The 86,776-nt window shown below is 72.6% G+C and carries 76 protein-coding genes; 29 read left to right on the plus strand and 47 right to left on the minus strand.

What is annotated here, in order from left to right; translation table 11 throughout:
* Nucleotides 1-17: 17 nt before the first annotated feature.
* The 3 genes from ACZ64A_RS32895 to ACZ64A_RS32905 all read right to left on the minus strand — a co-directional run bounded on the left by ACZ64A_RS32895 (nucleotide 18) and on the right by ACZ64A_RS32905 (nucleotide 2,509).
* A complete protein-coding gene (locus ACZ64A_RS32895) occupies nucleotides 18-467 on the minus strand; it encodes a cyclic nucleotide-binding domain-containing protein (protein WP_469815587.1) in 450 nt (149 codons plus the stop codon).
* A 297-nt stretch (nucleotides 468-764) separates the two neighbouring features.
* Nucleotides 765-2,231 (minus strand): aminotransferase class I/II-fold pyridoxal phosphate-dependent enzyme, encoded by a 1,467-nt coding sequence (locus ACZ64A_RS32900; RefSeq protein ID WP_469815588.1) that lies wholly within the window; start codon nucleotides 2,229-2,231, stop codon nucleotides 765-767.
* A gap of 50 nt (nucleotides 2,232-2,281) precedes the next feature.
* Nucleotides 2,282-2,509, minus strand: a complete 228-nt coding sequence (locus ACZ64A_RS32905; protein WP_469815589.1) for a hypothetical protein — start codon at nucleotides 2,507-2,509, stop codon at nucleotides 2,282-2,284.
* Between the two features lie 310 nt (nucleotides 2,510-2,819).
* Here ACZ64A_RS32905 and ACZ64A_RS32910 point away from each other — a divergent pair, with 310 nt between their 5' ends.
* From ACZ64A_RS32910 to ACZ64A_RS32925, 4 genes are all read left to right on the plus strand, one after another.
* Nucleotides 2,820-3,254 (plus strand): ATP-binding protein, encoded by a 435-nt coding sequence (locus tag ACZ64A_RS32910; protein WP_469815590.1) that lies wholly within the window; start codon nucleotides 2,820-2,822, stop codon nucleotides 3,252-3,254.
* A gap of 205 nt (nucleotides 3,255-3,459) precedes the next feature.
* A complete protein-coding gene (locus ACZ64A_RS32915) occupies nucleotides 3,460-4,311 on the plus strand; it encodes a SigB/SigF/SigG family RNA polymerase sigma factor (RefSeq protein WP_469815591.1) in 852 nt (283 codons plus the stop codon).
* 173 nt (nucleotides 4,312-4,484) lie between these two features.
* Entirely contained in the window at nucleotides 4,485-5,318 is an 834-nt protein-coding gene (locus tag ACZ64A_RS32920; RefSeq protein WP_469815592.1) for a DUF1206 domain-containing protein, read from the plus strand.
* A gap of 28 nt (nucleotides 5,319-5,346) precedes the next feature.
* Complete coding sequence (locus ACZ64A_RS32925; RefSeq protein WP_469815593.1) at nucleotides 5,347-5,778, plus strand: hypothetical protein; 432 nt, start codon at nucleotides 5,347-5,349, stop codon at nucleotides 5,776-5,778.
* 124 nt (nucleotides 5,779-5,902) lie between these two features.
* Here ACZ64A_RS32925 and ACZ64A_RS32930 read toward each other — a convergent pair whose 3' ends face one another.
* The 11 genes from ACZ64A_RS32930 to ACZ64A_RS32980 form a co-directional block, all read right to left on the minus strand.
* Complete coding sequence (locus tag ACZ64A_RS32930) at nucleotides 5,903-8,161, minus strand: FUSC family protein (RefSeq protein ID WP_469815594.1); 2,259 nt, start codon at nucleotides 8,159-8,161, stop codon at nucleotides 5,903-5,905.
* A gap of 79 nt (nucleotides 8,162-8,240) precedes the next feature.
* Nucleotides 8,241-9,614 (minus strand): NAD(P)/FAD-dependent oxidoreductase, encoded by a 1,374-nt coding sequence (locus tag ACZ64A_RS32935; RefSeq protein ID WP_469815595.1) that lies wholly within the window; start codon nucleotides 9,612-9,614, stop codon nucleotides 8,241-8,243.
* Nucleotides 9,615-9,847: 233 nt separating this feature from the next.
* A complete protein-coding gene (locus tag ACZ64A_RS32940; protein ID WP_469815596.1) occupies nucleotides 9,848-11,578 on the minus strand; it encodes a PP2C family protein-serine/threonine phosphatase in 1,731 nt (576 codons plus the stop codon).
* Nucleotides 11,575-12,633 (minus strand): SpoIIE family protein phosphatase, encoded by a 1,059-nt coding sequence (locus tag ACZ64A_RS32945; protein WP_469815597.1) that lies wholly within the window; start codon nucleotides 12,631-12,633, stop codon nucleotides 11,575-11,577. Before ACZ64A_RS32945 ends, ACZ64A_RS32940 begins: the two co-directional genes overlap by 4 nt.
* Nucleotides 12,633-13,073: an anti-sigma regulatory factor gene (locus ACZ64A_RS32950; protein ID WP_469815598.1), complete on the minus strand. Its 441-nt coding sequence runs from the start codon at nucleotides 13,071-13,073 to the stop codon at nucleotides 12,633-12,635. Before ACZ64A_RS32950 ends, ACZ64A_RS32945 begins: the two co-directional genes overlap by 1 nt.
* Nucleotides 13,073-13,453 carry an STAS domain-containing protein gene (locus ACZ64A_RS32955; RefSeq protein WP_469815660.1) on the minus strand — a complete coding sequence of 127 codons (381 nt, stop codon included), beginning with the start codon at nucleotides 13,451-13,453 and terminating at the stop codon, nucleotides 13,073-13,075. Before ACZ64A_RS32955 ends, ACZ64A_RS32950 begins: the two co-directional genes overlap by 1 nt.
* 20 nt (nucleotides 13,454-13,473) lie before the next feature.
* On the minus strand, nucleotides 13,474-14,373 hold the full coding sequence (locus ACZ64A_RS32960; protein WP_469815599.1) for an STAS domain-containing protein: 900 nt from the start codon (nucleotides 14,371-14,373) through the stop codon (nucleotides 13,474-13,476).
* A gap of 323 nt (nucleotides 14,374-14,696) precedes the next feature.
* Complete coding sequence (locus tag ACZ64A_RS32965) at nucleotides 14,697-15,098, minus strand: STAS domain-containing protein (RefSeq protein ID WP_469815600.1); 402 nt, start codon at nucleotides 15,096-15,098, stop codon at nucleotides 14,697-14,699.
* Between the two features lie 162 nt (nucleotides 15,099-15,260).
* Complete coding sequence (locus ACZ64A_RS32970) at nucleotides 15,261-17,792, minus strand: SpoIIE family protein phosphatase (protein WP_469815601.1); 2,532 nt, start codon at nucleotides 17,790-17,792, stop codon at nucleotides 15,261-15,263.
* 7 nt (nucleotides 17,793-17,799) lie between these two features.
* Nucleotides 17,800-22,077, minus strand: coding sequence for a HAMP domain-containing protein (locus ACZ64A_RS32975; protein WP_469815602.1), 4,278 nt, complete (start codon nucleotides 22,075-22,077; stop codon nucleotides 17,800-17,802).
* A gap of 405 nt (nucleotides 22,078-22,482) precedes the next feature.
* A complete protein-coding gene (locus ACZ64A_RS32980) occupies nucleotides 22,483-22,917 on the minus strand; it encodes an ATP-binding protein (protein ID WP_469815603.1) in 435 nt (144 codons plus the stop codon).
* A 213-nt stretch (nucleotides 22,918-23,130) separates the two neighbouring features.
* On the opposite strand from ACZ64A_RS32980, the gene ACZ64A_RS32985 reads away from it, so the two are divergent.
* Complete coding sequence (locus ACZ64A_RS32985; protein WP_469815604.1) at nucleotides 23,131-23,418, plus strand: DUF4190 domain-containing protein; 288 nt, start codon at nucleotides 23,131-23,133, stop codon at nucleotides 23,416-23,418.
* A 98-nt stretch (nucleotides 23,419-23,516) separates the two neighbouring features.
* Here the strand turns inward: ACZ64A_RS32985 and ACZ64A_RS32990 are convergent, their stop codons facing one another.
* Nucleotides 23,517-25,412 (minus strand): AMP-dependent synthetase/ligase, encoded by a 1,896-nt coding sequence (locus ACZ64A_RS32990; protein WP_469815605.1) that lies wholly within the window; start codon nucleotides 25,410-25,412, stop codon nucleotides 23,517-23,519.
* A 162-nt stretch (nucleotides 25,413-25,574) separates the two neighbouring features.
* Between ACZ64A_RS32990 and ACZ64A_RS32995 the strand changes: the two genes are divergently transcribed.
* Complete coding sequence (locus ACZ64A_RS32995; protein ID WP_469815606.1) at nucleotides 25,575-25,808, plus strand: DUF6480 family protein; 234 nt, start codon at nucleotides 25,575-25,577, stop codon at nucleotides 25,806-25,808.
* A 54-nt stretch (nucleotides 25,809-25,862) separates the two neighbouring features.
* Here ACZ64A_RS32995 and ACZ64A_RS33000 read toward each other — a convergent pair whose 3' ends face one another.
* The 6 genes from ACZ64A_RS33000 to ACZ64A_RS33025 form a co-directional block, all read right to left on the minus strand.
* Complete coding sequence (locus ACZ64A_RS33000; RefSeq protein ID WP_469815607.1) at nucleotides 25,863-26,951, minus strand: glutamate--cysteine ligase 2; 1,089 nt, start codon at nucleotides 26,949-26,951, stop codon at nucleotides 25,863-25,865.
* Between the two features lie 61 nt (nucleotides 26,952-27,012).
* A complete protein-coding gene (glgB, locus tag ACZ64A_RS33005) occupies nucleotides 27,013-29,226 on the minus strand; it encodes a 1,4-alpha-glucan branching enzyme (protein WP_469815608.1) in 2,214 nt (737 codons plus the stop codon).
* Between the two features lie 3 nt (nucleotides 29,227-29,229).
* Nucleotides 29,230-30,615 carry a maltokinase N-terminal cap-like domain-containing protein gene (locus tag ACZ64A_RS33010; protein ID WP_469815609.1) on the minus strand — a complete coding sequence of 462 codons (1,386 nt, stop codon included), beginning with the start codon at nucleotides 30,613-30,615 and terminating at the stop codon, nucleotides 29,230-29,232.
* Nucleotides 30,616-30,640: 25 nt separating this feature from the next.
* Nucleotides 30,641-32,359 carry a maltose alpha-D-glucosyltransferase gene (gene treS, locus ACZ64A_RS33015; RefSeq protein WP_469815610.1) on the minus strand — a complete coding sequence of 573 codons (1,719 nt, stop codon included), beginning with the start codon at nucleotides 32,357-32,359 and terminating at the stop codon, nucleotides 30,641-30,643.
* A gap of 32 nt (nucleotides 32,360-32,391) precedes the next feature.
* Entirely contained in the window at nucleotides 32,392-34,347 is a 1,956-nt protein-coding gene (locus tag ACZ64A_RS33020; protein ID WP_469815611.1) for an alpha-1,4-glucan--maltose-1-phosphate maltosyltransferase, read from the minus strand.
* Nucleotides 34,348-34,419: 72 nt separating this feature from the next.
* Nucleotides 34,420-34,719: a DUF5133 domain-containing protein gene (locus tag ACZ64A_RS33025; RefSeq protein ID WP_361632525.1), complete on the minus strand. Its 300-nt coding sequence runs from the start codon at nucleotides 34,717-34,719 to the stop codon at nucleotides 34,420-34,422.
* A gap of 292 nt (nucleotides 34,720-35,011) precedes the next feature.
* Between ACZ64A_RS33025 and ACZ64A_RS33030 the strand changes: the two genes are divergently transcribed.
* Entirely contained in the window at nucleotides 35,012-35,518 is a 507-nt protein-coding gene (locus ACZ64A_RS33030) for a pep a2 (protein WP_469815612.1), read from the plus strand.
* A gap of 29 nt (nucleotides 35,519-35,547) precedes the next feature.
* The gene (gene glgX, locus ACZ64A_RS33035) at nucleotides 35,548-37,692 is read left to right on the plus strand and encodes a glycogen debranching protein GlgX (protein ID WP_469815661.1); all 2,145 of its coding nucleotides are present in this window, start codon (nucleotides 35,548-35,550) and stop codon (nucleotides 37,690-37,692) included.
* 69 nt (nucleotides 37,693-37,761) lie between these two features.
* Here the strand turns inward: glgX and ACZ64A_RS33040 are convergent, their stop codons facing one another.
* On the minus strand, nucleotides 37,762-38,580 hold the full coding sequence (locus tag ACZ64A_RS33040; protein ID WP_469815613.1) for a VOC family protein: 819 nt from the start codon (nucleotides 38,578-38,580) through the stop codon (nucleotides 37,762-37,764).
* A 131-nt stretch (nucleotides 38,581-38,711) separates the two neighbouring features.
* Here ACZ64A_RS33040 and ACZ64A_RS33045 point away from each other — a divergent pair, with 131 nt between their 5' ends.
* The gene (locus ACZ64A_RS33045) at nucleotides 38,712-39,047 is read left to right on the plus strand and encodes an ANTAR domain-containing protein (RefSeq protein WP_469815614.1); all 336 of its coding nucleotides are present in this window, start codon (nucleotides 38,712-38,714) and stop codon (nucleotides 39,045-39,047) included.
* Nucleotides 39,048-39,073: 26 nt separating this feature from the next.
* On the opposite strand, the gene ACZ64A_RS33050 is transcribed toward ACZ64A_RS33045, so the two are convergent.
* Complete coding sequence (locus tag ACZ64A_RS33050; RefSeq protein ID WP_469815615.1) at nucleotides 39,074-39,865, minus strand: RNA polymerase sigma factor SigF; 792 nt, start codon at nucleotides 39,863-39,865, stop codon at nucleotides 39,074-39,076.
* A gap of 281 nt (nucleotides 39,866-40,146) precedes the next feature.
* Here ACZ64A_RS33050 and ACZ64A_RS33055 point away from each other — a divergent pair, with 281 nt between their 5' ends.
* From ACZ64A_RS33055 to ACZ64A_RS33070, 4 genes are all read left to right on the plus strand, one after another.
* Nucleotides 40,147-40,602, plus strand: coding sequence for a MarR family winged helix-turn-helix transcriptional regulator (locus ACZ64A_RS33055; RefSeq protein ID WP_469815616.1), 456 nt, complete (start codon nucleotides 40,147-40,149; stop codon nucleotides 40,600-40,602).
* Complete coding sequence (locus ACZ64A_RS33060) at nucleotides 40,599-41,465, plus strand: ABC transporter ATP-binding protein (protein ID WP_469815617.1); 867 nt, start codon at nucleotides 40,599-40,601, stop codon at nucleotides 41,463-41,465. The genes ACZ64A_RS33055 and ACZ64A_RS33060 overlap by 4 nt, the downstream gene beginning before the upstream one ends.
* Nucleotides 41,425-42,273, plus strand: a complete 849-nt coding sequence (locus tag ACZ64A_RS33065; protein ID WP_469815618.1) for an ABC transporter permease — start codon at nucleotides 41,425-41,427, stop codon at nucleotides 42,271-42,273. Before ACZ64A_RS33060 ends, ACZ64A_RS33065 begins: the two co-directional genes overlap by 41 nt.
* Before the next feature lie 216 nt (nucleotides 42,274-42,489).
* Nucleotides 42,490-43,011 carry a hypothetical protein gene (locus ACZ64A_RS33070; RefSeq protein ID WP_469815619.1) on the plus strand — a complete coding sequence of 174 codons (522 nt, stop codon included), beginning with the start codon at nucleotides 42,490-42,492 and terminating at the stop codon, nucleotides 43,009-43,011.
* A gap of 85 nt (nucleotides 43,012-43,096) precedes the next feature.
* Here ACZ64A_RS33070 and hemC read toward each other — a convergent pair whose 3' ends face one another.
* The 3 genes from hemC to ACZ64A_RS33085 all read right to left on the minus strand — a co-directional run bounded on the left by hemC (nucleotide 43,097) and on the right by ACZ64A_RS33085 (nucleotide 46,061).
* Nucleotides 43,097-44,032 (minus strand): hydroxymethylbilane synthase, encoded by a 936-nt coding sequence (gene hemC / locus ACZ64A_RS33075; RefSeq protein ID WP_469815620.1) that lies wholly within the window; start codon nucleotides 44,030-44,032, stop codon nucleotides 43,097-43,099.
* Between the two features lie 156 nt (nucleotides 44,033-44,188).
* Nucleotides 44,189-44,956, minus strand: coding sequence for an NPP1 family protein (locus ACZ64A_RS33080; RefSeq protein WP_469815621.1), 768 nt, complete (start codon nucleotides 44,954-44,956; stop codon nucleotides 44,189-44,191).
* A 121-nt stretch (nucleotides 44,957-45,077) separates the two neighbouring features.
* Nucleotides 45,078-46,061 carry an ATP-dependent DNA ligase gene (locus tag ACZ64A_RS33085; RefSeq protein ID WP_469815622.1) on the minus strand — a complete coding sequence of 328 codons (984 nt, stop codon included), beginning with the start codon at nucleotides 46,059-46,061 and terminating at the stop codon, nucleotides 45,078-45,080.
* Between the two features lie 152 nt (nucleotides 46,062-46,213).
* On the opposite strand from ACZ64A_RS33085, the gene ACZ64A_RS33090 reads away from it, so the two are divergent.
* The 3 genes from ACZ64A_RS33090 (at nucleotide 46,214) to ACZ64A_RS33100 (ending at nucleotide 47,661) form a co-directional block, all read left to right on the plus strand.
* On the plus strand, nucleotides 46,214-46,717 hold the full coding sequence (locus ACZ64A_RS33090; protein ID WP_469815623.1) for a MarR family winged helix-turn-helix transcriptional regulator: 504 nt from the start codon (nucleotides 46,214-46,216) through the stop codon (nucleotides 46,715-46,717).
* A gap of 114 nt (nucleotides 46,718-46,831) precedes the next feature.
* On the plus strand, nucleotides 46,832-47,206 hold the full coding sequence (locus ACZ64A_RS33095; protein ID WP_469815624.1) for a MauE/DoxX family redox-associated membrane protein: 375 nt from the start codon (nucleotides 46,832-46,834) through the stop codon (nucleotides 47,204-47,206).
* Entirely contained in the window at nucleotides 47,206-47,661 is a 456-nt protein-coding gene (locus ACZ64A_RS33100; RefSeq protein ID WP_469815662.1) for a peroxiredoxin, read from the plus strand. Before ACZ64A_RS33095 ends, ACZ64A_RS33100 begins: the two co-directional genes overlap by 1 nt.
* A gap of 4 nt (nucleotides 47,662-47,665) precedes the next feature.
* On the opposite strand, the gene ACZ64A_RS33105 is transcribed toward ACZ64A_RS33100, so the two are convergent.
* Both ACZ64A_RS33105 and ACZ64A_RS33110 read right to left on the minus strand, forming a co-directional pair.
* Nucleotides 47,666-48,238, minus strand: coding sequence for a DNA polymerase ligase N-terminal domain-containing protein (locus ACZ64A_RS33105; protein ID WP_469815625.1), 573 nt, complete (start codon nucleotides 48,236-48,238; stop codon nucleotides 47,666-47,668).
* A gap of 45 nt (nucleotides 48,239-48,283) precedes the next feature.
* Entirely contained in the window at nucleotides 48,284-49,117 is an 834-nt protein-coding gene (locus ACZ64A_RS33110; RefSeq protein ID WP_469815626.1) for an aldo/keto reductase, read from the minus strand.
* Between the two features lie 97 nt (nucleotides 49,118-49,214).
* Between ACZ64A_RS33110 and ACZ64A_RS33115 the strand changes: the two genes are divergently transcribed.
* Complete coding sequence (locus ACZ64A_RS33115) at nucleotides 49,215-50,276, plus strand: LacI family DNA-binding transcriptional regulator (RefSeq protein WP_469815663.1); 1,062 nt, start codon at nucleotides 49,215-49,217, stop codon at nucleotides 50,274-50,276.
* On the opposite strand, the gene ACZ64A_RS33120 is transcribed toward ACZ64A_RS33115, so the two are convergent.
* Genes ACZ64A_RS33120 through ACZ64A_RS33135 form a run of 4 tightly spaced genes read right to left on the minus strand, consistent with a single transcriptional unit; the run spans nucleotide 50,239 to nucleotide 54,843 of the window.
* Complete coding sequence (locus tag ACZ64A_RS33120; protein ID WP_469815627.1) at nucleotides 50,239-51,618, minus strand: glycoside hydrolase family 32 protein; 1,380 nt, start codon at nucleotides 51,616-51,618, stop codon at nucleotides 50,239-50,241. The genes ACZ64A_RS33115 and ACZ64A_RS33120 overlap by 38 nt on opposite strands.
* Nucleotides 51,615-52,469 carry a carbohydrate ABC transporter permease gene (locus ACZ64A_RS33125; RefSeq protein ID WP_469815628.1) on the minus strand — a complete coding sequence of 285 codons (855 nt, stop codon included), beginning with the start codon at nucleotides 52,467-52,469 and terminating at the stop codon, nucleotides 51,615-51,617. The genes ACZ64A_RS33120 and ACZ64A_RS33125 overlap by 4 nt, the downstream gene beginning before the upstream one ends.
* A 14-nt stretch (nucleotides 52,470-52,483) precedes the next feature.
* Complete coding sequence (locus ACZ64A_RS33130; protein ID WP_469815629.1) at nucleotides 52,484-53,437, minus strand: carbohydrate ABC transporter permease; 954 nt, start codon at nucleotides 53,435-53,437, stop codon at nucleotides 52,484-52,486.
* Nucleotides 53,434-54,843 carry an extracellular solute-binding protein gene (locus ACZ64A_RS33135; protein ID WP_469815630.1) on the minus strand — a complete coding sequence of 470 codons (1,410 nt, stop codon included), beginning with the start codon at nucleotides 54,841-54,843 and terminating at the stop codon, nucleotides 53,434-53,436. The genes ACZ64A_RS33130 and ACZ64A_RS33135 overlap by 4 nt, the downstream gene beginning before the upstream one ends.
* Before the next feature lie 162 nt (nucleotides 54,844-55,005).
* On the opposite strand from ACZ64A_RS33135, the gene ACZ64A_RS33140 reads away from it, so the two are divergent.
* A complete protein-coding gene (locus ACZ64A_RS33140; RefSeq protein ID WP_469815631.1) occupies nucleotides 55,006-56,550 on the plus strand; it encodes a glycoside hydrolase family 32 protein in 1,545 nt (514 codons plus the stop codon).
* A 130-nt stretch (nucleotides 56,551-56,680) separates the two neighbouring features.
* Nucleotides 56,681-57,655, plus strand: coding sequence for a TauD/TfdA dioxygenase family protein (locus tag ACZ64A_RS33145; protein WP_469815632.1), 975 nt, complete (start codon nucleotides 56,681-56,683; stop codon nucleotides 57,653-57,655).
* A 1-nt stretch (nucleotide 57,656) separates the two neighbouring features.
* Here the strand turns inward: ACZ64A_RS33145 and ACZ64A_RS33150 are convergent, their stop codons facing one another.
* The 4 genes from ACZ64A_RS33150 to ACZ64A_RS33165 form a co-directional block, all read right to left on the minus strand.
* Complete coding sequence (locus tag ACZ64A_RS33150; protein WP_469815633.1) at nucleotides 57,657-58,685, minus strand: LLM class flavin-dependent oxidoreductase; 1,029 nt, start codon at nucleotides 58,683-58,685, stop codon at nucleotides 57,657-57,659.
* A gap of 111 nt (nucleotides 58,686-58,796) precedes the next feature.
* Nucleotides 58,797-59,996 carry a glycoside hydrolase family 64 protein gene (locus ACZ64A_RS33155; protein ID WP_469815634.1) on the minus strand — a complete coding sequence of 400 codons (1,200 nt, stop codon included), beginning with the start codon at nucleotides 59,994-59,996 and terminating at the stop codon, nucleotides 58,797-58,799.
* A 157-nt stretch (nucleotides 59,997-60,153) separates the two neighbouring features.
* A complete protein-coding gene (locus tag ACZ64A_RS33160; protein WP_469815635.1) occupies nucleotides 60,154-60,918 on the minus strand; it encodes a dienelactone hydrolase family protein in 765 nt (254 codons plus the stop codon).
* Nucleotides 60,919-61,013: 95 nt separating this feature from the next.
* A complete protein-coding gene (locus ACZ64A_RS33165; RefSeq protein WP_469815636.1) occupies nucleotides 61,014-61,637 on the minus strand; it encodes an L-threonylcarbamoyladenylate synthase in 624 nt (207 codons plus the stop codon).
* 219 nt (nucleotides 61,638-61,856) lie between these two features.
* Between ACZ64A_RS33165 and ACZ64A_RS33170 the strand changes: the two genes are divergently transcribed.
* The gene (locus tag ACZ64A_RS33170) at nucleotides 61,857-62,093 is read left to right on the plus strand and encodes a hypothetical protein (protein WP_361632579.1); all 237 of its coding nucleotides are present in this window, start codon (nucleotides 61,857-61,859) and stop codon (nucleotides 62,091-62,093) included.
* A 173-nt stretch (nucleotides 62,094-62,266) separates the two neighbouring features.
* Complete coding sequence (locus ACZ64A_RS33175) at nucleotides 62,267-62,776, plus strand: hypothetical protein (RefSeq protein WP_469815637.1); 510 nt, start codon at nucleotides 62,267-62,269, stop codon at nucleotides 62,774-62,776.
* A 363-nt stretch (nucleotides 62,777-63,139) separates the two neighbouring features.
* Here ACZ64A_RS33175 and ACZ64A_RS33180 read toward each other — a convergent pair whose 3' ends face one another.
* The gene (locus ACZ64A_RS33180) at nucleotides 63,140-64,486 is read right to left on the minus strand and encodes an MFS transporter (protein ID WP_469815664.1); all 1,347 of its coding nucleotides are present in this window, start codon (nucleotides 64,484-64,486) and stop codon (nucleotides 63,140-63,142) included.
* 642 nt (nucleotides 64,487-65,128) lie between these two features.
* Here ACZ64A_RS33180 and ACZ64A_RS33185 point away from each other — a divergent pair.
* Both ACZ64A_RS33185 and ACZ64A_RS33190 read left to right on the plus strand, forming a co-directional pair.
* Nucleotides 65,129-66,109 carry an NAD-dependent epimerase/dehydratase family protein gene (locus tag ACZ64A_RS33185; RefSeq protein ID WP_469815638.1) on the plus strand — a complete coding sequence of 327 codons (981 nt, stop codon included), beginning with the start codon at nucleotides 65,129-65,131 and terminating at the stop codon, nucleotides 66,107-66,109.
* Nucleotides 66,106-67,059: a glycosyltransferase family 9 protein gene (locus ACZ64A_RS33190; protein WP_469815639.1), complete on the plus strand. Its 954-nt coding sequence runs from the start codon at nucleotides 66,106-66,108 to the stop codon at nucleotides 67,057-67,059. The genes ACZ64A_RS33185 and ACZ64A_RS33190 overlap by 4 nt, the downstream gene beginning before the upstream one ends.
* A gap of 127 nt (nucleotides 67,060-67,186) precedes the next feature.
* Here the strand turns inward: ACZ64A_RS33190 and ACZ64A_RS33195 are convergent, their stop codons facing one another.
* The gene (locus ACZ64A_RS33195; RefSeq protein ID WP_469815640.1) at nucleotides 67,187-67,753 is read right to left on the minus strand and encodes a hemerythrin domain-containing protein; all 567 of its coding nucleotides are present in this window, start codon (nucleotides 67,751-67,753) and stop codon (nucleotides 67,187-67,189) included.
* A 268-nt stretch (nucleotides 67,754-68,021) separates the two neighbouring features.
* Between ACZ64A_RS33195 and ACZ64A_RS33200 the strand changes: the two genes are divergently transcribed.
* Nucleotides 68,022-69,182 (plus strand): CaiB/BaiF CoA transferase family protein, encoded by a 1,161-nt coding sequence (locus tag ACZ64A_RS33200; RefSeq protein WP_469815641.1) that lies wholly within the window; start codon nucleotides 68,022-68,024, stop codon nucleotides 69,180-69,182.
* A gap of 153 nt (nucleotides 69,183-69,335) precedes the next feature.
* Here the strand turns inward: ACZ64A_RS33200 and ACZ64A_RS33205 are convergent, their stop codons facing one another.
* Nucleotides 69,336-70,226 carry an SCO6745 family protein gene (locus tag ACZ64A_RS33205; RefSeq protein ID WP_469815642.1) on the minus strand — a complete coding sequence of 297 codons (891 nt, stop codon included), beginning with the start codon at nucleotides 70,224-70,226 and terminating at the stop codon, nucleotides 69,336-69,338.
* 212 nt (nucleotides 70,227-70,438) lie between these two features.
* On the opposite strand from ACZ64A_RS33205, the gene ACZ64A_RS33210 reads away from it, so the two are divergent.
* The 3 genes from ACZ64A_RS33210 (at nucleotide 70,439) to ACZ64A_RS33220 (ending at nucleotide 74,520) form a co-directional block, all read left to right on the plus strand.
* Nucleotides 70,439-72,022 carry a hypothetical protein gene (locus tag ACZ64A_RS33210; RefSeq protein WP_469815643.1) on the plus strand — a complete coding sequence of 528 codons (1,584 nt, stop codon included), beginning with the start codon at nucleotides 70,439-70,441 and terminating at the stop codon, nucleotides 72,020-72,022.
* 900 nt (nucleotides 72,023-72,922) lie between these two features.
* Nucleotides 72,923-74,248 (plus strand): lipase family protein, encoded by a 1,326-nt coding sequence (locus ACZ64A_RS33215; RefSeq protein ID WP_469815644.1) that lies wholly within the window; start codon nucleotides 72,923-72,925, stop codon nucleotides 74,246-74,248.
* 50 nt (nucleotides 74,249-74,298) lie between these two features.
* Nucleotides 74,299-74,520 carry a hypothetical protein gene (locus tag ACZ64A_RS33220; RefSeq protein ID WP_469815645.1) on the plus strand — a complete coding sequence of 74 codons (222 nt, stop codon included), beginning with the start codon at nucleotides 74,299-74,301 and terminating at the stop codon, nucleotides 74,518-74,520.
* Between the two features lie 245 nt (nucleotides 74,521-74,765).
* On the opposite strand, the gene ACZ64A_RS33225 is transcribed toward ACZ64A_RS33220, so the two are convergent.
* On the minus strand, nucleotides 74,766-75,122 hold the full coding sequence (locus tag ACZ64A_RS33225) for an ANTAR domain-containing protein (protein ID WP_469815646.1): 357 nt from the start codon (nucleotides 75,120-75,122) through the stop codon (nucleotides 74,766-74,768).
* A gap of 457 nt (nucleotides 75,123-75,579) precedes the next feature.
* On the opposite strand from ACZ64A_RS33225, the gene asnB reads away from it, so the two are divergent.
* Nucleotides 75,580-77,421 (plus strand): asparagine synthase (glutamine-hydrolyzing), encoded by a 1,842-nt coding sequence (gene asnB, locus ACZ64A_RS33230; RefSeq protein ID WP_469815647.1) that lies wholly within the window; start codon nucleotides 75,580-75,582, stop codon nucleotides 77,419-77,421.
* Nucleotides 77,422-77,474: 53 nt separating this feature from the next.
* On the opposite strand, the gene ACZ64A_RS33235 is transcribed toward asnB, so the two are convergent.
* The 7 genes from ACZ64A_RS33235 to ACZ64A_RS33265 form a co-directional block, all read right to left on the minus strand.
* Complete coding sequence (locus ACZ64A_RS33235; protein ID WP_469815648.1) at nucleotides 77,475-79,364, minus strand: DUF2264 domain-containing protein; 1,890 nt, start codon at nucleotides 79,362-79,364, stop codon at nucleotides 77,475-77,477.
* Complete coding sequence (locus ACZ64A_RS33240) at nucleotides 79,361-80,392, minus strand: hydroxyacid dehydrogenase (RefSeq protein ID WP_469815649.1); 1,032 nt, start codon at nucleotides 80,390-80,392, stop codon at nucleotides 79,361-79,363. Before ACZ64A_RS33240 ends, ACZ64A_RS33235 begins: the two co-directional genes overlap by 4 nt.
* Before the next feature lie 21 nt (nucleotides 80,393-80,413).
* The gene (locus tag ACZ64A_RS33245) at nucleotides 80,414-81,274 is read right to left on the minus strand and encodes a carbohydrate ABC transporter permease (protein ID WP_469815650.1); all 861 of its coding nucleotides are present in this window, start codon (nucleotides 81,272-81,274) and stop codon (nucleotides 80,414-80,416) included.
* On the minus strand, nucleotides 81,271-82,233 hold the full coding sequence (locus tag ACZ64A_RS33250) for a carbohydrate ABC transporter permease (protein ID WP_469815665.1): 963 nt from the start codon (nucleotides 82,231-82,233) through the stop codon (nucleotides 81,271-81,273). Before ACZ64A_RS33250 ends, ACZ64A_RS33245 begins: the two co-directional genes overlap by 4 nt.
* A 33-nt stretch (nucleotides 82,234-82,266) precedes the next feature.
* Complete coding sequence (locus tag ACZ64A_RS33255; RefSeq protein ID WP_469815651.1) at nucleotides 82,267-83,607, minus strand: ABC transporter substrate-binding protein; 1,341 nt, start codon at nucleotides 83,605-83,607, stop codon at nucleotides 82,267-82,269.
* Between the two features lie 119 nt (nucleotides 83,608-83,726).
* Nucleotides 83,727-84,833 carry a substrate-binding domain-containing protein gene (locus tag ACZ64A_RS33260; protein WP_469815652.1) on the minus strand — a complete coding sequence of 369 codons (1,107 nt, stop codon included), beginning with the start codon at nucleotides 84,831-84,833 and terminating at the stop codon, nucleotides 83,727-83,729.
* Between the two features lie 148 nt (nucleotides 84,834-84,981).
* Entirely contained in the window at nucleotides 84,982-85,434 is a 453-nt protein-coding gene (locus ACZ64A_RS33265) for a hypothetical protein (protein ID WP_469815653.1), read from the minus strand.
* A gap of 229 nt (nucleotides 85,435-85,663) precedes the next feature.
* Between ACZ64A_RS33265 and ACZ64A_RS33270 the strand changes: the two genes are divergently transcribed.
* Nucleotides 85,664-86,497 carry a PP2C family protein-serine/threonine phosphatase gene (locus tag ACZ64A_RS33270; protein WP_469815654.1) on the plus strand — a complete coding sequence of 278 codons (834 nt, stop codon included), beginning with the start codon at nucleotides 85,664-85,666 and terminating at the stop codon, nucleotides 86,495-86,497.
* Nucleotides 86,498-86,776: the final 279 nt, after the last annotated feature.

Raw genomic sequence — 86,776 nt, forward strand, 5'->3', positions numbered from 1 at the left:
CGGCCACCGTCCGGCTCCTAGCGTGAGCGTCGCATCGCGTACTGCTCCATCAGTTTGTTGCGGGTCGTCTCCAGCCGGTTGGCCAGGATCTCGGCGACGATGCGCATGAGCGACAGCCCGAGGGCGGGTTCCTCCTCGCACAGCCGCAGCACCGGCTGCGCGTGGAACTCGTAGGCGCGCACCTGGCTGAAGGCCTCCGCGCCGAAGTCCCACTGGTACGGCGGGAACAGCCAGGACCAGCCGAGCAGGTCGCCCGCGCCCAGGGAGGCGACGGTGACCCGCTGGATCGACGTCACCTGCTGGGTCAGCGAGACCGAGCCGGAGCGGATGACCCAGAAGCGGTCGGCGCGCCCGCCCGCCTCGAAGATGTGGGTGTCTTCGGGGAAGGACACCTCATGGGCGAGTTCCATGAGGTGCCGACGCTGGGGCGGGGGCAGAGCGGTCAGCAGTTTCGTCGCTTTGGTCATGAGGCGGGGCTCCTCGCCGGCGATGGTTCCGGTGCTTTCCCTACGCCCATTTCAGCCGCTGCCGGGCCGTCAGGCACCTCGGCGGACGGCGTAATTCCACAGCACGATCGACGCAGGCGGGGGCGGAGGCCCGGTGCGCGGGCATGAAGAAGCCCTGGCTGGACGGGGGAAACCAGCCAGGGCCGTAAAGGGTGGCGTACGGAGGACTGCGAAGGTCGACCCCGTCACCACGTATGGATGAACCGTAAACCATCTCGAGCGCGGTTGCCCAACCAGAACCCGGTCACGTGACCCGTTTCACTTCACCACCCGGACGGTCTCCAGCTGCGGGTCACCGGGATCGGGCAGATACATCCCCGCCGCCAGGCCCGAGCACAGATAGCGCAGCACCGGCTCGGTCAGCCGCTCACCGGGCAGCACCGCCGGGATGCCGGGCGGATACGGCGTGATCATCTCGGCCGCGACGCGCCCCGCCGCCTCGACCACCGGCACGTCCTCGGCGGGCCCGAAGAACGCGTCCCGCGGCAGCGCCACCTGCTCGAGACGCAGCTCGCCCGGCGACGGCACGTCCACCCCGGGCGCGCCGCGCAGCTCCGGCGCCACCCGTGCCAGTTCCTTGAGCGCGGACAGCAGCTCCCCGGTCGTGTGCCGGTCGTCCCCGTGGGTGATCTGCGCGCCGATCCGCCGGTGATCGACCAGATGCATCTCCACCTCACGGTGCTCGCGCAGCCAGTCCGCCGCCCGGTACCCGGTGACACCGAGCCCCGCGGTGTCGATGATCGTCGGCAGCGGGTCGAAGTCCACGGCCAGACCGGCGCCGCAGAAGTCGTCCCGGTCGTTGACGTGCAGCCCGTCGATCTCCTCGATGGCCGCGCGCACCTCGGCGGCCAGCTCCAGCGCACCGCCCATGAGCTCCCGGCCGCGCAGCGCCATCTGCCGCCGCCAGCCGTCCAGACCCGCGTAGATCAGCACCGACGGACTCGTGGTGCCCAGCAGGTCCGAGCGGTTCTTCAGCAGCTGCGGCGGCACACGATCGCCCTGCACATGGAAGACCGACCCCTGCTCAAGACCGCTGCCCATCTTGTGGATGCTCGTCACGCAGATGTCGGCGCCCGCGTCCATCGCCCAGGACGGCAGATCCGGATGGAAGGGCAGATGCGCGCCCCAGGCCTCGTCCACGATCAGCGGCACGCCCCGGTCGTGGCACACCTGCGCGATCCCGCGCAGGTCCGCGCACGCGCCGTACGGAGTCGGCGAGGTCACCAGCGCGCCCTCGGCGTCCGGATGCGCCGCGAAGGCCCGGGCGAAGTCCTCGGGCGCCGGCGGGTGCGCCAGATGCCGCTCGGCGTCCCAGCACGGCTCCACCCACACCGGCTCGACCCCGGACAGGACCAGGCCCGACACCACCGACTTGTGCGCGTCCCGCCCGATGAGCAGCTTCTCGTGCGGCCCCGCCACCGACAGCATGGCGGCCTTCACGGACAGGGAGCTGCCGCAGGTGGTGAAGAACGTGTGCTCGGCGTGCACGGCGTCGGCCATCAGCTTCTCGGCCCGTTCCAGCACCTGCCCCCGGGTCAGCCGGTCGTCGAGCCCGCCGGCCGCCAGGACGTCACCGAGGAACACCGCGTCCCCCAGCACCTCCCGTACGGCCGGGTCCGCGCCGCGGGCCTGCTTGTGGCCGGGCGGGGTGAACGACAGACGGCCCCGGCGACGGTAGTCGACCAGGGCGTCCAGGACCGGCGCTCTGGTGTGATCAACTTTCATGGGCACCGGGTTCCCGCGTCACCCGCGGGCAACCCGGCCCCCGCGGGTGATCAGCCCGGTTCCGTGTGCGCACCGGGGCTGACAATCTCGTCCAGCACCCGGAGCACCACCTCGTACGCCACGGCGCGGACGGCGGCCTCCGAGGCCCCGCTCCCGCCGTCCCCGCGCCCTTCCGTATCCTCGCCGCGGGCCCGCCAGCCGCGCGCCTCCTCGGCGGCGCAGGCCCGGGCACGCTGGATCCGTCGCAACAGCTCGTCTGAGTCCACGACATCGGTCATGCCGTCCGACTACCCCGGCCGCACCCGTCAATGACCGGAGCATGCCCGAAACGCCAGGTTTGCCGCGGCCCGAAGAGGTCAGCCGGAATACAAGGGTCCACGCACCCCGCGGACACCGGGGATCCCCGGGCGGTGCCAGGACCCCCGCCGGACCGATCGGCCGAACCCGGCCGGCGCGACGCGGCGCCGAACCGGCCGGCCGCCCGGCCGCACGCGGCGCCGAGGCACCGGGCCCCTGACCCGCCCGATGCGGCGAACGCGCCGATCACTTCCCCGTACGCACCAGGGACCACTGTGAGGGAGCGAGAGAATGACCGCGGAGTACGCCATCGACCGCGCGGAGACGGAAGGCTGCGAGCAGTGCGGCCCCTGCTGCCCGGCCGACGTCCGCGCGGCCGTGCGCCGCGCCGTCGACCGGCGCTGCCGGGACACCGGAGCGCCCTGCGACGAGGAGTCGCTCTCGGACGCACTGCTCGTCGCCTCGGAGCTGACCTCCAACGCCATACTGCACGGGGGCGGGATCACCGACTACGCCGTGGACCTCGTGTCCACGGGAGTGCGGGTGTCGGTGTGCGACCGCAGCCGGCGGCTGCCGGTGACGACGGGACCGCTCGACAGCGAGGGGCGGCGCAGGGTCGGCGGCCGCGGCTGGCCGATCGTGTGCCGGCTGTCCCGCGACGTGCACGTCACCGACCTGCCCGCGGGCGGGAAGCGGATCACCGCCGAGGTGCCCGTCTTCCGGTGAGGTTCCACCGATGACTTCCCGCTGCTCACCTCGCCGGCCGTGTTTGCCGCCGAAGAGGAGGGGCACACGCCATTTCGTGCTTCGGACCGGAGGCGCGTCAGCGGGAGCGGTATGGCTGCCCAGGAGCCTGACGGCGAACCGGACGGCACCACCACCCCTCCCGCGGTAAGTCCCTGAGATCACCTGTCAGGAGCGAATCCGCATCATGCTGAGCGACATGTCGACAAGCCGACCCGGCACGGACGTCCGACCCACCACGTCCTCGGGGCGGTCCCACGACGACGCCCCCGACACCGTGGAGGCGTTCGCCCGTCTCGCCGCGCTGGAGGACGGCCCCGAGCGCGAGGCCCTGCGCGACGAGCTCGTCACGGCCTGGCTGCCCATGGCCCACCGCATCGCCGGCCGCTTCCGCGACCGCGGCGAGTCGCTGGAGGACCTGCGCCAGGTGGCCGCGCTGGGCCTGGTGAAGGCCATCGACCGCTACGACCCGAGCCGCGGCGCCTTCGAGAGCTACGCCGTGCCGACCATCACCGGCGAGGTCAAGCGCCACTTCCGCGACCGGATGTGGGCGCTGCGCGTGCCCCGCCGGGTGCAGGAACTGCGCAACAAGGTGCGGATCGCCCGCCGCGACCTCACCCAGAGCCCGGGATCCCCCGAGCCCTCCGTCGCCGACATCGCCGCACACACCGGACTGACCGAGGACGAGGTCAACGCCGGACTAGAGGCCCTGGACAGCTTCAGCACGCTGTCCCTGGACGCCGAGGTGTCGGCCGACGACGACGGCTACAGCCTCGCGGACACCCTCGGCGCACCGGACGGCTCCTACGACATCGTCATCGACCGCGAGTCCGCCAAGGAGGGCCTGCGCCATCTGCCGGAACGCGAACGCGCCATCCTCTACATGCGCTTCTTCGAGGACATGACCCAGAGTCGTATCGCCGACTGCCTCGGCATCTCCCAGATGCACGTCTCCCGGCTGATCAGCCGCAGCTGCGCCCGGGTCCGCGAGGAGGCCATGGGCCGCCGCCCCGGCCGCCCGGGCCCCGCCCCCCGCTGAGACCGCCGGGACACCACCCCACCCCCGACACGCCGTACGCCTTCCGGGCCCCGCGACACGACACGCGGGACCCGGGAGGCGTACGGCGTTGTGCGTGCCGCCCACCGGAAGCGGAGCGGGACGGCGCGGTGTGTTCGGCGCGGGCCGGGGCATCCGCAGTCGGGGAGGCGAGGATGAACACATATGCCATGGGGCGAGGCGCCCGTGCCGAGGCCGAGCGAATGGCCCGGGGGAGGCTCACCGAGGGTGCTGCCCGCGCCGGACTGGCCGCGCGCGGCGTCATCTACCTGCTGGTCGGCGCACTGGCGCTGCAGATCTCCTCCGGCGACGGCAGCCACCAGGCCGACCGCGGGGGCGCCCTCGCCGAACTGTCGCAGCAGCCGCTCGGCGCGGTGCTGCTGTGGGCGCTCGGCGTCGGCGTGGCCGGGATGGCGCTGTGGCGGCTGTCCGAGGCCGTCTTCGGCTCGGCCGGCAAGGACGGCCGCACCGCGAAGAAGCGGCTGCTGGCGGTGGCGCGCTGCGTGTTCTACTGCTGCGCCGCCTTCTCCGTGCTGTCCTTCGCCGCCGGATCGGGCGGCGGCGGCTCCAGCGACCGGCAGTCCCGTGACGTCACCGCCCGGGTGCTGGCTCTGCCCGCCGGGCAGTGGCTCGTCGGAGTCGTCGGAGCCGGGATCGTCGTGACCGGCGTCTGGATCGCCGTCGCGGCCGCCCGGCGCAAGTACCGCGAGGAGCTGCGGCTGGCGCGGATGTCGCGCTGGGCCGTGCGGCTCACCGACATCACCGGCGTCGCGGGCGGGATCGCGCGCGGCCTCGTCTTCACCGCCGCCGGCGCGTTCGCCGTCCGCGCGGCCGTCGCCTACGAGCCCTCACGCGCCAAGGGACTCGACGACACGCTGCGCTCGTTCGCCGGCACCCCGCTCGGGCCCTGGCTGCTGGCACTCGTCGCGGCCGGACTCGTCCTGTTCGGCGTGTTCTCCTTCGCTCTGGCACGCTGGCGGCGCGTCTGAGCGGCGCGGCCCGGGGAACACGGGGGACATGGACGACTCAGACCTCCCGCCGGACGAACGCCCCGTGGACGTCTACCTCGACCTGCTGCGGTTCCGCATGGACAGCGACGACTTCCAGCTGCTGCTCAGCGTCGTGGAACCGGTGCTGCGGGCCATCGACGAGCAGCGCTTCGGAGGTATGGAGCTGGTGGTCGACTGCGACCGCGCGGAGGGCCTGCCGCAGGTGATCCGCGACGAGGCGGCCCTCGTCATCGCCACCGCCGTGACCGGCCGCCTGGACAACCAGGTCGTCGAGATCGACGTGGAGGGCTCCGGGCCGGTCCGTGTGGTCACCGACGCGGCCACCGCCGCCGACCCCGAGAGCCTCGGCCGCATCGCCGGCTACCTCCACGACCGCCGCCGCACCGACGAGGAGCTGCGCGGTATCGCCGAGGCCAGCGGCCTCCCGAGCGACTTCTGACCACCGGGCCGACCGGGCCGGCCGGACGCACTGGGCCCCCCGGACGCACCCGGCCCCCCGGACGCACCGGGCCCCAGCGGGGTCACGGCGCGCCGCACGGCCGTGCCGCCGCGCCGCCTCCTGCCTACTTCGCCGGCTCCGGCTCGGCCCGGGGTGCCCCGAGCGGGCGGGCCAGACCCACCACGGCCTCGTCCAGCCGCTGCAGATGCCGTAGCACGCGGTCGGTGATGCGGCCGTAGCGGGGCGTCCCGGGGTCGCCGGGCTGGAGCAGCGCGGCGAGGCTCGGTCCCGTCGCCACCCGTCCGGCCGCCGCATCGCCGGAGACATGCGCGGCGATCGTGCGGATGTTGTCCAGGATGCGCTGCCCGGCCCCGCGCAGCCGCGGATCGGCCGCGATCGCGGGATGCGTCGGCAGCAGCTCCGCCATCGCCGCGAGCGAGCGCGCGTGATACGCACAGGTCTCCAGCAGCGCCACCACATAGCGCGCGGTGTCGCGCCGCGAGCGCAGCGGGGTCACCGGATGCGTCAGCGGCTGCGTCGCCGCGCTCAGGTCCGCCAGCGCCTGGTCCAGGTCGCGCGCCAGGTCGAGCAGCTCCACCTGGGGCCCACCGCTGAGCTGGTCCACGGCCCGCTCGGTGACATCGGCCAGCCGCTCCAGGACCGTCCCGAGCAGGTCGTCCGTGCGCCGCCCGGTGTGCACCGGGAGCACCACCGCCGCCGCGATCACCCCGCAGGCCGCGCCCAGCGCCGTCTCCTCCACCCGCAGCACCAGCACCGAGGCGCTGTAGGTGTGCAGCAGCGTGTACAGCAGCCCCAGCGCCGCCGTCACGAAGAACGACATCAGCGTGTACGACAGCGGCGCGGTGTAGAACATCGCGAACACGAACAGCAGCACCAGCGCGAACGCCGTCCAGGTGTGGTGCCCGACCAGCCCCGCCAGCGCGATGCCGGCCACCACGCCGAGCACGGTGCCCAGCAGCCGGCGGTAGCCCTTCACCAGGATCTCCCCGGTGGAGGAGGTGTTGATGAAGACGATCCAGCAGGTGAGCACCGCCCAGTACCAGCGCTGGGCCGACAGGAACTCCCCGCCCACGATGGCCAGCAACGAGCCGACCGCCACCTGCACCGCCGCCCGCGTGGTGGGCCGCTGCAGCCCGGCGAGCTGCTCCTCCTCGTCGCGTTCGCTCTCCTCCGCACCGCCGATCGCGGCGTCCTCGGCGTCCAGCTCCTCACGGGAACGCGTCGTCGCGGGGGAGTCGTCGGACTCGTCCTGCGGCCCGTCCAGCGCGACCCGCAAACCCATCACGGCGCGCGCCGTCTCACCGATGCCGCGGAAGACGTCCTGGACGCCGCTCGCGGCGGGCGGCAGGTTCTCCTCGTCGCGGTAGCCGAGCAGCCGGTTGCGCACCTGCGCGAGCCCGGTGCCGCGAGCCGCCGCGGCGGGCTGGAGCACCAGCATCCGCAGCGCCTGCAGATCACGGCGCAGCGCGCCGGTCGCCTCGTCACGCACCGGCAGATGACCGCCGGTCGGCAGCGTCGCGCCCGGAAGGTGCAGGGTCAGGGTGTCGGCGCGTTCGGCGCTGCGCGCGGTGAGCAGCAGCAGCCCGAGCCGCTCGGCGGCGATCTCGGCGTCCGCGATGCGCCGCTGCACCAGCCGGGCCACCGCCTCGTCGGAGGTGCCCTCCTCCAGGCGCCCCTGGATCATCAGCGCCGTCTCGTGCAGCCGCGCGGTGCCCTCGCGTACCTCCTGCAGCGCCTTGTCGATGTCGTCGGGCCCGGCGTCCAGCAACTCCACCTGCGCGGCGAGCAGCTGCGCCAAGCGGGCCCGGAACGCCTGCCGGAGCCGTTCCAGGATCCAGGTGGGACCGGTCGGCACCACCGCGAACCGTAGCACCGCGCTCGCCGCGAACGCGACGGTGACGACCCCGCACAGTTCCGGCAGGGTCTCGGAGGTGGCGCCCACGAACAGCGACAGGAAGTACACCTGGAAGGCGATCAGACCGAGCGCGGTGCCCCGGTCACCGAACCGCCGGGCGTAGACGGCGCAGAAGATGAGGACGACGAAGAAGACGTCACCGGCGACTCTGAGCGTGGTGAGCCACGAACCCAGCGACAGCGACACCAGCGCCATGGGCAGCCCCAGCGCCAGCGTCACCGCCTGCTGCGTGCGCTGCTTCTCCCGGATGGCGAACGTCGCCACCATCGCGGCGATCGCCCCGGCGACCAGATGCTTCACCGGGGCGCCCAGCACCCCGAGCACGGCGAGCGTCAGGGCGATCGCACCCGCCGTCCTCAGGCCGGCGACCAGCCGCAGCAGCCCCGGGTCGGACGCCGCCACAGCGTCCCTCAGTCGTGTCCGGCCCGATTGCCCAGCTGCCCTCACGCCGCCGTGTCACTCCGCTCAAAGGTCGTGGCTTACGGCCTTCAGCATGCCATGACGTGCGCGAACACCGGGCACCGCCTCACTGCCCGGGCGTCTTCGCCTCCTCCACCCGCTTGCGCACCTGCTCCGCCGTCAGATACGTGTCGGTGTACTCGAAGTCCTTCAGCTTGGCCGGGCGGCGCGCCTGGAAGCCGGTGCGGACGAAGTCGTCGCCGGCGAGCGCGTTCAGCGTCCAGTTGGTCAGCACCCGCGTCTTGGCGACTCCGGTGCGCAGCGCCGACCAGTGGTAGCCGCGGGCCACGGCCTGCGCGGGCAGGCCCCGCAGCTCGATGCCGAGGGGCTTGGACACCGCGTCCTTGCCGCCGAGGTCGACGACCAGCCCGAGGTCCTTGTGCTCGTACGGCCGCATCGCCTGCCCGCGCAGCGTGGCGATGACGTTGTCGGCGACCACCTTGCCCTGCCGCATCGCGTGCTGAGCGGTCGGCGGGCAGACCGCGTCGGCGCCCTTGGCCAGGTCGGGCACGGCCGCGGAGTCGCCGAGCGCGAACACCCCGTCGTGACCGGGGAGGTTCATCTCCGTGTTCACCGCCAGGCGCCCGCGCACGGTCTCCGCGCCGAGCGTGGCGATGAGCGGGCTCGCTACCACACCGGCCGTCCAGATCAGGGTGTGCGTGGGCACCACCCGGCCGTCGGTGAACGTGACCTCCGTCGGGCCGGCCTTCTCGATGGAGACGCCGAGGGAGATCTCGATGCCCCGCTTGCGCAGCACCTCCTGCGCGCTGCGGCCGAGCTTGTCGCCGAGCTCGGGCATCAGCTTCGGAGCGATGTCGATGAGGTGCCAGCGGATCAGTTTCGGGTCCAGGCGCGGATAGCGCTTGACCGCGTTGCAGGTCAGCAGTTGCAGGCAGGCCGCGGTCTCGGTACCGGCGTAGCCGCCGCCGACCACCACGAACTGCAGCCGCGCGGCCCGCTCGGCCGGGTCGGTGCTGGCGTCCGCGAGGTCGAGCTGGGAGATGACGTGGTCGCGGATGTACGCGGCCTCGGCGAGGGTCTTCATCCCGAACGCGTGCTCCGTCAGCCCCGGGATGTCGAACGTGCGCGTCACGCTGCCCGGGGCCAGCACGATGTAGTCGTAGCGCTCGTTGACGATCTCGTCGGTGATCGTGCGGATGACGCACACCTTGGACTGCAGGTCCACGCCGATCGCACCGCCCGGGATGATCCGGGTGCGGTACTTGCGGCTGCGGCGCAGCGACAGCGCGATCGACTGCGGCGTCAGCACACCGGAGGCGACCTGGGGAAGCAGCGGCAGATAGAGCTGGTAGGAGAACGGTGTCACCAGGGTGAGATCGGCCTCGCCGGGGGAGAGCATGCGCTCCAGGCGCCGTACGCACTCCACTCCCGCGAAGCCCGCGCCCACCACCAGGATCCTGGGTCGTGTCACGTTGGTCATCCCTTCTGCGGCTCCGGGCGGTTGGATCGACTCGTGTGCGTGTGCCCGCCGGAGCGCTGCTTCGCACCTGATCGATCCCACCGTGTTCGCGGCCACCGCGCCAGTCGGGTGCGGCAGGCAGACGAACGTACGCCAGTCAGTCTGCCCCTTCACGCCGGTGCGGGCGCCTGGTACGCGGGATTGACCGCAGGTCAGGACGGTGACCGATCAGCGGCGGGCGCGGGGGAGGGGGATCAGGACGACCCGGCGAGGTGGCACAGCAGCAGGCACACGTCGTCGTCGCGTTCGGAGTCGCTCAGCAGCGGCGGCAGGATGCGGTCCGCCGCGCTCTCCAGGTCCCGGGCCAGCTCGGCGCCCGGGAAGTCCCCGAGCGCGTCGGCCAGACGCCCGATGCCCGGGTCTATGCCGGCGGCGCGCCGCTCCACCAGGCCGTCGGTGTACAGAGCCAGCGTCGAGCCCGGCGTCACCGGCACGGTGTGGTCGGCGATCTCCTGCCGCAGCGGGATGCCCAGCATCGCACCGGGCTTGTCGTCCAGGATGCGCACCCGCCCGTCCGGGCCGCGCAGCACCGGCGGCGGATGGCCCGCGGCCGCCCAGGTCAGCGTCGCCTCGTCCGGGTGGAAGCGGGCGATGACGGCCGTCGCGTACAGGTCGGGCTGCAGATGGTGCAGGAACTCGTGCAGCCGGGTCAGCAGCCGGCCGGGGCTGCTGCCGTCCACGGCGTAGGCGCGCAGCGCGGTGCGCAGCTGGCTCATCATCACCGCCGCGTGCAGCCCGTGCCCGGTGACGTCCCCGACGACGGTGATCAGGCTGCCGTCGGGCTGCAGGAACGCGTCGTACCAGTCACCGCCGATGTTCAGCCCGTACGTCGCCGGCAGATAGCGCGCGGCCAGCCGCAGCCCCGGCGGGGTGGGCAGATCGGTGAGCAGGGCCCGCTGCAGGGTCTCGGCGATGTCCCGGTTGTGCTCGAAGCGGCGGGCGTTGTCGATCGCCGTGCTGGCCCGCCGGAACAGCTCGATGAGCATCACCGCGTCGTCGGGGTCCCAGCGCTCGCCGGGCGGCGACAGCGTCACCACGCCCAGCGGCGCCCGCCGCGCCGACAGCGGCACGCACAGCAGCGGCCGCAGCGGCTCCAGCGCCGAGGGCGGCTGGTCGTCGACCCCGGGCAGCGCTCCGGGGTGGTCGGCGGCGTACTGCGGCCGCCCGGTGCGGGCCGCGATCACCGCGGCGGCCGGATGCGGCACGGTGGGTGCCGCGTCGGGGCGCTCGGCCCGCTCCCCGTCACCGTCGAACAGCCATACGTCGACGCTGCGGGCGTACTCCGGCACCAGCAGCTGCGGCAGCCGGCGCACGATCTCGTCATGGTTCAGGGAAGCCGTCAGCTCCGCGCTGGCGTCGGCGAGGAAGGTGAGCCGGCGCCGCGCCCGCTCCGCCTCCTGCCGGGCCGCCCGCTCCGCGGCGAACGCCTCGCGCTGGGCCCGTCCGGCGGCGTCCAGCTCCGCGTGCAGCGCCAGCACACCCTGGTTGGTCTGGTGCAGCTCCTCGCGGTGGAAGGCGACCAGATCCTCCTGCTCGGCGAGCTTGCCGAGCACCAGCGCGGTGTCCTCGTCGGCGCCCAGCAGCGCCTCCGCGAGCAGCTCGGCGTCGTCCGGCGGGTCGCCCACCGCCACGGTGTCCGCGAACTCGGGGCAGGGCACCGCCGTGCGCCACGGCCCCTCACCGACGGCGTCCGTGCCCGGCGCGGGCTCGACGACGGCGTGCAGCAGGCCCTCGGCCGGGTCCGGTTCGAGGGTGACCCGCCAGGCGCCGCCCTTGGTCAGGCACTGCCGCAGCCGTCCGCTGAGCGCCGCGGCCAGCCGGGTACGGTCCAGCGCGGACACACCGTGTGCGGCGGCCAGCCCGAGCGTGGCGATCCGGGCACGGGCCGCGTCGGTGGCGGTGGCGATCTGCCAGGTACGGGTCATGGCCGCTCCGGCGGGTTCGGCGCCAGCACCGCCACGGCGGTGTCGTCCCGTACGGGGCTGGCGCTGCTGCTCGCGTCACGGACCGTCACGGCGGCCAGGACCGCCGGATCCGCCGCGAGCAGCTCCGGGTCGGACGGCGGCACCCAGCGGCTGGGCAGGCCGTCGCTGTGCAGGATCAACAGCCGCTCCGCCGACCACGGCAGCAGGGTCTCCGCCAGTGTGGCCGGCCGGTGCACGCCCACGATGCCGGGGCGCGACAGCAGCGCACGCCAGGAGTCGCCCTCGCGCAGCCGCGCCCCGATGTTGCCGACGCCCGCGAACCGCAGCCGGTTCACGTCCGTCTCCAGCTGGGCCAGCGCGACGGCCGCGCCCCGGGTGCCGGCCAGCTCCGTGTGCAGCCGGCGCAGCAGTTCGGCCGGCGGAAGGTGGGCGGAGCGGTGCAGCTCGCGCACGGCCGCCGCGGACGCCCGGGACGCCTCCGGACCGTGTCCGAGCCCGTCGGCCAGCATCAGGGTGAGCCGGTCCCCGGACCGGGCCCACGCCCAGGCGTCGCCGGAGAAGTCGGCGCCCGCGAACGGCACGACGACCCCGCCGGCCCGCGCCCCGGCGCCCTGCCGGCGCACGTGTGCGGGCACGACGGGCCCGATGCGGGCCAGCGCCACGGTGCCGCGGCCGCGCACACTGTGCAGGCCGAAGTCGTCGGCGATGCGCCGGCAGGTGCCGAGGCCCGCCCCGAGCGAGCGGGTGGTGGAGAACCCGTCGCGCAGCGCCTCGGCGACATCCGCGATGCCCGGACCGTGGTCGACGGCCGCGATCTGCACCACCCCCGCCTCCTCGGCGCCGCCCGGCAGGGCCGGCGGCGCGACCACGTCGACCAGCAGCAGCCCGCCGCCGGCGTGCTTGAGCAGGTTGGTCGCCAGCTCGGTCGCCACCAGCGCCACGGCGGCCGTACGCGGCTCGTCGAGACCGGCGAGCGCCGCCGCGCCCTCCGCGGCCACCCGGGCGTCCCGCACCCGCGTCGAATCCTGCACCGGCACCTGCCACACCCGGGCCATCAGATCTCCTCACGCGGCAGCGGCGGCCGGGCCGCCCACGACGCCACGGTGACCGTGGTGCCGGCGCCCGGGGTGGAGTCGACCGCGAACTCGTGCACCAGGCGACGCGCCCCGCCCAGCCCCATCCCGAGGCCGCCCCCGGAGGTGTAGCCGTCGGTGAGCGCCCGCTCCAGGTCCGGGATGCCCGGCCCCTGGTCGGTGAAGGTCAGCCGCAGTCCCCGGGCCCGCCCGCTCACCAGGGGCTGGGTGTGCACCTCGCCGCCCCCGCCGTGCACCAGCGTGTTGCGCGCCAGTTCACTCGCGGCGGTGACCAGCTTGGTCTGCTCCACCAGGCCGAAGCCGAGCTGTGCGGCCGCCTGGCGGATGTGCTGGCGTACCCACACCAGGTCCATGTCCGACCGGATCGGCAGACGGGCCTCGATGCCCGCAGCCGTCTCCATCAATCGCTCCCCGGCCGGGGGCCGTTCGGCCCGGTCAGCAGGTCCAGGGCGGCCTGGGTGGTCAGCGCGGTCCGCAGCCCGGGCAGGGTCAGACCAAGCTCCACCAGGGTGATGGCGACGGCGGGCCGCATGCCCGCGACGACGGTCTGCGCGGCCAGCAGCCGGGCGTTCGCCGCGATCTCCGCCAGCACCCGCCCGAGGAAGGAGTCGACGATCTCCACGCCGGACAGGTCGATGACGACCCCGGCGACCCGGCTGCTGGAGATCGCCTCCGTGATGTCCTGGAGCAGCCGCTGGGCCATGGTGTCGTACAGGTCCCCCTGGAGCGTGACCAGGAGGACGTCACCGAGCCGGAGCACCGGCACGTGGCCGCCGCCCATCGGATGCGAGAAACCCTCGGTCACCGCGGACCCGCACCGCCGGGAGTGGGACCGGTGATGCCGACGCCCAGCTCGTGCAGGGCGTAGGCCAGCGCGTCGGCGAGGGAGGCGCGCGTCTTCACCGAACCCAGGTCCAGACCGAGGTGGACGATGGTCTGCGCGATCGCCGGGCGGATGCCGGAGACGACACATTCGGCGCCCATCAGGGCCGCCGCCTGCACCGTCTTCATCAGGTGCTGGGCCACCAGCGAGTCCACGGTCGGCACGCCCGTGATGTCCAGGATGGCGAAGCGCGCCTTCTGCTCGACGACCGCCTCCAGCAGGGTCTCCATCACGACCTGGCTGCGGGCGCTGTCCAGGGTGCCGATCAGCGGTACGGCGACCACGCCGTCCCACAGCCGGATGACGGGCGTCGCCACCTCCAGCAGCTGCAGCCGCTGCCGGTCGATCAGCGCCTGCCCCTCCAGGACCGCCGTCTCCATGACCACCAGGCGGAGCGTGCCCAGCAGCACGGCCAGCGCCTCCGAGGACTCCCGCACCCGGCCGGCCGGGGCCTCGGCGAGGTCGGCCAGCAGCAGCTCCACGGCCGGCCGGCGCAGTGCGTCCAGCTCGCCGGAGATCTGGCCCGGCGTGAGCCCGGCGCGGGCCCGGGCGGCGCCCATCCGGCCGAGCTGCTCGCGTACGGCGGCGAAACCGGGCGCGTCCAGCGACGCGACCCGCTCGGACGCGGCCACGTCGGCCAGCGCGTCCGCCACCGCCTTGCCCGCCTCCACCGCCTCGTCGCGCGAGACGGTGAACACCGTGCGGAACAGTGGTTCGTCGGCCCACCGCTGGGCGATCTGCTCCCGGCGGCGGCGCAGGAACGCCGCGACGTCCCGTGCGGGCGAGCCGTGGTCGGCTGACGCTTCGTGCTCCGGCACGTGTGTCACTCCTCAATCTGCGTGGCATCGCTGCGGCCTGCGGAAGGCGACGAGAGGCGATGTGATCTCTGCCGGTCGCCCACCCTAACCATGCTCGAACGGCGGACGACACCGGGTCGCGGGCATTGAACCCGAGGGCGGTGCCCCCGGGGGGAGCGCCGGTACGACATCCGACGCACCCGGGAACCCGTGTTCGGGACCGGCCCGCGCCGCGTGCGTGCATCGCGACCACCCCGGCGACGGTGGAACCCGTCCCGGGGTGAGAACGATCACAAGAACGATCATGTGCGGACCCGCCGGAGCGCCGCCGGACCCGCGCCTCGTCAGGTACGGGGCGCCTCCGTGTCCCCGGTGCCCTGCGGGCCCCGGTCGATCAGCGCGAGCGCCTCCTGCACCGAGTCCGAGATCGGGACGGTGATGCTCACGCCCGTGAGATCGAGTACCCGCCGCACGGCGGGGGCCGGCGCGATGACGTGCACCGTTCCGGGCAGATCGCGGGCCTCCTGGTAGACGCGCAGGATGATGTTCATCCCGGAGGAGTCCATGAACGGCACCGCGGAGAGATCCAGCAGGAAGTGCTTGCGGCCGTGATGGAGCTGGTTGGCGAGATGGGCCTGGAACTCCGTCGCCGTGTCGAGGTCCAGATGCCCCTCGACCACGACCAGGGCAACGTCCTCGCGGGGCAGGGTCACCTCGACGGAGAGCGGGTTCTGGGCAAGGGGCACGGGTACCTCCAACAAGAGCGGGCGGCCGGTTCGGGTCGGTGAGGCGGGTGCGGGTGCACCCGCCCGTCAGGGCTGCCGCCCATGGTCGTTTCACTGCCCACCCGCGGTTACCCCCGAACGGCACAACCATGCGTCCCGCGATCGAGCGGTTCTCGCGCGCGCTCAGGTGACGTGGATGCCCACGATGCACGTGTCGTCGTCCGTGTCCGACCGGCTGTACGTCAGCAACCGGTCCAGCTGGTGGTCCAGAGGGGCCGGCGCGCTGCGCGCGGTGGTCAGCAGATGGGCCAGGGAGTCCTCCATGGAACGGTCGCGCCGCTCGATCAGACCGTCCGTGAACATCAGCAGCGAGTCCCCCGGGGACAGCACCACCTCGTCCTCCTCGTACGGCGCCTCCGGCACGGCGCCCAGCAGTATGCCCTTCACCAGCGGCAGCGCACTGGCCTGCGACGAGCGCACCAGGACCGGCGGCAGATGCCCGGCCCTGGCCCAGCGCAGGGTGCGCCGGTGCGGGTCGTACAGGGCGCACACGGCCGTCGCGGTGACGGCGCCGGTCAGATGGTGCGCGACGATGTTGAGCCAGGACAGCAGCTGGCCGGGACCCGCCCCGGTGACCGCGAGGCCGCGCAGCGCGTTGCGCAGCACCACCATGCTGGTCGCCGCCTCGATGCCGTGCCCGGCGACGTCGCCGACGCACAGCAGCACCAGACCGGAGGGCAGCACCACCGCGTCGTACCAGTCGCCGCCCACCAGGTGCTCGGTCTCGGCCGGCCGGTAGCGCACGGCGACCTGCAAGCCCTCCACCGCCAGCGGATCGCGCGTGGGCGGCATGATGGCCTGCTGCAACTGCAGCGCCAGCCGGCTGCGCTCACTGGCCTGCTGCTCGGTGTGGGCGAGCTGGTCCCGGGTGGCGGCGAGCGCCACCTCCGTCCAGTGCTGGGAGGAGATGTCCTGGTACGCCCCGCGTACGGCGACCAGCCGGCCATCGGTGTCCAGGACGGGCTCGGCGACGATGCGCATATGGCGCGTCACCCCGTCCCGCCGCTGCAACCGGAACGCCGTGGACGACGGCCGCCGGTGGTGCAGCACGGTCCGCAGGAACCGGCCGAGGGCGACCGAGTCGTCCGGATGCGCGTGCGCCGGGACCTCCTCCAGGGGGACCGGGGTGGCCGACGGGGAGCGCCCGTACAGATCGAACAGCTGCCCGTTCCAGGTGATCTCACCGGTGAGCGCGTTCTCCTCGAAGCCGCCGATCCGGCCGAGGCGCTGGGCGTGCTGCAGCAGACTGGCCAGCCGGGCGGCCTCGTCCTCGATGCGCCAGATGAGCAGGACGCAGCTGCCGTGCCGGCTGATGCTGATGTCTGCGAACGCCGACAGCGGCACCTGGTCGACGAGGGCGGTCAGGCTCATCCGCTGGGCCCTGAACGGCTCCCCGGTGGCGTAGACGCGCTCGATCTGCTGGAACAGGTCGCTCTCGCCGGCGGCCATCGGGTACGCCTCCAGCAGCAGCGCGCCGCTGACGACCGCACGCGGCCGGCCCGCAGGATCCAGGAACCGGCTGTTGACGTGCTGGATGCGGAAGTCGGCCAGCTGTCCCGAAGCGTCCAGGTGCGGCACGAGGACCAGGGCCGGGTCGTGCAGCCCGTCGGCCAGGTCGATCAGCTCCGCCGCGTCCGGCAGCAACCGCGGTTCGCTGTCGGCCACCGCCTCGGGCGCGTAACTGTGGAGGGTGTGGGCGCACAGCTCGGCGAGCGCCTCTACCTGCCTCACCACCTGCGGCGGCACCGGGCCGAGCGGCTCGGGCCAGGCGATCTCCAGTACGCCGAGCACCCGCCCCGCGGTACCGGCGGGCAGCGCCACCCGCCCGCCCTCCGGGTACAGCCGACGACCGATGGTGGGCAGCCCGGTCGCCGCCAGCGACGTCATCCACTGGCCCTCGGGCTCGGTCAGGCCGCGCCGGGCCACGGTCGCGACCTCGGGCGGGATGTACCGCCAGCGGTCGGCTTCCGAGGCGGCGAACCCGGCGCTCCCGGCCAGGGTGAGGGATCCGTCCGGGGCGGCCGACCAAATGGCGACGGCCACCGCGCCGAGCGGCTGCAGGGCGTGCTGCAGCAGCGACTGCGCGACGGACTGGGTGTCGTCCGCGGCCAGCGCGCCGCTCTCCGCGGACCGCAGCCGCACGGCCGCCGAACCGTCGCCGCTGCGACCGCTCGCCTCACCGGGCGTGGTGACGGTGGCGAGGAAGGAGGTCGCCACCTCCGACATCCGGTCCCGTGCGGCCTGGTTGATGACGTCGACGGCGAACTCCAGCGGTGCCAGGCGGGCCTGCTCGGCCAGCTCGGTCAGCTGCCGGGCGGCCTCGGCCGGCCCGCACCCGAGACGCTCGACCAGGATGCCCTTGGCGAGCTCGATGAGGGCGCGGCCCTCCGCCTCCGCCTGAGCGTCCCGCACCTCACGGCGCAGCCGCTCCACCGTCGCCGCGAGCCGCCCCACCGGGGACGTCGTGGGCACCCCGGCCCACCGGCCGGGCGAGGCGTCCGGGGCGAGGGCGGGCGTACCGTCCGCCGCCGGCTCGTCCGGGGTGAGGGCGAGCGCGGGAGGACCGTCCGGGGTGCGGGCGGGTGTGGCGTCCGCCGGCCCGGTCGTCTGCTGCGGGGCGCCGGCCGGATCGGCCGACTCCTGGGAAGAACTCATGCCGTCCTCACGCGGTCAGCCAGCGCCGCACACAGGACATGAGGTCCTGGGTGTCGACGGGCTTGGTGACGTAGTCGCTGGCCCCGGACGCGATCGACTTCTCCCGGTCGCCGGGCATCGCCTTGGCGGTGACGGCGATGATCGGCAGATCGGCGAACTGCGGCATGCCGCGGATCTCGGCCGTGGCCGCGTAGCCGTCCATCTCCGGCATCATCACGTCCATCAGCACCAGCGCGATGTCCGGATGGGCGAGCAGGGTCTCGATGCCCTCGCGGCCGTTCTCGGCGTGCAGCACCCGCAGACCGTGCAGTTCCAGGATGCCGCTGAGCGCGAAGAGGTTGCGGGCGTCGTCGTCGACGACCAGGACCGTACGGCCGTCGGTGGCCGCGTCGGGCTCAGCGGAGAGCGAGGAGGGCGTCTCCTCCACCCGCACCAGCGGCACCGCCTCTCCGGGCTCCTCGGCCGACAGGTGCAGGGTGATGCGTTCGCGCAGCTCGTCCAGTCCGGCCAGGAACTCCAGCGGGCGTCCCTCGGCGTGCGCCGCGAGCGCCTTCTCCTGGGCGGAGCCCGTGCGCCGGCTGCCGTGGTGCACCAGTACGGGCACGTTGGCGAGCGCCGAATCACCGTGCAGCGCGTCCAGGAACCGGATCGCCTCCTCCTCGGGCATCCCCATGTCGAGGACGACGCAGTGGCACGGTTCGGCGGCCAGCGCGCCGGCTGCCTCCTGTGCCCCCACGGCCGTGATGACCTCGATGAAGGGTGCCTCGGTTCCGTCGTCCCGGGTGCGGCCCATGTCGGCGATCACGCTCTCGGCGACGAGCGTGAGCAGACCACGCGGGCGTTCCTCCAGCACCAGCAGGCGTCGCGGCCGCGGCGCGGCGCTGATCGGCGAACCGATCGGCACCGGCTGGCCGATCACCTCGGAGGACACCACGGTCCCCGTCAGCTCCGTCCGGCGCGCGGCCCCGAGCGCCTCCTCGAAGTCGGCCCGCGCCACGGGCAGGAAGAGGGTGAAGGTGCTGCCCCGGCCCGGGGCGCTGTCCACCGTCACGGCACCGCCGAGCAGATGGGCGATCTCCCGGGTGATGGACAGTCCGAGCCCGGTCCCGCCGTACTTGCGGCTGGTGGTGCCGTCGGCCTGCTGGAACGCCCCGAAGATGGACTCCAGATGCTGCTCCGGGATGCCGATGCCGGTGTCCTTCACCCGGAAGGCGACGATGGTGCCGCCCCGGATCACCGTCGGCGGCACCTCGTCGTCGGCCGCCGGTTCGATGCTCAGCTCCACGCTGCCCTGCTCGGTGAACTTCACCGCGTTGGACAGCAGGTTGCGCAGGATCTGCCGCAGCCGGGAGTCGTCGGTGAGCAGGTCGGCGGGCGCGCCCGCCGCCGTCATCACCTGGAAGTCGAGGCCCTTCTGGCTGGTGAGCGGGCGGAAGGTGGCCTCGACGTAGTCGAGCAGCCGCTGCAGCGCGACGCGCTCGGGCGCCACGTCCATCTTGCCGGCCTCCACCTTCGACAGGTCGAGGATGTCGTTGATGAGCTGCAGCAGGTCGGAGCCCGCCGAGTGGATGATCTGCGCGTACTCCACCTGCTTCGCCGTGAGGTTGCGCGAGGGGTTCTGCGCGAGCAACTGGGCGAGGATCAGCAGGCTGTTGAGCGGCGTGCGCAGCTCGTGGCTCATGTTGGCCAGGAACTCCGACTTGTACTTGGAGGCGAGCGACAGCTGCTGCGCGCGCGTCTCCAGCTCCTGCCGGGCCTGCTCGATCTGCAGGTTCTTCGCCTCGATGTCCCGGTTGCGCTCGGCCAGCAGTGAGGCCTTGTCCTCCAGTTCGGCGTTGGAGCGCTGCAACTCCTCCTGCTGCACCTGGAGTTCGGCGGAGCGGGCCTGCAACTCGGCGGTCAGGCGCTGCGACTCGCCGAGCAGCTCGTCGGTACGGGCGTTGGCGACGATGGTGTTGACGTTGACGCCGATGGCCTCCATCAGCTGGGTCAGGAAGTCCTGGTGGATCTGGGTGAACGGTGTCACGGAGGCCAGTTCGATCACGCCGAGCACCTGGCCCTCCACCACGATCGGCAGGACCACCAGGGCGGCCGGCGGGACCTGGCCCAGCCCCGAGGAGATGCTCACGTAGCCCGGCGGCAGCTCGTCCACGGTGATGGCGCGCCGGCTGCGGGCGGCCTGCCCGACCAGCGTCCGCCCGAAGCGGATCCGGGTGGGACGCGCGTCGTCGTCGGGCCACCCGTAGGCGCCGACCAGCCGCAGCTCCGCCCCGTCGGCCCCCTCCTCGGCCAGGTAGAACGCGCCGTACTGCGCCGCCACCAGCGGCACCAGCTCGTCCATGATCAGCTCGGCGACCACCGGCAGGTCCCGGTGGCCCTGCATCAGACCGGAGATCCGTGCGAGGTTCGTCTTGAGCCAGTCCTGCTCCTGGTTGGCCCGGGTGGTCTCGCGCAGGGACTCCACCATGGAGTTGATGTTGTCCTTGAGCTCGGCGACCTCGCCCGAGGCCTCGACGTTGATGGACCGCGTCAGGTCGCCCTCGGCCACGGCGCTCGCCACCTCGGCGATGGCCCGCACCTGCCGGGTCAGGTTGCCGGCCAGCTCGTTGACGTTCTCCGTCAGCCGCTTCCAGGTGCCGGAGACGCCCTCGACCTCGGCCTGGCCGCCGAGGCGGCCTTCGGTGCCGACCTCGCGGGCGACGCGGGTGACCTCGTCGGCGAAGGCGGAGAGCTGGTCGACCATCGTGTTGATGGTCGTCTTCAGCTCCAGGATCTCGCCGCGGGCGTCGACGTCGATCTTCTTCGACAGGTCGCCGCGGGCCACCGCCGTCGTCACCAGCGCGATGTTGCGCACCTGGCCGGTGAGGTTGTTCGCCATCGAGTTGACGTTGTCGGTGAGGTCCTTCCAGGTGCCGGCCACATTGGGCACCTGCGCCTGGCCGCCCAGGCGGCCTTCGGTGCCGACCTCGCGGGCGACGCGGGTGACCTCGTCGGCGAACGCGGACAGCGTGTCGACCATCGTGTTGATGACGTCGGCCAGCGCGGCGACCTCGCCCTTGGCCTCGACGGTGATCTTCTGGGACAGGTCGCCCTTGGCGACGGCGGTGGCGACCTGGGCGATGGAGCGCACCTGGCTGGTCAGGTTGGACGCCATCACGTTGACGTTGTCCGTGAGGTCCTTCCAGGTGCCGGAGACCCCGCGCACATGGGCCTGCCCGCCGAGGCGGCCTTCGGTGCCGACCTCGCGGGCGACGCGGGTGACCTCGTCGGCGAAGGCGGAGAGCTGGTCGACCATCGTGTTGATGGTCTCCTTGAGGTCCAGGATCTCGCCGCGTGCGTCCACGGTGATCTTCTGGGAGAGGTCACCCTGGGCGACCGCGGTGGCGACCTGGGCGACATTGCGCACCTGCGCGGTCAGATTGCCCGCCATGAAGTTCACCGAGTCGGTGAGATCCCGCCAGGTGCCCTTGACGCCCTTGACGTCCGCCTGGCCGCCCAGGCGGCCTTCGGTGCCGACCTCTCGGGCGACGCGCGTCACTTCGTCGGCGAAGGCGGAGAGCTGGTCGACCATCGTGTTGATGGTGTTCTTCAGCTCGAGGATCTCGCCCCGGGCATCGACGGTGATCTTCTGCGAGAGATCTCCCTGCGCCACGGCGGTCGTCACCTGGGCGACGTTGCGCACCTGCGCGGTGAGATTGCCGGCCATCAGGTTGACGGAGTCCGTGAGGTCCCGCCAGACACCGGCGACCCCCGGCACCTGTGCCTGCCCGCCGAGGCGGCCCTCGCTGCCGACCTCGCGGGCGACACGGGTGACCTCGTCGGCGAAGGCGGAGAGCTGGTCGACCATCGTGTTGACGGTGTTCTTGAGCTGGAGGATCTCGCCCCGGGCGGGCACGTCGATCTTCTGCGACAGATCACCCTTGGCCACGGCCGTGGCGACCTGCGCGATATCGCGCACCTGGGTGGTGAGGTTGCCGGCCATCGCGTTGACCGAGTCGGTCAGGTCGGCCCAGGTCCCGGAGACTCCCGGCACCTCGGCCTGGCCGCCGAGCGTCCCCTCGGTGCCCACCTCCCGCGCCACCCGGGTCACTTCCGAGGTGAAGACGGACAGCTGGTCGACCATGCCGTTGAAGACCTTGGCGATGTCGCCCATCAGCCCGTCGACGTCGTCGGGCAGCCGCGTACCGAAGTCGCCGTCCCTGACCGCCGTCAGCCCGACCAGGAGTCTCTTCAGCTCCTGGTCGGCCGGGACCGGGTCCACGGCCTCGGTCGTGTTGCTGGTCATCCGTCCCCTCGTTCCCGAATCACAGAAGTCCGCCCCAAGGTGTCTTCGCAGTCCACGAGGACTGAAGCGGTGTGAGAAATACGCCGCAGATTAACCCACGCCGACACGCGGCGACACAGCATCCCGCCAACGAACGGTCACACGGAAACCGCACGTCAGGCATCATGTGTAGAGGACGTGAATCCGGGTACACGGAACGGTTTTCCGGTGGTCCGGCGAGGGGGTCCGGCACCGTCCGGAAGCTTCACCGGCCCCGCGAAGCGGCCGAAAACCGTCCCCTGCCGGGTGCCCGGGCGGCCCGGAGTCGGTGGGGCGGCAAGACGGCAAGACGATCCAGCGTGCCGGTGGCGCTGTGTGCCCTGCCCGGTCCCGCCGAGGGGCCCGGGGACTGAGGGCGGGGCACGCTCACCACGGCAGGAAGACGTGCACGTCCTTGCCGTGGTCGTTCGTCACCACACTGACCTGGGTGCACAGTGTCTGCACCAGGTACCAGCCGATGCCGCCGCCCCCGTGGCTGGGGTGGAAGGGGCGCGGAGTCGGCGGTGTCGTGCTGGTGTCGTGCAGGACGACGTGCACTCCGTCGAAGGTGCGCCGCAGCTGCAGCTCGAAGGGGCCCGGGGCGTACTGCACCGCGTTGGCGGCCAGCTCTGTGACGATCAACACGATGTCGTGCCAGCACTCCTCCGCGGAGGGCGGCTGGATCCTGGCCAGCGCCCGGAGGAAGTCCTCCGCGGCCAGCCGGGCCCCTGTCACGTCCCGGGGTTCGCCCTCGAAACGTGTCGTGCGGTTCGGCATATCTCGGGTGGTCAGCGCATTGTCCCAACGCGGCTCGGTTGCCATGTCCCATCCACTACCCCGGCGACAGCAGGGCGGTCGTCCCTTCTTGTGAGCGAGTCGTTGACATCTGGAGGGTTCCCAGGGGTCAGGAAGGTACGCGTCTCGATCCCACCCGCACCATCGAAAACGTATTCGTTTCCCGGGGGAATGCCGCCCCGCTCCCGGGGCACCCGGAGGGCCGTACCGCACCAACTCCCCTGACTCCAGGAGAAACTGATGACGAGTTACGGCAGTTCCCCTGCCGCTTCCTCCGGTTCGCGCACCAATGGCCTGGCGATCGCCGGCCTCGTCTGCGGCGTCGTCGGCGTGTTCTTCGCCAGCGTGATCCTCGGCCCGCTCGCGATCGTGTTCGGGGCCGTCGGCCTGCGTCAGGCCCCCGCGAAGGGCGGCGGAGGCATGGCCAAGGCCGGTGTGGTGCTCGGCATCATCGATCTGATCATCTTCGTGGTGCTGGTCTCGCTGGCCGCGTCCCACGGCGGTTTCAGCTGGTACGTCGGCAGCTGACCCGGGCAGCGTCACCACCGAGGCCGGTGACCCCCGTGCGCAGATCGTCGTCGCCGGTGCCCGTCGCACGTCATCGTCCGGGCCGGTGACCTCGCGCTTCACCGGAAGACATCGTCGGAGTCGTCCCACCCGGGCGGCTCCGACGCCTGGTGCCGCACCGGGCGGGAGCGGGCCGCGTACATCGCCTCGATCTCTGCGGCGTACGCCTGCACGATCGCGTCCCGGCGCAGCTTCAGCGACGGCGTCAGCAGCCCGTTCGTCTGGTCGAACGGCTCCGGCAGGACACGGAACACCCGCACCGACTCCGAGCGCGAGACCGCGCTGTTCGCCGCGGCCACCGCCCGGCCGATCTCCTCGCGCAGCGCGTTCTCCTCACGCGCCTCCCGCAGGGGATGGCTGCCCGGCAGCGCCAGCGAGCGCCGCCAGTGCGCCAGGAACTCCGGGTCCAGGGTGATCAGCGCACCCACACACGGCCGGTTGTCACCCACGACGACGGCCTGATGGATCAGGGGATGCATGCGCAGCCGCTGCTCCAGGAAGGCCGGCGCCACGCTCTTGCCCCCACTGGTGATGATCACCTCCTTCTTGCGGCCGGTGATGGTCAGATACCCCTCCTCGTCCAGGTGCCCGAGGTCACCGGTGGCCAGCCAGCCGCCGCGCAGCACGGCCCGGCTCGCGTCCCGGTTCCCGACGTACCCCTGGAACACCGACGGCCCGCGCACCAGGATCTCGCCGTCCTGGGCGATCCGGATCTCCATGCCGGGCAGGGCCTGCCCGACCGTCCCCGCCTTCTCCCGGCCCAGCGGCTGCATGGTGATCCCGCCGCCGGTCTCGGTCAGCCCGTACCCGTCGTGCACATGGATGCCGATGCCCTCGTAGAACAGGGACAGCTCCCGGTGCAGCGGCGAGCCGCCGGACGTCGCCCGCGTCACCCGGCCGCCCAGCGCCGCCCGCAGCCGGCGGTACACCGTCCGCTCGTAGCGGGCGTGCTGCAGCCGCAGCTCGAGACCGGGCCCCGACCCGCGGCCCGTGCGCTGCCGCTCGCACGCCGCCGCGAAATCCCGCGCGGTCTGCGCCGCCCGTTCGAACACAGCGCCACGGCCGGCCCGCTGGGCGGTGCGCAGAAACGTCTTGTACACCTTCTCGAACAGCGACGGCACCGCGTAGAAGTACGTCGGCCGCAAGGTGCGCAGCGCCGAGGACAGCGCCTCCTCGCTCATGTCCGGCTCGTACCCCATCAGCACCCCGCCGCGCAGACACAGGCCCTGGATCATCAGCCCGTACACATGGGAGAACGGCAGGAAGGCGAGGACCGACGGCTGCTGGCCGGGAGGCGCCGCCGTGTGCCCCCAGCCCGCCAGCAGCGTGTCACAGGGGTGCGCCAGCGCCCGGTGGCTCAGTGCACAGCCCATCGGCCGGCCCGAGCTGCCGGAGGTGTACGCGACGACCGCGGTGGAGTCGGGCAGCACCAGCCGGCGCAGCGAGTCCACCGTGGTGGTCGCGACCGGGGCACCCCGCTCCGCCAGCTGTCCGAGCGCCCCCGCGTCCAGCTGCCACACATGCCGCAGCCGCGGCAGCGAGGCGCACACCGAGCCCACCGTCATCACGCTCGGCTCGTCCTCGACGACCACGCCCACACAGCCGGCGTCCCGCAGGATGAACGCCACCTGGTCTCGGGAGGCCGTGGGGTACACCGGCACCACCTCGGCGCCCACCGCCCACAGCGCATGGCACAGCACCGTCCACTCGTACCGGGTGCGTGCCATGATCGCGACGCGGTCGCCCGGCCGGATCGCGGACGCCACCAGCCCCCGGGCCAGGGCGAGCACCTGGTCGCGTACCTCGACGGCGGTGACCTCGTCCCATCCGCCGTCGGCACGGCGGCGCGCCAGTACGGGCCGCACCGGGTCGCGGTCGGCGGCGGCGAAGACACTGTCGGCCAGCCCGCCGGTCAGCGGGGCGACGGCCGGGGGAGCGAGGGCGGGTTCGGGCATGCGCTGCTCCAGGGATGCGCAGGGGCGGTTCCGTCGCTGACCTGCGAAACCACCCAGGTCGGCGGTGGGGGGACTCTAGCCCCGCCGGGGTGCGTGCGGTGCCCGGTTCACGGAAGTGATGCCGCTTCGTTGACCTCGCCCGCTATGGGGGACTCGGAACGCATGAGTTTCACGAACCCCGACCCCGAACCCGAACGCACCACCGGCCTGGAACCGGGCGGCGGCGTTCCCCCGGGCGAGACCCCGCCCGCGGAGAGCAGCCTGCCCGAGGCCGGCCCGCGCGAGGTGCACAACCCCACCAAGGGCTGGGCGAAGGCCCCGCTCACCCTGATCATCATTCTCGTCGTGCTGGTGGCGGCCTTTTTCCTGGCCTACGCCATCTCCCTGGCCGTGTGAGAACCCCGGGTCCCCGCCCGACACCGGCGCGGGGACCCCGGGGCCGGATTCCGCTCAGGCCTGCGTGTGCCGTACGCACTCCGCGACCACGTCCCGCAGACTGCCGGTGCGCTCCAGCAGGGCGCGCTGGATCCGGGCGCCGTTGCCGTCGCGCAGCAGCCGGGCGCACGACTCGCGGGCGGACTCGAGGTCACCGCTGTCGGCGAGAGCCTCCTCGACATGGTCCAGCAGGGCCTGGACGACCTCCTCGGCGGGCGCCGGCCGCATGGTCGCCGGGTGCAGCAGCTCGCCGTCGATCCCGGAGCGCGCGGCCCGCCAGGCGGCCAGCCGCAGCGTGCTCACACTGTGCCCGGCCGGCTCCACACCCGCCCGCCACTGCCGGGCCGCGGTCTCCACGAGCCCCCGTGTGAGCGTGGCGACGAGCACCGCCGTGTCCGCGTGCAGACACACGTCGGCGACCCGGACCTCCACCGTCGGATAGCGTTCGGAGAGCCGGGCGTCGAAGTAGACCATCGCCTTGTCGAGGATCACCCCGGTCGCGACCATGTCGTCCACCCGCTGCCGGTACCCCGCCACGGACCCGAACAGCTCGGTCGGCCCCGCCGAGGGCCAGCGCCCCCACACCCGGCTGCGGTAGCTGCGGTAACCCGAGTCCCGGCCCTGCCAGAAGGGCGAGTTGGTGCTCAGCGCGAACAGCACGGGCAGCCAGGGCCGGATCCGGTCGACGACGGCCACGCCCTCCTCGTCGGATTCCACCGACACATGGACGTGGCAGCCGCACACGAGCTGCTCCCGGGTGGCGATGCCGTACTGCTCGGCCATCCACTGGTAGCGCTCGTTCATCCCTATCGCCGGGCTGACCGGCAGGGGCGACGTGGCCAGGGCCGCCACGGTGCAGCCGATGCTCTCGGCGTGCCGGGCCGCCTCCTTGCGGCACCGCACGATCTCCTCGTGGAGATCCGCCATCCCGGACTGCGGCCGGGTGGCGAACTCCAGCATCTGGTCGTACAGCTCCTTCTCGAAGACCTCCTGACCGGCGTCCTCCTGCTCGGCCCGGGCCAGCGCGGCCGCGGACAGAGCCTTGGGATCACCGGTCTCCGGGTCGACGAGGAGCAGTTCCTCCTCCACACCGACTGTGCGCACCTTCAGGCCGCCCTTCCTGGCCGAACCGCTACGGGACGCACAGTCGGGTTCCCCGTGATCGCTAGATGGAACGCGGAGGATACGCCGACATCCACACCGTCGCCAGCGGGGGCAGCGTGAGCCGGATCCGGCCGTCCTCCGGCTTGAGCGGCTCGGTCAGCGTGACGTCGCTGCCGCCGTACTTCGCCGCGTCGGTGTTGAGGACCTCCTGCCACGCCGTGACGTCGTCGCCGACGTGCAGGACGTAGTCGTGCCGGACGACGGGCGAGAAGTTGGACACCGCCAGCAGCGGTCCGCCCTCGGCGTCGTAGCGCACGAACGCGAACACGTTGTCGTCGGCGGCGTCACAGGCCACCCAGCGAAAGCCCGCCGGGTCGGTGTCGCGCTGCCACAGCGCGGGCGTGGACAGGTACAGGGTGTTCAGATCCCGCACCAGCTCCTGCACCCCGCGGTGGTCGCCCGCCGCCATGTGCCCGGGGTCCATCAGCCACCACTCCGGCCCGTGCTCCACGTTCCACTCGCCGCCCTGGGCGAACTCCTGCCCCATGAAGAGGAGTTGCTTGCCCGGGTGGGCCCACATGAAGCCCAGGTAGGCACGGTGGTTGGCGCGGCGCTGCCACCAGTCGCCCGGCATCTTCGACACCAGGGCCTGCTTGCCGTGCACCACCTCGTCGTGGGAGATCGGCAGGACGTAGTTCTCGCTGTAGGCGTACACCATCGAGAAGGTCATCTCGTGGTGGTGGTACTTGCGGTGGATCGGCTCCTTGCTCATGTACTGCAAGGAGTCGTGCATCCAGCCCATGTTCCACTTCAGGCCGAAGCCGAGGCCGCCGCCGTCGGTGGGCCGGGTCACGCCGTCCCAGGCCGTGGACTCCTCCGCGATCGTCACGATCCCCGGGCAGCGCCGGTAGACCGTGGCGTTCATCTCCTGCAGGAACGCCTTGGCGGCCAGGTCCTCGTTGCCGCCGAAGATGTTCGGCGTCCACTGCCCGTCCTCGCGCGAGTAGTCGAGGTACAGCATGGAGGCGACGGCGTCCACGCGCAGACCGTCGATGTGGAACTCCTCGCACCAGTACACCGCGTTGGCGACCAGGAAGTTGCGCACCTCGGTACGGCCGTAGTCGAACTCGTACGTCCCCCAGTCGGGGTGCTCCGCCCGCTGGTCGTCCCCGGGTTCGTACAGCGGGTCCCCGTCGAAGCGGGCCAGCGCCCAGTCGTCCTTCGGGAAGTGCGCCGGCACCCAGTCCATGATCACGCCGATGCCGGCCCGGTGACAGGCGTCGACGAAGTAGCGGAAGTCGTCCGGGGTGCCGAGCCGCGGCATCGGCGCGTAGTAGGACGTCACCTGGTAGCCCCAGGACCCGCTGAACGGGTGCCCCGCGACCGGCATCAGCTCCACATGCGTGAACCCGAGGTCCTTGACGTACGCCGGCAGCTCCTCGGCCAGCTCACGGTAGGTCAGGCCCGGACGCCAGGACGGCAGATGGACCTCGTAGACGGAGAACGGCGCCTGGTGCACCGGCACGTCACCGCGGTGCGCCATCCAGTCCCCGTCGGCCCACTCGTGACGCGACGCCGTCACGATCGACGCGGTGTCCGGCGGCACCTCGGTGCACCGCGCCATCGGGTCGGCCTTCAGGAACCGGTGGCCGTGGCGCGAGGTGATCTCGAACTTGTACCGGGTGCCTTCGCCGACCCCGGGCAGGAACAGCTCCCACACCCCGGACGCGCCGAGCGAGCGCATCGGGAACTGGGTGCCGTCCCAGAAGGTGAAGTCCGCGGCGACCCGCACGCCCTGCGCGTTCGGCGCCCACACCGTGAACCGGGTACCGGTGACACCCTCGTGGGTCATCGGCTCGGCGCCGAGCGCCTTCCACAGCTGCTCGTGCCGGCCCTCCCGGATCAGATGCAGATCGAACTCGCCGAGCGCCGGCAGGAACCGGTAGGGGTCGTCCACCACGTACTCGGCGTCCTCGTAGGCCACCGCCAGCTTGTAGGCCGGGATCTTCTTCAGCGGCAGCACGGCAGAGAACAGGCCGTCGCCGTCCGAGGCCAGCGGGTGCCGCTTGCGGCCGACGACCACGGCGACCGAGCGGGCGAAGGGACGCAGCGCCCGGAAGAGCACCCCGCCGGGCACCGGGTGGGCGCCCAGCAGGGCATGCGGATCGTGATGGGCACCCGCCAGCAGCCGGCCCCGGTCGGCCGGGTCCAGGTCGGTGGCCGCTGTGCGGGCCGGGCCCGACGGCTCGGGGAGTGAGGTGTCGCGCAGCGCCACGGGTCAGTCTCCTCTCACGGCGAGTCGTTCGATCGCCGCCATGGGTACGGGAAGCCAGGCAGGACGGTGCTTGGCCTCGTAGAGCACTTCGTACACAGCCCTGTCGGTCTCGTAGGCGCGCAGCAGGGCGTGCTTCTTGCGCGGATCCCAGCCCGCCCGCGCGGCGTAGCCCGCGCAGTAGGCCTCCCGGCAGCGGCGCGCCCACTCGGGGCGCCACGGCCGGCGCTGGCGGGCCGCGTAGTCGAAGGAGCGCAGCATGCCGGCGATGTCCCGCACCGGCGAGTGCGTGCTGCGCCGCTCGGCCAGCGGCCGTGACGGTTCGCCCTCGAAGTCGATGACGAACCACTCCCGTCCGGCGCGCAGCACCTGGCCCAGATGCAGGTCGCCGTGGATGCGCTGGGCGGGCGGGCCCGGGTCGCAGGCGACGAGCGCGCCGAAGGCCGCGCGCAGCCCCGGCACGTGCGGGCGCAGCGCCTTCACCTGGTGGGCGGCGGCGTCGAGCCGCTCGGTCATCGCGTCCGCCAGCCGGGCGTTCTCCGCGTGGCCGCCGGCCGGGAAGGCGGCGGCGAGCGCGAGATGCACCTCGGCGGTGGCGGCACCGAGCGCGCTCGCCTCCGCGGTGAAGTCCTCACCGCGCGACAGGGCCTGCAGCGCCAGCGTCCAGCCGTCGGAGGCGTTCGGCAGGAACGGCTGGAGCACGCCCAGCGTCGCCTCCTGCGGCTGGCTGGTCCGCATCCACGCCACCGGGGCCGGCACCCGCGCACAGCCCTCCCGGGTGAGCGCGAGAGGCACCTCCAGGTCCGGGTTGACGCCCGGCTGGATGCGCCGGAACAGCTTCAGGATGAACGCGTCGCCGTACACCAGCGACGTGTTGGACTGCTCGGCGTCCAGCAGCCGGGGCGCGAGTCCGGACGGGATCGGCACCGACGGATCGGAGTCGAACAGCAGCGGCCCGAGCGTCCCGGAGTGCCGCATCCGCTCCAGCAGCAGATGCGCCGAGCGCGGGTCCAGGAGCGCGTCGTAGACCGTGAGACCGGCCATCGGGCCGCTCTCCGCCCGCCCGATGAGCGCCTTGCCCAGGCGGGGCGAGAGATGCTCCTGGAAGCCGAGCAGCAACTGGTAGCAGTCGCCGCCGGCCGGGGGCGTGCCGCCGGGCGCGGGCACACCGGCGTGCGGCGGGTGCGACCCGGCGTGCGCGGCATGGATGAGTACATGCAGACAGCCCGGGAACAGCTCGGTCATCGACAGCAGACGCAGATCCGTGACCGGCCGGTCCTTCCCGGCGAACCAGCGTTGCCGCGGCAGCCACTCGCGCAGCAGACCCGCGAGCGAGTCCAGATGCAGAGCGACGCCGGTAGTGCTCGGCTGGAGGGATGCGGTCTTCGGCATGGTGACGCGTCCTTTCCTCGGCGCGCTACTGGCGGCGGCCGATGCGGGATGCGACTCGGGCGAGCCGGAACCAGTAGAAGCCGTGGCCTGCGATGGTGAGCAGGTAGGGCAGCTCTCCGATGGCGGGGAAGCGCACCCCGCCGAAGAGTTCGACCGGATGGCGGCCGTTGTAGGCCCGCAGGTCCAGCTCGGTGGGCTGGGCGAAGCGGGAGAAGTTGTGCACGCAGAGCACCAGGTCGTCCTCGTACTCGCGCAGGAACGCCAGGACGGCGGGGTTGGACGAGGTGAGCTCCGTGTACGTCCCCAGTCCGAAGGCGGGGTTCTGCTTGCGGATCTCGATCATGCGGCGGGTCCAGTGCAGCAGCGACGAGGGCGACGCCATCGACGCCTCGACGTTGGTGACCTGGTAGCCGTAGACCGGGTCCATGATCGTGGGCAGATAGAGCCGCCCGGGGTCGGCCGTGGAGAATCCGGCGTTGCGGTCCGGCGTCCACTGCATGGGGGTGCGCACCGCGTCGCGGTCGCCGAGCCAGATGTTGTCGCCCATGCCGATCTCGTCGCCGTAGTAGATGATCGGCGAGCCGGGCAGCGACAGTAGCAGCGCGGTGAAGAGTTCGATCGTGTTGCGGTCGTTGTCCAGCAGCGGGGCGAGGCGCCGCCGGATGCCGATGTTGGCGCGCATCCGCGGGTCCTTGGCGTACTCGGCCCACATGTAGTCGCGCTCTTCGTCGGTGACCATCTCGAGCGTCAGCTCGTCGTGGTTGCGCAGGAAGATGCCCCACTGGCAGCTGTCCGGGATCGGCGGGGTCTTCGCCAGGATCTCCGAGACGGGGTAGCGGGACTCGCGGCGCACGGCCATGAAGATGCGCGGCATCACCGGGAAGTGGAAGGCCATGTGGCACTCGTCGCCGCCGGCGGAGTAGTCGCCGAAGTAGTCGACCACGTCCTCCGGCCACTGGTTGGCCTCTGCCAGCAGCACCGTGTCCGGGTACATCAGGTCGATCTCGCGGCGCACCCGCTTCAGGAACTCATGGGTTGCCGGAAGGTTTTCGCAGTTGCTGCCTTCCTCCGCGTACAGATACGGCACCGCGTCCAGCCGGAAGCCGTCGATGCCGAGGTCCAGCCAGAACCGCAGCGCGGCCAGGATCTCCTCCTGCACGGCCGGGTTCTCGTAGTTCAGGTCGGGCTGGTGGGAGAAGAAGCGGTGGAAGAAGTACTGCCCCCGCACCGGGTCGTACGTCCAGTTGGAGGTCTCGGTGTCGACGAAGATGATCCGGGCGTCCGGGTAGCCCTTGTCGTCGTCGGCCCACATGTAGTAGTCGCCGTAGGGCCCGTCGGGGTTCTTGCGTGACTCCTGGAACCACGGGTGCTGGTCGCTGGTGTGGTTCATCACGAAGTCGATGATCACGCGCATGCCGCGCTGGTGGGCGGCGTCCACGAACTCCACGAAGTCCGCCAGGTCACCGAACTCCGGCAGCACCGCGGTGTAGTCGGAGACGTCGTAGCCGCCGTCCCGCAGCGGCGACTTGAAGAAGGGCGGCAGCCACAGGCAGTCGACGCCCAGCCACTGCAGATAGTCGAGTTTGGCGGTGAGTCCCTTGAGGTCGCCTACGCCGTCGCCGTTGCTGTCCTGGAAGGAGCGGACGAGGACCTCGTAGAAGACGGCACGCTTGAACCAGTCGGGGTCCCGGTCCTTGACCGGGGTGTCCTCGAAGGTGTCCGGGACGGGCGAGTTGACGGACATGGGGCTGATCGACCTCCGTTTCGTGGGGTGACTCACCGGACGTGGAACACGTGGGCCGGCGTCCGACCGGGGTCGAGGCGCACGTAGTTGGCGCTGCGCCAGCGGTAGGTCGCACCGGTCAGCTCGTCGTGCACGGTCGCCTCGGCGTGCCAGTCCAGGCCGAGGTGCGGCATGTCCAACGAGACCGTGGCCTCCTGGGTGTGGTGCGGGTCGAGGTTCGCCACCACGAGCACCGTGTCGTCGCCCTCGCGCTTGCTGTAGGCGATGACCGCGTCGTTGTCGGTGGCGTGGAAACGGAGGTTGCGGAGCCGGCGGAGCGCCGGGTGGCCGCGCCGGATCTCGTTGAGGCGGGTGATCAGCGGGGCGATGGTGCGGCCCTCGCGTTCGGCGGCCTCCCAGTCACGCGCCACGAGCTGGTACTTCTCCGAGTCGAGGTACTCCTCGCTGCCCGGCTTGAGCGGGGTGTTCTCGCACAGCTCGTAGCCGGAGTAGATGCCCCAGGTGGGGGAGAGGGTCGCGGCGAGGACGGCACGCACCTCGAAGGCGGAGCGTCCGCCGTGCTGGAGGTAGCCGGGCAGGATGTCCGGGGTGTTGGCGAAGAAGTTCGGCCGCATGTAGGCCGCGGCCTCGCCGGACAGCTCGGTGAGGTACTCCGTCAGCTCCTGCTTGCTGTTGCGCCAGGTGAAGTACGTGTACGACTGCTGGAAGCCGATCTGACCCAGCGTGTGCATCATCGCCGGGCGGGTGAACGCCTCGGCCAGGAAGATCACGTCCGGGTCGGAGCCGTTGATGTCCGCGATGACCCGCTCCCAGAAGACCACCGGCTTGGTGTGCGGGTTGTCGACGCGGAAGATCCGCACCCCGTGCTCCATCCAGTGCCGCAGGACGCGGACCGTCTCGGTGACCAGTCCGTCCATGTCCTGGTCGAAGGCGATCGGATAGATGTCCTGGTACTTCTTCGGCGGGTTCTCCGCGTAGGCGATCGTCCCGTCGGGCCGGTGATGGAACCACTCGGGGTACTTGTGCACCCAGGGGTGGTCGGGGGAGCACTGGAGCGCGAAGTCGAGGGCGATCTCCAGACCGTGCGAGCGGGCCTGCTCCACGAACCAGTCGAAGTCCTCGATCGTCCCCAGCTGCGGGTGCACGGCGTCGTGGCCGCCCTCCGACGAGCCGATCGCCCACGGCACGCCCACGTCGTCCGGGCCGGCGTCGAGGGTGTTGTTCTTCCCCTTGCGGAACGTCGTGCCGATCGGATGGACCGGCGGCAGATAGACGACGTCGAAACCCATCGCGGCGATCTCCGGCAGCCGCCGGGCCGCCGTGCGGAAGGTGCCGTGCGGCTGCTCAGGCGTGCCCTCCGAGCGCGGGAAGAACTCGTACCAGGACCCGAACAGCGCCCGCTCCCGCTCCACCAGCAGGGGCATGGCCTTGGACGCGGTGACCAGGTCGCGCAGCGGATGGCGGCCCAGGACCTCGTCGACCTCCGGCGCCAGCGCGGCGGCGTAACGCTCCTGCACCGGCAGCGAGTCGTCGAGCAGCGTCTTCGCGGTCTCCCGCAGCAGGGTGCGCGCCGGGCCGCGCGGCGCCCGGGCCGCCGCCCGCTCGAACAGCTGGCCGCCCTCCTCCAGCACCAGACCCGTGTCGATGTCCGCAGGGATCTTGATCGCCGCGTGCCGGCGCCAGGTGGTGAGCGGGTCGCTCCACGCCTCCACCGTGTACGTCCAGGGGCCTTCCGAGTCCGGGGTCACCTCGGCGCCCCAGCGGTCGCTGCCCTCGGCCAGTTCACGCATGGGTGTCCACGGCCCCTTGCGGCCGTCGGGACCGCGCAGGACGACGTTCGCGGCGACGGCGTCGTGCCCCTCACGGAACACGGTCGCGGTCACCAGGAACGTCTCGCCCACGACGGCCTTCGCCGGTCGCCTGCCGCACTCCACGCGCGGATGGACATCCCGCACGGGGATACGGCCGATGGGCCTGGTGGACTTCATCGTGAACCTCCTGCGTGCTCGAAGCCGGGCCGTGGCCCGGCTGGTGGATGTCCAAGCTGCACCGGAGGAGGGCTAGTGCTCCGCCGGGAAACGCCGGGCGGAGCGTGATCCACTCCTGCGCGCCACGTTTTTCGTCCGTCGCCGCGGGGCGCCCTGCCACAGGGAGGTGGCCGCGTCCGAGCGCAGATAGCGTTCGGCGGCGTCGGCGGCCTCCCGTGCGCAACGCTTGCCCATCAGCACGCACAGGGTGTATCCGGTGTCCTCGAAGGTGGCCCGCACCGCGCTGTCGGCCGGGGAGGCGAGCATGGCCCGCTCCCACGCGCGGTAACGCTGCAGATGCCTGGCGACTTCGGCTTTCGCGGGTAGCAGCATGGCGCTGTTCACCTTCCGGGAGTGCGAGAGGTATGACGCCCGACGAACGGGCCGGCCGCGCACGCAGAGGGGCATCAGCCGAAAAACCTCTCGTGGCCTTCACTTATGGTGCACGCGCGATGACCTACCGTCCTGTTGGATCTTGGCTGTGGTGTGCTCGTGTTGCACGAATGGCGTATCACCCTCAGTGTTGGAGGTGACTCAGAAGCGAACATCGCTCACGCTTCGTGTTCGGGGTTCCGCCCGCCAGGGCGTTAGGAGCCTGAGCGTCGCCGGTGAGGAGCCAACGACGATGAAGACCGCAGTGCCCTGCTACTACCACCTCGACGTGGAAGTCAGCCCGGAACGGGTCGGACAGGTCAGGCGCATTCTGGCCGCGCACCTGAAGTACTGGGACCTGGAGAACCTGGTCGAGCCCGTGTGCCGCAGCACCGAGATGCTGCTGCAGGCCATCGACGAACACGCCACCGACAAGAACACCTCCATCGAGCTGTGGTGGAACGGTCAGCACCTGATCACCGCCATCGGGGAGAACGACTGCGACCTGCGCCCGGACCAGGACCTGCGCAGCTGCCTGGAGCGCCTCGCGGCGAGCAGCGACGGGTGGGGGTGCTGCGCCACCGACACCGGCAGCAAGGTCATCTGGTTCTCGCAGCGGGCCCGTGTCGGCGACCGCGAGCCGCTCATCCCGACCACACCGTTCCCGGCCCTGCGCGAGATGCTCCAGGTGCCGCGGGCGCTGCGGACCGTCGCCCTGGCCGGCGAGACGGTGGGCGACGTACTGGAGGCGAGCCGGTGACGACCACCGACCCGAAGAAGAAGGCAGGGGTGCCCGTGTGGAGCGGGCACCCCTACCCGCTGGGTGCCGTCTATGACGGCCAGGGCACCAATTTCGCGCTGTTCAGCGAGGTGGCCGAACGCGTCGAACTGGTCCTGGTCGACGATCGCGGCACCCATCGCGTCGTTGCGCTGACCGAGGCGGACGGCTTCGTCTGGCACGGCTATCTGCCCGGCATCGGCCCCGGCCAGCGCTACGGCTACCGGGTGCACGGGCCGTGGGCGCCCGCCATGGGCCACCGCTGCAACCCGGCGAAGCTGCTCCTCGACCCGTACGCACGTGCGGTCGACGGCCAGATCGACAACCACCCCTCGCTGTACGAGCGCGATCCGCAGGGGCCCGACCCGGCCGACAGCGCCGGGCACACCATGCTCGGCGTGGTCACCGACCCGTACTTCGACTGGGGCGACGACCGGCCGCCGCGCACCCCTTACGCCGACAGCGTGATCTACGAGGCCCATGTGCGGGGCCTGACCCGCACCCACCCGGACGTGCCGCCCGAACTGCGCGGCACCTACGCCGGCCTCGCCCACCCGGCGATCCTCGAACACCTGACCGCGCTCGGTGTCACCGCCGTGGAGCTGATGCCGGTCCACCAGTTCGTCCAGGACGGTGTGCTGCAGGACAAGGGTCTGGCCAACTACTGGGGCTACAACACCATCGGCTTCTTCGCCCCGCACAACGCCTACGCCGCCCACGGCAGCCGGGGTCAGCAGGTCGCGGAGTTCAAGTCGATGGTCAAGGCGATGCACGCGGCCGGCCTCGAGGTGATCCTCGACGTCGTCTACAACCACACCGCCGAGGGCAACGAGAAGGGCCCGACGCTGTCCTTCCGCGGCATCGACAACGCCTCCTACTACCGGCTGGTGGACGGTGACTTCGCGCACTACTACGACACCACCGGCACCGGCAACAGCCTGCTGATGCGCCACCCGTACGTGCTGCAGCTGATCATGGACTCGCTGCGGTACTGGGTGACGGAGATGCACGTCGACGGCTTCCGCTTCGACCTCGCCGCCACGCTGGCGCGCCAGTTCCACGAGGTGGACCGCCTCTCGGCGTTCTTCGACCTCATCCAGCAGGACCCGGTGATCAGCAGGGTGAAGCTGATCGCCGAGCCCTGGGACGTCGGCGAGGGCGGCTACCAGGTGGGCAACTTCCCGCCGCTGTGGTCGGAGTGGAACGGCAAGTACCGCGACACGGTACGCGACTTCTGGCGCACCGAGCCCGGCTCGCTCGGCGAGTTCGCCTCCCGCCTGACCGGCTCCTCCGACCTCTACCAGCACAACCGGCGCCGGCCGCGCGCCAGCGTCAACTTCGTCACCGCGCACGACGGCTTCACCCTGCGCGACCTGGTCTCCTACAACGACAAGCACAACGAGGCCAACGGCGAGGGCAACCGCGACGGAGAGAGCCACAACCGCTCCTGGAACTGCGGCACCGAGGGCGAGACCGCCAACCCCGCGGTCCTGGAGCTGCGCGCCCGCCAGCAGCGCAACCTGCTCGCCACCCTCCTGCTGTCGCAGGGCATCCCGATGCTGTCCCACGGCGACGAACTCGGACGCACCCAGCGCGGCAACAACAACGCCTACTGCCAGGACAACGACATCTCCTGGATCGACTGGCGGCTGACCGACGAACAGCGCGACCTCGCCGACTTCACCCGCCGGCTCATCCAGCTGCGCGCCGAGCACCCGGTCCTGCGCCGCCGCCGCTTCTTCCGCGGCGAAACCGCGACCAACGCCGACCAGCCGCTGCCCGACCTCGTGTGGCTGCTGCCGGACGCCCAGGAGATGACCGACGAGGAGTGGCAGCGCTCCGACGCCCACTGCATCGGCGTCTTCCTCAACGGCGACGCCATCGCCGAACCGGACCGCTACGGCCGCCCGGTCGTCGACGACTCCTTCCTCCTCCTGCTCAACAGCTACTGGGAACCGGTCGTCTTCACCCTCCCCGGCGCCCCGTACGGCGACCGCTGGACGGCCCGCGTCGACACCGCGGAACCGGACGGCACCCCCGAGGAGACCGAGTACAAGGCAGCGACGGACGTCACGGTCGCCCCCCGCAGCCTGGTCGTCCTCTCCCGCCCCTCCCGGGGCCGGAGGAACCCGGCGCCGCCCCTCGAACGCTCCTGACCACATGCAAGGCGCCGCCGCCCCCCATCGATGGGGGGCGGCGGCGCCTTGCATGCCGGGCCGGTGTCCTCAGCGCAGCGAAGCCCCGCGGGACGTGATCGTGAACTGCGCGCCGTCCGGGTCCCGCAGCACGGCCTCGTCCGCACCCTTGCCCAGGACGCTCCCGCCGTGCTGCTCCGCGGCGAGCGCGCACGCCGTCACGTCGGCGACGGCGAAGTGCACCTGCCAGTGCGGCCGGATCGTCGGGTCGGGTGCCGCCTCCAGCGCGCCCGACTCGATCCGGGCCACGATCTCGCCCTCGCTGCGCAGGACCACCTCGTTGGCCTCGTACCCCACCTCGCAGCAGCCGGGCAGCCCCGATGCCCAGTCGAGGATCTCGCCGTAGAAGATCGCCGCGTCGAACGCGTCGCGGGTGTGCAGCCGGATGAACGCCGGCGCGGCCTGCCGCCAGCTCTCCCAGTTCGTGAAGAGCTCGCCCTCCCAGATCCCGAACCTCGCCCCGTCGCGGTCCGCGATCAGCGCGGCCCGCCCCGGCGGCAGGGAGATCGGCCCGACGGCCACCGTCCCGCCCCGCTCGCGCGCCCGCGAAACGGCCTCGTCGGCACTCGGCACCGCGAAGTACGGCGTCCACGCCACCGCCATCTGCCACATCGTGGCGACCGCGGCGATCCCGGCGACCGGAACGTCGTCGGCCAGCGCGATCCGGAACCGGTCGCCCAGCTTCGCCTTGCGCCACTTCCACCCCAGCACCGCCGAATAGAAGTCCTGGGTGGCCTCCAGATCACGGCTGGTCAGGCTCACCCAGCAGGGCGCGCCGAAAACATGGTGGGACGAGACGACCTCGGTCGCTCGCGGGGACGGTGGGGAGGGTGGCGTGTCGTGGTTCATGGCGCTCGCGTCCTGATCTCTTCGGCCGGTCGGCCACCGGTCCACCTCCAGTGTCCGGCCGGACCCCTGCGGGCCGCCTGTCGAGTACACCCCGGTGGCGCCGGGCAGCCCCCGGGGGCAACGTGGGAGAGGTGGCACGAGTACCGCGGGACCCTGACGACGAAACCGGTCGGCTCTTCGAGCTCCAGGAAGAAGTGGATCAGCTCAAGGAAGCGGTCACCTCGCACGCCGTGGTGGACCAGGCCATCGGAATGATCGTGGCACTCGGCCGGATGACCCCCGATCAGGGCTGGCAGGTCCTGAAGGAGGTCTCCCAGCACACCAACATCAAGCTCCGCAACGTCGCGGATCTGATACTCGTCTGGGCGCGCAGCGGGGACATGCCGCCGCAGATCCGCGCGGAGCTGGAGGAGGCCCTGGAGCGCCACGGCCCCACCCAGATCCCAGGGGCGCCCCCGTCCGGGTGACGGCCCCTGTTCGCCGGACCTCCACATCACTGCCGTTCGGCGAGGATCTCCTCCCGCAGCTGGGCGAAGCAGCCGCTCAGCAGCCGCGAGACGTGCATCTGGGAGATGCCCAGCTGCTCGGCGATCCGGCTCTGCGTCATCCCCTGGAAGAACCGCAGGTAGAGGATGGTCCGCTCGCGCTCCGGCAGGGCCTGCAGACAGGGCTTGACGGCCTCGCGGTCCACGACGGTGTCGAAACCCGGGTCGGGGCCGCCGAGCGCGTCCCCGAGGGCGTAGCCGTCGGTGCCGGGCATCTCCGCCTCCAGCGACAGCGCGGAGAAGCACTCCAGCGCCTCCATCCCGGTGCGCACCTCCTGCTCGGTGAGCTGGGCGTACGCGGCGATCTCGGCGATGGTGGGCGGCCGGCCCGGGATGGTCTGGCCGAGTTCCTTGGACGCGCGCCGGACGCGGTTGCGCAGATCCTGGACCCGGCGCGGCACGTGCAGCGTCCACATGTGGTCACGGAAGTGCCGCTTGATCTCACCGGTGATCGTCGGCACGGCGTACGCCTCGAAGGCACCGCCCCGGTCCGGGTCGAAGTGGTCGACGGCCTTCACCAGCCCGAGGGCGGCGACCTGGTACAGGTCTTCGAGGGACTCCCCGCGGCCGCGGAACCGCACGGCGATCCGCTCGGCCATGGGCAGCCACAGGCGGACCAGTTCGTCGCGCAGGGCCTTGCGCTCGGTGCCGTCGGGGAGCGTCGCCAGCCGGGCGAAGTCGGCGGCGGTGTCGGGGGCGTCGTCGTGCGGATGCTGCTGCGTCCTGGTGGCGGTACGCATCGATGCGCGCCTCCCTCAGCGGATGCCGGGTGGACAGACACCGTGGAACGAGCACGCGGACCGGACATGGAGGGCGTCGGGTCCGCTACTCCGAACCCACGGAGGTGCCTCCTGTCCGAAGCACTGACAAGCAGATTCCCCTCTTCCATCCGGGTCAAACCCGATTCGCGAAGAACATGGCGTTTTGCAACGTCATGATGGCGCTGTGTGAGGGGTGAGCGTCGCGTCTCTTGACCCGCGCTTGGTCCGAATACCTCTGATGCAGAGCTAATCTCGGCTGTGTGGACCAGAACACCCTTCCGGAGGAGCTGGCCGGCGCCCTCGTCGGAGTGCACCGGCTGACCAGGCGCCGGCTGCGCGCCGGGCTGACCGCGCCGCGGTTGCGTGGCGCCGAGGTCGAACTGCTGCGCCTGGTCGAGGCCCGGCCGGGGATCGGTGTCTCCGAGGCGGCCAAGGAGCTGTGTCTCGCCGGCAATTCCGTCTCCACGCTGGTCAACCACCTGGTCCGGGACGGCTATCTGGTCCGCGAGACCGATCCCGCCGACCGGCGCGCCGCCCGTCTGCTGCCGACCGACGCCGCGCTCAAGCGGCTGCGCGACTGGCAGGAGCGCCGCGCCGAACTGCTGGACCGCCACCTCGCCGGGCTGCCGGAGGCCGACCGGGAGGCGCTGCGCGCCGCGGTACCGGCGCTGCGCCGTCTGGCCGAGAGCCTGAGGCAGGAGGGGGAGACCCCATGACCGACCCCATGACCGACCCCACGGCCGGCCCCGCGACCGACTCCGTGCACGATGCCGTGAGCTGCACCGGCCTGGTGTACGCCTTCGGGGCGACGAAGGCGGTCGACGGGCTCGACCTCACCGTCCGGCAGGGCGAGGTCTTCGGACTGCTCGGGCCGAACGGCGCCGGCAAGACGACCGCCATCCGCTGCCTGACCACCCTGCTCCCGGTGCCGCCCGGCACGGTCCGCGTCCTCGGCCACGACGCGGCCCGAGAGCGCATGGCCGTACGGCGTCTGCTCGGTTACGTGCCGCAACAGCTGTCCGCCGACGCGAGCCTGACCGGCCGCGAGAACGTCGCCCTGTTCGCCCGCGTCTTCGACGTCCCCCGGCGCGAGCGCGCCGCCCGGGTCGCCCAGGCGCTGACGGCCGTCGACCTCTCCGACGCCGCGGACCGGCTCGCCGGCACCTACTCCGGCGGCATGGTGCGCCGCCTCGAACTCGCCCAGGCCCTGGTCAGCGCGCCCCGTCTGCTGATCCTCGACGAGCCGACCATCGGCCTGGACCCCATCGCCCGCACCGGAGTGTGGGAGCACATCAACGCCGTACGCGCCGCCACCGGCATGACGGTCCTGGTGACCACGCACTACATGGACGAGGCCGACCAGTACTGCGACCGGGTCGGCCTGATGCACCGCGGCCGCATCCGGGCCCTCGGCACCCCCGCCGCACTGCGCCAGGGGCTCGCCGCACGGCGCGGTACGGCGACCCCCGCCACGCTGGAGGACGTCTTCCGCGACGTCGCCGGCAGCGGCCTCGACGACACCTCAGGAGACTTCCGCGATGTCCGATCCACCCGCCGCACCGCACGCCGTGTCGGCTGACCCCGCGCTCGGCCTCCTGTTCCGCCCGCCCGAGCCGAGGGCGCCCTGGCGGCTGGTGCCCGCCCGGGTGTTCGCGATGTGCGCGGTCGAACTGCAGAAGCTGCGCCACGACCGCACCGAGCTGTACACCCGTGCCGTCCAGCCCGCCCTGTGGCTGCTGATCTTCGGTCAGACCTTCACCCGCATCCGGGCGATCCCGACCGGCGGCATTCCGTACGTCGACTATCTGGCGCCGGGCATCATCGCCCAGTCCGCGATGTTCATCGCCATCTTCTACGGCATCCAGATCATCTGGGAGCGCGACGCCGGAGTGCTCAACAAGCTGCTGGTGACGCCCACCCCACGCGCCGCGCTCATCACCGGCAAGGCATTCGCCGCCGGGGTCAAGGCACTTGTGCAGGCGGTCGTCGTCCTCGTCATCGCCGCGGCGCTCGGCGTCGCGCTGACCTGGAACCCGCTGAAACTGCTCGCCGTAGCGGCGGCCGTGGTCCTCGGGTCGGCCTTCTTCTCCTGCCTGTCGATGACCATCGCCGGCATCGTGCTCAGCCGCGACCGGCTGATGGGCTTCGGGCAGGCGATCACCATGCCGCTGTTCTTCGGCTCCAACGCGCTCTACCCGCTCTCCGTCATGCCGGGCTGGCTGCAGGCCGTCAGCAAGGCCAACCCGCTCAGTTACCAGGTCGACGCCCTGCGCGGTCTGCTGCTGGGCACCCCCGCGCACCTGGGCGCGGACTTCGCGGTGCTCCTGGTGGCCGCCGCGCTCGGCATCGCCGCCGCCTCGTCGCTGCTGGGCCGGCTGGCGCGCTGATCATGACTCATCGTCAAGATCGCTGATCTTGCCCGCGGACGTGATGTGCGGCACGCCCCCGAAAACAGGCCGCGCGACCGGAAACCGATTCTCCCTGCGCACGGCTTGATCACCGATCACCGGCGCCGAATCCGCTGGCCACAGCGCATGCGGCGCATTTGACAGTGCCCTGACCGCCTGGATAGGAAGCAGCTCTCAGAAGTCGAGAGGTGGACTGTGTACGAGCCGAACGTGGTCGGGGACTGGCACGAGTACGAGGAGCATGCCGGTCTGCGCGTCCGCGTCCACCGTCTGGAGCAGGCCGAGCCGCCGCGCGGACGGGACGACGCGGCCGAGGGGCTGACGTACTTCGCGCTGCGGGTGACGATCGAGAACCGCGGACCCGAGCGGTTCGGCGTCCACCTCGAGGACGGCCAGATCGACGTGCGCATCGGAGCCGACGGCGAGGGCGCCTTCATCGACTGGCGCAACTCGCAGTTCATCGAGGGCTTCGACGTCTACCCGCTGCGCCGGGTCACCGCCGTGCTGTACGCCGCCGGCGCCGAGGACGCCCTCGGCCAGGTGGACGTCCAGGTCCAGCTGCGGGTCGACGAGGAGTGGGCGGAGCGCCGGATGTGGACCGGCGGCCTGGGCGTGAAGGCGCAGCCCTCGCACGTCCCGGCCGGCGCGGGCCGGGACTGCCTGGCCCACCAGGTCAGCACCTTCCTGCGCGACCAGGCCGAAGAGGGCACCGCCTGACGCTCCGGCCGCCCGCCCGGTGACGTGCGGCCGTGTCCCGCCGACGTGCGCTACGCCGTCGATCGACGTGCGCGACGCCGTCGGTTCAGTGTGCGATGCCGTCGATGATCTCGCGGGCGCCCTGCCGCAGCAGCGCCACCGCCACCGACGTGCCCAGCGTCGCCGGGTCCAGCCGCCCGGCCCACTCGTGGGCGTTCAGCCGGGTCTTGCCGTCCGGGGTGAACACACAGGCACGCAGGGAGAGTTCTCCACCGCGGTCCACGCGGGCGAAGCCGGCGATCGGGCTGTTGCAGTGGCCCTGCAGCACATGCAGGAACATCCGCTCCGCGGTGGCCTCCCGGTGTGTGTCGGGGTCGCCGAGCGCGCTGACGGCGTCGATGAGGTCGCCGTCGTCCTGCCGGCACTGCAGGGCGAGGATGCCCGCGCCGATCGGCGGCATCATCACGTCGGGGGAGAGCACCTCGCTGATGACGTCCGGCCGCCCGATGCGTTCCAGGCCCGACACGGCCAGCAGCAGCGCGTCGGCGTCCCCGGCCGCCAGCTTCTCCAGCCGCCGGTTGGCGTTGCCGCGGAACGGCACGCACGTCAGATGCGGGTGGGTGGCGGCCAGTTGGGCGATCCGGCGCACCGACGAAGTGCCGACGCGGGTGCCGGCGGGCAGTTCGTCGAGGGTGAGTCCGCCCGGGTGCACGAGGGCGTCGCGGATGTCGTCCCGCTTCAGGAACGCGGCGAAGACCGTCCCGGCCGGCAGCGGCCGGTCCGCGGGCACGTCCTTGACGCAGTGCACCGCGAGATCGGCCTCCCCGGCCAGCAGGGCCGCGTCGACCTCCTTGGTGAAGGCGCCCTTGCCCTCGACCTGGGACAGATCGCCGAGCCACTTGTCCCCGGTGGTCTTCACCGGTACGACCTCGGTGCGCACTCCTGGGTGCAGGGCGGCCAACTCGGCTCGGACACGCTCCACTTGGGCCAGAGCCATCGGCGAGTCGCGGGAGACGATGCGGATCAGTTCCGGAACGGACATGCGGGCCACGATAGACCCTCCTCGCCGATCGGCGCGCCACGGCCGGGCTGTAACGCCGGTGCCGTGGCACGGTATGCCGTCCGGACGGGTACGGCGTCCGGGCCCCGTCGGATCGGGCGTCCGGGTACCGTCGCGCCGGGCGCCCGGGCCGTCGGGTCAGGCGTTCGGGTCGAAGGGGATGCCGGCCGGTTCGGCGGAGGCCAGATGGGAGGCGAAGCTTGCGTCCTTCAGGCCGAAGTGGGCGCTGCCGAAGTCGTAGGCGCTCAGCTTCTCGCGGATGCCCGGCGGGTAGCCGTTCCAGCCGACGAGCGGCGGGTACTGCCAGGTGTGCTTGTGGTTCTCCGGCGGCTCGTCGTTGCTGTTGGCCAGGCGGAAGCAGTGCGTGCCGATGCCGTCCTTGTGATAGACGACCTTCGGGTGGGTGCCCTCGAAGCGCACCTCGGACGCCGTGTGCACGGTGAAGGAGCCGTGGTTGGACGTGGAGACGTACTTGACCTGGTTGTCCTGCACCCACACCGCCACGTGTTCCCAGTCGTGGCGGTGGCCGCCGAGGCTGATGCCGGGCAGGGCCTGGTCCTTCTCGAAGTACAGGCCGTACAGAACGACGCACCAGCCGTTGTTGCACTTGGAGCGGGAGTAGCCGTTGGTGTTGTCCAGGTCGGCGGCGTCGTGGCAGTTGCCGTTGAGGGCGCCGGTCGGGTTCAGCCCGCCGTTGACGGTGCCGTCCGGGCCGATGGCCGGCGTGGGATAGCAGCCGTCGGTGTCGTAGTCGAACGCCGGCTGGAAGGTGCGCTCCAGGGTGTCGGCGTTGGCCGGCAGGGCCTGCGGCGGGGCGGCGAAGGCGGCGGTGGGGACGGCGACGACGAGCGCGAGCGCGCCGCCGAGTCCGGTGAGCCATCTCCTGCGGTGGGCCTTGAACGTCACTGCGTCCTCCTCCTGGCGCGGGGCGCCGGGCGGCTGTGGGGGCGTTCAGCGTCCCGCGTTTTACATGTCCGCGCCAAGAGGGCTGGGGATCTCGTGGGTGAAGGCCCGCCGAACACAAGGATCATGACGGGGTGTCGGGAAGATCGGCGGCCGACTCCTCCGGCGTGAGGTCCTGTCGCAGCCGCAGCCAGGACGGCTGGCGCAGCATCCCCGCCCGGGTCCGGGTGCTGTAGCGCACCTCGCCGACCAGCCGGGGCAGCACCCACCGCGCGCCCGCCACCCTCGGGTCGGGTGTGAACGGGCAGGCGCTGCTCGCCAGATCGGCCAGCAGGCCGGCCAGACGGGTCCGCTCCTGCTCGCTCCAGCCGGTGCCCACCCCGCCCACGTACCGCAGCGAGCCGGCCGGGTCGCGCTGGCCGACCAGCACCGCGCCCGGCAGCCCCGACAGCCGTCCCTTGCCGGGCAGCCAGCCGCCGACGATCACGTCGACGCCGTGCATGTTGCGGATCTTGATCCAGGCGCGCGAGCGGACCCCCGGCTCGTACACGGAGTCCAGGCGCTTGCACACCAGTCCCTCCAGGCCGTGGGCGCGGGTGGCCGCCAGCGCCTGGGCGCCGTGACCGACGAGCGCCGCGGGGGTCGACCAGTACGGCCCGTGCAGGCCGAGCGCCGCCAGCTCCGCGCGCCGCTCCTGGTACGGCATGGTCAGCAGCGAGCGGCCGGCGAGGTGCAGGACGTCGAACAGGACGAGGTGCACGGGCTGCTCGGCCGCCTTGCGCGCCGCCCGGGCCGGGGCGTGGGCGAGCCCCATCCGGGACTGCAGCAGCTGGAAGTCCGCCCGTCCTTGCGCGTCCAGCGCCAGCACCTCTCCGTCCAGTACGGCCGGGGTGCCGCCGAGCGCGTCGCCCAGCGCGTGCAGTTCCGGGTACGCGGCGGTGATGACCTCCCCGGACCGGGCCCGCAGCACCACGGTGCCGTCCCCGGCCAGATACGCCACGACCCGCTGCCCGTCCTGTTTCGTCTCGTACGCCCAGCGCGCGTCCTGGGAGGCGGGCGGCAGGGTGCCGGGTGTGGCGAGCATGGGAACGATCAGTGGCAGGGTCACGTCCTGAAAGGTGGACGCGCGGGTGGAGCGTCACGCCCGCGCTGCGGAGGATTCGCCTGAACGGGTCGGCGCGCAGCCCCGCGGAGTGCGGGGCCCGACCGATCCGGTCAGCGAATTACTTGAGTTACGCAACGATATGGTACCGTGGATGCATGGCACCGTCACCGCGTCCCGCCGCCCCCGCTGCCTCCCCGGAAGTCGCCGAGATCGAGCGCGCCCTGAACCGCATCACCTATCTCAGCACCCGGGCGCGGCAGCACGAACGGCTGATGGCCCTGGCGGGCGTCCCGCTGGACCGGGCCGCGGTGGCGCTGCTGCGCCAGGTCGCCGACTCGGAGCCGCTGCGCTCCGGGGAGCTGGCCAACCGGCTCGGCGTGGAGGCCTCGCACGTCACGCGTACCGTGCAGCAGCTGCAGAAGTCCGGGTACGTCACCCGGGTACCCGACCCCGACGACGGGCGCGCGCAGCGCATTCGGCTCACGGACGCCGGGCGCCGTGCGGTGGACGCCGTCCGGGACGCCGGGGCGCGCGGCATGCAGCTCGCGCTGGCCGAGTGGTCCACGGAGGACCTGCGGCAGCTCGCCACGCTGTTCCATCGCATGGTGGACGACTTCCTGGCCCGGGCCGCGGCGGTGGAGGAGGAGGGCGACGTCTGATCGTCGCCTTCGCGTGCCTGCGGCGGCCCCTTCCTGTCGGGAGGTCCGGAGGGGCTGTCCCGCGTGGATTACTCTCCAGTAATATCGCGCGCCTGGTCACCCTCAGGAGGAACCGTGCCCGAACGTTCACCCCTGCTGCTCGCCGGTCTGCTGGCCACCGCGGGTGTCGCCCACTTCGCCGCGCCCCGTTCGTTCGACGCGATCGTCCCGCAGGCCCTGCCCGGGCGGCCGCGCACCTGGACGTACGCCAGTGGCGCCGCCGAACTGGCCCTCGCGGCGGGTCTGGCGGCTCCCCGTACCCGGCGGACCGCAGCTCTGGCCACCGCCGCGTTCTTCGTCGGGGTGTTCCCGGCGAATGTGAAGATGGCCGTCGACTGGCGGCGGCGTCCGGTTCCGCAGCGGACCGCGGCCGTCGCGCGGCTGCCTCTTCAGGTGCCGCTCGTGCTGTGGGCCCGTGGTGTCGCGCGCGCCGCGGAGGTGCGGCCGTGATCGCGGTGGGGGACCGGGTCGAGGACTTCGCGCTGCCCGACGAGACGGGCCGTACGCGGCGGCTCACCGAGCTGCTGGCGGACGGGCCGGTCGTGCTCTTCTTCTATCCGGCCGCGCTCACCCCCGGCTGCACCGCCGAAGCCTGTCACTTCCGGGATCTGGCCGCCGAGTTCGCCGCCGTGGGCGCCCGCGCGGTCGGGATCAGCGGTGACGCCGTGGACCGGCAGCAGGAGTTCGCCGCGCGTCACACGCTGGGGGTGCCGCTGCTGTCGGACGAGGACGGTGCCGTACGGGAGCGGTTCGGTGTGAAGCGGGGATTCTCCCTCGCGCCCACCAAACGGGTCACCTTCGTCATCGCCGAGGACCGCACGGTTGTCGAGGTCGTCCGCAGCGAACTGCGGATGAACACGCACGCCGACCGGGCGCTGGCCGCCCTGCGCGAGCACCGGAAGTGACGGCTCACCCGTCCGCGGCGACCTGAGCCAGCGTCCGGCCCGTGCGGACCGAGCGGGCCCGGCGCGGGTCCGGTGTGCCGCGGCCGGGTGCCCTGTGTCCGGCCTTGACCAGCAGCCAGTCGCCGTCCCGGAACCGGGTGAGCGCGTACTCGCCGCGCAGCTTGCTCCCCTTCAGCCGGAAGGTGGCGTGCCCGCGCTCCAGCGACTCCGCGAAGTCGACGGGACGGCCGCGGCGGTCGTGGCTCAGCGGTTCGTACGTCCCGGCGTCCCACACGATCACCGTGCCGCCGCCGTACTCGCCCTTCGGGATCACACCCTCGAAGTCCTCGTACTCCAGCGGGTGGTCCTCGGTGGGCACCGCCAGCCGCTTGTCGTGCGGATCGCCGGACGGCCCCTTCGGCACCGACCAGGACTTCAGTACGTCCCCGACCTGGAGCCGGAAGTCGAAGTGCATCCGGCGCGCGTCGTGGATCTGCACCACGAACCGGGGCTCGTCGCCCGCGGCCGTGGTACGGCCCCGGGGCTCCGCGGTACGGGCGAAGTCCCGTTTGGCGTGATACTCCCGCAAGCGCTCCACGGGTTGCTCCTTCCGACGGGAGCGACGGGTACCCCGCGCGGCGGCTCAGAACTCCTCGTGGGTCAGCGGGTCGCCGCCGAGCCGGCGCGGGCTGTGGTGGTGCCCCACGGCCTCCATCTCCTCGGCGTCCAGCTCGAAGCCGAAGACGTCCAGGTTGTCGCGCTGTCGCTCGTGGTCGGCGGTCTTGGGGATCGGCAGCGCGCCGAGCTGGACGTGCCAGCGCAGCACGACCTGCCCGGGCGAGACGCCGTACTTCCGGGCGATGTCCGCGACCCTCGGGTCGTCCAGGAGATGGCTGCCCCTGCCGAGCGGGCTCCAGCTCTCGGTGACGATGTTCCGCTGCGCGTGGAAGGCCCGCAGCCCGGGTTGCGGGAAGAGGGGGTGCAGCTCGATCTGGTTCACGCTGGGCAGGACACCGGTCTCCCGGTGCAGGCGTGCGATGTGCTCCGGGGTGAAGTTGGAGACGCCGATCGAGCGGACCAGGCCGTCCTCCCGCAGCTTGATCATCGCCCGCCAGGAGTCGACGTACTTGTCGACGCGGGGGAGCGGCCAGTGGATCAGATAGAGGTCCACCCGGTCCAGGCCGAGGCGCCGGCGGGACTCCTCGAACGAGGCGAGGGTCTCCTCGTACCCGTGGTGGCGGCCCGGCAGCTTCGTCGTCACCACGACGTCCTCGCGGGGTACGTCGCCGCCCGCGATGCCCCGGCCCACGCCGGTCTCGTTGCCGTAGTTCGCCGCCGTGTCCACCAGCCGGTAGCCCAGGGCGAGTGCGCCGCGCACGGCCTGTTCGGCCAGCGCGTCGTCCATCGGCCAGGTGCCGAGCCCGAGGGCCGGGATCACCATGCCGTCGTTGAGGGTGTACGTCGGGATGTCGCTCACGGGTCGGCCCTTCCCTCGGCTGTGTCGTCCTCCCAGCGTCACGGATAGGGTGAGCAGTGATCAACCGGACCGGGTGGGGATGAGGGCAGCGGACGGCATGGGCGGCACCGAGGAACAGCGCACCGCGGGCACGCGTCCCACGTCACGCGACGTGGCACGGCTCGCCGGGGTGTCCCACACCGCGGTCTCCTTCGTCTTCAACGGCCGCGCCGAGGGCAACCTCTCGCCCGCCACCCAGGAACGCATCCGGCAGGCCGCCGCCCAGCTCGGCTACCGGCCCGACCCCGTCGCCCGCGGCCTGCGCCGCCGCCGTACGGCCGTGATCGGGCTGGTCACCGACGAGATCGCGTCCTCGCCGTTCGCCGGGCGGCTGCTGCGCGGCGCCATGGAGACCGCGTGGGGCCGTGAGCACCTGGTGCTCACCGTGGACTCCGGCGGGGACCCGGCCAAGGAGGACGCGGCCGTCGCCGAACTGCTCGACCGGCGCGTGGACGGGATCATCTACGCGGCGATGTCGCTGCGCCGCGTCCGCGTCCCCGAGGGGCTGCACCGCACCCACTCGGTGCTGGCCAACTGCCTGCCCGAGGACGACTCCCTGCCCGCCGTCATCCCCGCCGAACGCGCCGGCGGCCGCACCGCGGCCCGGCTGCTGCTCGATGAGGGCCACCGGCGCCTCGCGCACATCGGCGGCCTCGACGACATCGCCTCCGTCGAGCGGCTGCGCGGCTTCCGCGACACGCTGCGCGCCGAGGGCGTCACGGTCCCCAAGGAGTGGGTGGTGCGCACCGGCGGGGAGATCGCCGGCGGCTACGAGGGCGCCGTGCGGCTGCTCGAGGGTGTCCCCGCCGACCGCCGCCCCACCGGGATCTTCGCCTACAACGACCGGGTCGCGGCGGGCATCCTGCACGCCGCGACCCGGCTCGGGATCGACGTCCCCGCCGACCTGTCCGTCGTCGGCTACGACGACCAGGAGCACATGGCCGCCTTCCTCACCCCCGCGCTGACGAGCGTCGCCCTGCCGCACCGGGAGATGGGCGAGGCCGCCGCCGTGCTGCTGCTGGACGCGATCGACACGGGCCGCACCCCGGCCGCGACGGTGCGGCGGATCGCGTGCCCACTGGTCAGCCGTGCGTCGGTGGGACCAGCGCCCATCCGGTGACGCTCGCCGCTTCCCCGGTGACGACCAGCTCGGGCACATCGCCGGGCCGGCGGTAGACGCGCTCGGTGACCATGGCGCGGTCGTCGGCGAACAGCTCCAGCAAGGAGCCGTCGACCAGCACACGGACCGCCCGCCCCGGGGTCCGCAGCACGAGGGGTGCCGAGCCCTCCCCGCCCGCGCGGGGCCAGGCGGAGCGGTCCAGGGTGACGGTGCCCTCGCCGGGGTCCAGCCGGACGGTGAGCTCCGCACCGGACCCCGAGCGCAGCAGCGACACGGTGACCGGCGCGCTCGCGGTGACCTCCAGGTCGTACGCCTGCGGCAGCGCAGCGCGGCCGGGAGCCGTCACGAACGGCTCGGGGGCGCGCAGGGCGGCCAGCTCCGGGGCGGGGGAGAGGCACAGGGAGCCGTCCTCGGCCACGTCGAGGACCCGGGGTGCGGTGAGCACGCCGGCCCAGCCCGCGCGCTCCACCTCGGCCGCATCCCGTGCCTCCCACGACCAGCCCCACATCAGGGCGCGGTCCGGCTCCTGGAGCACGGCGGGTGCGTAGAAGTCGCGGCCGTGGTCGAGGCGGCCGCCCGCGCGGGCCTCGAAACGCAGGCCGCCCTCGCCGTCGTCCACCAGCCGGCCGGTCGACCAGCCGGTGGTGCAGGGGTCGCCGTCCCACAGCGACAGCACCAGGACCCAGGTGCCGTCCGGCGTGCGGGCGAGCTGCGGGCACTCCCAGCCCACCGCCCTGTCGCCGAACGCGTCCGCCGCGACCGGGTCGTTGCCGTCCAGCAGCACCCCGGCGAACCGCCACGCCGTCAGGTCGTCGCAGTCGTACAGCAGGACCGAGGGAGTGCCGTCGGCATGGCCCGCGCCGACCAGCGCCCAGCGGTGGCCCGCGTGGCGGAAGACGAACGGGTCGCGGAACATCACCACGTCCAGGCCCTCGGGCGGGCCCGCCAGCACGGGCTCCGGCAGCGCCTTCCACTCGGTCAGCGCGGGGTCGCCGGGGTCGGCGGCGCGGGCCAGGCAGACGGCACCGAGGCCGGTGTGCCCGTGATCGATCCCGGTGTACACGGCGGTCGGCACGCCGTCGTCGTCGACCAGGCACCCCGACCAGCAGCCCGCCTCGTCGGGGCCGCCGGGAGTGGGGGCCAGCGCGATCGGGTGGTGCGTCCAGTGGGCGAGGTCGGGGCTGGAGGCGTGCCCCCAGTGGATGTCGCCGTGCACCGGAGCCTCGGGGTTGTGCTGGTAGAAGAGGTGGTACCGGCCGCGCCAGAAGAAGGGACCGTTCGGGTCGTTGACCCAGTGGGCGGGCGGGCGGACCCGGAAGCGCGGGGCGTGGGCGAGGCTCAACGGTTGACTCCTGCGGAGGTGATGCCCTCACGGAGAGGGCGCTGGCCGACGAGGAACACGGCGACGGCCGGGATCATGGACAGCACGACTCCGGCGAGGACGACGGAGATCGAGCCGGTGCCGAGGTTGCCCTGGAGGGAGACCAGGCCCAGCGGCAGCGTGTAGTTCTGGCTGGAGGTCTCCAGGATCAGCGGCCGGAAGAACTCGTTCCAGTGGTAGTTGAAGGCGAGGACGCCGACGATGGCGAGGCCGGGCGCGGCCAGCGGCGCGTAGACGGAGCGGAAGGTCCGCCACGGTCCCGCGCCGTCCAGCATCGCCGCCTCTCCGAGGTCCTTCGGCATACCGAGGAAGTACTGGCGCATCAGGAAGGTCCCGAACGCGGTCGGGAAGGCCGGCACGATCAGGCCGAGCAGGGTGTCGGTCAGACCCATCGACTTCAGCACCAGGAAGACCGGCACGATCGTCACCTGCAACGGCACCATCATCGTCGCCAGGACGAGGCCGAACAGGGGCTTCTTGAAGCGGAACTCCAGACGAGCGAAGGCGTAGCCCGCCAGGCCCGCGGTGATCATCTGGCCGACCGCGATCAGCGCCGTCACCAGGGTGGAGTTCAGCGCCAGCAGCCACACGTCGATCTGGTCGAACACCCCGCGGTACGCCTCGGTCGTGGGGTGCGCCGGGATGATCCGCGGCGGCAGGTCGAAGGACTCGGCGGGGGTGCGCAGCGAGGTGGACAGGGTCCATATCACCGGGCCGAGCGTCAGCAGCGCACACACCGTCAGACCGGCGATGCGCGCCCACGGGGCGAGGGAGGTGCGGGTACGGCTCAGGGCAGGGATCGCTTGGCTCATGTCGCTCACCGGGCTCACTGGTAGTGGACGAAACGCCGGCTGAGCCGGAACTGGAGGGCGGTGACCGCCATGATCAGCACGAACAGCAGCACGCCGACCGCGGACGCCTCACCGAATCGCAACTGCTCGAACGCGGTCTCGTAGATGACCATCACCACGGTGCGGGTGGAGTCGCCGGGCCCGCCGTTCGTCAGCACGTACGGCTGCTCGAAGACCTGGAGGGCGTTGATGATGCCCACCACGGACGCGACCAGCAGCGTCGGCGACAGCAGCGGCAGCGTGATGGCGAGGTGCTTGCGCAGGCCGGTCGCCCCGTCGAGGGAGGCCGCCTCGTGGACCTCCTTCGGGATGTTGTTCAGGCCGCCCACGAACAGCAGGAACGAGAACCCGAACTGCTGCCAGACGTAGACCAGGATCACCGCCGCCATCGCCGCGTGCTCCGACGTCAGCCACGGCACCGGGGTGATCCCGATCAGGCCGAGCGCCCAGTTCACGACGCCGAAGTCCTGGTTGAACAGGTACTTCATCACCACCGAGATCGACGCCGCCGACAGCACCAGGGGGAAGAAGAACGCCGAGCGGAACACCGAGCGCAGCCACATCGGCATCCGGCCGTTCACCACGATCGCCAGCACCAGCGCGATCAGCAGTTGCAGGGCGACGGCCAGCACCATGAACACCAGCGTGTTGCGGAAGGAGACCAGCACGGTGGAGTCGCCGAACACCTCCCGGTAGTTGGCGAGTCCCGCGAAGCCGGGGGAGTCGATGACGTTCCAGTGGAACAGGCTCAGCACCACCGAGCCGGCGATCGGCACGACCGTGAAGACGACGATGCCGACGATCGTGGGCGCGAGGAACAGAGTGGCCAGCAGCCGTGTGCCGCGCTCGCGCGGGCCCGGCCGGCCCGGGGCGACGGACGGCGCTGCCGGGCGGGCGGTGCGGGCCGGCGGGACCTGAGTGTTCGTCATACGGCACGCTCCATGGCCTTCTCGAGGTCGCCCTGCATCCGGCGCAGCGCCGGGCGCACCGCGCGCGGGGCGGACAGGGCGGTGCCGGTGTGCTTGAGCAGCACCTGCTCCACCTCGGCCACCTGCGGGGGCGCCGGGATCGGCCCGGTGCCGGGGAACCGGTCGAGGGTGTCGTAGAAGACCCGCCAGTGCGCCGGGCCGGTCTCCCGGTAGCGGTCGGCCGTCAGCATCGAACGGCGGGCCGGGGTCGTCTGGTTGGTGCTGAACAGCTCGGTCAGGGTGTCGCGGCGGGCGGAGTACTTGATGAACTCCCACGCCTCGTCCTGCCGCTTGGAGGTGCGCAGCATGGCGTAGCCGGCCGCGCCGTACTGCATGCGGTGGGTGCGCCAGCGCGGGAAGTACTGCGTGTCGAAGCCGTCCCGTGGCACCCCGGCCAGATGCAGGCCGCCCGCCCAGAAGCCGCCCGCGGGCGTGACACCGACCCGGCCGGTGGAGAACACACCGATGAGGTTCTGCCCGTTGCCGCCCTCGGGGCGGCTGCACAGCCCGTCGCGTACCAGGGAGGCGAGGTAGTCGTACGTCTCCTCGACCAGGTCGGACGTGGCCTGCGGGGTGGTCCAGCGGAAGCCGCCGCCGCGCCCGCGCCGCTGCCCGGCCGGGTAGAAGGCGTTCCACAGCCAGTCACCGCCCGGTGCTTTGGACTCGGCCAGCAGGTTGGTGCCGTTCGCGAACAGCCACGGCACCACCCCGCCCCAGAGCCGGTTGGTCCAGAAGTACGGGGTGAAGTGGGAGTCGCTGGCCTGCTTCATCCGGCGCAGCAGCGCGGTGAAGTCGTCCCGGGTCCAGTCGGGGTCCGGGAAGTCCGCGCCGGCCCGCCGCAGCACCTGCGTGCTGAGGTACATGTCGGCGGCGTTGAACTCGACCGGCAGCTGGTACAGGCTCCCCTCGTACATCATCGACTCGACCAGTGAGGGGTGGACGTCGGCGAAGTACTCGCGCAGCTCGGCCGCGTCCCGCTTCACCCACCTGTCCAGCGCCACGCCGAGCCGCTGCGCGAACAACTGCACGCCCTCGGTGGCCACGTAGACCAGGTCGGGGGCGGTGCCCGCGGCGATCTGGGTGAGGATCTTGGCGAAGAAGTCCGACCAGTCCACGGCCTGTACGGCGTTGATGCGGACCTTGATGCCGGGGTGCAGCCTGCGGAAGCCGTCCAGCAGGGTGCGCACGCCGTCCGGGGAGAAGGCGGAGCCGAGGGTCGCCACGACGAGGGAGCCGTCGTCGCGGCCGGGGATGTCGGCTCCGGTGAGCCGGTCCCAGCTCGCGGCGGTACCGGCGACGGCAGCGGCGGCCGTGCCGTAGGCGCCGTACCGCAGCAGGGTGCGGCGTGGAAGGTACGGGTCGGTCATCGAGGGGCCTAACTCGTGTTAGTCGAGCAGTGATGCCCCAGATGATGGGAACCGGGCCGCGCCGCTGTCAAGACTGTTGCACGCCTTGACCTTTAACGAGTTAGGTCTACAGTCCTGGTCCACATGAGCCGCCGTTTTCCCGACGAGAGGATTCGAAGAGTGATGCGTGGGATGTCCCGAAGGGCCCTGTTCGCCGGCTCGGCCGCGGGGGCGACCGTGGCGCTCCTGCCGGCCGCACCCGCGGCGGCACGTCCGAAGCCGGCGGCGGGCTGCGCGAGCTACCGCGCCCGCTACCACCTCACCGTCCCCGACCAGTGGAAGAACGACCCGCAGCGCCCGGTCTGGATCGACGGCGAGTACCGGTACTACTACCTGTACAACGCGGACTACACGACCGGCGCCGTCGGCACCGCCTGGCGCCTGGCCACCAGCTCCGACCTGGTCTCCTTCACCGACCGCGGCATCGCCGTTCCCAAGGACACCACCCCCAACGGCGACGTCTGGTCCGGGTCCGCGGTCGTGGACACCGACGGCACGGCGGGCTTCGGCAAGGGCGCCGTCGTCGTCCTGGTGACCATGTCGCCCGACGACGGCCCGACGTCCCAGGCGCAGTTCCTGTACTTCTCGACCGACGGCGGCCGCACCTTCACCCCGCACGGCACCGCGCCCGTCCTGCCGAACCCCGGTGTACGAGACTTCCGCGACCCGAAGGTGATCCGCGACGAGGAGCGCGGCCGGTGGGTGATGGCCCTCGCCCAGGGCGACAAGCTGGGCTTCTACCACTCACCCGACCTGCGCGGCTGGACCCCGGCCGGCTCCTTCGCGCACGACGGCATCGGCGTGCTGGAGTGCCCCGACCTGTTCCGCATCACCGCCGACGACGGCACCCCCAAGTGGGTCCTGGGCGCGAGCGCCAACGGCAAGGGCGCGGGCCTGCCGAACACGTACGCCTACTGGACGGGAGCCTTCGACGGCACGCGCTTCACCCCCGACACGACCGAACCGCAGTGGCTCGACCACGGCTGGGACTGGTACGCGGCCGTCACCTTCGACAAACGCGACGCCCACGGCACCCTCGACGAGCGGACGCGCTACGCCCTGGGCTGGCTGAACAACTGGGACTACGCCCACACCACCCCCACCATCGACTGCGACGGCTTCAACGGCACGGACTCGATCGTCCGCGAGATCCGCCTGGTGCGCGGCGCGACGGGCGGCTACCACCTGGCCTCACGCCCGGTGCCGGCGCTCGACGGGTACGTCTCCCGCACGGTGCGGCTAGGCGATGTGCCCGTCGACGGCACCCGGCTCCTGGACTACCGGGGCACCTCCTACGAGATCAGCTGCGAGATCACCTGGGACCGGCTCACCGGCGCCGGACTGCAACTGCGCCGCTCACCCGACGGCGTCCGCCACATCGACGCCGGGATCTACGGCGACTACGCCTTCCTCAACCGCCGCCCCACCGTGAACCCCGACGCCTCGGCCCGCTGGCAGGAGAGCCACAGCCCCTTCGACCCGGCGGCGCGCTCGGTGCGGCTGCGCATCCTGGTGGACCGCACGAGCGTGGAGATGTTCATCGACGACGGCCGCTTCGTCCACTCGTCCTCCGTCTTCCCGTACCTCATCGACTCGGGCCTGGCCCTGTTCACGATCGACGGCCCCGCGGTGTTCCGCAACGTGGTCATCCGGGAGTTCACGGTGTGAGGCCGACGTCCGGCCGTGCGGTCGCGCACCCGGCGGCCCCGGCCGGATCCCTCGGCCGCGCTCTCGCCCCCGTGGGCGTTCCCTGTCACGATCTTGTCTGACGTGAACGCCCACGATCACCGGAGAGCGCATGACGACCGACAGCCCTGGGACGGACGGGACGACGCCGGTGTCCGGTCTGGAGGTGCGGCCGGTCGCCGGGTACATCGGGGCCGAGATCGGCGGGGTCGATCTGGCCGGGCAACTGGACGAGGCGGCCATCGCGGCGATCCGCGCGGCCGTACTGCGCTGGAAGGTGGTGTTCTTCCGCGGGCAGCACCTCGACCACGCCGCCCATGTCGCCTTCGCGCGCCGGTTCGGGGATCCGGTCGTGCTCCCCAGGCGGGGCAGCGCCTCCCCGGCCGGCGTACCCGAGATCGAGACCACCGCCGACCGGCTGGAACTGGGCGGACGGTTCGGCATGGAACACGACGAGTGGCTACGGCGGCGCCGCCACACCCTGCTGCGCGGCTGGCACTGCGACCACGGCGCCCGCGTCGACCCGCCGGCCGCGACGATCCTGCGCGCCGAGACGGTACCGCCCTACGGCGGCGACACCACCTGGTCCAACCTGGCCGCCGCCTACGCCGGACTGTCCGCGCCCGTGCGGGACTTCGTGGACGGGCTGCGGGCCGAGCACCGCCTCGGCGTCGGCTACCAGCCACGGCCCGGCGACGACGCCTACGTCCGCCACCTGCTCGACCACCAGACCGCGACCGAGCATCCGCTGGTGCGGGTCCACCCGGAGACGGGCGAGCGGATCCTCTTCGTCAACGGCTACTACGTCGAGCAGATCACCGGGCTCTCCCGCCACGAGAGCCGTGCGGTCCTCGACATGCTCCTGGAGCAGGCGGTCCGCCCCGAGTACACGGTGCGTCTGCGCTGGGAGCCGGGCACCGTCGCCTTCTGGGACAACCGGGCCACCGTCCACCTCGCGCCCGCCGACCACGCCCACGTCGGCCACCCGCGGATCATGCACCGGGTGATGCTCGCCGGGGACGTGCCCACCGGGGTCGACGGCCGGCCCTCGCAGGCGATCACCGGGAGCGCGCCCGGCCGCTGGTAGGTCAGGCCGCGGGCCGCCACCCCAGCGCCGGTCCGAGCCTGGTCGCCGTGTCGGTGAGGATCTGCACGTAGTCCTCGTGCCCGAAGGTGAACGGCAGCGCGAACGCCACCTCGTCCACTTCACGGAACGCCGGGTCGGCGTGCAGGCGCGCGGCGATCTCCTCGGAGGTGCCGACCAGGTCGGGAGCGAACAGCAGCCGCCCGGGCCCCTGCGGGGACGCCGTCCGCGGCAGGCGCGCCGCCGCGTACGCCTCGTACCGGGCGCGCTGCTCGGGTGTGGCGGAGTCCGTCGGGACGACGACCAGCCCCTGCGAGACCCGCGCGGCCTCGCCGTCCGGATGGGCGGCCCGGAAGGCGCGGATCAGATCGCGCTGGATCCGCGCGAAGTCCCATGGACCGTCCCGGTCCTCGGCCTTGACGACGCTGCTGGTGAGCAGGTTCATCCCGTGCTCGCCGGCCCACCGCGCCGACCGCAGGCTGCCGCCGCCGTACCAGAACCGGCCGGCGAGGCCGGGGGAGTACGGCTGGACCCGGTCCGAGAAGGTCTCGATGCCCTCCCGCCCGCTGAAGTCCGTGACCGGCTTGCCCCGCACCGCGTCCAGCAGCCGCTCCAGCCGCCCGTAACCGAAGTCCTCGGCCTCGGCGCTGTCCGGGTACAGGGCGTCCTTGACCTGGTCGTAGTGGATCGGCGGCCCCACGCTGACGCCCGGGTTGAGACGGCCACCGGACAGGACGTCCACCGTCGCCAGGTCCTCCGCCAGCCGCAACGGGTTCTCCCAGCCCAGCGGGATCACCGCGGTGCCCAGCTCGATGCGCCGGGTGCGCTGCGAGGCCGCCGCCAGCACGGCGACCGGCGACGAGATGCCGTACTGCAGATGCCGGTGGCGCACCCAGGCGCTGTCGAACCCGAGCCGTTCACCGAGCTCGATCAGTTCCAGCGTCGACGCGTGGCCGGGGCCGGGATCGGCCTCGTCGAACAGGCCGATCGTCAGAAAGCCGAGCTTGCGCAGGGGGCGTGCGGCGGGTGGCACGGGCACCTCCGTCGTCCGGGCACCTCCGTGCCGTCCACGATCTCGCGCCGATCCTACGATCCGGACATTGCGACGGTATGAACGGTTGCGCGGGACCGGACGCGAGCCGGGTCAGTCCAGCGGATCCAGGGTCAGATACGCCTGCCGCGGAGCGCCGTCCTGCACCAGTGACTCGTGGTGCCCCACGTCGTCGAAGGCGAAGGCGTACGCCGTGCCGTCGGCCATGCGGTCGTGGATGATCCGGGCGTAGTGGTTGGTCACCGGGTCCTGGTAGAAACCGGCGGCCGAGGTGTCCGGCTGGCTGGGGTTGGTCAGCAGCGTGGTGCGGTTGAAGCCCGCGCACAGTGTGCGCGAGATCGGCCCGCGCACCGCGTCGTTGGGGGCGTCGAGCAGCTTGTGGCAGCCGAAGACACTGTCCGCGTCCGGCTTGGCGAACGACGTGACGACCGCGCCCGTGCCGTCCGTGAAGTTCATGACGCCGCCGGAGACCCGGCCGTAGAACTTCTTGCCGGGCTGGTCGGCGAACGGCGTCACGGTCAGCGTGGAGGCGGCGTACTTCTGCCAGACCCGGTCGATGTAGTCGTCCATCACGGACGCCGGAAGCGCCCCGCTCTCCAGCCCGTGCCCCGGGGACAGCGCCCGCAGCGCCGTACCGTCGGACCGGGTCTGGATCAGCTTGCCCCAGCCGCCCGGCTGGGCCCGCAGCGCGTCGAACACGGCCCGGTACCCGCCCGCCTTGAGGTGCCCGGTGCTCACCGTGCTGCCGTCGGACCGCTGCACCCCGACGGCGTACGGCGCGGAGAACATGTCCACCTGGGTGCTGTTGAGCCACAGACCGCCGTCGTTCAGCGTGTACTCGGACCAGTTGAAGAGGATGTCCCGGTTGGGGTCGCTCGGGTTCTGCACCGCCGGCTGCACCAGACCGCCGGTCGCCAGCCGGAAGTCCAGCTTGCGGCCGTAGGAGAAGTAGATCCGGCCGGACAGCTTCGGAATGCGGATCGTCTTCGACTGCCCGGCGGCCGGCCCCGGGATCGACGCGTCCGGCGCGGGCACGGGCGGGACACCGCCGGCCGGCCACGGGTGGAAGGCGCCGCCGGCGTCCGCCCAGCCCTGCTGACCGGTCGTCAGCAGCGTGCCCAGGGTGTAGACGTACACGGACTCCGGGCGGCCGGAGTTGTTCTTCAGTGTGAGCGGGATCGTGTCCGGCACCGAGGCGTGCGCCGTCGACGGCGCCTGCACGGCGACGACACCACCGATCAGGGCTGCTGCCGCCGTCGCGGCGAGGACCCGGTGCTTCAGGCGTGCGAGCACGCTGCACCTCCGTACGGTGTGGGGGGAGTTGCGGCCGCGGACTTGGTCCGGACCGATCTGAGAGCGCTCTCAGAGTTGCGTCGAGACGCGCTCATGTCAACAACCCGCACACAAGAAGGACGCCCGCGGCGCTACGGCCACGGGCGTCCCGCCGGGATCACCGCTCGCCGAACGTGCGCTGAAGAAGGCCGAACAGCGCGACCCAGTGCCGCTGCGCACCCTCTTCCTGGTACGCGGCGGTGTCCGCCTGGGTGTATCCGTGGGGCGCGCCCGGGTAGACCTCGCAACGGTGCCGGACGCCCGCCGCGGTGAGCGCGTCCTCCAGCCGCCGCATCTGCTCGGGGCCCATGGACGGGTCCTGGTCGGCGTGCCCGAAGTACAGCTCCGCCTTCACCCGGTCCGCCACCAGGTGGGGGCTGTCCGGGGCGTCGGTCGCGAGCCGCCCGCCGTGGAAGCCGGCCGCCGCGGCGACCCGGTCCGGATACGCCCCGGCCGTGCGCAGCGCGAGCCGCGCGCCCATGCAGTAACCGGTGATCGCCACGGGCCCTTCGGCCGTGTACGGCGATCCGGCGAGCCACTCCAGGTAGGCGCCGGCGTCCCGCGTCGAGCGCTCGGCGGTCAGCGACTGCATGACCGGGCGCAGCTTCTGCCACATCTCCGGACGCGCGGCCGGGTCGATGAACTCGGGCAGCTCCACGACCGGCGCGCGCCCGTGCCGGTAGAAGACGTTCGGCACCAGCACGGTGTAGCCGGCGCCGGCGATCCGGTCGGCCATGGCCTTCAGATGCGGGCGCAGCCCGAAGGCGTCCTGGTAGAGCAGGACGGCCGGACGGGGCCGCCCGTCGGCGGGGCGGGCCAGGTAGGCGTCGGCGGTGCCGTCGGGGGTCGGGATCCCGACGTCGGTTCCCTGGACGGAGGTCATGGTGCGGTCCCTCATCACGGTCGGCGGGTCCTGGCTCCGGAGGACCGGAACCCCCACATCGTTGCACACACCACGGACTTTCCCGCCCGTGCCTCCTACTCGAAGCGACTGACGTCCCCGGCACCGCGCCGTACGATCTCGGCCTCGCCTCCGGAGAAGTCGACGACGGTGGTCGGCTCCGTCCCGCACTCACCGGAGTCGAGCACCGCGTCCAGCACGTGGTCGAGACGGTCCTTGATCTCCCACCCCTGCGTCATCGGCTCCTCCTCGCCGGGCAGCAGCAGGGTGCTCGACACCAGCGGCTCCCCGAGCTCGGCGACCAGCGCCTGGGTGACGGTGTGGTCGGGGATGCGCACACCGACCGTCTTCTTCTTGGGGTGCTGCAGCATGCGCGGCACCTCCCTGGTCGCCGGGAGGATGAAGGTGTAACTACCGGGAGTCGAGGCCTTGACCGCCCGGAAGACGTCGTTGTCCACCCGCACGAACTGGCCGAGCTGCGCGAAGTCCTGGCACACCAGAGTGAAGTGGTGCCGGTCGTCGAGCTGCCGGATGGAACGGATCCGCTCCATGCCGTCACGGCTGCCGAGCCGGCAGCCCAGCGCGTAACAGGAGTCCGTCGGGTACGCGACGAGCGCGTCGTCGTTCCGGATGCTCGCGGCGACCTGGGCGATGGTGCGCGGCTGGGGGTTGTCGGGGTGCACGTCGAAGTACTTCGCCATCCGCCGAGCTTATGCCCCCGACGCCCGCACCGCCGACCACGGCCTGCCCGGCGCCTCGACGACGGGCGACGCAGGCACCCGCCGCGGCGACCTCCAACAGGATCTGACCGAACCCCGGTTGTCAGCCACGCACCGCCGGGGCGACGTGTGGGGTAATGGCGCCCGGGTACCCGCCCCGCGCACAGACGGCAACCGCTGAATCGGACGGAGGGTGCCCGCATGACCAGCAACACGGAGACCGGCGGCGTCACCGGCACGCAGGACAAGGACTACAACCTGATCTGGTACGTCGAGGCGTGCCTGAGCAACGCGCTCCGGCTGGAGAACTACATCCAGGACGCCGAGCGCGAGAAGGACACCGAGGTCGCCGACCTGTTCCGCAAGGCCCAGGCGGACAGCCGCAAGGGCGCCGAGCTGGGCAAGGAGCTGCTGCGTGCGCGGCTGAGCGGCAGCTGAACCGGCGGACGAAGAGGGGCCCTCCGGAAGAGCGGACCATTCCGGGTACCGGTGGCGTCCGCTTCCGGCCGGGTGTGGTCGAAACCACGCCGTCGACGGGGACCGGGACGACGGGGGCAGGGGCTACCGTTTTGTCCGTTCCCCTTCTCCCAGCGGCTTCGGACGGCCCCGCAGTGCACGCAGACCTCTCCCCGCTCATCGCGGCGACCTCCCACTGGCTGACCACCGCCTACCCGGCGTGCGGCGGCGCGCTCTCCTCCGCCCTGGCCGAGGTCCAGGCCCGGCAGGCCGTGACGGTAGCCGCCTGGCTGCGCTACCCGACGCTGATGGACGCCGCCCTGGTGGGAATGGCCGGGCCCGGTGGTTCCGGCAGGCTCGACTGGATCACCGGCGCGGACGGCGAGGAGGACGCCTGGCGCAGCTGGGTCGACGAGGTCGTCGCCAGCTGGGCGGCCTGCCTGCTCGTGGACGAGGAACTGGCCGCGCTGGCGGTTGCCGCGCTCATGGAGGGCGACCACGCGAACGGCCTGCCGGTGCAGTTCCGCCGCCTGGTCACCCCCGACGACGGCGACCGCCGCGCGGCCGCCCTCCTGCGCCACCCGGACCTGCTCGCCCCCGTGGCCGAACTGCACCACGCCCCCTTGCTGAACCTCCTCCGCCCGGGACAGACCCTCATCGCCTGACCAGGCCCACCAAGCAGCCGCCGCACCGCCCCGCCACGGCGTTGGTGCAGCCGCCCGCGGCGGTGAGGGGCCGGGGTGGGGGGTGTCCGCCCGCAGCGTCCGGCACCGACCAACGGCGCCCTCGTCGGAAACGGCGGGCCGGACCGAGGACGGACACCCCCACCCCGGCCCCGCCTTGACCACCGGCCGCAGGCGCGACACCAGCCCCCACCGGACGGTGACGGGCCGCCGCAGGCACAAAAGGGGCGCTGGGAACGGCGCGCCCAGCCACAACGCACCCGCAGACAAAACACAACCCCGCGCCGCAGGCACAACGCACCCGCACCCGAAAAACAACCCGGCGCCGCAGGCACAACGCACCCGTCAAGCCGCCGTACTCAGAGCCTCCCGCCCCGTCAGGTCACCCTCCGGCGGCCGAACGGCCACCGGCGTGGCCGCACGACGGTCACGCAGCAACAGCCCCGCACCGATCGTCCCGGCGATGACCAGCCCACCCGCGACGAGCGCGCCGCGCGCGCCCGCCCACTCCATGAGCAGACCGAGTGCCGGCGGGCCACCGAGACCCCACACCGTGCCGATGCTGCCCCACACACCCAGCACCCGGCCGCGCAGATGGGCCGGCGGGTCCGTCTGGAGCACGGCCGTGCCCGCGGTGTCGGACACGGACTCCACCACGGCCATCGGCAGCACCATCACCAGCAGCACCGCCAGCGACGGCGACAGCCCGGCGACCACCTGCAGCAGCCCGCCCGCGGCGGCCAGCATGCCCACCAGCCGCACCGACGGCCGGTGCAGCCGCGCCCCGAGGACCGCGCCGAGCATGCCGCCGACGGCGAGCACCGTGGAGACGGTGCCGAAGGAAGCCGCGCCGCCCGCGAGGGGACCGGTGACGAGGACGGCGAGCGTCAGCTGGTAGTTGCGGCCGAAGACCGCGCTGATCCCGGTGATCCCGGCCAGCGCCAGCAGCCGGGGCCGGCGGGCGAAGAAGGCGAGCCCCTCCCGCACGGTCATGTCCTGCCCGCCCTGCTGCCACTCGCGGCCCTGCTGCCGCTCCCGGCCCTGCCGCCGCCCCCGGCCCTGCCGCACCTCCCCGCGCTGCCCCCGCTGCCCGCGGCGCGGCACCGCAGCGAGCCGCGCGGCACCGTCGCCCCGCCCCGGCGCCCCGGGTGCGGGCCGCAGGAAGGGGATCACAGCGGCGACGAACAGGAACGACATCCCGTTCCCGGCGTACGCCGCGGCCGTCCCGAGGAACCCGACGGTGACGCCCGCCAGGGCCGCGCCGGTGAGCCGGCCGGCGTTGTGCACGAGGGCGCCCACGCCGATCGCGGAGGGTAGGTCCTCCACGGGTACGAGGTCGTTGCCGAGGAGAGCGCAGGCCGGCCCGTCGACCGTGGCGACGATGCCCGTGACGGCGGCGAGGATCATCAGCGAGGTCATGTCCAGCCGGTCCAGCGCCACGAGCAGCGCCGTGACGAAGGCGACGGCGCCGAGCAGCGCCTGGCTGACGGTGGCGGTCAGCTTCCGGGGCCAGCGGTCCACGGCCGCGCCGCCCAGAAGGCTCATGAACAGCGCGGGAGCGGCCTGTACCGACATCGAAAGTCCGGTCGCGGCGGCGGACCCGGTGATCTGCAGGACCAGCAGGTTCTGCACGGTGAGCTGCATCCAGGTGCCGGCGTTGGAGACGAAGTTCGCCAGCGACCACCAGCGCATGCCGCGGTGACGCAGCGCGCGCCAGGGCGAGCGCGACCCGCGGGACACGCTCGACCGGCGGGACAAGCGGGACCCGCGGGGACGCGCCCCGGCGGCGGTGGCGGCAGGACTGGGCAGGGTGGAGTCAGGCGAGGAAGACACAGTGCGGCACTCGAAGACGAGTCGGGGCCCTGGAGGGGCACGTCGGCGGTCACGGGGAACGCCGGCTGCGCTGCTCGGTCGTTCGGATGCCGGATCACGGCGCCGACCATCGTGACAGAAGGGGGTGCCGAGTACTGGCCATGATCCGCTCGTTGACCATGTCGTAGCCCTCAACACCCCCCGAAACCGCACCGCTTATCGTGCGAGTGGGTTTGCTCACAGAGATCGAACCGTCCCGTCGCGGCCCCCGGCAGGCGTGGCGCCCGTCACCCCATGACGCCCTCCCCGGACCACATCTGACCCCCCCGGAGCCCACGACTACCCACCAGATCCCACCAGACCCCACCCACCCCCTCCGCATCAGACGTCAGAGCATGAAATCGACTCGCAGGGGCACCCGGGAGCGGCCCTCAGCAGAGGAGCACGCACCACCAGGGAAGGAGAGTCCTTCTCATGACGTCGGCACCCACGCTCGGCCCTCCGCCACCGTGGCGCCGGGCCATGGTTACGGGCGGGGCCGGATTCCTCGGCTCGCACCTGGTCACGCGCCTGCTGGATTCAGGGGTCGAAGTCGACTGTCTCGACGATCTGTCGACGGGCCGGCCGGAGAATGTCGCCCCCCTGGCCGACCGCCCCGGTTTCCGCTTCCTCGAGCTGGACGTGGCCGACCCCGCGTGCCTCGACGTCCTCACCGGTCCTTACGACCTGGTACTGCACCTGGCCGGGCCCGCCTCGCCCGCCGACTGCCGGCGCCGCCCGCTGGAGACGCTGGACGCCGGCAGCCTCGGTACCCGTCACGCGCTCGCCGTGGCCGACCGGGACGGGGCCCGCTTCCTGCTCGCCTCCGCATGCGAGGCCTGCGAGCTCGCCGGGGGCGCCCCGGGCGCCCCGTCCACCGGCGACGGACATGCCTACGCCGACCCGGTCGACCCGTGCGGCGCCTACGCCGAGACCAAGCGCTTCTCCGAGGCGCTGGTCGCTGCCCATGCGGGGGCCCTCGGCAGCAACGCCGGGATCGTGCGGATCTTCGACACCTACGGTCCGCGTATGCGCCCCGACGACGACCGCCCGCTCTCCCGGCTGCTCGCCCAGGCCGAGCACGGCGAGCCGGTCACCGTCACTGGTGATAGCAGCCGGACCGTGGCGCTGTGCTACGTCGACGACGCCGTGGACGGCCTGCTGCGGGTGGCCGCCGGCCGTTCGGTACGGCCTGTCGACATCGGCGGCGAGGAGCAGGTGCCGATCGGGGAGCTGGCCCGCCGGGTGATCGAGCTGACCGGCTCCGGAGCGCCGCTGGAGTTCGCGGACGGCACGGCCGGTACGCCCGCTCCGCACCGGCCGGACACCGGATTCGCACGCGAACTCTTCGGCTGGCGGCCCCAGGTCCCCTGGCAGGAGGGCCTGGAACGCACCCTGGCCGCCGCGCGGCCCGCGCCCACTCCCGTGATCGTGGGCGCCGGCGGCAGCGGGTGGCTGTCGTGACGGCGCTCGTCGTACGGCTCGACGGATTCGACGGCGTCCTGCTCACGGGGCCGGCCGTGCGCGCGGTGGCCGCACGCAGCGGTGACGTCACCATGCTGTGCACCCGCGCCGGCGCGGCGGCGGCACGGCTGCTGCCGCACGTGGGCGACCTCGTCGTATGGGAACCGGCCGCACCGGAAGGCGCGGGGGACCGCGGCGAGGAACTGCTGCGGCGGTTGCGGGCGACGGCGTACGACACGGCGGTGGTCCTCACTCCGCCCGGGCACAGTCCGCTGCCCGTCGCCCGGCTGCTGCGCTCGGTGCGCGGTGCGGCCCGGATCGGGGCCGACGGGGACGAGCCCGCCGGCGTCCTCGACGTCTGCCACCGGCGCGAGCCCGGCCGCCACGAGGCCGAGGCGGCCCTCGACACGGCGGCCGCCATGGGGTTCCGGCCCCGGAGGGGCGACGACGGCCGGCTGCGGGTCGTGCCCGCGCCGGACACCGCACAGCTCACCGGGGGCAACGGTCCGTACGTGGTGCTGCACCCCGGCGCCGCGGCGCGGTCCCCCGAGTGGGGGACCGAGCGCTGTGCGCGGACCGCAGCCCTCCTCGCGGACGCCGGGCACCGGGTCGCCGTGACCGGCACCCCTCAGGAGGCCGCCGCCACCCGGCCGGTCGCCGGTGACACCGCCGTCGACCTGGGCGGGCGGACCTCGCCGCGCACGCTCGGCGGAGTGCTGCGCAACGCCGACTGCGTCGTCGCCGGGGACGCGGACACCGCGCACCTGGCGGCGGCCGTGGGCACGCCCGTCGTCACGCTGCCCTCGAAGGCGGCACCGGTGGGGGACCGGGCGCCGTACAGGGTGCCCGCGGTCCTCTTCGGGGACGACACCTGCGCCGGAGCCGAGCGTGAGGCCACGCCCGCGGACGTGGTCCAGGCCGTGCGGCGGCTGCTGACGGGGGCGGGGTGAGGAGCCCCCCACCATGTAGCCCCCACGATGTAGCCCCCACGATGTAGCGGGGACGTAGCAGGAAGGGCCCGCCGTCCCCGAAGCGGCGGGCCCTTCCTGCTACGACGTTGCAACGTCAGATGCGGCGTCAGGCGTGCTTGCCGCGGCCGGACAGTGCGTCGCGGATCCGGTCCACCAGGCCCGCGCCGGGCGCCAGCATCTTGTTGGCCGGCGGCTTGTCCGGCGCCATGGGGTGCGGACGGGTCGGAGCCGTCTTCTTCGCCTGGCGCACCTTGTCGCCGAGCTGGTCCAGCGCCTCCGGGGGGCACGCGGCGCGCAGCTTGGGGAAGAGGTTGCCCTCCTCGTCGGCCACGTGCGAGCGGATCTCGCTCATCAGCATGCCGATGAGCCGGTCGAACTCGGGGTCGTCGGCGTCGCAGCCCTCCAGATCCTTCATGATCTGCTCGGCCCCGGCGTGGTCCTCGAGCTCCTTGTCGGCGATGGCGTCACCGCCGGGCACGTGCTCGCGCACGGCCGGGTAGAGGTAGGCCTCTTCCGCCACCGAGTGCCGCACCAATTCCATCGTCACCTTGTCGGCGAGGAGCTTGCGGTCCTTGCTGCCGGGCGGCAGCGCCTCGATCTGGCCGAACATCCCCTCGACTTCGCGGTGATCGGTCACCAGCTCGTCGATGACGTTGCCTCCATGGCCAGCCATGTTCTTTCACCTCCGGGCAGGGCACGGCGGTCCGGGCCGGATCCGCCGTGCGCCACGAGTGCCCCGTCACCCCCGGCGGCTAACGCCCCGCAGCGGCCGGTGACACGGCGCGCCGCGGGTGCGTCCATTGGACACAGCGGCGTGCGGGGAGGGGGCGCTGCGGGACATTCCGTCGAGTGCGCCGACGGCCGTACGCCCGGAGAATGACCGCCGCACGTCCCATGCCCCGCCCCGGGCGCGATGAGCGCCTGTACGGAAAGGAAGGCCGATGCCGCACAGCGCAGCAGCCCGCAGCCCGCTGGCCGGAGTCCTCGTCGCCGACTTCGGACGCGTCCTGGCCGCCCCGTACGCCACGATGCTGCTGGCCGACCTCGGTGCCGACGTGATCAAGGTGGAGCATCCGGACACCGGCGACGACACCCGGGCCTGGGGGCCGCCGCACGCCCACGGTGAGGCCACCTACTACCTGTCCGTGAACCGCAACAAGCGTTCCGTCGGTCTCGATCTGCGCGACGAGAGGGACCGCGCACGCGCCCGGGAGCTGGTGCGCCGCGCCGACGTCCTGTTCGAGAACTTCCGGCCCGGGACGATGGACAAGTACGGCCTCGGTCCTGGACCGGCGCTGGAGCTCAACCCGGGCCTGGTGTACTGCTCGGTGACCGGTTTCGGCGACGGACCGGGAGCCGCCCTGCCCGGCTACGACCTGCTCGTGCAGGCGGTGGGCGGGCTGATGAGCGTCACCGGAGCCGAGCCCGGGCAGCCCGTGAAGACGGGCGTGGCCGTGGTCGACGTGCTGACCGGGCTGCACGCGGCCGTCGGGGTGCTGTCCGCCCTGCGCCACCGCGACGCCACCGGCGAGGGGCAGCATGTGCAGGTCAACCTCTTGTCCTGTCTGCTGTCCAGTCTCGTGAACCAGGCCGGCGGCTACACCCTCGCCGGCAGTGTGCCGGGCATCCTCGGCAACCGGCATCCCTCGATCGCGCCGTACGAGGTGTTCCGGGCGAAGGACCGGCCGTTCGTCGTCGCCGTCGGCAACGACCGCCAGTTCGCGGCCCTGTGCCGGGGTCTCGACGCACCGCACCTCGCCGCCGATCCGCGCTTTGCGAGCAACGCCGACCGGGTGGCCCACGTCGACGCGCTCGCCGAGCTGCTGGGCACGCTGCTGGCCGAGCGCACCGCGGCCGACTGGTCCGACCGGCTCACCCCGCTCGGCGTGCCGTGCGGGCCGGTCAACGACGTGGCCCAGGCGTTCGACCTGGCGGACACGCTCGGCCTGCGTCCCCGCGCGACGGTGACCGCACCCGACGGCACACCGATGGACCTGGTCGCCAACCCGATCGGCCTCTCCCGCACGCCGCCCCGTTACGACAGGCGCCCGCCCCGGCTGGGCGAACACACGGACGACATCCGCGCATGGCTGGACAGCTGACAGCTGACAGCTGGCAGCCCCCGGCTCCCCCCGTCCTCCCGGCTCCCCCCGTCCTCCCGGCTCCCCGGCACCCGGCTCCCCGGCACCCGGCTCCCCGGCCTCCCGGCTCCCCGGCCTCCCGGGCCACCGGCCCCCCGGCCCCCCGGCCGGGGCTCACGCGGACCCGTTCCCGCTCGACCGCCACAGCCGCCCGGTCAGGCCCACCGGATTGCCGGCCGGGATCAGCCCGCTGCTCACGACCCGCCGGGCCAGGGGCTCCAGCAGGCCCGCGAGGCGCAGGGACGCGTCCTCGCCGAGGGTCTGCCACGGCTGCTGCGCGGCCGCGTCGGTGCGTGCCTCCACCGCCTCGCGCAGCGCCGTGCCCTCGGCGGTGAGGGCGCCCGCCGGGTCCAGCAAGCCGCGGTCGCGCAGCGCCTCCTGCGCGGCCTGCCAGGTCGTGAGGTCCCATTTGCGGCCCTCCCGCAGCAGCGCGGCGTCCGACTCGCCGGCCGAGGCCTTGAGGACCATCGCCTCGACGGGGCTGATCCCGCTGGTGACCAGCGCGGCGACATGGCCGTCGCCGCGGTGTTCGCGCAGCGTGGTCAGCGCCTGCCACAGGCGTACGTGCGGCAGCCGGGGCGCGGGCAGGGCCCGGTTCGCGGCGCCGAGCACCCGGCCGGCCGTGTCCGCGCCCGCCGCCGCGGCCCAGGCCAGCTCCGCCGCCTCGGCCACCTCGGGCGAGGCCACGGTGTCCGCGCCCAGCACCCGGGACATCGCGGCGGCCATGGCCTCCTCCCGCGCCGCGAGCACGGCCTCGGGAGCGGCGTACCGCCACGCGTCCGGCAGCGCCCGTGCCACCCGGTCGGCGTGGAAGACGTAGAAACTGCTGGTCACGACCGGTGCCGCCACGGGACCGAGGGGGGCGGCGCGCAGCGCGAAGTAGCCCATCCAGAAGCCGCGCAGACCGAGGCCGTCGGTGGCCTGCCGGGCCTCGGGGGCGAAGTAGAGCAGGTCGTGCACCGGTTCGTACCGCTCCCACAGCACCCGCGCCGTTTTCTCGCTCACGCCGTCCTCCTGTCCTCGGCCGTCGTCCTCCGGCACCGGCGGTGCGGGACCCGGGCTCTACGCGACATCGTCACTGACAGCAGCATCCGTCATGACGGCTGTCATAACAAGCGTTCCTCGCCGCGGGCCGTCGGTGCTCTGTCGACCGGGCGGCGCGGGCCGTACACTCCCAAAGCGCCCACATACGGGCGTAGTTGACGGGGGGAGCCGCCATGTCCGGGTATCCGTACGGCCCGAGCGGGCCACAGGCCGTGCCGCCACCGCCGCCCATGCCCCCGGGGCCACCCGCCCCGCCGCCCGCGCCCGCGGACGGAGTCCGGGCCGCCGCCGTGGGCCTGCTCAACCTCTGCGGCCTCGGGCTCGGCTACGCGCTGCTGCGCCGATGGCTCCCCATGGCCGTCTGCTGGGCGGCGACCGCCGCGCTGCTCGTGGTGGCGTTGCCCGCCGACGCGGACGGCGTGCCGGGCGCCGCCCTCGTCATGTACGCCGCGCTCCTGGTGGCCGCCGCCGTCCACGGGGCCCTGGCCGGGCTGCGCACGCCGCTCGCCCGGCCGCCTCGCGCACCCGTCGCCCTGCTGCTCGGGCTGGTGCTGCTCGCCGTACCGGCCGGGGGAGCGGTGCTGTACGACCGCGCCCGCGACGAGGCCGTGGAGCGGATGCTGCTGGACCGGCTGGCGGAGGCCGACCGGTTGGTGCGGGCCGGCGGTGCGCAGCCCTTCACCACCGCCGAGTCCGGTTACCGTCAGGCCCTGACCGCCTACCACGACCTCGACGCGCAGCACCCCGGCTCCCGCGCCGCCCGCAAGGTGCCCGAACGGCTGCGCGCCTACTACGCGACGATCGGCGCGCCGTACGACCGCAAGGACTACTGCGGGGCGATCGCCCCGCTCACCTACTTGCGTACGGTGCCGCAGACGATGTCCGCCCGAAGCGTCGGCACGCTGGCCGCCTGGCCCGACGACCGGCTGGCCACCTCCCTGTACGAATGCGGGGCGACCGCGCTCGCGGGCGGCGACGCCACCTGGGCGGACCGGTTCGGCGACCTGCTGAGCGCGTTCCCCGGCTCGCCGCAGGCCGCCCGTGTGGAACCGGCGGTGCGGGACGCCGTGAGCCGGGCAGAACAGGACGTGCGCGGCAGCGACCCTTGTGCCGCCGCCGAGCGGCTGCGCGGGCTCGGCACCCGGATCACCGACCTGTCCGACCGGAGCGCGGGCGCGCGCGAGGCGCTGGCCGGGGACGCCGGGCGCGCCTCCACCGGTGCGGACGCGGGTGCGTACCCCTGCGGCGTCGACCAGTACAAGGACGGTGACTTCGCGGCGGCACAGAAGACCATGGAGGACTTCGCCGCCGGGCACCGCGGCGACCGCAACCGCGCCCTTGCCGAGAAGATCGCCATCGCCGCGGAGGTCGCCCAGACGCTGCCCGCGGCCGGCAAGCACCTGCCCACCGCGGCAGGCGGGGGCAGTATCTCCGTGACCGTCAAGAACGACAGCCCCGACGACATCCGGGTGCTGTACACCGGCCCGGTCACCGGCTCCTTCACCCTCAAGGGCTGTCCCGGCTGCACCGCCTACTCCTGGGGCAGCACCCTCAACCCGGCGTTCAAGCCGTGCAACGACAGCGGCAAGGACTATCCGCAGCGCACCCTCCAGCTGCCGCCCGGCACCACCTGGTTCGTCCACAAGCCGGTCGGCGGGACCACCACCGCGGGCTCGGACACGGCCGAGCTGTCCTCGGACTACATCTACACGGAATGCGCGTACACGACCCAGGGCCTCGGCAGCACCACGTCCTGAGATCCGCTCGGGGCGCCGGGAAGCAGCGCTGCCGTGCGGCCCGGAGCCCTACCGGGTGCTCCCGCAGGACGGGGCGTAGGGCAGTGGGGGAATGTACCGCTTCCCTTGCTCCCGGCTCAGGACACCGGAGCTCGCGGCGCAGATAGGCTGACAGCGGGCTCGACCTTCAGGTCCCAGAGGGTGGCCACGCCGTCGTCGGTCGTGGCGGCCAGGGTGTGGCCGTCCGGGCTGAACGCACCGACCCCAGGCTGCCGCCGGGTACGGTCAGGGGACTGCCCCTGCGCGTGAGGTGGTTGGGGCCGGTGGCGTTCCACAGGGTGACGGTGCCGCGGCTGTTCCCGGTGGCGAGCGTGCGGCCGTCCGGGCTGAGGGCGACCGAGGTGCTGGTTCCGGCCGGCTGGGAGACCGGCTGCCCGATGCGGACCCCGGCGTCCCTCGTACTCCACAGGCCCACCTCGCCCCGACCTTTCGCCGCCGAGCGCCGGCGCCGGCCGGCCGTCCCGGCGGACAGCAACTCCCAGGCCCGCTTCGCGGTTCGGCAGGCGACGGCCCTGGCAGGTATCGGCCGCCTCGAGGACGCCGCCGGCTCCGCGCAGCCGCAGGTGCCATCGGGCGCCCGAACCGGCTCTGCGCAGCCGCAGGTTCCGGCCGTGCGCGGTGAACTAGCTCTGCGCAGCCTTGATCAGACGCTGAGTCAAATTACTGAACCGTAACCTACCGGCCGGTACCGCCGGTAACCCCTGGCCGGATAGCGTCCGGGCAACCCACCACCAGCGGCGGCGGGCGGGCGGTTCGTGGGGCGACGGACCCCGCGCGCCGCCGGCTCCCGGGTGCCCGGGCGACGCGCGGCTCCCGGCACACCCGGAGGCTTCCTGCCGGCCGCTTCACAGGAGGTTCCCCATGCCCGCATCCAGACGGCTCCTGGCCGTGGCGGTCACCGCCGCCGCCTGCCTCGGCGCCCAGGCCCTCGGGGCGACGGCCGCCCGGGCGTCGGACCCGGTCGTCTCCCGGGGTGTCACCATCCCGGCCTTCTACACCCCGCCCGCCACCCTGCCCCACGCCGACGGCACCCTCGTGCGCAGCGAACCGCTCCCGCTGGCCCTGAGCCTGCCCAGCCTGCACGGGCCGCTGCCCGGGACGGCGACGCGGCTCATGTACAAGTCGACCGACGCCAACGGGCGGCCCATGGCCGTCACCGGCGCCTACATCGAGCCGACGGCCGCCTGGAAGGGCGACGGACCCCGCCCGCTCGTCGTGGTCGCACCCGGCACGATGGGCCAGGGCGACCAGTGCGCCGCCTCCCTCGGTCTGGAGCACCCCCTGCGGTTCAACGGCCGTACCGTCTCCGTCGGCTACGAGGACGTCTCCGTCTACCGTCTGCTGGCCGCCGGAACCGCCGTCGTCGTCACCGACTACGCGGGCCTGGGCGCCACCGACCGGCTGCACACCTACGTCAACCGGGTGGACGAGGCCCACGCCGTCCTGGACGCCGCCCGCGCCGCCCGCTCGGTGCGCGGGGCCTCGGTCGGCGCCGCCTCCCGGGTCGGCCTGTTCGGCTACAGCCAGGGCGGCGGGGCCACCGCAGCGGCCGCCGAGCTGCAGCCCGTGTACGCCCCCGACGTGCACCTCGCCGGAACCTACGCCGGAGCGCCGCCCGCCGACCTGACCGAGGTCACGAAGGGGATCGACGGCACGGAACTGACCGGCGCGCTCGGCTGGTCGCTCAACGGCTTCCTGCAGTCCGACCCGTCGCTGAAGCCCCTCGCCGACGCGCACCTCAACGCCGCCGGCCGGGCGGCGCTCGCCGACCTGTCCACCATGTGCGTCGGCGACGCCATCTTCCGCTACGGCTACCAGCGCAGCAGCCGCTGGACGACCGACGGCTCCACGCTCGGCGAGATCATCGCGGCCACGCCCAGGCTCCAGGCGTTTCTCGACACCCAGCGGATCGGCAAGCTGAAGCCGGTCGGCCCGGTGCGGGTGGCGACGGGCGTCAACGACAACCTCGTGCCGCACGCCCAGGCGCGCCGGCTCGCCGTCGACTGGTGCGCCCTGGGCGCCGACGTGACGTACCGGCCGGTGAACCTGCCGAACCTGGTCAGCCCGCTGATCAACCACTTCGGACCGCTGCTGGCCGACCAGGGCGACGCGGTGTCCTGGCTGACCGACCGGCTCGCGGGCCGGCCCGCGACGAGCACCTGCGCGCGTCTGCCGGGGCAGCGCTGAAAAGTGCGGGAGGGGATGCGCGGCGGGCATGGGCGGGTGATCCTTGACCCATGTCCGCGCAGCGCCCCGTGATCGTGCACCCGCCGTCCCCGACGGGGGGACGGCGGGTGCGGGTGGACGGCGAGATCCTCGGTCTCGCGCACAGCCAGGCGGACGTCGTGGAGTTCCTGCGCCGGGCGGGCCTGGAGATCGAAGCCGACGAACTGGCCGACTCCCCGCTGATCGACTGGCGCGGCGTGAGCCCGGACGACTGGGGCACCGACCGCCCGTGAGCCCGGCCCCGCCCATTTTCCCTGGGCGCCTGGAGGTGGACGCCGCCCCGCCTCTTTCCGTGGGCGCCCGGAGGTGAACCCAACCCCGCCTCTTCCGTGGGCGCCCGGGGTGAGCCTGACCCCGGCCCGGCAAGTACGCACCAGCCTTGTCCGTGACGCCCGGAGCCCGGCCCCGCCCGGCACCTCCGGCGCGGTCCCTTCCGCGGATGCGCGAATACGCGGGCGCCCTGGCGTGCCGCGTCCGGTCAGCCGTGCCTGCGCCGGTCCAGCCGGGCCGTCAGCTGCGCCCGCAGGTCCGCGGGCAGGGCGCCGGTCCGGCCCCAGGCGACGACCAGTTCGGCCACCCGGCGCAGCTTGATGTTGGTGTACATCGACGTCTCGCGCAGCGCGTCCCACGCATCGGCCGGCGACACGCGGCTGACCGCGACGACGACACCGATCGCCTGGTCGATCACGGCGTGCGAGGTCACGGCCCGCTTCAGCTGCTCCACGGTCTCGGTCAGCTCACGGATGCGCTCGGCCGCGTCCTGCGGCCGGGTGCGCTCGGCTGCGTTCTCCGGCTCCCGGAGCGCACCGGGGAGCCGCTCGGCATGGACGTCCACATGGCCTCCGCGGTCATCGGAAGGGTGTCTGCGGCCCAGTGTCATGCGCCTGCCCCGGAAGGGCACGGGGCAAGCGCGACGGCGTCGGGACGACACCGAACGCCACACCCCCCGCGCCGGGCCTCCTCCACCGTCACATCACAGGCCGCACTCGGCAACAGCGGCACCCCGCAACGGCGAAGACCCGCATGTTTTCACAACTCTTTGCCCATGGCCGATTCCTGACGACCACGCCCCGAGGCTGAGCCCGAGCAGGCTTTCGCATACGTAAAGCGCGGCCGAAAACCCGAGGTCGTCCACGCCGTGCGGCCGGCGGCCACGTTGACCGCCACCTGGCCGATGACGCACGGTCGGGATGTAGATGGTTCATACAATTGGTTCGTCGGGGCAACCGAGCCGATCACGAAAGCCCAGGTCGGAGCGGTGCCCGGGCGCACCTGAAGCAGGAGGCAGGGACATGTGCGGCATCACCGGCTGGGTCTCCTTCGACCGTGACCTCGGCACCGAGCGCACCGCTTTGGACGCGATGACCGAGACGATGGCCTGCCGCGGCCCCGACGACGTCGGCACCTGGGCCCAGGGCCCGGCCGCTCTGGGGCACCGCAGGCTCGCCATCATCGACCTGCCCGGCGGGCGCCAGCCGATGACCGCCGGCACACCCGAGGGCATCGTCGCCCTCGTCTACTCCGGCGAGGCCTACAACTACACCGAGCTGCGCCGCGAACTCACCGGCCGCGGCCACCGGTTCACCACCGACTCCGACACCGAGGTGGTCCTGCGCGGCTACCTGGAATGGGGCGAGGCCCTCGCCGAACGGCTCAACGGCATGTACGCGTTCGCCGTCTGGGACGCCCGCCGCGACAAGCTCGTGATGGTCCGCGACCGCATGGGCATCAAGCCCTTCTACTACCACCCCACCTCCGACGGCGTGCTGTTCGGCTCCGAACCCAAGGCCATCCTCGCCAACCCGCTCGCCCCGGCCCGGGTGCGTCTGGACGGACTGCGGGAGCTCTTCACCGCGATCAAGACGCCCGGGCACGCCGTCTGGGACGGCATGCACGAGGTCGAGCCCGGCACCGTCGTCACCGTCGACCGCTCCGGCCTGCGCACTCGCTCCTACTGGCGCCTCGAGACCCGGCCGCACACCGACGACCGTGACACCACCGTCGCGATCGTGCGCAGCCTGCTCGAGGACATCGTGCGCCGCCAGCTCGTCGCCGACGTGCCCCGCTGCACGCTGCTCTCCGGCGGCCTCGACTCCTCCGCCATGACCGCGCTCGCCGCCCGGCAGCTCGCCGAGCACGGCGAGACGGTGCGCAGCTTCGCCGTCGACTTCGCCGGCCAGAGCGAGAACTTCGTCGCCGACGAACTGCGCGGCACCCCCGACACCCCGTTCGTGCACGACGTGGCCCGCACCGCGCACACCGAGCACCAGGACATCGTGCTCGACGCGCAGGCACTCGCCGACCCGGAGGTGCGGGCGAGGGTGATCCGCGCCCGCGACCTGCCCGCGGGCCTCGGCGACATGGACGCCTCCCTGTACCTGCTGTTCCGGTCGATCCGCGAGCACTCCACCGTCGCCCTGTCCGGCGAGTCCGCCGACGAGGTCTTCGGCGGGTACCTGCAGTTCTTCGACGAGGAGGCGCGCCGCGCCGACACCTTCCCCTGGCTGGTGCGCATGGGCCGGCACTTCGGCGAGGACACCCAGGTGCTGCGCCCCGACCTGCTGCGCTCGCTCGACCTGTCCGGATACGTCGCCGACGGCTACCGCACCGCCGCCGCCGGCGTCGAACGCCTCTCCGGGGAGAGCGACTTCGAGTACCGGATGCGGCAGATCTGCCATCTGCACCTCACCCGGTTCGTCCGCGTCCTCCTCGACCGCAAGGACCGCACCAGCATGGCCGTCGGCCTGGAGGTGCGCGTGCCGTTCTGCGACCACCGGCTCGTCGAGTACGTCTACAACACGCCGTGGGCGCTGAAGTCCTTCGACGGCCGGGAGAAGAGCCTGCTGCGCGAGGCCACCGCCGACCTCCTGCCGAAGTCCGTCTACGACCGGGGCAAGAGCCCGTACCCGTCCACCCAGGACCCGAAGTACGCGGCGGCCCTCCAGGAGCACGCCAAGGACCTGCTCAGCCGCCCCTCCCATCGGGTGTTCGACCTGGTCGACCGCGACCGTGTGCGCCGGATGGCCGAGCGCGACGAGCCGGTGAGTGCGCAGGCCGAGCGGCGCGGCCTGGAGCGCACCCTCGACCTGGCGATGTGGCTGGACATGTACTCACCCGAGATCGTCCCGAGCTGACGTCTCCACCGGCGCCCGGCCCGCCGCCACCCACCGGTGCGCCCCACCCACGGTCACGGCACGTCGTGCGTCACCGCCACCGGGCCGAAGGCGATCCGGGTGCGCGCGTCGTCCGCCCAGACCACGTCCACCTGGCGGTCCGTCACCGTCACGGCCGTCACCGCCTCCGCCAGGGCGGGGCCGTCCCCCGTGCCGAGCGCCGCCAGGCAGACGTGCAGGGACGTGCCCCCGGCCTCACCGGTGAGCCGCGGCACCTCCGCCCAGCGCGTGTACGCCGTGCCCTGCGGTGCGCGGACGGTGCCGGCCGGGCCGTCGAACCCGTACAGCGGGTGCAGTGCGGAGACGAGGTCCTCCTCCGGGCCGGTGGCCCAGCCCGTCTGGGTGACGCCCGTCCCGGCCGGCGCGCCGAGCACGCGGTGCACCCGCAGCTCGTACGGCCCCCTGGCCACCGTCACGCTCTCCACCCGCAGCCCCGGCACCGTCGGCGGGCCGCCCGTGAACACCGGCCGGTGCCAGGACGCGGCCCAGCCCCAGCCGTCACCGTGCCCCGCGCCGAGCGGACGCAGCCGGCGCCGCACGCTGCCGTGGCCGCCGACCCGCACCGACAGATGGTTGTCGGCGACGTTGTCCGGCGCGGTCGGCCCGGTCCGCGTCGAGTACGCCTGCCGCCCGTAGTGCGGGTCGGCCTCGGCCGCCGTCTCGCCCTCGTGCGGGCGCACATGGTCGCTGCCGTGGTTGTGCAGCCGTACGATCCCGTCGGCCCGCGTCGCCTGGACCAGCAGCCCCGGCGCGGGCAGCGCCAGCACCCGGTCGGCCTCCTCGACCGGCGCGGACTCCTCCCGCGCGGTCCACAGCGCGTGGTCCGCCGGGGCGAGCAGCGCGACGAACGCCTTGGACGCCCAGTACGGGGAGGCGGGACCGGAGTAGGGCTGCAGGCTCGCCTCGTGCGGCCCGTGCCAGCCGAGCGTCAGCAGCCCGTCCTCGCTCAGCGCCCCGCGCTCCAGGAAGTATGTGAGGCTGCCGTTCGCCAGGCGCCGCGAGACTCCGGGCGCGAGCGGGGTGTGCCCGGTCAGCGCGCCCAGCGAGACCGCCGCCGACGCCGCGAAGCGGTACGTCAGCGAGCGGCCGAAGTGCAGCGGCGCCCCGTCGGAGCCGAACATCAGGGCGTAGCCGTCCAGGTGCTCGCGCAGCCGGGCGCCGTAACGCTCCAGCAGGTCGCGGTCGCCGGACAGATGGGCGTCCAGCACCGGGTACAGGTGCAGCGCCCAGCCGTTGTAGTGGTCGAAGGCCCGCCCGTCGCCGTCGGCGTACCAGCCGTCGCCCCGGTACCAGTCCTCCATCAGCTCCAGCGCCCGCTGCCGCGCGGCAGCGGTCTCCGCGTCCCCGCGGCCCACCGATTCCAGGAACCCGGCGACGGTGTACGGGAACAGGTACCAGTTGTTCGGCGCGGGCGTGTGCCGCAGCGCCCCGCGCAGCCACTCCTCCGCGCGGTCCTGCACCCCGGCGTCCAGCTGCTTCCACAGCCAGGGCGCGGTCAGCCGGAGGCCGAGGGCGACGGAGGCGGACTCCACCATCGGCTGGCCCTGCACGTCGTGGTCGAGGATCAGCGGCCACGATTCGGTGTCGTCCCGCCCGGCGGTGCGGGTGCCCGCGGTGAGGCCCTCGGCGTACCGCTCCAGCCAGCCGTGCGGGTCCTCGCCGCCCGCGCCCGCCACCCGGAAGGCGGCGGCGAGGAACGTGCGGGCGTACCCCTCCAGGCCGTCGGAGCGCACCCCGGAACGGGAGGGCCGGCCGGGCAGGTCCAGCAGCGCGCCGCCCGGCGTGCGCCACCGCCAGGCAGCGGTGAGGAGCCCGTCCGCCACCGCTTCCCAGTGGGCGCGCGTGTAACCGGTGTGCGGGCTGGACGCCCGGTCCTGCGGCGGCAGTTCGAAGGGGATGCTCATGCGAGGAAGGCCAGCCTTTCGCGTCGTACGGGATGGAGGAAGCCGGCGCCCGAGGCCCAGCGGGCCGTCTCGGCGACGGCCAGATCGGCCAGGCGGCGCCACTCGTTGCCCTGGGAACCGGCCAGATGCGGGGTGATCAGGGCGTTCTCGCAGTCCCACAACGGATGGTCCGGTGGCAGCACTTCGGGATCGGTGACGTCGAGGACGGCGCGGATGCGGCCGGCCAGCACGGCGTCGGTCAGCGCGTCCTGGTCGATCACCGCGCCCCGGGCGGTGTTGATCAGCACCGCGTCCGGCCGCATCGAGTCGATCAGCGGACGGCTCACCAGGCCCCGTGTCGTCGGCAGCAGCGGCGTGTGCACGCTGACGGTGTCCGCCCGCCGGAACAACTCGTCCAACTCCACCGGCCGTACGCCCAGTTCGATGGCGTCGGCGTCGGTGACGTACGGGTCGTGCAGCAGCACCTCGACGTCGTGCGGACGCAGCAGTTCCACGACCCTGCGGCCGATGAGCGACGCGGAGAGGATGCCGACGGTGCGGTGGTGGTTGCCGACCGAGCGGGGCGTCGCCAGCGCGTCCATGCGGTGGCGCGCCGCGCGGTACTCACGGGCCCGCTCCAGGGCGCGCTTGCCGGTCAGCAGGATCATGGACAGCGTGTACTCGGCCACCGGCAGGGCGTTGGCCGCGGCCGCCGAGGACACCTCGATGCCGCGCTCCCAGCAGCCGTCGGTGACATGCCCGCGCACACTGCCCGCGGTGTGCACGACGGCCCGCAGCCGGGGCGCCGCCGCGAGGACCGCCTCGTTGAGCGGCGGGCAGCCCCAGCCGGTGACCAGCACTTCGGCCTCGGCGAGCAGGGACCGGGCACGGTCGGTGGTCAGGTCGTCGAGCGCCGGCGGGGGAGCGAGGTCGCAGACCCGGCCCAGCGCGGCCAGCGAGTCGGGGTCCAGCACAGCCGCGGCGGCGGCCCGGGACATGGCGAGGACGGCGCGCGGGTGGAAGCCGGGGCCCGGCGATGACACGGTCATGGATCTCCTGTCGTGCGCGGCTTACTTGACGGCGCCGGCGGTCAGACCGCTGCGCCAGAAACGCTGGAGAAGGACGAAGGCGAGGATGAGCGGCAGGACGGCGAGCAGCGAACCCATGATCACCACCGGGTAGTACTCGGGCGACACCGACGCGGAGCTGTTCCACGTGTACAGGCCGAGGCTCACCGGATACAGGTCCTGGTCGGACAGCATGACCATGGGCAGGAAGAAGTTGTTCCAGATGGCCGTGAGCTGGAACAGGAACACCGTGACGAGCCCCGGCCCGAGCATCCTGAACGCCACCCGCGCGTACGTCGTCAGCTCGCCCGCCCCGTCGATGCGGGCCGCCTCCAGCACCTCGTCGGGCACGTAGCCCTGGGCGAAGATCCGGCCCAGGTACACGCCGAACGGGTTGAACAGCACCGGCACGAACACCGCCCAGAAGGAGTTGACCAGCCCGGCCTTGGAGGCCATCAGGTACAGCGGCAGCGCGAGCACCGTCTGCGGCACCATCACCGCGGCCAGCACCAGGGCGAACAGCTTCTCCTTGTGCCGGAAACGGTACTTGTCGAAGGCGTACCCGCAGGCCACGCTCACCAGCGCGCCGATCGCGGCGCCCAGCACCGCGTAGAGCAGGCTGTTGAGGTACCAGCGGCCGTACTGCCCGTCGTCCATGGTGAACAGGTCGCGCAGGTTGTCGCCGAAGGAGAAGCCGCTCGGGGACAGCAGATCGCTGCCGAACAGCGCGTCGCGGTTCTTCGCGGCGGCCAGCACCAGCCACAGCACCGGCAGCAGCGTGTACAGCACGGACACGCCGACGACGACGTTGACGGTGGCCCGGCCCAGCAGCCTCGGGCGCAGCAGGGTGCTGTCGGCGCTCATCGGGCCTCCTCGGCGTCGGCGCGAGCGGTGAACCGGGTCACGCCGTAGGACAGGGCGATCGTGCAGGCCAGCAGGACCACCGACGCGGCCGCCGCCAGGCCGTAGTTGTTGCGGGTGAAGGCGGCGTCGTAGATGTACATGCTCGGCGAGAAGCGTGAGCTGATCATCGGGGACGACTGGCTGAGCAGCATCGGCTCGGTGAACAGCTGCAACGCCCAGATCAGCGTGAACATCGCCACCATCACCAGGGAGGCGCGGATCAGCGGGGTCTTCACCTGGAGCGCGGTGCGCACCGGTCCGGCGCCGTCGACCACGGCCGCCTCGATCACCTCGCGGGGCACCGCCTGCAGAGCGCCGTAGAAGACCACCATGTTGTAGCCGAGGTTGGACCACAGCGCGATGTTCACGATGGACGGCAGCACGGTGTGCAGGCCCAGGAAGTCGATGTGCCAGTCCGCCTTCGCGAACAGGTCGATGACCGGGCTGATGCCCGGCGTGTACAGGTACAGCCAGATCAGCGCCGCGATGATGCCGGGCACCGCGTGCGGCAGGAACAGCCCGAGCTGCGCCCACGCCCGCAGCCGTACGACGCCGGAGTCCAGCAGCAGGGCCAGGGCGAGCGCACCCGCGACCATCAGCGGGATGTAGATCAGGCAGTACAGCGCGACCGTGCCGAGCCCGGCGAGGAAGGTGGGGTCGGTCAGGACGGCCGTGTAGCTGCGCAGGCCCACGAAGACCTGCCGTTCGGGGCCGAAGCCGAGGCCGGGCTGGTCGTCGCTGAAGAAGCTGAGATAGAGGGCCGTCCCCACCGGGATCAGGAAGACGGTGACCAGCAGTGCGAAGAACGGCGTCATCAGGACGCCGCACGCGGCTCGTTGCCGGCGCTTGGCCGCCCGGCGGGCGCGCGGGGCGGGCACCGGCGCGCCGGCGGTCGTCGTGTGCTGCGGGGTCGCGGTCATGGCCATGGGCTCTCACCTGCCTTTCGGGCGGCTTCAGGTGGTGTGCTCGGTCGTGGACAGACCCAGGGCCTTGAGGTCGGGCATGGTGCCGGCCTGGGCCGTGCGCAGGGAGCCGACCAGGGTGCCCTGGCCGGCGCCGACGCGGGCGAAGGAGTCCTGCATGACCTTCTGCGTGGCGGTCATCGGCGGCCCCCACACCCAGCCGTCGCGGATCTTGGCGGCCTCCTGCTCGAAGAGACGGTAGATGTCCTGGCCGCCGTAGTAGGAGCGGTCGAAGGCCTCCCGGCCGACGGCGACCAGCGCGGTCGCCGCCGGGTACTGGCTGGAGGTGCCGCTGGACAGTCGGGCGCGCAGCGCGTCGGGGTGGGAGACCTGCCACTCGATGAACTCCATCGCGGCCTCCGGGTGACGGCTGTCCTTGGTGACGGCGAAGGTGGAGCCGCCGTGCGTGCCCACGTAGGGCCGGCCGGTGTCCCACTGCGGCAGCGGGGCGATGCGCCACAGGCCCTTCTGGCCGGGCCGCGCCTTCATCTGCGCGCCCGCGTCCCAGGCGCCGCTCAGCCGTGTCAGTACCAGGCCGCCTGCGATCTGGGCGTCCGCCTGGCGGCTCTCCACGGCGTTCATGAACACATCGCCGCGGTCGATGAGGCCCTGCCAGTAGCCGGCGACCCGGCGGGACGGCGCGTCGGCGAGGGAGACGTTCCAGGCACCGCCCCGGGTGTCGAACCAGTGCGCGCCGGCCTGCCAGGCGTACGCGGCGAACTGGGTTGCGCCGTCGGTCGGGAACAGCACCAGGCGGCGGCCGCGATCGAGTCGCCGGACGGTCGAGGCCAGCTCCGCGAACTCCTCCCAGGTGCGCGGGGGCCGCAGCCCGTAGCGCTGGAACAGGTCGGCGCGGTAGTGCATGACCATCGGCTCGACGTCCAGCGGGACGCTGAACACACGGCCCTCGAACGTCGTCAGTCCCAGCGCCTGCGGCAGCAGCCTGGCCCGCAGACCGTCGCCGACCAGGCCGGTGATGTCCCGGGCGACACCGTCGATGGCGAAGCCCGGCACCTGCGGATACTCGATGGTCGCGACGTCCGGCGCGTTGCCGGCCCGGGCGGCGTTGCTGAGTTTGGCGTAGCCGCCCTGCCCGCCGGAGGGAATCTGCTGGAACTCCACCTGGACGGTGCGGTGGGTGCGGTTGAACGCGTCGACGACCTCCTTGCTGCCGCGCAGCGCGGACCAGAAGGTGATGCGTGTGACGGTACTGGTGCGCGACCGCGCGTCGCCTGCGCTGCTGCACGCGCTCACGCCTGCGGCGAGCGGCGCGGCGGTCAGCGCGGCGAGCACGGACCGACGGCTGGGCCGACGGCTCGGTCGACCGGGCATGGTGCCTCCCGCGGCTCCTGCGTGTCCGGGACACGGCTGATCGGGGACACCGGCATCCTCGGGCGGCCGACCGTAAACGGTCAATAGATCGCTCAGAAGAAAATAAAGCGTTCAAACGCTCATTGTGGCGACCGGTCTCCCGGCGCCCGCGTCGAACCGCGCACCATCAGGGACGGCAGCAGCTCGACGCGCTGCACCGCGCCGGCCGCCGGCCCGCCGGTGCGGCCGAGGCGGCGCAGCAGCAGCTCGGCGGCCACCCGGCCGACCTCCGCCTTCGGCGGGGCCACCGCCGTCAGCGGGGTGCTGCCCAGGGCCGCGACCACGTCGTCGTACGCCACGACCGAGCAGTCCTCCGGCACCCGCACCCCGTCGTCCGCGAGCCGCTGTACCAGCATCAGCGCGTCCACGTCGCCGTGCAGCACGGCGCCCGTCGCCCCCACCTTGCGCAGGGTCGCGGCCAGCTCCGCGGTCTCCTGCCCGGTGTACGGCCCGTCCTGCCCGGCTTCCGGAGCGCTCAGCAGCCACGCCCACTCCTCGATCAGCGGGTGCGCCTCGGCGAGCTCCCGGAAGGCGGCCCTCAGCGAGCGCGCGGTCGGGCTGTCGTCGCGGGTGGCGAACACCAGCCGCCGGTGGCCCAGGCCCACCAGGTGCTCCACGGCGAGCCGGGCGCCGTGCACGTGGTCGGAGCACACCGAGTCCATCGCCTGCAACGCGGTGCCGGCGCCGGGCCTCCGCTCCATCAGCACGGCCGGCACCTCCAGCGCGGCCAGCCAGGCGTAGTCGGCCTCCTCCACGGCCCGGCTGCGCCAGCGCGGCGCCAGCAGCAGCCCGCGCGCGCCGTCCGCGAGGGCCCGCTCCACCAGCGGCCGCTCGGCGCCAGCCACCTGTGGCGCGATGTGCAGCGCGATGCGCAGCCCGGCCTCCTCCAGCACCGTGCGCGCGCCGTGCAGGGTCTCGGAGAGATACGAATGCCGCTCGGGTACGACCACGGCGACCGCGTCCCCCTCGGCGGCGCCCCCGGCAGGCTCCTCCTGCGCCGCCAGCGCCGACCGCACGACGCCGTGCCCGCGCCGCAGCCGGCCCTCGCGGGTCAGCTCCTCGACGTCCCGGCGCACGGTGACCACCGACACCTGCAGCTCGGCGGCCAGATCGCGGACCCGGGCGGAGCCGCGGGCCTGCACCGCGGCGAGGATGCGCTGACGCCTGAGGTCGACCGGCTCCCGCATGTGTGCCTCCCCGTCCTGCGGATGTTCGTTTGAGCGATTGCGCTCATCATAACGATCGGTCGCGGGATGGGGAGGGCGCAGGCAGGGGCGGGGCGGGGATGGCGTGTGCAGCCGGGGGGCGGGGGCGAGTGGGGTGGGGCGGGAGGTGTCAGTCCCAGAGGGGATAGGTCACGACCCGGTCGAATCCGCTCGGACGGCCGTCGGTGTACGTCAGCGTCATCCGGGTGTAGTGCTGCGTGCGCGGATGCTTCTTCCAGGGCTTCGGCCGGTCGAGGCGGACCTTCACCGCGTAGGAGTGGAAGTGGCCGGCCGCGCAGTACGGCTTGCAGTCGTTGACCGCGTTGACGCCGTCGGCCACCGCCGCGCCGCTGTCCCACCGCTTCCAGTGCAGCGAGGCCAGGCGGCTGTTGCCGTCGCCGCAGGCCAGGATGAAGTTGTTGGGGCGCGTCTGCGGATGCCACAGGCAGTCCACGAGCACCGGAGCGGGCGTCCGCCGCGCGGTGGGGGCGGGCGGTGAGGCCGAGGACACCGGTCCCGTGGCCGCCGCGAGTGTGGCGGCGGCACAGAGAATCAAGGCCGCCCTCAGCGTGTGTGTGCGCATGGTCCGCTCCCGCTGTCGTTCGCACGGCGCCAGTCCGCCCGGCACAGCGGTACGACCGCCGTTTCGTGCCGGGCGACGACGTCTGGTCCGACGCTACGGCCGCGGCGCGAAACGCACCACTCTTCCGGAGCAACCAGCCCCTGACGGTGACATCCCCGTTATCATCACCTAAGCGCGAAAACAGATGATGTGTCCCTGTAGCGGGGCTTCCGTCCCGGCCGGAGTGATCATGTCCCGCAAGCGTCCGTCGGAGGACGGCGATGAGCTGCTGGCCAGGCTCGGTGCCCTGACCGCCCAGGCGCGCGAGCGCGCGGAGCTGCAGCGCTCGCAGGTCGAGCTGGCCATCGCCCTTCAGCGCGGCATGCTCCCGGCCCACCTGCCCGAAGCGCCCGGCTTCCACCTGGCCGTGCAGTACACGCCGGCCAACTCGGGGCTGAGCGTCGGCGGCGACTGGTACGACGCGTTCACCCTGCCCGACGGCCGCATCGGGCTGTCCATCGGCGACGTCCAGGGCCACAACATCGACGCCGCCGCCTTCATGGGCCAGGTGCGGGTCGCGCTGCGCGCGCTGGCCTCCGTCACGAGCAACCCGGGCGAACTGCTCACCCGGACGAATGATCTGCTGCTCTCCCTAGGCACCGATCTCTTCGCCACCTGCACCTTCATCCGGCTGGACCCGGCCACCGGGCTGCTGGAGAGCGCCCGGGCCGGTCACATACCGTTCGTCTGGGCCACGGCCGACGGCCGCTCGGGCATCGCCGAGGGGGAGGGCGGGCCGCCGCTGGGCGTCCTGGGCGGCGTCTCCTATCCGGTCGCCCGCCACCACCTCACCACCGGCGGGGTGTTCGTTCTCGTCACGGACGGCGTGGTCGAGGGCCCGGCACTCGGCGTCGACGAAGGCCTCGACCAGGTGGTCCGGCTCGCCGGCATCGCGGCGGTCGCCGGTCTGGAGGCGACCTCGCTGGCGGCGGCGGTGATCCGCGGCGCGGAGCGGGTGGGGCATGCGGACGATGCGGCGGTGCTGGTCGTCGGGCACGATGGGGTGGTGCCTCGGGGGGAGTGATTTTGCGGGTGCCTGCGGCGCGGAGTGCCGGCGGCGCGGAGTGCCTGCGGCGCCGGGTTGTTCTTCGGGTGCGGGTGGGTGGGGGGTTCTCGCGCCGTTCCCCGCGCCCCTTTTGTGCCTGCGGCGGCCCGTTGCGGTCTCATCGTGGCGTGCGTCGCGCCTGCGGCCGGTGGGTGAGTCGGGGCCGGGGTGGGGGGTGTCCGTCCTCGGTCCGGCCCGCCGTTTCCGACGAGGGCGCCGTTGGTCGGTGCCGGACGCTGCGGGCGGACACCCCCCACC

This window comes from Streptomyces sp. NPDC104814 (genome assembly GCF_055583185.1).

What these genes read in the sequence shown, in the direction of transcription:
- ACZ64A_RS33265 (WP_469815653.1), bottom strand. Translation starts at nt 85,434, where the DNA reads ATGCGCACACACACGCTGAGGGCGGCCTTGATTCTCTGTGCCGCCGCC.
- ACZ64A_RS33200 (WP_469815641.1), top strand. Translation starts at nt 68,022, where the DNA reads ATGCCGCACAGCGCAGCAGCCCGCAGCCCGCTGGCCGGAGTCCTCGTC.
- ACZ64A_RS33255 (WP_469815651.1), bottom strand. Translation starts at nt 83,607, where the DNA reads ATGCCCGGTCGACCGAGCCGTCGGCCCAGCCGTCGGTCCGTGCTCGCC.
- ACZ64A_RS33065 (WP_469815618.1), top strand. Translation starts at nt 41,425, where the DNA reads ATGTCCGATCCACCCGCCGCACCGCACGCCGTGTCGGCTGACCCCGCG.
- ACZ64A_RS32925 (WP_469815593.1), top strand. Translation starts at nt 5,347, where the DNA reads ATGGACGACTCAGACCTCCCGCCGGACGAACGCCCCGTGGACGTCTAC.
- ACZ64A_RS33090 (WP_469815623.1), top strand. Translation starts at nt 46,214, where the DNA reads ATGGCACCGTCACCGCGTCCCGCCGCCCCCGCTGCCTCCCCGGAAGTC.
- ACZ64A_RS32900 (WP_469815588.1), bottom strand. Translation starts at nt 2,231, where the DNA reads ATGAAAGTTGATCACACCAGAGCGCCGGTCCTGGACGCCCTGGTCGAC.
- ACZ64A_RS33145 (WP_469815632.1), top strand. Translation starts at nt 56,681, where the DNA reads ATGACGACCGACAGCCCTGGGACGGACGGGACGACGCCGGTGTCCGGT.
- ACZ64A_RS33260 (WP_469815652.1), bottom strand. Translation starts at nt 84,833, where the DNA reads ATGCGGGAGCCGGTCGACCTCAGGCGTCAGCGCATCCTCGCCGCGGTG.
- ACZ64A_RS32895 (WP_469815587.1), bottom strand. Translation starts at nt 467, where the DNA reads ATGACCAAAGCGACGAAACTGCTGACCGCTCTGCCCCCGCCCCAGCGT.
- ACZ64A_RS33195 (WP_469815640.1), bottom strand. Translation starts at nt 67,753, where the DNA reads ATGGCTGGCCATGGAGGCAACGTCATCGACGAGCTGGTGACCGATCAC.
- ACZ64A_RS33235 (WP_469815648.1), bottom strand. Translation starts at nt 79,364, where the DNA reads ATGAGCATCCCCTTCGAACTGCCGCCGCAGGACCGGGCGTCCAGCCCG.
- ACZ64A_RS32975 (WP_469815602.1), bottom strand. Translation starts at nt 22,077, where the DNA reads ATGACCAGCAACACGACCGAGGCCGTGGACCCGGTCCCGGCCGACCAG.
- ACZ64A_RS32915 (WP_469815591.1), top strand. Translation starts at nt 3,460, where the DNA reads ATGCTGAGCGACATGTCGACAAGCCGACCCGGCACGGACGTCCGACCC.
- ACZ64A_RS33170 (WP_361632579.1), top strand. Translation starts at nt 61,857, where the DNA reads ATGACCAGCAACACGGAGACCGGCGGCGTCACCGGCACGCAGGACAAG.
- ACZ64A_RS33240 (WP_469815649.1), bottom strand. Translation starts at nt 80,392, where the DNA reads ATGACCGTGTCATCGCCGGGCCCCGGCTTCCACCCGCGCGCCGTCCTC.
- ACZ64A_RS32905 (WP_469815589.1), bottom strand. Translation starts at nt 2,509, where the DNA reads ATGACCGATGTCGTGGACTCAGACGAGCTGTTGCGACGGATCCAGCGT.
- ACZ64A_RS32935 (WP_469815595.1), bottom strand. Translation starts at nt 9,614, where the DNA reads ATGACCAACGTGACACGACCCAGGATCCTGGTGGTGGGCGCGGGCTTC.
- ACZ64A_RS33245 (WP_469815650.1), bottom strand. Translation starts at nt 81,274, where the DNA reads ATGAGCGCCGACAGCACCCTGCTGCGCCCGAGGCTGCTGGGCCGGGCC.
- hemC (WP_469815620.1), bottom strand. Translation starts at nt 44,032, where the DNA reads ATGTCCGTTCCGGAACTGATCCGCATCGTCTCCCGCGACTCGCCGATG.
- ACZ64A_RS33160 (WP_469815635.1), bottom strand. Translation starts at nt 60,918, where the DNA reads ATGACCTCCGTCCAGGGAACCGACGTCGGGATCCCGACCCCCGACGGC.
- ACZ64A_RS33130 (WP_469815629.1), bottom strand. Translation starts at nt 53,437, where the DNA reads ATGACGAACACTCAGGTCCCGCCGGCCCGCACCGCCCGCCCGGCAGCG.
- ACZ64A_RS32945 (WP_469815597.1), bottom strand. Translation starts at nt 12,633, where the DNA reads ATGGCCCGGGTGTGGCAGGTGCCGGTGCAGGATTCGACGCGGGTGCGG.
- ACZ64A_RS32985 (WP_469815604.1), top strand. Translation starts at nt 23,131, where the DNA reads ATGACGAGTTACGGCAGTTCCCCTGCCGCTTCCTCCGGTTCGCGCACC.
- ACZ64A_RS33025 (WP_361632525.1), bottom strand. Translation starts at nt 34,719, where the DNA reads ATGCTGCTACCCGCGAAAGCCGAAGTCGCCAGGCATCTGCAGCGTTAC.
- ACZ64A_RS32995 (WP_469815606.1), top strand. Translation starts at nt 25,575, where the DNA reads ATGAGTTTCACGAACCCCGACCCCGAACCCGAACGCACCACCGGCCTG.
- ACZ64A_RS33185 (WP_469815638.1), top strand. Translation starts at nt 65,129, where the DNA reads ATGGTTACGGGCGGGGCCGGATTCCTCGGCTCGCACCTGGTCACGCGC.
- ACZ64A_RS33030 (WP_469815612.1), top strand. Translation starts at nt 35,012, where the DNA reads ATGAAGACCGCAGTGCCCTGCTACTACCACCTCGACGTGGAAGTCAGC.
- ACZ64A_RS32920 (WP_469815592.1), top strand. Translation starts at nt 4,485, where the DNA reads ATGAACACATATGCCATGGGGCGAGGCGCCCGTGCCGAGGCCGAGCGA.
- ACZ64A_RS32940 (WP_469815596.1), bottom strand. Translation starts at nt 11,578, where the DNA reads ATGACCCGTACCTGGCAGATCGCCACCGCCACCGACGCGGCCCGTGCC.
- ACZ64A_RS33270 (WP_469815654.1), top strand. Translation starts at nt 85,664, where the DNA reads ATGTCCCGCAAGCGTCCGTCGGAGGACGGCGATGAGCTGCTGGCCAGG.
- ACZ64A_RS33115 (WP_469815663.1), top strand. Translation starts at nt 49,215, where the DNA reads ATGGGCGGCACCGAGGAACAGCGCACCGCGGGCACGCGTCCCACGTCA.
- ACZ64A_RS33135 (WP_469815630.1), bottom strand. Translation starts at nt 54,843, where the DNA reads ATGACCGACCCGTACCTTCCACGCCGCACCCTGCTGCGGTACGGCGCC.
- ACZ64A_RS32950 (WP_469815598.1), bottom strand. Translation starts at nt 13,073, where the DNA reads ATGGAGACGGCTGCGGGCATCGAGGCCCGTCTGCCGATCCGGTCGGAC.
- ACZ64A_RS33140 (WP_469815631.1), top strand. Translation starts at nt 55,006, where the DNA reads ATGCGTGGGATGTCCCGAAGGGCCCTGTTCGCCGGCTCGGCCGCGGGG.
- treS (WP_469815610.1), bottom strand. Translation starts at nt 32,359, where the DNA reads ATGTCCGTCAACTCGCCCGTCCCGGACACCTTCGAGGACACCCCGGTC.
- ACZ64A_RS33020 (WP_469815611.1), bottom strand. Translation starts at nt 34,347, where the DNA reads ATGAAGTCCACCAGGCCCATCGGCCGTATCCCCGTGCGGGATGTCCAT.
- ACZ64A_RS33010 (WP_469815609.1), bottom strand. Translation starts at nt 30,615, where the DNA reads ATGCCGAAGACCGCATCCCTCCAGCCGAGCACTACCGGCGTCGCTCTG.
- ACZ64A_RS33220 (WP_469815645.1), top strand. Translation starts at nt 74,299, where the DNA reads ATGTCCGCGCAGCGCCCCGTGATCGTGCACCCGCCGTCCCCGACGGGG.
- ACZ64A_RS32970 (WP_469815601.1), bottom strand. Translation starts at nt 17,792, where the DNA reads ATGAGTTCTTCCCAGGAGTCGGCCGATCCGGCCGGCGCCCCGCAGCAG.
- ACZ64A_RS33215 (WP_469815644.1), top strand. Translation starts at nt 72,923, where the DNA reads ATGCCCGCATCCAGACGGCTCCTGGCCGTGGCGGTCACCGCCGCCGCC.
- ACZ64A_RS33210 (WP_469815643.1), top strand. Translation starts at nt 70,439, where the DNA reads ATGTCCGGGTATCCGTACGGCCCGAGCGGGCCACAGGCCGTGCCGCCA.
- ACZ64A_RS33125 (WP_469815628.1), bottom strand. Translation starts at nt 52,469, where the DNA reads ATGAGCCAAGCGATCCCTGCCCTGAGCCGTACCCGCACCTCCCTCGCC.
- ACZ64A_RS33060 (WP_469815617.1), top strand. Translation starts at nt 40,599, where the DNA reads ATGACCGACCCCATGACCGACCCCACGGCCGGCCCCGCGACCGACTCC.
- ACZ64A_RS33250 (WP_469815665.1), bottom strand. Translation starts at nt 82,233, where the DNA reads ATGACCGCGACCCCGCAGCACACGACGACCGCCGGCGCGCCGGTGCCC.
- ACZ64A_RS32955 (WP_469815660.1), bottom strand. Translation starts at nt 13,453, where the DNA reads ATGGGCGGCGGCCACGTGCCGGTGCTCCGGCTCGGTGACGTCCTCCTG.
- ACZ64A_RS32990 (WP_469815605.1), bottom strand. Translation starts at nt 25,412, where the DNA reads ATGCCCGAACCCGCCCTCGCTCCCCCGGCCGTCGCCCCGCTGACCGGC.
- ACZ64A_RS33040 (WP_469815613.1), bottom strand. Translation starts at nt 38,580, where the DNA reads ATGAACCACGACACGCCACCCTCCCCACCGTCCCCGCGAGCGACCGAG.
- ACZ64A_RS33180 (WP_469815664.1), bottom strand. Translation starts at nt 64,486, where the DNA reads ATGCGCTGGTGGTCGCTGGCGAACTTCGTCTCCAACGCCGGCACCTGG.
- ACZ64A_RS33165 (WP_469815636.1), bottom strand. Translation starts at nt 61,637, where the DNA reads ATGGCGAAGTACTTCGACGTGCACCCCGACAACCCCCAGCCGCGCACC.
- ACZ64A_RS32910 (WP_469815590.1), top strand. Translation starts at nt 2,820, where the DNA reads ATGACCGCGGAGTACGCCATCGACCGCGCGGAGACGGAAGGCTGCGAG.
- ACZ64A_RS33050 (WP_469815615.1), bottom strand. Translation starts at nt 39,865, where the DNA reads ATGCGTACCGCCACCAGGACGCAGCAGCATCCGCACGACGACGCCCCC.
- ACZ64A_RS32980 (WP_469815603.1), bottom strand. Translation starts at nt 22,917, where the DNA reads ATGGCAACCGAGCCGCGTTGGGACAATGCGCTGACCACCCGAGATATG.
- asnB (WP_469815647.1), top strand. Translation starts at nt 75,580, where the DNA reads ATGTGCGGCATCACCGGCTGGGTCTCCTTCGACCGTGACCTCGGCACC.